The organism is Pseudomonas sp. B19(2017), from assembly GCF_002113165.1.
Lineage (GTDB): Bacteria > Pseudomonadota > Gammaproteobacteria > Pseudomonadales > Pseudomonadaceae > Aquipseudomonas.
Genome location: NZ_NEJR01000001.1, coordinates 112423 through 224155, shown reverse-complemented (window position 1 = coordinate 224155; position 111733 = coordinate 112423). Strand labels below are relative to the sequence as shown.

The 111733-nt window shown below is 62.6% G+C and carries 107 protein-coding genes and 1 pseudogene (2 of these 108 running past the window's edge); 49 read left to right on the top strand and 59 right to left on the bottom strand.

The window, feature by feature from the left end; translation table 11 throughout:
* The 5 genes from CAF70_RS01125 to dadA all read right to left on the bottom strand — a co-directional run.
* Window positions 1–371: the 5' portion of an acetyl-CoA hydrolase/transferase C-terminal domain-containing protein gene (locus CAF70_RS01125; protein ID WP_085621534.1), read on the bottom strand. Its footprint begins 1489 nt before the window's first position; only the first 371 of its 1860 coding nucleotides appear in the window; its start codon is at window positions 369–371; the stop codon falls past the left edge of the window.
* A gap of 214 nt (window positions 372–585) precedes the next feature.
* Window positions 586–990, bottom strand: coding sequence for a cytochrome c5 family protein (locus tag CAF70_RS01120; RefSeq protein WP_038408395.1), 405 nt, complete (start codon window positions 988–990; stop codon window positions 586–588).
* A gap of 154 nt (window positions 991–1144) precedes the next feature.
* Window positions 1145–1693 carry a cupin domain-containing protein gene (locus CAF70_RS01115; protein WP_013974777.1) on the bottom strand — a complete coding sequence of 183 codons (549 nt, stop codon included), beginning with the start codon at window positions 1691–1693 and terminating at the stop codon, window positions 1145–1147.
* Window positions 1694–1802: 109 nt separating this feature from the next.
* Entirely contained in the window at window positions 1803–2876 is a 1074-nt protein-coding gene (alr, locus tag CAF70_RS01110; RefSeq protein ID WP_085621533.1) for an alanine racemase, read from the bottom strand.
* Between the two features lie 146 nt (window positions 2877–3022).
* A complete protein-coding gene (gene dadA / locus CAF70_RS01105; protein WP_085621532.1) occupies window positions 3023–4327 on the bottom strand; it encodes a D-amino acid dehydrogenase in 1305 nt (434 codons plus the stop codon).
* Window positions 4328–4483: 156 nt separating this feature from the next.
* Here dadA and dadR point away from each other — a divergent pair, with 156 nt between their 5' ends.
* The gene (gene dadR / locus CAF70_RS01100; RefSeq protein WP_003258963.1) at window positions 4484–4972 is read left to right on the top strand and encodes a transcriptional regulator DadR; all 489 of its coding nucleotides are present in this window, start codon (window positions 4484–4486) and stop codon (window positions 4970–4972) included.
* A gap of 2 nt (window positions 4973–4974) precedes the next feature.
* Here dadR and CAF70_RS01095 read toward each other — a convergent pair whose 3' ends face one another.
* The gene (locus tag CAF70_RS01095; protein WP_013974780.1) at window positions 4975–5328 is read right to left on the bottom strand and encodes a YkgJ family cysteine cluster protein; all 354 of its coding nucleotides are present in this window, start codon (window positions 5326–5328) and stop codon (window positions 4975–4977) included.
* A gap of 196 nt (window positions 5329–5524) precedes the next feature.
* Here CAF70_RS01095 and CAF70_RS01090 point away from each other — a divergent pair, with 196 nt between their 5' ends.
* Window positions 5525–6817 (top strand): FAD-binding oxidoreductase, encoded by a 1293-nt coding sequence (locus tag CAF70_RS01090; RefSeq protein ID WP_085621531.1) that lies wholly within the window; start codon window positions 5525–5527, stop codon window positions 6815–6817.
* Window positions 6818–6971: 154 nt separating this feature from the next.
* On the opposite strand, the gene CAF70_RS01085 is transcribed toward CAF70_RS01090, so the two are convergent.
* A complete protein-coding gene (locus CAF70_RS01085) occupies window positions 6972–7202 on the bottom strand; it encodes a DUF1127 domain-containing protein (RefSeq protein WP_085621530.1) in 231 nt (76 codons plus the stop codon).
* 178 nt (window positions 7203–7380) lie between these two features.
* Between CAF70_RS01085 and CAF70_RS01080 the strand changes: the two genes are divergently transcribed.
* Both CAF70_RS01080 and CAF70_RS01075 read left to right on the top strand, forming a co-directional pair.
* Window positions 7381–8811 (top strand): PLP-dependent aminotransferase family protein, encoded by a 1431-nt coding sequence (locus CAF70_RS01080; RefSeq protein WP_178076333.1) that lies wholly within the window; start codon window positions 7381–7383, stop codon window positions 8809–8811.
* A 60-nt stretch (window positions 8812–8871) separates the two neighbouring features.
* Window positions 8872–10425 (top strand): phospholipase D family protein, encoded by a 1554-nt coding sequence (locus CAF70_RS01075; RefSeq protein ID WP_085621528.1) that lies wholly within the window; start codon window positions 8872–8874, stop codon window positions 10423–10425.
* 106 nt (window positions 10426–10531) lie between these two features.
* Here the strand turns inward: CAF70_RS01075 and CAF70_RS01070 are convergent, their stop codons facing one another.
* Both CAF70_RS01070 and CAF70_RS01065 read right to left on the bottom strand, forming a co-directional pair.
* The gene (locus CAF70_RS01070) at window positions 10532–11671 is read right to left on the bottom strand and encodes an MFS transporter (protein ID WP_085621527.1); all 1140 of its coding nucleotides are present in this window, start codon (window positions 11669–11671) and stop codon (window positions 10532–10534) included.
* A 142-nt stretch (window positions 11672–11813) separates the two neighbouring features.
* Window positions 11814–13307, bottom strand: a complete 1494-nt coding sequence (locus CAF70_RS01065; RefSeq protein ID WP_085621526.1) for an aldehyde dehydrogenase — start codon at window positions 13305–13307, stop codon at window positions 11814–11816.
* Between the two features lie 196 nt (window positions 13308–13503).
* Between CAF70_RS01065 and CAF70_RS01060 the strand changes: the two genes are divergently transcribed.
* A complete protein-coding gene (locus CAF70_RS01060; RefSeq protein ID WP_003258971.1) occupies window positions 13504–13863 on the top strand; it encodes a cupin domain-containing protein in 360 nt (119 codons plus the stop codon).
* Between the two features lie 168 nt (window positions 13864–14031).
* On the opposite strand, the gene rpmG is transcribed toward CAF70_RS01060, so the two are convergent.
* Complete coding sequence (rpmG, locus tag CAF70_RS01055; protein ID WP_003253507.1) at window positions 14032–14187, bottom strand: 50S ribosomal protein L33; 156 nt, start codon at window positions 14185–14187, stop codon at window positions 14032–14034.
* Window positions 14188–14197: 10 nt separating this feature from the next.
* Window positions 14198–14434, bottom strand: a complete 237-nt coding sequence (rpmB, locus tag CAF70_RS01050) for a 50S ribosomal protein L28 (protein WP_003258972.1) — start codon at window positions 14432–14434, stop codon at window positions 14198–14200.
* A gap of 361 nt (window positions 14435–14795) precedes the next feature.
* On the opposite strand from rpmB, the gene CAF70_RS01045 reads away from it, so the two are divergent.
* On the top strand, window positions 14796–16403 hold the full coding sequence (locus tag CAF70_RS01045) for an ABC transporter substrate-binding protein (RefSeq protein WP_085621525.1): 1608 nt from the start codon (window positions 14796–14798) through the stop codon (window positions 16401–16403).
* Between the two features lie 123 nt (window positions 16404–16526).
* On the opposite strand, the gene radC is transcribed toward CAF70_RS01045, so the two are convergent.
* The gene (radC, locus tag CAF70_RS01035; RefSeq protein ID WP_085621524.1) at window positions 16527–17207 is read right to left on the bottom strand and encodes a DNA repair protein RadC; all 681 of its coding nucleotides are present in this window, start codon (window positions 17205–17207) and stop codon (window positions 16527–16529) included.
* Window positions 17208–17335: 128 nt separating this feature from the next.
* On the opposite strand from radC, the gene coaBC reads away from it, so the two are divergent.
* The 4 genes and pseudogenes from coaBC to argB all read left to right on the top strand — a co-directional run bounded on the left by coaBC (window position 17336) and on the right by argB (window position 21456).
* Window positions 17336–18547, top strand: coding sequence for a bifunctional phosphopantothenoylcysteine decarboxylase/phosphopantothenate--cysteine ligase CoaBC (gene coaBC / locus CAF70_RS01030; protein ID WP_012274821.1), 1212 nt, complete (start codon window positions 17336–17338; stop codon window positions 18545–18547).
* A gap of 5 nt (window positions 18548–18552) precedes the next feature.
* Complete coding sequence (gene dut / locus CAF70_RS01025) at window positions 18553–19008, top strand: dUTP diphosphatase (protein WP_016712700.1); 456 nt, start codon at window positions 18553–18555, stop codon at window positions 19006–19008.
* 144 nt (window positions 19009–19152) lie between these two features.
* Window positions 19153–20520: pseudogene (locus CAF70_RS01020) on the top strand (phosphomannomutase/phosphoglucomutase); the annotation flags it as partial.
* A gap of 30 nt (window positions 20521–20550) precedes the next feature.
* On the top strand, window positions 20551–21456 hold the full coding sequence (argB, locus tag CAF70_RS01015) for an acetylglutamate kinase (RefSeq protein ID WP_085621522.1): 906 nt from the start codon (window positions 20551–20553) through the stop codon (window positions 21454–21456).
* Window positions 21457–21616: 160 nt separating this feature from the next.
* Here the strand turns inward: argB and pyrE are convergent, their stop codons facing one another.
* Window positions 21617–22258, bottom strand: a complete 642-nt coding sequence (pyrE, locus tag CAF70_RS01010) for an orotate phosphoribosyltransferase (protein WP_054886770.1) — start codon at window positions 22256–22258, stop codon at window positions 21617–21619.
* 80 nt (window positions 22259–22338) lie between these two features.
* Between pyrE and CAF70_RS01005 the strand changes: the two genes are divergently transcribed.
* Window positions 22339–23118, top strand: coding sequence for an exodeoxyribonuclease III (locus tag CAF70_RS01005; RefSeq protein ID WP_003253401.1), 780 nt, complete (start codon window positions 22339–22341; stop codon window positions 23116–23118).
* Window positions 23119–23240: 122 nt separating this feature from the next.
* Here the strand turns inward: CAF70_RS01005 and CAF70_RS01000 are convergent, their stop codons facing one another.
* Together CAF70_RS01000 and rph are read right to left on the bottom strand one after the other, a co-directional pair.
* A complete protein-coding gene (locus CAF70_RS01000) occupies window positions 23241–23609 on the bottom strand; it encodes a DUF4870 domain-containing protein (RefSeq protein ID WP_046613694.1) in 369 nt (122 codons plus the stop codon).
* A gap of 23 nt (window positions 23610–23632) precedes the next feature.
* A complete protein-coding gene (rph, locus tag CAF70_RS00995) occupies window positions 23633–24355 on the bottom strand; it encodes a ribonuclease PH (protein ID WP_085621521.1) in 723 nt (240 codons plus the stop codon).
* Window positions 24356–24583: 228 nt separating this feature from the next.
* Between rph and CAF70_RS00990 the strand changes: the two genes are divergently transcribed.
* Together CAF70_RS00990 and gmk are read left to right on the top strand one after the other, a co-directional pair.
* Complete coding sequence (locus CAF70_RS00990) at window positions 24584–25447, top strand: YicC/YloC family endoribonuclease (RefSeq protein ID WP_085621520.1); 864 nt, start codon at window positions 24584–24586, stop codon at window positions 25445–25447.
* A gap of 13 nt (window positions 25448–25460) precedes the next feature.
* A complete protein-coding gene (gene gmk, locus CAF70_RS00985) occupies window positions 25461–26081 on the top strand; it encodes a guanylate kinase (protein WP_085621519.1) in 621 nt (206 codons plus the stop codon).
* A gap of 135 nt (window positions 26082–26216) precedes the next feature.
* Here gmk and CAF70_RS00980 read toward each other — a convergent pair whose 3' ends face one another.
* From CAF70_RS00980 to CAF70_RS00970, 3 genes are all read right to left on the bottom strand, one after another.
* On the bottom strand, window positions 26217–27758 hold the full coding sequence (locus tag CAF70_RS00980; RefSeq protein ID WP_085621518.1) for an APC family permease: 1542 nt from the start codon (window positions 27756–27758) through the stop codon (window positions 26217–26219).
* A 113-nt stretch (window positions 27759–27871) separates the two neighbouring features.
* Window positions 27872–28645, bottom strand: a complete 774-nt coding sequence (locus tag CAF70_RS00975) for a gamma-glutamyl-gamma-aminobutyrate hydrolase family protein (protein ID WP_085621517.1) — start codon at window positions 28643–28645, stop codon at window positions 27872–27874.
* Window positions 28646–28649: 4 nt separating this feature from the next.
* Window positions 28650–30032 (bottom strand): glutamine synthetase family protein, encoded by a 1383-nt coding sequence (locus CAF70_RS00970; RefSeq protein ID WP_085621516.1) that lies wholly within the window; start codon window positions 30030–30032, stop codon window positions 28650–28652.
* 206 nt (window positions 30033–30238) lie between these two features.
* On the opposite strand from CAF70_RS00970, the gene CAF70_RS00965 reads away from it, so the two are divergent.
* The 5 genes from CAF70_RS00965 to CAF70_RS00945 all read left to right on the top strand — a co-directional run bounded on the left by CAF70_RS00965 (window position 30239) and on the right by CAF70_RS00945 (window position 34989).
* On the top strand, window positions 30239–31111 hold the full coding sequence (locus tag CAF70_RS00965) for a LysR family transcriptional regulator (protein WP_085621515.1): 873 nt from the start codon (window positions 30239–30241) through the stop codon (window positions 31109–31111).
* 250 nt (window positions 31112–31361) lie between these two features.
* On the top strand, window positions 31362–31625 hold the full coding sequence (rpoZ, locus tag CAF70_RS00960) for a DNA-directed RNA polymerase subunit omega (protein WP_003253383.1): 264 nt from the start codon (window positions 31362–31364) through the stop codon (window positions 31623–31625).
* 59 nt (window positions 31626–31684) lie between these two features.
* Window positions 31685–33793: a bifunctional GTP diphosphokinase/guanosine-3',5'-bis pyrophosphate 3'-pyrophosphohydrolase gene (spoT, locus tag CAF70_RS00955; RefSeq protein WP_013974799.1), complete on the top strand. Its 2109-nt coding sequence runs from the start codon at window positions 31685–31687 to the stop codon at window positions 33791–33793.
* A 23-nt stretch (window positions 33794–33816) separates the two neighbouring features.
* Window positions 33817–34197, top strand: coding sequence for a RidA family protein (locus tag CAF70_RS00950; protein WP_085621514.1), 381 nt, complete (start codon window positions 33817–33819; stop codon window positions 34195–34197).
* Between the two features lie 60 nt (window positions 34198–34257).
* Window positions 34258–34989 carry a hypothetical protein gene (locus tag CAF70_RS00945; RefSeq protein ID WP_085621513.1) on the top strand — a complete coding sequence of 244 codons (732 nt, stop codon included), beginning with the start codon at window positions 34258–34260 and terminating at the stop codon, window positions 34987–34989.
* A 137-nt stretch (window positions 34990–35126) separates the two neighbouring features.
* Here the strand turns inward: CAF70_RS00945 and CAF70_RS00940 are convergent, their stop codons facing one another.
* A complete protein-coding gene (locus CAF70_RS00940) occupies window positions 35127–35984 on the bottom strand; it encodes an SDR family oxidoreductase (RefSeq protein WP_085621512.1) in 858 nt (285 codons plus the stop codon).
* Window positions 35985–36174: 190 nt separating this feature from the next.
* Between CAF70_RS00940 and exbB the strand changes: the two genes are divergently transcribed.
* The 6 genes from exbB (at window position 36175) to CAF70_RS00910 (ending at window position 42893) form a co-directional block, all read left to right on the top strand.
* A complete protein-coding gene (gene exbB / locus CAF70_RS00935; protein WP_085621511.1) occupies window positions 36175–37149 on the top strand; it encodes a tonB-system energizer ExbB in 975 nt (324 codons plus the stop codon).
* Window positions 37150–37152: 3 nt separating this feature from the next.
* Window positions 37153–37581 carry a TonB system transport protein ExbD gene (gene exbD / locus CAF70_RS00930; RefSeq protein WP_013974803.1) on the top strand — a complete coding sequence of 143 codons (429 nt, stop codon included), beginning with the start codon at window positions 37153–37155 and terminating at the stop codon, window positions 37579–37581.
* Entirely contained in the window at window positions 37578–38309 is a 732-nt protein-coding gene (locus tag CAF70_RS00925; protein WP_085588821.1) for an energy transducer TonB, read from the top strand. The genes exbD and CAF70_RS00925 overlap by 4 nt, the downstream gene beginning before the upstream one ends.
* Window positions 38310–38403: 94 nt before the next feature.
* Window positions 38404–39330, top strand: coding sequence for a hydrogen peroxide-inducible genes activator (locus tag CAF70_RS00920; protein WP_085621510.1), 927 nt, complete (start codon window positions 38404–38406; stop codon window positions 39328–39330).
* A 3-nt stretch (window positions 39331–39333) separates the two neighbouring features.
* Window positions 39334–41412, top strand: coding sequence for an ATP-dependent DNA helicase RecG (recG, locus tag CAF70_RS00915; RefSeq protein ID WP_085621509.1), 2079 nt, complete (start codon window positions 39334–39336; stop codon window positions 41410–41412).
* A 77-nt stretch (window positions 41413–41489) separates the two neighbouring features.
* Entirely contained in the window at window positions 41490–42893 is a 1404-nt protein-coding gene (locus CAF70_RS00910; protein WP_085621508.1) for an aminoacyl-tRNA deacylase and HDOD domain-containing protein, read from the top strand.
* Window positions 42894–43023: 130 nt separating this feature from the next.
* Here the strand turns inward: CAF70_RS00910 and CAF70_RS00905 are convergent, their stop codons facing one another.
* From CAF70_RS00905 to CAF70_RS00890, 4 genes are all read right to left on the bottom strand, one after another.
* Entirely contained in the window at window positions 43024–43398 is a 375-nt protein-coding gene (locus CAF70_RS00905; RefSeq protein ID WP_085621507.1) for a helicase, read from the bottom strand.
* 147 nt (window positions 43399–43545) lie between these two features.
* Window positions 43546–43845, bottom strand: coding sequence for an HU family DNA-binding protein (locus CAF70_RS00900; RefSeq protein WP_085621506.1), 300 nt, complete (start codon window positions 43843–43845; stop codon window positions 43546–43548).
* Window positions 43846–44031: 186 nt separating this feature from the next.
* The gene (locus CAF70_RS00895; protein ID WP_085621505.1) at window positions 44032–45180 is read right to left on the bottom strand and encodes an NAD(P)/FAD-dependent oxidoreductase; all 1149 of its coding nucleotides are present in this window, start codon (window positions 45178–45180) and stop codon (window positions 44032–44034) included.
* Between the two features lie 16 nt (window positions 45181–45196).
* A complete protein-coding gene (locus tag CAF70_RS00890; protein ID WP_085621504.1) occupies window positions 45197–45364 on the bottom strand; it encodes a rubredoxin in 168 nt (55 codons plus the stop codon).
* 231 nt (window positions 45365–45595) lie between these two features.
* Here CAF70_RS00890 and CAF70_RS00885 point away from each other — a divergent pair, with 231 nt between their 5' ends.
* Together CAF70_RS00885 and ubiA are read left to right on the top strand one after the other, a co-directional pair.
* Window positions 45596–46153 (top strand): chorismate lyase, encoded by a 558-nt coding sequence (locus tag CAF70_RS00885; RefSeq protein ID WP_085621503.1) that lies wholly within the window; start codon window positions 45596–45598, stop codon window positions 46151–46153.
* Window positions 46153–47043 (top strand): 4-hydroxybenzoate octaprenyltransferase, encoded by an 891-nt coding sequence (ubiA, locus tag CAF70_RS00880; RefSeq protein ID WP_085621502.1) that lies wholly within the window; start codon window positions 46153–46155, stop codon window positions 47041–47043. Before CAF70_RS00885 ends, ubiA begins: the two co-directional genes overlap by 1 nt.
* A 116-nt stretch (window positions 47044–47159) precedes the next feature.
* Here ubiA and CAF70_RS00875 read toward each other — a convergent pair whose 3' ends face one another.
* Entirely contained in the window at window positions 47160–47531 is a 372-nt protein-coding gene (locus CAF70_RS00875) for a hypothetical protein (RefSeq protein WP_085621501.1), read from the bottom strand.
* A 172-nt stretch (window positions 47532–47703) separates the two neighbouring features.
* On the opposite strand from CAF70_RS00875, the gene phoB reads away from it, so the two are divergent.
* The 3 genes from phoB to CAF70_RS00860 all read left to right on the top strand — a co-directional run bounded on the left by phoB (window position 47704) and on the right by CAF70_RS00860 (window position 51260).
* Window positions 47704–48393, top strand: a complete 690-nt coding sequence (gene phoB, locus CAF70_RS00870; protein WP_003253341.1) for a phosphate regulon transcriptional regulator PhoB — start codon at window positions 47704–47706, stop codon at window positions 48391–48393.
* A gap of 45 nt (window positions 48394–48438) precedes the next feature.
* On the top strand, window positions 48439–49746 hold the full coding sequence (phoR, locus tag CAF70_RS00865) for a phosphate regulon sensor histidine kinase PhoR (RefSeq protein WP_085621500.1): 1308 nt from the start codon (window positions 48439–48441) through the stop codon (window positions 49744–49746).
* 173 nt (window positions 49747–49919) lie between these two features.
* Complete coding sequence (locus tag CAF70_RS00860) at window positions 49920–51260, top strand: hemolysin family protein (RefSeq protein ID WP_085621499.1); 1341 nt, start codon at window positions 49920–49922, stop codon at window positions 51258–51260.
* 102 nt (window positions 51261–51362) lie between these two features.
* Here the strand turns inward: CAF70_RS00860 and CAF70_RS00855 are convergent, their stop codons facing one another.
* From CAF70_RS00855 to CAF70_RS00820, 8 genes are all read right to left on the bottom strand, one after another.
* On the bottom strand, window positions 51363–52259 hold the full coding sequence (locus CAF70_RS00855) for a M23 family metallopeptidase (protein WP_085621498.1): 897 nt from the start codon (window positions 52257–52259) through the stop codon (window positions 51363–51365).
* A 152-nt stretch (window positions 52260–52411) separates the two neighbouring features.
* Window positions 52412–53302, bottom strand: a complete 891-nt coding sequence (locus tag CAF70_RS00850) for a response regulator (RefSeq protein WP_085621497.1) — start codon at window positions 53300–53302, stop codon at window positions 52412–52414.
* 164 nt (window positions 53303–53466) lie between these two features.
* Window positions 53467–54237, bottom strand: a complete 771-nt coding sequence (gene phoU, locus CAF70_RS00845) for a phosphate signaling complex protein PhoU (protein ID WP_085621496.1) — start codon at window positions 54235–54237, stop codon at window positions 53467–53469.
* Between the two features lie 168 nt (window positions 54238–54405).
* Entirely contained in the window at window positions 54406–55239 is an 834-nt protein-coding gene (gene pstB, locus CAF70_RS00840; protein WP_085621812.1) for a phosphate ABC transporter ATP-binding protein PstB, read from the bottom strand.
* Between the two features lie 71 nt (window positions 55240–55310).
* The gene (gene pstA, locus CAF70_RS00835; protein ID WP_178076337.1) at window positions 55311–56927 is read right to left on the bottom strand and encodes a phosphate ABC transporter permease PstA; all 1617 of its coding nucleotides are present in this window, start codon (window positions 56925–56927) and stop codon (window positions 55311–55313) included.
* 71 nt (window positions 56928–56998) lie between these two features.
* Window positions 56999–59287 carry an ABC transporter permease subunit gene (locus CAF70_RS00830; protein ID WP_085621494.1) on the bottom strand — a complete coding sequence of 763 codons (2289 nt, stop codon included), beginning with the start codon at window positions 59285–59287 and terminating at the stop codon, window positions 56999–57001.
* 139 nt (window positions 59288–59426) lie between these two features.
* Entirely contained in the window at window positions 59427–60425 is a 999-nt protein-coding gene (locus CAF70_RS00825) for a phosphate ABC transporter substrate-binding protein PstS (RefSeq protein ID WP_085621493.1), read from the bottom strand.
* Between the two features lie 225 nt (window positions 60426–60650).
* Complete coding sequence (locus tag CAF70_RS00820) at window positions 60651–61940, bottom strand: MFS transporter (RefSeq protein ID WP_085621492.1); 1290 nt, start codon at window positions 61938–61940, stop codon at window positions 60651–60653.
* A gap of 361 nt (window positions 61941–62301) precedes the next feature.
* On the opposite strand from CAF70_RS00820, the gene CAF70_RS00815 reads away from it, so the two are divergent.
* Window positions 62302–62700, top strand: a complete 399-nt coding sequence (locus CAF70_RS00815; protein WP_003253317.1) for an acyl-CoA thioesterase — start codon at window positions 62302–62304, stop codon at window positions 62698–62700.
* Between the two features lie 71 nt (window positions 62701–62771).
* Window positions 62772–63668, top strand: coding sequence for a D-hexose-6-phosphate mutarotase (locus tag CAF70_RS00810; protein ID WP_085621491.1), 897 nt, complete (start codon window positions 62772–62774; stop codon window positions 63666–63668).
* Window positions 63669–63793: 125 nt separating this feature from the next.
* On the opposite strand, the gene CAF70_RS00800 is transcribed toward CAF70_RS00810, so the two are convergent.
* The 5 genes from CAF70_RS00800 to CAF70_RS00780 form a co-directional block, all read right to left on the bottom strand.
* Window positions 63794–64363 carry a DUF3299 domain-containing protein gene (locus CAF70_RS00800; RefSeq protein ID WP_085621490.1) on the bottom strand — a complete coding sequence of 190 codons (570 nt, stop codon included), beginning with the start codon at window positions 64361–64363 and terminating at the stop codon, window positions 63794–63796.
* 12 nt (window positions 64364–64375) lie between these two features.
* A complete protein-coding gene (locus tag CAF70_RS00795; protein WP_010955824.1) occupies window positions 64376–64621 on the bottom strand; it encodes a GlsB/YeaQ/YmgE family stress response membrane protein in 246 nt (81 codons plus the stop codon).
* A gap of 96 nt (window positions 64622–64717) precedes the next feature.
* Complete coding sequence (locus tag CAF70_RS00790; protein ID WP_085621489.1) at window positions 64718–65800, bottom strand: 5-(carboxyamino)imidazole ribonucleotide synthase; 1083 nt, start codon at window positions 65798–65800, stop codon at window positions 64718–64720.
* A 10-nt stretch (window positions 65801–65810) separates the two neighbouring features.
* A complete protein-coding gene (gene purE / locus CAF70_RS00785; RefSeq protein ID WP_003253304.1) occupies window positions 65811–66302 on the bottom strand; it encodes a 5-(carboxyamino)imidazole ribonucleotide mutase in 492 nt (163 codons plus the stop codon).
* Window positions 66303–66473: 171 nt separating this feature from the next.
* Window positions 66474–67406 (bottom strand): LysR substrate-binding domain-containing protein, encoded by a 933-nt coding sequence (locus CAF70_RS00780; protein ID WP_161797629.1) that lies wholly within the window; start codon window positions 67404–67406, stop codon window positions 66474–66476.
* A 182-nt stretch (window positions 67407–67588) separates the two neighbouring features.
* On the opposite strand from CAF70_RS00780, the gene aspA reads away from it, so the two are divergent.
* The 4 genes from aspA to CAF70_RS00760 all read left to right on the top strand — a co-directional run bounded on the left by aspA (window position 67589) and on the right by CAF70_RS00760 (window position 72604).
* Window positions 67589–69013 carry an aspartate ammonia-lyase gene (aspA, locus tag CAF70_RS00775; protein WP_003260072.1) on the top strand — a complete coding sequence of 475 codons (1425 nt, stop codon included), beginning with the start codon at window positions 67589–67591 and terminating at the stop codon, window positions 69011–69013.
* A 226-nt stretch (window positions 69014–69239) separates the two neighbouring features.
* Window positions 69240–70232 (top strand): AraC family transcriptional regulator, encoded by a 993-nt coding sequence (locus CAF70_RS00770; protein WP_085621488.1) that lies wholly within the window; start codon window positions 69240–69242, stop codon window positions 70230–70232.
* Between the two features lie 225 nt (window positions 70233–70457).
* On the top strand, window positions 70458–71501 hold the full coding sequence (locus CAF70_RS00765; RefSeq protein ID WP_085621487.1) for a histone deacetylase family protein: 1044 nt from the start codon (window positions 70458–70460) through the stop codon (window positions 71499–71501).
* A complete protein-coding gene (locus tag CAF70_RS00760) occupies window positions 71501–72604 on the top strand; it encodes a polyamine ABC transporter substrate-binding protein (protein ID WP_085621486.1) in 1104 nt (367 codons plus the stop codon). The genes CAF70_RS00765 and CAF70_RS00760 overlap by 1 nt, the downstream gene beginning before the upstream one ends.
* Window positions 72605–72704: 100 nt before the next feature.
* Here CAF70_RS00760 and CAF70_RS00755 read toward each other — a convergent pair whose 3' ends face one another.
* Entirely contained in the window at window positions 72705–74249 is a 1545-nt protein-coding gene (locus CAF70_RS00755; protein WP_085621485.1) for a PLP-dependent aminotransferase family protein, read from the bottom strand.
* Between the two features lie 90 nt (window positions 74250–74339).
* On the opposite strand from CAF70_RS00755, the gene CAF70_RS00750 reads away from it, so the two are divergent.
* The 3 genes from CAF70_RS00750 to CAF70_RS00740 are packed head-to-tail and all read left to right on the top strand — an operon-like array spanning window position 74340 to window position 76107.
* Entirely contained in the window at window positions 74340–74969 is a 630-nt protein-coding gene (locus CAF70_RS00750; RefSeq protein WP_085621484.1) for an FMN-binding negative transcriptional regulator, read from the top strand.
* A gap of 12 nt (window positions 74970–74981) precedes the next feature.
* Window positions 74982–75428, top strand: a complete 447-nt coding sequence (locus CAF70_RS00745) for a GNAT family N-acetyltransferase (protein ID WP_085621483.1) — start codon at window positions 74982–74984, stop codon at window positions 75426–75428.
* A 7-nt stretch (window positions 75429–75435) separates the two neighbouring features.
* Window positions 75436–76107 (top strand): GNAT family N-acetyltransferase, encoded by a 672-nt coding sequence (locus tag CAF70_RS00740; RefSeq protein WP_085621482.1) that lies wholly within the window; start codon window positions 75436–75438, stop codon window positions 76105–76107.
* A 50-nt stretch (window positions 76108–76157) separates the two neighbouring features.
* On the opposite strand, the gene CAF70_RS00735 is transcribed toward CAF70_RS00740, so the two are convergent.
* The 4 genes from CAF70_RS00735 to CAF70_RS00720 all read right to left on the bottom strand — a co-directional run bounded on the left by CAF70_RS00735 (window position 76158) and on the right by CAF70_RS00720 (window position 81210).
* Window positions 76158–76436 carry a helix-turn-helix transcriptional regulator gene (locus tag CAF70_RS00735; RefSeq protein ID WP_085588857.1) on the bottom strand — a complete coding sequence of 93 codons (279 nt, stop codon included), beginning with the start codon at window positions 76434–76436 and terminating at the stop codon, window positions 76158–76160.
* Window positions 76433–77758, bottom strand: a complete 1326-nt coding sequence (locus CAF70_RS00730) for a type II toxin-antitoxin system HipA family toxin (RefSeq protein ID WP_085621481.1) — start codon at window positions 77756–77758, stop codon at window positions 76433–76435. Before CAF70_RS00730 ends, CAF70_RS00735 begins: the two co-directional genes overlap by 4 nt.
* 216 nt (window positions 77759–77974) lie before the next feature.
* Window positions 77975–79783 (bottom strand): sodium-extruding oxaloacetate decarboxylase subunit alpha, encoded by a 1809-nt coding sequence (oadA, locus tag CAF70_RS00725; RefSeq protein WP_085621480.1) that lies wholly within the window; start codon window positions 79781–79783, stop codon window positions 77975–77977.
* A gap of 11 nt (window positions 79784–79794) precedes the next feature.
* Window positions 79795–81210: an acetyl-CoA carboxylase biotin carboxylase subunit gene (locus tag CAF70_RS00720; protein WP_016712746.1), complete on the bottom strand. Its 1416-nt coding sequence runs from the start codon at window positions 81208–81210 to the stop codon at window positions 79795–79797.
* Window positions 81211–81399: 189 nt separating this feature from the next.
* On the opposite strand from CAF70_RS00720, the gene CAF70_RS00715 reads away from it, so the two are divergent.
* On the top strand, window positions 81400–82362 hold the full coding sequence (locus tag CAF70_RS00715) for a LysR family transcriptional regulator (protein ID WP_085621479.1): 963 nt from the start codon (window positions 81400–81402) through the stop codon (window positions 82360–82362).
* Here CAF70_RS00715 and CAF70_RS00710 read toward each other — a convergent pair.
* Together CAF70_RS00710 and hexR are read right to left on the bottom strand one after the other, a co-directional pair.
* Complete coding sequence (locus CAF70_RS00710; protein ID WP_085621478.1) at window positions 82304–82522, bottom strand: PA3496 family putative envelope integrity protein; 219 nt, start codon at window positions 82520–82522, stop codon at window positions 82304–82306. The genes CAF70_RS00715 and CAF70_RS00710 overlap by 59 nt on opposite strands.
* A 208-nt stretch (window positions 82523–82730) precedes the next feature.
* Window positions 82731–83597 carry a transcriptional regulator HexR gene (gene hexR / locus CAF70_RS00705; RefSeq protein ID WP_011536461.1) on the bottom strand — a complete coding sequence of 289 codons (867 nt, stop codon included), beginning with the start codon at window positions 83595–83597 and terminating at the stop codon, window positions 82731–82733.
* Window positions 83598–83700: 103 nt separating this feature from the next.
* Between hexR and zwf the strand changes: the two genes are divergently transcribed.
* The 5 genes from zwf (at window position 83701) to CAF70_RS00675 (ending at window position 89483) form a co-directional block, all read left to right on the top strand.
* The gene (gene zwf / locus CAF70_RS00700) at window positions 83701–85143 is read left to right on the top strand and encodes a glucose-6-phosphate dehydrogenase (RefSeq protein WP_085621477.1); all 1443 of its coding nucleotides are present in this window, start codon (window positions 83701–83703) and stop codon (window positions 85141–85143) included.
* Between the two features lie 87 nt (window positions 85144–85230).
* A complete protein-coding gene (locus CAF70_RS00695) occupies window positions 85231–85545 on the top strand; it encodes a hypothetical protein (RefSeq protein ID WP_085621476.1) in 315 nt (104 codons plus the stop codon).
* Window positions 85546–85675: 130 nt separating this feature from the next.
* Window positions 85676–87862 (top strand): DNA helicase II, encoded by a 2187-nt coding sequence (gene uvrD / locus CAF70_RS00690; RefSeq protein ID WP_085621475.1) that lies wholly within the window; start codon window positions 85676–85678, stop codon window positions 87860–87862.
* A 245-nt stretch (window positions 87863–88107) separates the two neighbouring features.
* Window positions 88108–88962: a Tim44 domain-containing protein gene (locus CAF70_RS00680; RefSeq protein WP_085621474.1), complete on the top strand. Its 855-nt coding sequence runs from the start codon at window positions 88108–88110 to the stop codon at window positions 88960–88962.
* A 113-nt stretch (window positions 88963–89075) separates the two neighbouring features.
* A complete protein-coding gene (locus tag CAF70_RS00675) occupies window positions 89076–89483 on the top strand; it encodes an SMI1/KNR4 family protein (protein ID WP_085621473.1) in 408 nt (135 codons plus the stop codon).
* 141 nt (window positions 89484–89624) lie between these two features.
* Here the strand turns inward: CAF70_RS00675 and CAF70_RS00665 are convergent, their stop codons facing one another.
* Window positions 89625–91385 (bottom strand): cation:proton antiporter, encoded by a 1761-nt coding sequence (locus CAF70_RS00665; RefSeq protein WP_085621472.1) that lies wholly within the window; start codon window positions 91383–91385, stop codon window positions 89625–89627.
* Window positions 91386–91728: 343 nt separating this feature from the next.
* On the opposite strand from CAF70_RS00665, the gene CAF70_RS00660 reads away from it, so the two are divergent.
* The gene (locus CAF70_RS00660) at window positions 91729–92214 is read left to right on the top strand and encodes an acyl-CoA thioesterase (protein ID WP_009683536.1); all 486 of its coding nucleotides are present in this window, start codon (window positions 91729–91731) and stop codon (window positions 92212–92214) included.
* Here the strand turns inward: CAF70_RS00660 and pdxY are convergent.
* A complete protein-coding gene (pdxY, locus tag CAF70_RS00655; protein WP_085621471.1) occupies window positions 92211–93083 on the bottom strand; it encodes a pyridoxal kinase PdxY in 873 nt (290 codons plus the stop codon). The two genes, CAF70_RS00660 and pdxY, sit on opposite strands and share 4 nt — an antisense overlap.
* Window positions 93084–93203: 120 nt before the next feature.
* On the opposite strand from pdxY, the gene CAF70_RS00650 reads away from it, so the two are divergent.
* Window positions 93204–93596: a DUF3301 domain-containing protein gene (locus CAF70_RS00650; RefSeq protein WP_085621470.1), complete on the top strand. Its 393-nt coding sequence runs from the start codon at window positions 93204–93206 to the stop codon at window positions 93594–93596.
* On the opposite strand, the gene CAF70_RS00645 is transcribed toward CAF70_RS00650, so the two are convergent.
* The 3 genes from CAF70_RS00645 to zigA are packed head-to-tail and all read right to left on the bottom strand — an operon-like array spanning window position 93597 to window position 96440.
* Window positions 93597–94568, bottom strand: coding sequence for a GTP-binding protein (locus CAF70_RS00645; RefSeq protein WP_085621469.1), 972 nt, complete (start codon window positions 94566–94568; stop codon window positions 93597–93599).
* Between the two features lie 40 nt (window positions 94569–94608).
* Complete coding sequence (locus CAF70_RS00640) at window positions 94609–95235, bottom strand: DUF1826 domain-containing protein (protein WP_085621468.1); 627 nt, start codon at window positions 95233–95235, stop codon at window positions 94609–94611.
* Entirely contained in the window at window positions 95232–96440 is a 1209-nt protein-coding gene (gene zigA / locus CAF70_RS00635; RefSeq protein WP_085621467.1) for a zinc metallochaperone GTPase ZigA, read from the bottom strand. Before zigA ends, CAF70_RS00640 begins: the two co-directional genes overlap by 4 nt.
* A gap of 122 nt (window positions 96441–96562) precedes the next feature.
* Here zigA and folE2 point away from each other — a divergent pair, with 122 nt between their 5' ends.
* Window positions 96563–97468 carry a GTP cyclohydrolase FolE2 gene (folE2, locus tag CAF70_RS00630; protein WP_085621466.1) on the top strand — a complete coding sequence of 302 codons (906 nt, stop codon included), beginning with the start codon at window positions 96563–96565 and terminating at the stop codon, window positions 97466–97468.
* On the opposite strand, the gene CAF70_RS00625 is transcribed toward folE2, so the two are convergent.
* Window positions 97452–97979, bottom strand: coding sequence for a DUF3617 domain-containing protein (locus tag CAF70_RS00625; protein ID WP_085621465.1), 528 nt, complete (start codon window positions 97977–97979; stop codon window positions 97452–97454). The two genes, folE2 and CAF70_RS00625, sit on opposite strands and share 17 nt — an antisense overlap.
* Before the next feature lie 132 nt (window positions 97980–98111).
* Here CAF70_RS00625 and cls point away from each other — a divergent pair, with 132 nt between their 5' ends.
* A complete protein-coding gene (gene cls, locus CAF70_RS00620; RefSeq protein ID WP_085621464.1) occupies window positions 98112–99551 on the top strand; it encodes a cardiolipin synthase in 1440 nt (479 codons plus the stop codon).
* A 140-nt stretch (window positions 99552–99691) separates the two neighbouring features.
* On the opposite strand, the gene cfaB is transcribed toward cls, so the two are convergent.
* Window positions 99692–100876 (bottom strand): C17 cyclopropane fatty acid synthase CfaB, encoded by a 1185-nt coding sequence (cfaB, locus tag CAF70_RS00615; protein WP_085621463.1) that lies wholly within the window; start codon window positions 100874–100876, stop codon window positions 99692–99694.
* Window positions 100877–101083: 207 nt separating this feature from the next.
* Here cfaB and lpdA point away from each other — a divergent pair, with 207 nt between their 5' ends.
* Complete coding sequence (lpdA, locus tag CAF70_RS00610; RefSeq protein ID WP_085621462.1) at window positions 101084–102484, top strand: dihydrolipoyl dehydrogenase; 1401 nt, start codon at window positions 101084–101086, stop codon at window positions 102482–102484.
* A 124-nt stretch (window positions 102485–102608) separates the two neighbouring features.
* Here lpdA and glmS read toward each other — a convergent pair whose 3' ends face one another.
* The 8 genes from glmS to CAF70_RS00565 all read right to left on the bottom strand — a co-directional run.
* Window positions 102609–104444: a glutamine--fructose-6-phosphate transaminase (isomerizing) gene (glmS, locus tag CAF70_RS00605; protein ID WP_085621461.1), complete on the bottom strand. Its 1836-nt coding sequence runs from the start codon at window positions 104442–104444 to the stop codon at window positions 102609–102611.
* A 3-nt stretch (window positions 104445–104447) separates the two neighbouring features.
* Window positions 104448–105224, bottom strand: a complete 777-nt coding sequence (locus CAF70_RS00600) for a DeoR/GlpR family DNA-binding transcription regulator (protein WP_063912287.1) — start codon at window positions 105222–105224, stop codon at window positions 104448–104450.
* Between the two features lie 297 nt (window positions 105225–105521).
* Complete coding sequence (gene glmU, locus CAF70_RS00590) at window positions 105522–106889, bottom strand: bifunctional UDP-N-acetylglucosamine diphosphorylase/glucosamine-1-phosphate N-acetyltransferase GlmU (RefSeq protein ID WP_085621460.1); 1368 nt, start codon at window positions 106887–106889, stop codon at window positions 105522–105524.
* A gap of 114 nt (window positions 106890–107003) precedes the next feature.
* Window positions 107004–107429 (bottom strand): F0F1 ATP synthase subunit epsilon, encoded by a 426-nt coding sequence (locus CAF70_RS00585; protein WP_023383131.1) that lies wholly within the window; start codon window positions 107427–107429, stop codon window positions 107004–107006.
* A gap of 44 nt (window positions 107430–107473) precedes the next feature.
* The gene (gene atpD / locus CAF70_RS00580) at window positions 107474–108850 is read right to left on the bottom strand and encodes a F0F1 ATP synthase subunit beta (RefSeq protein ID WP_003253197.1); all 1377 of its coding nucleotides are present in this window, start codon (window positions 108848–108850) and stop codon (window positions 107474–107476) included.
* A 27-nt stretch (window positions 108851–108877) separates the two neighbouring features.
* Complete coding sequence (gene atpG, locus CAF70_RS00575; RefSeq protein ID WP_085621459.1) at window positions 108878–109738, bottom strand: F0F1 ATP synthase subunit gamma; 861 nt, start codon at window positions 109736–109738, stop codon at window positions 108878–108880.
* A 48-nt stretch (window positions 109739–109786) separates the two neighbouring features.
* Window positions 109787–111331: a F0F1 ATP synthase subunit alpha gene (gene atpA, locus CAF70_RS00570; protein WP_085621458.1), complete on the bottom strand. Its 1545-nt coding sequence runs from the start codon at window positions 111329–111331 to the stop codon at window positions 109787–109789.
* A 21-nt stretch (window positions 111332–111352) separates the two neighbouring features.
* Window positions 111353–111733: the 3' portion of a F0F1 ATP synthase subunit delta gene (locus CAF70_RS00565; RefSeq protein WP_003253191.1), read on the bottom strand. Its footprint extends 156 nt past the window's final position; 381 of the gene's 537 nt are visible here — the last part of the coding sequence; its start codon lies beyond the right edge, outside the window; the stop codon is at window positions 111353–111355.

The window sequence follows — 111733 nt, the reverse complement described above, 5'->3', positions numbered from 1 at the left end:
TAGTCCTGCTGGGCCGATTCGCTGTGCAGCAGGCTGCCCGGCTGCATGAAGAACTGTTCGACACGGATGTTCGGCGGCAGGCTGTCGTTACGCAGGTCGGCGAGGTAGGCGAGTTCTTCGTAATCGGCGAACACGCGCTCGACGAAGGGTTCGACAAAGCGCCGTTGCAGGCCATCGCCCAGTGGCGGGCGGCCGAGGGACAAGGCCGTGTAGATGGTCAGCTGCCGCTCCGGTAGCTCGCGCACGCGGGCATAGAGCGCATTGACGAAGGCGTTGGGCTTGCCCAGGCCCAGCGGCAGGCCCATGTGAATGTGAGCTGGCAGGCGCGCCAGGACTTGCTCGACAGCCTGGTCGATGGAGCAGAGGTGCATCGGGGCCTCCTGAGACATCCATGGGTTCAGGGGTTGGACATGGGCCTTAAGTATTTGGTTGCCTGTGCCGGCCTCTTCGCGGGCTTGCCCGCTCCCACAGGAACAGGCCTGTGACACACCTGTGGGAGCGGGCAAGCCCGCGAAAGGGCCAGTACAGGCACCACAAAAACAAAGCCCGCCAATAATGGCGGGCCTCATGCAATTCAGCTGTCTCTCACAGCCCGGACATTTTCTTGATCGCCCCTTTCAGGTCGTCATCCGAGCAGTCGGCGCAGGTGCCTTTCGGTGGCATGGCGTTAATGCCGGTAATGGCCTTGGCCAGGATGCCATCGAGGCCGCCCTGGTGGTCGGCGCGTTCCTTCCACGCCGCGGTATCGCCAATCTTCGGCGCGCCGAGCAGGCCGGAGCCATGGCAGGCATTGCAGTGCTTGGCAATAATCTCGTCCGGTGTCTTGGCGCCCCCGCCACCTGCGGCGGCGGCCACTTCCATGCCTTTGCACTCCTGGCCCTGGACGCACACCTGGCCAACCGGCTCCAGGCGCTTGGCGATGTCATCATTGGTCGCAGCGGTTGCGCTCATTGCCCAGAGGGCGAATACGGCTGCTGGTACGGCCAGCATCTTCTTGATTTGGTTCACGCGAACACCCTCATGGTGGCTAATCACGCTCGCGGCCACGGATCGGCGAGCGTTGAAAAGTATAGCGGGAACCCAGAGGCCGTGAAACGACCCCACACAGGAAAGGGGTATTGCCGAATCAATGCACTGCGCTGGATCAAAAGTTTGATGGCGTCGCCGCACTGATCAGCCGCGCCGGCCGGTCGAACGGGTTGCGAAAGCGGTGCGGGCGGGTGCTTTCGAAGTAGTAGCTATCGCCCTCTTCAAGGATGAAGATCTCGTTGCCGACCACCAGCTCCAGGCGGCCTTCGAGCAGGATGCCGGTTTCTTCGCCGTCGTGGGTAAGCATTTCGGCCCCCGTGTCGGCACCCGGCGGGTACACCTCGGTGAGAAAGGCGATGGCACGGTTGGGGTGCGACTTGCCGACCAGCTTCATGGTCACGGCACCGTCGGAGATATCGATCAGCTCATGAGCCTTGTAGACGATCTGCGTGGGGCTTTCAGGTTCCAGTTCGACCGAGAAGAACTCGACCATGGACATGGGAATGCCGCTCAGCACCTTGCGCAGCGAGCTGATCGACGGGCTCACGCTGTTCTTCTCGATCATCGAGATGGTGCTGTTGGTCACGCCGGCACGCTTGGCGAGTTCACGCTGGGACAGGCCCTTGAGCTTGCGGATGGCTTGCAGTCGTTCGCCGACGTCCAAAGCTGGAGCCTCCTGAAACGGTGGAAAGGGGGGTGGATGTGAACGATATCATGGCAATGCCGTTCAGTATTTACAACACACCACCCTTCAACCTGTCCGCTTCAGCGTGTCATTCGCCGATGTAGTCCCGCGGTACCCGCTTAAGGTTGCAGAAAATCTGGTAGGGAATGGTACCCGCGTGCGCAGCCACGTCACTGGCCAGCACATGCTTGCCCCAGAGTTCGACCGGGCTGCCGACAGTGGCTTCCGGTACATCGGTCAGGTCGATGCTGAGCATGTCCATCGACACCCGGCCGATCAGTTGGGTGCGCTTGCCGGCGACAAGCACCGGGGTACCGTTGGGCGCCTGGCGCGGGTAGCCATCGGCATAGCCCATGGCAACGACGCCAACGCGGGTTGGCCGTGGGCTGACGAACTTGGCGCCATAGCCCACCGGCTCGCCGGCAGGCAGCTCGCGCACGCTGATCACCCGCGATTGCAGGGTCATCACCGGTTGCAGGCGCTCGGCCTCGGCCTGGGCCACTTCGAACGGTGTGGCGCCATACAGCATCAGGCCCGGGCGCACCCAGTCGCTGGGGGCCTGCGGCCAGCCGAGCACACCGGGGGAGTTGCGCAGGCTGCACTCGGCGGCCAGGCCTTGGCGGGCGGCCTCGAACATGGCGATCTGCTGGGCGGTGGCGTCGGCCTCCAGTTCGTCGGCGCGAGCGAAGTGGCTCATCAGCACGATGCGCGCGACCTTGCCGCTGGCCAGCAGGCGCTGGTAGGCCTCGTGGTAGTCCTTGGGGTGCAGGCCGACACGGTGCATGCCGCTGTCAAGCTTGAGCCAGACGGTGAGCGGCTTGTGCAGCTGAGTCTTTTCGATCGCTTCCAGTTGCCACAGCGAGTGAACCACGCACCACAGCTCGTGCTCGGCGATCAGGGCCAGCTCGCTGGCTTCGAAGAAGCCTTCGAGCAGCAGTACCGGGGCCTTGATACCGGCAGCGCGCAGCTCCAGCGCTTCTTCGATGCAGGCCACGGCAAAGCCGTCAGCTTCGGCCTCCAGGGCCAGGGCACAGCGCACGGCGCCGTGGCCGTAAGCATCGGCCTTGATCACGGCCAGGGCTTTGGCACCGGTCAGTTCACGGGCCAGACGGTAGTTGTGGCGCAGGGCCTGGAGGTCGATCAGAGCGCGGGCGGGACGCATGGCGGCTGCCTTATGGTGGTTCGGGTTGAAATCGGTGTTGGGTTCTTCGCGGGCTCGCCCGCTCCCACAGGTACTGCACAGTTTTCAACATCTGTGGTGTTCCTGTGGGAGCGGGCGAGCCCGCGAAGAGGCCGGTACAGGCGAACTTACTGCTGGTGAGCCGGCGCGGTCTGCCCGTGCTTGGCCACTTCCTGGCTGTTGCCATAACGAGAAATGTCCAGGCCTTCGGCACTGATCTGCGGCTTCTTGCGCGCAATCAGGTCGGCCAGCAGGCGACCGGAGCCGCACGCCATGGTCCAGCCCAAGGTACCGTGACCGGTGTTCAGGAACAGGTTGCGGAACGCCGTGGCACCGACGATCGGGGTACCATCCGGGGTCGCCGGGCGCAGGCCGGTCCAGAAACTGGCCTGGCTCAGGTCACCGCCGCGAGGATAAAGGTCGTTGACGATCATCTCCAGCGTTTCGCGCCGACGCGGGTTCAGCGACAGGTCAAAACCGGCGATTTCAGCCATGCCGCCGACGCGGATGCGGTTGTCGAAACGGGTGATGGCGACCTTGTAGGTCTCATCGAGAATGGTCGAGGTCGGGGCCATGTCACCGTTGGTGATCGGCACGGTCAGCGAGTAGCCCTTCAGTGGGTAAACCGGGGCCTTGATGCCCAACGGCTTGAGCATCTGCGGCGAGTAGCTGCCCAGCGCCAGCACGTAACGGTCGGCAGTTTCCAGCTTGCCGTCGATCCACACGCCATTGATGCGGTCACCCGCGAAGTCCAGGCGCTGGATGTCCTGGCCGAAGCGGAACTCCACGCCCAGCTTCACGGCCATTTCGGCAAGCTTGGTAGTGAACAGCTGGCAGTCGCCTGTCTGGTCATTGGGCAGGCGCAGAGCGCCGGCCAGGATGTCCTTGACGCCAGCCAGAGCCGGTTCGACGCGGGCAATACCGTCGCGGTCGAGCAGCTCGTAAGGCACGCCGGACTGTTCCAGCACGGCAATGTCCTTGGCCGCAGCATCTACCTGAGCCTGGGTACGGAACAGCTGGGTAGTACCCAGGCTGCGGTTCTCGTAGGCGATACCGGTTTCGGCGCGCAGCTCGTCGAGGCAGTCACGGCTGTACTCGGACAAGCGCACCATGCGCTCCTTGTTCACCGCGTAACGGCTGGCGGTGCAGTTGCGCAGCATCTGGGCCATCCACAGGTACTGGTCGACGTCGCCGGTGAGTTTGATGGCCAGGGGCGCGTGGCGCTCCAGCAGCCACTTGATGGCCTTCAGCGGCACGCCCGGGGCGGCCCAGGGCGAGGCATAGCCGGGCGAGATCTGGCCGGCGTTGGCAAAGCTGGTTTCCATGGCCACCGCCGGCTGGCGATCGACCACCGTTACTTCGAAACCTTGCCGGGCCAGATAGTAGGCACTGGCGGTTCCGATTACACCGCTACCAAGTACCAGAACTCGCATCGTTTTATCCCTCGCACGCGGCGCGCCGCAGACTTTTATTGAAATGGCATGAATGCGCGCAGTATAGGAATTTGAAGGCAGTGCAATTCACTATATAAAAGCCTATTATTGGCGAGAATTCTCGGCAAAATCGCCTTTCACGGAGGGGCATCCCCTATGAGAACCCAGCACCAGAGCAAGCGTGAACTGGACAAGATCGACCGTAACATTCTGCGTATCCTGCAGAATGACGGGCGCATTTCCTTCACCGAACTGGGCGAGAAAGTCGGGCTTTCCACCACCCCTTGCACCGAGCGGGTCCGCCGCCTGGAGCGCGAGGGCATCATCATGGGCTACAACGCCCGCCTGAACCCGCAGCACCTCAAGGGCAGCCTGCTGGTATTCGTGGAAATCAGCCTGGACTACAAATCGGGCGACACTTTCGAGGAGTTCCGCCGCGCGGTGCTGAAACTGCCCCACGTACTGGAATGCCACCTGGTTTCAGGTGACTTCGACTACCTGGTGAAGGCTCGGATTTCCGAGATGGCCTCTTACCGCAAGCTGCTCGGCGACATCCTTCTGAAACTGCCGCACGTGCGCGAATCCAAAAGCTATATCGTGATGGAAGAGGTGAAGGAGAGCCTTTGCCTGCCGATCCCGGACTGAAGTCAGACCAGCACCTGGCGGGTGGTGGCAATGAACTGGTGGACCAGCTGCTCGGCAGCAGGCTCGATCATCTGTTCAGGGCCACGACCACGCGGGCAGGCCAGGCGCGGCGTGGTGCCGAACAGGCGGCAGATCATCGGGCGCTCTTCATACACCGTGCAGCCGTTGGGGCCCAGGTGCACGCAGTCCAGGCGCTCCAGGGCGGCGTCCTGCTCGGCCTGGGACTTGCGCGGCAGGCGCGCCATTTCTTCCGCCGAAGTGGTGACCGGGCCGCAGCAGTCGTGGCAGCCGGGCTCGCACTCGAAGGAAGGGATGAGTTCGCGCAGGAAGTGGATTTTGTGGCGGTTGCAGGACATGGCTAAGTACAAAGTTGGCAATTGAGGTTGGATTATAGGGCCATTCGCCGGCAAGCCAGCTCCCACAGGTACACTACTGGTCTCAGCCATTGCGCAAATCCTGTGGGAGCTGGCTTGCCGGCGATGAGGCCGGTTGCCCACCCCAAAGCCCCGGCTTATCCTCCTCCCCTAGCCCATCAGCCCAGGACCAGCCCCAATGATCCACAGCGCGCAGCACGCCGCCTCCTATTACGCCGCCAGCAGCGCGCCACACCCCGACCACTCCTTCCTGCAAGGCGAACACAGCGCCGACGTGTGCATCGTCGGCGGCGGCTACTCGGGCCTTAACACCGCCATCGAGCTGGCCGAACGCGGCTTTACGGTCATCCTGCTGGAAGCGCGCAAGCTCGGTTGGGGCGCCAGCGGGCGCAATGGTGGCCAGCTGATCCGTGGCGTCGGCCACGGCCTGGAACAGTTTCTTCCGGTGATAGGCGAGGAAGGTGTGCGCAGCATGAAGCTGATGGGCCTGGAAGCCGTGCAGATTGTCCGCGAGCGGGTCGAAAAGCACGCCATCGCCTGCGACCTGACCTGGGGTTACTGTGACCTGGCCAACAAACCCGCCGAACTGCTGGGCTTTGCGCAGGATGCCGAGGAACTGCGCAGCCTCGGCTACGCACATGAACTGCGCCTGGTCGGCAAGGACGATATCCACAGCGTGGTCGGTGCCGACTGCTATGTCGGCGGGCTAATCGACATGGGCTCCGGCCACCTGCACCCGCTCAACCTGGCCCTGGGTGAAGCTGCCGTGGCCAGCAGCCTGGGCGTGAAGCTGTTCGAGCAGTCCGAGGTCACCCAGATCGACTACGGCCCTGAAGTGCAGGTGCATACCGCCCAGGGCCGGGTGCGCGCCAAGACCCTGGTGCTGTGCTGCAACGCCTACCACAACAACCTCAACCGCGAACTGGGCGGCAAGGTGCTGCCAGCCGGCAGCTACATCATCGCCACCGAGCCGCTGGGCGAGGAGCGCGCCCGCGCGCTGCTACCGCAGAACATGGCAGTGTGTGACCAGCGTGTCGCGCTGGATTACTACCGACTGTCTGCCGACAACCGCCTGCTGTTCGGCGGCGCCTGCCATTACTCGGGCCGCGATCCGAAGGATATTGCCGCCTACATGCGGCCGAAGATGCTCAAGGTGTTCCCGCAGCTGGCCGACGTACGTATCGACTACCAGTGGGGCGGCATGATCGGCATCGGCGCCAACCGCCTGCCGCAGGTCGGCCGCCTGGCCAGCCAGCCGAACGTGTATTACGCGCAGGCCTATTCGGGCCATGGGCTCAACGCGACCCACCTGGCGGCGCGCTTGCTGGGCGAGGCCATCAGCGGCCAGGAGAGCGGGCGTTTCGACCTGTTTGCCAAAGTGCCGCACATCACCTTCCCCGGCGGCCAGCATTTGCGCTCGCCGCTGCTGGCGCTGGGCATGCTCTGGCATCGCCTGAAAGAGCTGGTCTGAAAGCTGCGCGGTCCCTGTAGGAGCGGCCTTGTGTCGCGAAAGGGGTGCGTAGCACCCCCAGGTTTCAGCTTCGCCGCAAATACCGCTGGGGCCGCTCTGCGGCCCTATCGCGACACAAGGCCGCTCCTACATCGACCGCGCAATATCTGTATGGTCAGTCCTTCCAGAAGGGCTTAAGCCCCTCGGTCCGGGCCTGCTCCCAGCTCAGCCCCACATCACGCAGCTCAACATCGGTCAACTGCAGCAGCGCCCTGCGAGTGTGCCAGCGATGCAGCATCAGCCCCCAACGCCCCAGCCCCGCTGGCGCGTTGAACACCTTGGCCTGCTGCCCGGCTTCCAGTTCCCTGGCCAACAGTTGCAAGCGCACATCGCTCATGCCACCCATCACCGCATCCTCCCGTTCAGTTGATACCGTAGGGAAAGCATGCGCGTCGGCAGTATCTGCAATACAGATCCAATACCGCCTTATTATTCCCATACAGAATTGGCCGCTGGCCGACTGAATGCTGTATTTTCACCCCAACTGTACCGGTCGCTATGCCAATGCAGCGCAGGAGTATGCCGTGACCCTCTACCTGAACCTCGCCGAACTGCTCGGTGCCCGCATCGAGCAGGGCCTCTACCGCCCCGGCCAGCGCCTGCCGTCAGTGCGCGCCCTGAGTGTGGAGCACGGGGTCAGCCTGAGCACCGTGCAGCAGGCCTACCGCATGCTGGAAGACAGCGGCATGGTCTCGCCCCGGCCGAAGTCCGGTTACTTCGTCAGCGAGCACCGCCACCTGCCGGCCCTGCCCGCCGTCAGCCGCCCGGCCCAGCGCCCGGTGGACATCTCGCAATGGGAGCAGGTGCTGGACCTGGTGCGCAGCACCCCACGCCAGGGCGTGATCCAGCTCGGTCGCGGCATGCCCGACATCGACAGCCCCACCCTCAAGCCACTGCTGCGCAGCCTCGCCCAGCTGAGCCGGCGGCAGGACATGCCTGGCCTGTACTACGACAACATCCACGGCAACCTGGCACTGCGCGAACAGGTGGCCCGGCTGATGCTCGACTCCGGCTGCCGCCTGGGCCCGGCCGACCTTGTGATTACCACCGGCTGCCATGAGGCGCTGTCATGCAGTATCCGCGCGGTGTGCGAGCCGGGCGATATCGTCGCGGTCGACTCCCCGAGCTTCCACGGCGCCATGCAAACCCTCAAGGGCCTGGGCATGAAAGCCCTGGAAATTCCCACCGACCCGGTCACCGGCATCAGCCTGGAGGCGCTGGAACTGGCCTTGGAGCAATGGCCGATCAAGCTCATACAGATCACCCCAAGCTGCAACAACCCGCTCGGCTACATCATGCCCGAGGCCCGCAAGAAGGCCCTGCTTAACCTGGCCCAGCGCTACGACGTAGCCATCCTGGAAGATGATGTGTATGGCGACCTTGCCTATACCTATCCGCGCCCGCGCACCCTCAAGTCGTTCGACGACGATGGTCGTGTGCTGCTCTGCAGTTCGTTCTCCAAGACTCTCGCTCCCGGCTTGCGGATAGGCTGGGTAGCACCCGGACGCTACCTGGAGCGGGTACTGCACATGAAATACATCAGCACCGGCAGCACGGCCAGTCAGCCCCAGCTTGCCATCGCCGACTTTATCGCTGGCGGGCACTACCAGCCCCACGTACGGCGCATGCGCAGCCAGTACCAGCGTGGCCGCGACCTGATGAGCGACTGGGTGACCCGCTACTTTCCGGCGGGCACCCGTGTCAGCCGGCCCCAGGGCGGCTTCATGCTGTGGGTGGAATTGCCTGAACATTTCGATACGCTGCGGCTGAACCGCGCTTTACTGGAAGAAGGTGTGCAGGTGGCCGTTGGCAGCATCTTCTCGGCCTCGGGTAAATTCCGCCACTGCCTGCGCATGAACTTTGCCGCACGGCCAACGCCACAGATCGAGGCTGCCGTGCGCAAGGTAGGTGAAACCGCCCTTCGTCTACTGGATGAAGAAAGCGCCGACGCGTAACTTTGCGCCGCCCGCCACGGTCCAATCCTTAAAGCCTTCGTTGCACAGGACGATCTACCCTTGAGACTCCAGCGAGCCCTGCCTCTGCTGCTGGCGCTGCTGCTCGGCCTTGCCGGCTGTGCCAGCGTCGGCACGCCCCGCGAAACCAGCCAGGCGCTGCCCGCCAACGACTCGGCCTTCGGCCGCTCGGTGCTGCGCCAGGCCGCGCCCTACGGCGGCCGCTCGGGCTTTCGCCTGCTGCCCAACAGCAACGAGGCGTTCCGCGCCCGCGCCGAACTGATCCGCAACGCCCAGGCGAGCATCGACCTGCAGTACTACATTGTCCACGATGGCCTCAGCACCCGTGCCCTGGTGCATGAACTGCTGCGCGCCGCCGACCGTGGCGTGCGCGTGCGCATCCTGCTCGACGACACCACCAGCGACGGCCTGGACGTCATCATGGGCACCCTCGATGCCCATCCGAACATCCACATCCGCGTATTCAACCCATTGCACCTGGGCCGCAGTACCGGCGTAACGCGCGCCGTGGGCCGCCTGTTCAACCTGTCGCGCCAGCATCGGCGCATGCACAACAAGTTGTTCCTGGTGGACAACAGCATGGCCATCGTCGGCGGGCGCAACCTGGGTGACGAGTATTTCGATGCCGAACCCAACCTCAACTTCACCGACATCGACTTGCTGGGGGTAGGCCCGATAGCCGAGCAGTTGGGGCACAGTTTCGACCAGTACTGGAATAGCGCCCTCAGCCGACCGATCACCGATTTCCTCTGGAGTGACCCGGATGCCAGCGACCTGCGCGCCAGCCGCCACCGCCTGGAAATTTCCCTGGCTGAAGCCAGGACCCAGCGCAAAGCACTGTATGACCGCCTGATGGCCTACCAGTCGCAGCCGCGCCTGGATGTGTGGCGCAACGAGCTGATCTGGGCCCATGCCCAGGCGCTGTGGGATGCACCGAGCAAGGTGCTGGCCAACGACGAACCAGACCCGCAACTGCTGCTGAGCCAGCAACTGGCACCTGACTTGGCCAGCGTCCAGCGCGAGCTGATCCTGATGTCGGCCTATTTCGTGCCGCGCGAGCCGGGCTTGCTGTACCTGACCGGGCGTGCCGATGCCGGCACTTCGGTGAAGCTGCTGACCAACTCGCTCGAGGCCACCGATGTGCCGGCAGTGCATGGCGGCTATGCGCCCTATCGCCGGGCCTTGCTCGAACATGGCGTGCAGCTGTACGAGCTTCGCCGACAGCCAGGCGACCCCAGCGCCGGGCGTTTGACCTATCACGGCAGCTCGGATTCGAGCCTGCATACCAAGGCGATCGTATTCGACCGGCGCAAGACCTTCATCGGCTCGTTCAACTTTGACCCTAGGTCGGTGCTGTGGAATACCGAGGTCGGGGTACTGGTAGACAGCCCGGAGTTGGCCGAATACACCCGCGAACTGGCCGAGCAGGGTATGGCCCCGGCGTTGAGCTACCAGGTGAAGCTGGTGGGGAACAAGTTGGTGTGGGCGACCGAGGACAATGGCCAACGGCATATGCTGACTTCCGAGCCGGGCGGGATATGGCGACGGTTCAATGCCTGGATCAGCAAGGCGGTCGGCCTGGAGAAGATGCTGTAGCTACTGGTCTCATCGCCGGCAAGCCAGCTCTCACAAGGACCGCACGGCATTCGAGGTGTGGGAGCTGGCTTGCCGGCGATGGGCCGCAAAGCGGCCCCAATATCCATCAGGCAGACACAGGCTCAAAAGCCCCACGCCGCCGGGTCAACACCACCAACCCCGCAGCCCCCGCCGCCATCAGCAACGGCAACGCATGCCCACTGATCCACTGGCTCCCCGCCCCCGCCAGCAATGGCCCGAGCAAGCAACCAATACCCCACAGCTGCGCCACATGGGCATTGGCCCGCACCAGCTCATCATCGCGGTAGCGCTCGCCGATCAGCACCAACGAAAGGGTGAACAAGCCCCCTGCACTGGCCCCGAACAGTACCCACAACGGCCAGATCGCCGGCGTGTGCAACAACAGCGGAATCGCCAGGCTGGATACCAGCAGGGTCACCGCACAGCCGGTGAACAGGGTGCGCCGCGACATGTGGTCGGCCAGCGCACCGATGGGCAGCTGCAGCACCGCATCGCCCACCACCACGGTACTGACCATGAACAGGGCGATTTCGGTGCTGAAGCCTTGCTGCAGGCAGTACACCGGCAGCAAGGTCAGGATCATCGCCTCGAACGAGGCAAACAGGGCAATGGCCCAGGCGATCACCGGCAAGCGTCGGCAAAATGCGAACAGATCACCGAAGGTGACGCTACAGGCCTCTGTGCTCGGCGCACCGCCACGCCCAAGGAGGATCAGCGGAGCCACCAGCAGCAGGCCGGTCGCGGCCCAGAAGCCGAAGTCGTCATCCGAGCCGAGAAAGCCCAGTACCAGCGGCCCGGCCAGCTGGCTGAGGGCATAGCTGCTGCCGTACAGCGCCACCAGGCGACCACGCCATTGCTCGACCACCAGCTGGTTGATCCAGCTTTCGCCGAGGATGAACACCACCGTCAGCGACATGCCGATCAGCAGGCGCAACAACAGCCACAGGGGGTAGCTGGGCAACAGTGCGACCAGGCCGATCGACAGCGCTCCGCCCCACAGGCACAGGCGCATGGCCGAGGGCACGCCGACCCAGCCGGCCAGGCGGCTGGCCAGGCTGGCACCTACCAGTACGCCCAGCGCCGGCATCGCGGCCATCACGCCAATGGCGAAGCTGCCGTAGCCCCAGGCCTCCAGGCGCAGGGATACCAGCGGCATGCTTACGCCCAGCGCCAGGCCGACACTAAGCACCGATGCCAGTACGGCGAAGTAGGTACCCCAACGCATTGCAGCCTCCCAGGCCAAGAATTTTCCATGGCCCATTCGCGGGTAAACCCGCTCCCACAGGTACTGCACCGCTCTCAAGGGCAGTGGTGTACCTGTGGGAGCGGGTTTACCCGCGAATGGGCCGCAAAAGCGGCCCCTGGGATTACAGCTTGATCCAGGTCGCCTTCAGCTCGGTGTACTTCTCCAGCGCATGCAGCGACTTGTCACGGCCGTTGCCCGACTGTTTGAAGCCACCGAACGGCGCGGTCATGTCGCCGCCGTCGTACTGGTTGACCCAGACACTGCCAGCACGCACGGCACGGGCGGTCTTGTGGGCCTTGGAGATGTCCGAGGTCCAGATACCAGCGGCCAGGCCATACGGCGTGTCGTTGGCAATGGCGATAGCTTCTTCAGCGGTGTCGAAGGCGATCACCGACAGCACTGGGCCGAAGATTTCTTCCTGGGCGATCTTCATGGCATTGGTCACGCCGTCGAAGATGGTCGGCTCGACATAAGTGCCACCGGTTTCTTCCAGGGTGCGCTTGCCGCCGGCCAGCAGCTTGGCGCCGTCCTTGTGGCCAGCCTCGATGTACGACAGCACGGTGTTCATCTGCTGGGTGTCGACCAGGGCACCGACAGTGGTCTGTGGGTCCAGCGGGTTACCTGGCTTCCAGCCTTTCAGGGCTTCGACCACCATTGGCAGGAACTTGTCCTTGATCGAACGCTCGACCAGCAGGCGCGAGCCTGCGGTGCACACTTCGCCCTGGTTGAAGGCGATGGCGCTGGCGGCAGCTTCTGCGGCGGCTTGCAGGTCCGGAGCGTCGGCGAAGACGATGTTCGGGCTCTTGCCGCCAGCTTCCAGCCAGATGCGCTTCATGTTCGATTCGCCGGCATAAACCATCAGCTGCTTGGCGATCTTGGTCGAACCGGTGAACACCAGGGTATCGACGTCCATGTGCAGGGCCAGGGCCTTGCCCACGGTGTGGCCGTAGCCTGGCAGCACGTTCAGCACGCCAGCCGGAATACCGGCTTCGATGGCCAGCTGAGCGATGCGAATGGCTGTCAGCGGCGATTTTTCGGACGGCTTGAGCACTACCGAGTTACCGGTGGCCAGGGCCGGGCCGAGCTTCCAGCAGGCCATCAGCAGCGGGAAGTTCCACGGTACGATGGCACCGACCACACCCACCGCTTCGCGGGTAACCAGGCCGAGCTGGTCATGCGGGGTCGGGGCGACTTCGTCGTAGACCTTGTCGATGGCTTCGGCAGTCCAGTGAATGGCATTGGCAGCGCCAGGTACATCGATGCTGGAGGAGTCGCCGATCGGCTTGCCCATGTCCAGGGTTTCCAGCAGTGCCAGCTCTTCGACGTTCTTGCGCAGCAGGTCGGCGAAGCGGATCAGCTTGGCTTTGCGCTTGGCCGGGGCCAGCTGCGACCACACGCCGGAGTTGAAGGTGGCACGGGCGTTTTCCACAGCGCGGTTGGCATCGGCCAGGTCGCAGCAGGCAACCTTGGCCAGGAAGCGTCCGTCGACCGGGCTCAGGCACTCGAAGGTTTCACCGGAGACGGCATCGGTGTATTCGCCGTTGATGAAGGCACGGCCTTCGATCTTCAGTTGCTGGGCGCGTTGTTCCCAGTCCGCACGAGTCAGGGTGGTCATACGAAACTCCTCCTCTTGTTTAGGTGCAACGCCGCACTGAGGACTCACAGGCGTTGTCAGAATTCTGGCCGGGCGACGAGCGCACACTGGCAAGCGATACCCTAAACCAGCCCGGGTAAACTATCAATATATTTGACACAGAAGGCTCAAAAGCCTACTGATGTGCATTTTATTAAACAACAACAGGAGCCGTACCATGAGCATCGACAGCATCATCGACTTCGCGCAGGTCATCACCGAGGCCGAACGCTACCGCCCGGCGGCGGAAAAAATCCTCAAGGGCGAGCCCGACCAGGCGGTCTACAACCATTATTCCAGCCCCTGCGGGCAGTTTGCTGCGGGCGTGTGGGAAGGCGAGGTGGGACAGTGGACGGTGAACTACACCGAGCATGAATACTGCGAGATCGTCCAGGGTGTTTCGGTGCTGCGTGACCAGGATGGCGGGGCCAAGACCCTGCGTGCCGGTGATCGGTTTGTCATCCCGGCCGGCTTCAAGGGCACCTGGGAGGTGCTGGAGCCTTGCCGCAAGATCTATGTGATGTTCGAGCAGAAATGATCTGAGGCTGTACCGGCCTCTTCGCGGGCTCGCCCGCTCCCACAGGGATCTCACTGCTCTCGGGCTTGTGATGTACCTGTGGGAGCGGGCAAGCCCGCGAAAAGGCCCGAACAGGCATAAAAAAACCCGCAGCCTTTCGGATGCGGGTTTTTTCAGGTTGCCGATCAATTACTTGATCTTGGCTTCCTTGTACACCACGTGCTTGCGAACAACCGGATCGTATTTCTTGATCTCGATTTTGTCCGGAGTGGTGCGCTTGTTCTTGTCGGTGGTGTAGAAGTGGCCAGTGCCAGCACTCGAAACCAGACGGATCAATTCACGCATGACGTTCTCCTTAGAACTTTTCGCCGCGAGCGCGCAGCTCGGCCAGCACTACGTCGATACCACGCTTGTCAATGACGCGCATGCCTTTGGCGGATACGCGCAGACGCACGAAACGCTTCTCGGATTCAACCCAGAAACGGTGGTGCTGCAGGTTCGGCAGGAAACGACGACGGGTTTTGTTGTTTGCGTGGGAAATGTTGTTCCCGGTTACTGGACCCTTACCAGTAACTTGACAGACTCTCGACATGACTCAGCCCTCTAAAACCACATGCCCAACCCGGCATGGGTTGGCCGCTTAATCTCTCAGTCTTTGGCGCCTGGACGCCGTGATTCTGGAGGTCTTACCGACCGGATACGCTGACGCGACAGGCCGAGCCCCTAGAAAAGAGCGCTGCTTTATACCAGAAAGACTTGGCCACAACAACAGAAGATACGTTTCCGGTACCGGCCAAGCGCGCCGGGCCAGCATAGCGGCAGGCCCCGCCAGCCGTCGACCGCTCGTCGCCAGTTTTGTAAAAAAGGGTGTGGTCATTTCCCGACGGGCACACTAGGGTAGGCCTTTTCCAGACTGCACTGGCAGATGGGCCACTGACAGCCAAGGAGCCACCATGCGTGCCGCCGCCCTTTCCTTATTGTTCAACTCCCTGTTCGCCGCAGGCGCCCTGTTTGCCGCAGGCGCTGCCCAGGCAGCCCCGCTGAGCGTCTGCAGCGAGGCCAGCCCCGAAGGCTTCGATGTGGTGCAGTACAACTCGCTGACCACCACCAACGCCACGGCCGATGTGCTGATGAACCGCCTGGTGGAATTCGACGCGGCGCAAGGCAAGGTGGTACCGAGCCTGGCAACCAGCTGGACGGTATCGGCCGATGGCCTGATCTACGACTTCACCCTGCGTGACGAGGTGAAATTCCACAGCACCGCCTATTTCAAGCCAAGCCGCGCCCTGAACGCCGACGATGTGCTGTTCAGCTTCCAGCGCATGCTCTACCCCGCCCATGCCTGGCACAAGACCGCACCGGGCGGTTACCCGCATGCCCAGTCGCTGCAGCTGGGCAGCCTGATCAAGGCGATCGAGGCGCCGACGCCGAACACCGTGCGCTTCACCCTCAACCATCCGGACGCCACGTTCCTGGCCACCTTGAGCATGGGCTTCGCCTCGATCTACTCCGCCGAATATGCCGACAAGCTGCTCAAGGCCGGCACGCCGGAGAAGCTCAACAGCCAGCCGGTCGGCACCGGGCCGTTAGTGTTCCAGCGTTTCCAGAAGGACGCCGTGGTGCGCTACCGCGCCAACCCCGACTACTTCGCCGGCAAGCCGGCGGTCGACCCGCTGATCTTCGCCATCACCACCGACGCCAACGTGCGTCTGCAGAAGCTCAAGCGCGGCGAGTGCCAGGTCGCATTGTCACCCAAACCACTGGATATTGCCGAAGCTGCAAAGGACGGCAACCTCAAGGTGGCCACCACCCCGGCGTTCATGACCGCCTTTGTCGCCATCAACAGCCAGCACCCGCCGCTGGATAAACCGGAGGTGCGCCAGGCCATCAACCTGGCCTTCGACAAGCAGGCCTACCTCAAGGCGGTATTCGAAGACTCCGCGGTGGCCGCCAACGGCCCCTACCCGCCCAATACCTGGAGCTACGCCAAGGACCTGGCCGGCTACCCGCTGGACCTTAAAAAAGCCAAGTCCCTGCTGACCAAGGCCGGCCTGGCCGAGGGCTTCAGCACCACGATCTGGACCCGTCCGTCGGGCAGCCTGCTCAACCCCAACCCCAGCCTTGGTGCACAGATGCTGCAGGCGGACCTGGCCAAGGTCGGGATCAAGGCCGAGATTCGCGTGATCGAGTGGGGCGAGCTGATCCGCCGCGCCAAGGCGGGCGAGCATGACCTGCTGTTCATGGGCTGGGCGGGGGACAACGGGGACCCGGACAACTTCCTCAGCCCGCAGTTTTCCTGCGCGGCGGTGCAGTCGGGGACCAACTTCGCACGCTTCTGCGACAGCCGCCTGGACCAGCTGATCAGCGCCGGGCGTACCACCAACGACCAGAGCGTGCGCAGCCGGCTGTACCAGCAGGCGCAAACCTTGATTCAGCAGCAGGCGCTGTGGGTGCCATTGGCGCATCCTACGGCGGCGACGCTGCTGCGTCAGGGTGTAGAGGGGTATCAGGTGAGCCCGTTCGGGCGGCTGGATTTCAGCAAGGTCTCAGTGACCAAGTAAACCTGCACCGGCCTCTTCGCGGGCTCGCCCGCTCCCACAGGGACAGCACAACACTCAAGGTTGGTGCGATACCTGTGGGAGCGGGCGAGCCCGCGAAGAGGCCGGGACAGGCAGCACAAGGGCCTAAGCCACGATCCACCCATGCTCGACCATCGACAGCGGCTCCCCGTCGCCAATGATGATGTGGTCCAGCACCCGCACATCGATCAACGCCAGCCCCCGCTTCAACGATAGGGTCAAATGCACATCGTCCTGGCTCGGTTCACTGATACCCGAGGGGTGGTTATGACACAGGATCAAAGCCGCCGCGTTATGCAGCAATGCCCGCCGCACCACCTCCCGCGGGTAGACACTCGCCCGGTCTATCGTGCCCCTGAACAGGATTTCAAAAGCTAACGGCCTGTGCTTGGTATCGAGAAACAGGCAACCGAATACCTCACTGGCCTCATGACGCAGCATGGCCTTGAGATAACGCCGTACCGCCGCCGGGCCTTCGAGAGCCGCTGCGCGCTCGATGTTCTCATCCAGATAACGTCGGCCGATCTCCAAAAGCGCCTGTAACTGTGCATATTTCACGGCCCCTATGCCCGGCTCGCGCAGTACAGCCTCGCGATCAGCCTCAAGAAACTGCCTCAGCCCGCCAAAACGAACCAGCAGCCCCCGCGCAAGGTCCAGCACATTACGCCCGGCAACCCCGGAACCTAGCAGCACGGCAAGCAACTCTGCATCCGACAGCGCCGCTGCCCCACGCTGCAGCAACTTCTCCCTCGGCCGTTCTTCAGCCGGCCACTCCCTGATATTCATCCCGTCCCTTTGCCTTTGCTGCGGCCCATTTCGGCCCTGTGTTAATCTATTTCGCCTCGTACATGCGACGTTCTGCCGCAGGCATCTTCAAACGTCGCCGCCCGCTCTCACTGGAAAAAGGCAAGCCTATGCAGCGGCTGTATCGCAAGCGCATCGTTCTCGGCGTGGGTGGCGGCATTGCCGCCTACAAAAGCGCCGAACTGATTCGCCGTCTCCTGGAGCACGGCGCGCAGGTGCGCGTCGTCATGACCCGTGGGGGTGCAGAGTTCATCACCCCGCTGACCCTGCAGGCGTTGTCGGGCCACCCGGTGCACATGGACCTGCTCGACCCTGCCGCCGAAGCGGCCATGGGCCATATCGAACTGGCCAAGTGGGCCGACCTGGTGCTGATCGCCCCCGCCACCGCCGACCTCATGGCGCGCATGGCCCAAGGCATGGCCGATGACTTGCTGACCACCCTGGTGCTGGCCACCGACGCCACCGTTGCCGTAGCCCCGGCGATGAACCAGGCCATGTGGCGCGACCCGGCCACCCAGGCCAACCTCGAGCTGCTCAAGAGCCGTGGAATCCAGGTGTTCGGCCCGGCGTCCGGCAGCCAGGCCTGTGGCGACGTGGGCCTGGGCCGCATGCTCGAAGCCACCGACCTGGCCTGGTGTGCCGCGGAAAGCTTCAAGCGCCAGGCACTGACCGGCAAGCACGTACTGATTACCGCCGGCCCGACCCAGGAAAACATCGACCCGGTGCGTTACATCACCAATCATAGCTCCGGCAAGATGGGCTTCGCTCTGGCCGAAGCGGCCGCCGAAGCCGGGGCTCGGGTCACCCTCGTCACCGGCCCGGTACACCTGCCGACGCCCGACCGGGTCAGCCGAATCGACGTGGTCAGCGCGCGGGACATGCTCGCCGCCTGTGAAGCGGCCATGCCGTGCGACCTGTTCATCGCCTCGGCGGCGGTCGCGGACTACCGCCCGGAAGTCGTTGCCACTCAAAAACTGAAGAAAGATCCTACGACCGGCGACGGCATGCTGCTGCAGATGGTGCGCAATCCCGATATTCTTGCCACCCTCGCTGGCCGCGCCGACCGCCCGTTCAGCGTCGGTTTCGCCGCCGAGACCGAACACTTGCTCGATTACGCCACGCGCAAGCTCAAGGACAAGAACCTCGACCTGATCGTCGCCAATGATGTGGCCAACCCCAGCATTGGCTTCAACAGCGAAGAAAACGCCTTGACCGTGATCGACCGCCAGCAGCACCAGACCCTCTTCGCGCAGACCAGCAAAGGCAAGATTGCCCGGCAACTGGTCGCCTTCATCGCCGAACGGCTCAACCAGGTTCAATAAGTTACATGCACGCTCTTCAAGCCAAGATCCTCGACCCACGCCTGGGCAGCGAATTTCCGCTGCCGACCTACGCCACCCCTGGCTCCGCCGGCCTCGACCTGCGCGCCCTGCTAAAGGAAGACACCGTCCTCGAGCCAGGCCAGACCCTGCTCATCCCTACCGGCCTGTCGATCTACATCGGCGACCCGGGCCTGGCGGCGGTGATCCTGCCACGCTCGGGCCTGGGCCATAAACACGGCATCGTGCTGGGCAACCTGGTCGGGCTGATCGACTCGGACTACCAGGGCGAGTTGATGGTGTCGTGCTGGAACCGTGGCAACACCCCGTTCACCATCGCCGTTGGCGAGCGCATTGCCCAGCTGGTGCTGGTACCCGTAGTCCAGGCCCATTTCGACATCGTCGAAGCGTTCGATGAAAGCCAGCGCGGCGCTGGCGGCTTTGGTCATTCCGGCAGCCACTGAGCCGAGAAACGACCGTTCAGGCCAAGGATGGCGAACTCTCTGGCGAAACCACCGTCCAAGCGTTCAGTTTGCGCCTGCCCAGAAAGCCTTTGACTAATGGAGCTTCCAGAGATGAACGACATGGCCCACCTGGTACCCGCCGCACTGCCAGACAGCATTTTCCGCGCGTATGACATTCGCGGCGTGGTCGGCAAAACCCTTCACGCCGAAACCGCCTACTGGATCGGCCGTGCCATCGGCGCGCAGAGCCTGGCCCAGGGCGAACCGCAGGTTTCGGTCGGCCGCGATGGCCGCCTGTCCGGCCCGATGCTGGTCGAAGAGCTGATCAAGGGCCTGGTCGACGCCGGGTGCCACGTCAGCGACGTCGGCCTGGTGCCTACCCCGGCCCTGTACTATGCAGCCAATGTGCTGGCCGGCAAGTCCGGAGTGATGCTGACCGGCAGCCACAACCCGTCGGACTACAACGGCTTCAAGATCGTGATTGCCGGTGACACCCTGGCCAACGAACAGATCCAGGCCCTGCTGACCCGCCTGAAAACCAACAACCTGAGCCGCGCCGATGGCCGCGTGGAAAAGGTCGAGATCCTTGACCGCTACTTCCAGCAGATTGTCGAGGACGTGAAGCTGGCCAGGAAGCTCAAGGTGGTCGTGGACTGTGGCAACGGTGCCGCGGGCGTAATCGCGCCGCAATTGATCGAAGCCCTGGGCTGCGAAGTGATCCCGCTGTTCTGCGAGGTCGACGGCAACTTCCCCAACCACCACCCGGACCCAGGCAAGCCGGAAAACCTCGAAGACCTGATCGCCAAGGTCAAGGAAACCGGCGCCGATATCGGCCTGGCCTTCGACGGTGACGGCGACCGCGTCGGCGTGGTGACCAATACCGGCAGCATCGTCTACCCCGACCGCCTGCTGATGCTGTTTGCCCAGGACGTGCTGTCGCGCAACCCGGGCGCCGAGATCATCTTCGACGTCAAATGCACCCGTCGCCTGACCCCGCTGATCGAGCAGCACGGCGGCCGCGCACTGATGTGGAAGACTGGTCACTCGCTGATCAAGAAGAAGATGAAGCAGACCGGCTCGCTGCTGGCCGGCGAGATGAGCGGTCACATCTTCATCAAGGAACGCTGGTACGGTTTCGACGACGGCATCTACAGTGCCGCGCGCCTGCTAGAGATCCTCAGCAAGGCCGGGCAGAGCGCCGAAAACCTGTTTGCCGCCTTCCCGAACGATATTTCCACGCCGGAAATCAATATTGATGTGACCGACGAGGGTAAATTCAGCATCATTGATGCACTGCAACGCGACGCCGACTGGGGCGAAGCCAACCTGACCACCATCGACGGTGTGCGGGTGGATTACGCCCACGGCTGGGGCCTGGTTCGCGCCTCCAACACCACCCCGGTGCTGGTGCTGCGCTTCGAGGCCGACAGCGACGCCGAATTGCAACGTATCAAGGATGTATTCCGTACCCAGTTGCTGCGGGTAGAGCCTGAGTTGCAACTGCCGTTCTGACCGACTATCTGTTCCTTACAGGAGCCCTGCATGACCCTCGATCGCGATGCCGCTTCCCATGTAGCCGAGGTTTTGTCCGAAGCACTGCCTTACATCCGCCGCTTTGTCGGCAAGACCCTGGTGATCAAGTACGGCGGCAACGCGATGGAGAGCGAGGAGCTCAAGACCGGCTTCGCCCGTGACATCGTGCTGATGAAGGCTGTGGGCATCAACCCGGTGGTGGTCCACGGTGGTGGCCCGCAGATCGGCGACCTGCTCAAGCGCCTGTCGATCGAAAGCCACTTCATCGACGGCATGCGCGTCACCGACTCGGCGACCATGGACGTGGTAGAGATGGTGCTGGGTGGCCAGGTCAACAAGGACATCGTCAACCTGATCAACCGCCACGGCGGCAGCGCCATCGGCCTGACCGGCAAGGACGCGGAGCTGATCCGCGCCCGCAAGCTGACTGTCAGCCGCCAGACGCCCGAGATGACCACCCCGGAAATCATCGACATCGGCCACGTGGGCGAAGTGGTAAGCGTGAACACCGACCTGTTGAACATGCTGGTGAAGGGCGACTTCATCCCGGTGATCGCGCCGATCGGCGTGGGTGCCAACGGTGAGTCGTACAACATCAACGCCGACCTGGTGGCGGGCAAGGTAGCCGAGGCGCTGAAGGCCGAGAAGCTGATGCTGCTGACCAACATCGCCGGCCTGATGGACAAGCAGGGCGAAGTACTGACCGGCCTGACCACCGAGCAGGTCAACGAACTGATCGCTGACGGTACCATCTACGGCGGCATGCTGCCGAAGATCAAGTGCGCGCTGGATGCGGTCCAGGGCGGCGTGAACAGCTCGCACATCATCGACGGCCGCGTGCCGAATGCAGTGCTGCTGGAAATCTTCACCGACAGCGGCGTGGGTACCTTGATTACCAACCGCAAACCGCGCTGAGTGATCGGTTAGCCTGCACTGCCCCTTCGCGGGCACGCCCGCTCCCACAGGGATGGCGCAAAACCTGTGGGAGCGGGCATGCCCGCGAAGAGGCCGGTACAGGCGACACAAAAAAGGCGACCTTCACAAGAAGGTCGCCTTTTTCATTGCCAGGCCAGGATCAGATCCCGTACTGCGCCCGGTAAGCCTCGACAGCCGGCAGGTGCTGCTTCAGCTGAGGGTCATCGGCCAGGAACTCCAGCACCTGGGTCAGCGACACGATGCTGACCACCGGGATACCGAAGTCGCGCTCCACTTCCTGGATCGCCGAAAGCTCGCCATTGCCACGCTCTTCGCGGTTCAGTGCGATCAGCACACCAGCAGCCTTGGCCTGCTGGGCGTTGATGATCTGCATGACCTCACGAATGGCGGTACCGGCAGTGATCACGTCGTCGATGATCAGCACATCACCGGCCAGCGGTGCGCCGACCAGGCTGCCGCCTTCACCATGGTCCTTGGCTTCCTTGCGGTTGAAGCACCATGGCACGTCGAGCTGGTGCTGCTCGGCCAGGGCCACGGCGGTGGCCGCCGCCAGCGGGATACCCTTGTAGGCCGGGCCGAACAGCACGTCGAACGGGATCTTGCTGTCGACGATGGCCGCCGCATAGCAACGGCCCAGCTGGGCCAGGGCAGAACCGCTGTTGAACAGGCCGGCATTGAAGAAATACGGGCTGGTACGCCCCGATTTCAGGGTGAATTCACCGAAACGCAGTACCCCGCGATCGATGGCAAAACGGATGAAGTCGCGCTGATACGGCTGCATGGATAGTCCCGGACACCACGGATTTAGCTAAATGGGTTGAGCTCGGGTATCATACACGCACGAGATTTTTGGGGCCATTTATGCGGATCATCAGTGTGAACGTAAATGGCATTCAGGCTGCGGCCGAGCGTGGTTTGCTCAGCTGGCTGCAAGCCCAGAATGCCGACGTCATCTGCCTTCAGGATACCCGCGCCTCGGCCTTTGAACTCGATGACCCAGCTTTCCAGCTCGATGGCTATTTCCTTTATGCCTGCGACGCGGAGGTGCCTGCCCAAGGTGGTGTGGCCCTGTATTCGCGCATGCAGCCCAAGGCAGTCATCACCGGCCTGGGCTTCGAGACAGCCGACCGCTACGGGCGTTACCTGCAAGCAGATTTCGACAAAGTCAGTATTGCCAGCCTGCTGCTGCCTTCGGGCATGAACGGCGACGAAGACTTGAACCAGAAGTTCAAGTTGATGGACGACTTCGCCAAGTACCTGGACAAACAGCGTCGCAAGCGTCGCGAATACATCTACTGCGGCTCGTTCTACGTGGCGCAGCAGAAGCTCGACATCAAGAACTGGCGTGACAGCCAGCAGTCGCCGGGCTTCCTGGCGCCGGAGCGTGCCTGGATGGACGCGATCACTGGCGAGATGGGTTACGTCGATGCCCTGCGCGAAGTCAGCCGTGAGGGTGATCAGTACAGCTGGTGGCCGGACAACGAGCAGGCCGAAATGCTCAACCTGGGCTACCGGTTCGACTACCAGATCCTCACCCCGGGCCTGCGCCGCTTCGTGCGCAATGCCCGCCTGCCACGTCAGCCGCGCTTCTCCCAGCATGCGCCGTTGATCGTCGACTATGACTGGACGTTGACCATCTAAACGCCAATTGGGGCTGCTTCGCAGCCCATCGCCGGCAAGCCAGCTCCCACAAGGGTCACCACAGCTTTTGAAGCCTGTGGGAGCTGGCTTGCCGGCGATGGGGCGCGAAGCGGCCCCAATGGCTATTTGATCGGTCGCCAGATCATCGGGTAGCGATAAGGCTTGCCCTCGTTCGCCCGCACGGCGGCAATGATGATCAGCACCAGCACCGCCACCATCAGCATGGCGAACAGCATCAGCCCGATGAACACGAACATCAGCAGGAAGCAGATGAACCCGGCAATGGTCACGCTGATCTGAAAGTTCAGCGCCTCTTTGCCCTGGGCGTCGATGAAAGGGTCTTGCTCGCGCTTGAGGTGCCACAGCACCAGCGGGCCCAGCAAGTGCCCGAGCGGCACCACCAGGCCCAACAGCGCGGAGAGGTGGCAGAACATCGCCCACTGCCGGATTTCGGCATTGGGCGGGGTGATCGACAGGTTGGATTCGCTCATGCCCCGCACCTCCCTGGCTGGGTTCAGTCGGCCAGCGCCGCCTGCTGCAGTTCGAAGATCTCGTTCATGCCCTTCTGCGCCAGAGCGAGCATGGCGTTGAAGTCTTCAGGCTGGAACGGCGCACCTTCGGCGGTACCCTGCACTTCGATGAAACCACCGGCGCTGGTCATGACCACGTTCAGGTCGGTTTCGGCGGCGGAGTCTTCCAGGTAGTCCAGGTCGAGCACCGCTTCGCCCTGGTACATGCCCACCGATACTGCGGCGATCATGTGCTTGAGCGGGTTGCCGGCCTTGAGGCCACCGCGCTTCTTGATCACCGCCAGAGCATCGCACAGGGCGACCATGGCACCGGTGATGGACGCGGTACGGGTGCCACCATCGGCCTGGATCACGTCGCAGTCGATGTACAGAGTGATGTCACCGAGCTTGCTCATGTCCAGCGCGGCGCGCAATGAACGGCCGATGAGACGCTGGATTTCCAGGGTGCGGCCACCCTGCTTGCCACGGCTGGCTTCGCGCTGGTTACGCTCGCCGGTGGAGCGCGGCAGCATGCCGTATTCGGCGGTCAGCCAGCCTTGGCCCTGGCCCTTGAGGAAGCGCGGCACACCGTTTTCCACGCTGACCGTGCAAATGACCTTGGTGTCACCGAACTCGACCAGTACCGACCCTTCGGCGTGCTTGGTGTAGTTGCGGGTAATGCGGATCGAGCGGAGCTGATCGGCGGCGCGACCACTTGGACGTTTCATCTGGGATACCTGTACTGGGACTTTGAATCTGCCGAGCATTATAGAGCCCACGGCCCGGGGAAGACATGCCTATTGTCGCGCCCGCCACAGCCCGTCGCCTTTTCCTACCGGCCAGGCCACCCGTCGGTAACATGGGTGGATTGGGCGCCAAGGCCCCACTGCGCTACAATCCTGCGCCTTGCAGCCGAGAGGCTCCCACCGTTCATTCATCTACGCGAGGTACTCCCCATGGTGCACAGCATGACCGCTTTCGCGCGAGTCGAGCGCGCCGGCAGCCAAGGCACCCTGGTCTGGGAGCTGCGTTCGGTCAACCACCGTTACCTGGAACCGCACCTGCGCCTGCCCGAGGCCCTGCGCGACCTCGAAGGCGCCGTGCGTGAGGGCCTGCGCCAGGGCCTGTCGCGGGGCAAGGTGGAATGCACCTTGCGCCTGAACGAAGACAGCAACGGCAAACCGCTGAAGGTGGACCGCGAACGCGCCGCGCAGCTGGTTGCCGCCGCCGAGGAAGTGGCCAGCCTGATCAAGCAGCCGGCACCGCTGAACCCGCTGGAGGTGCTGTCGTGGCCAGGCGTGCTGGTGGCCGACGCCAGCGACCCGCAGGCACTGAACGCCGAAGCCATGGCGCTGTTCGACGAAGCGCTGGCCGAACTCAAGGCCGGGCGCCAGCGTGAAGGCCAGGAACTGGCCCGGCTGATCAACGAACGCCTGGACAACATGGCCAGCGAAGTCACCACCCTGCGCGCCCTGGTGCCGCAGATGCTGGCGGCGCAGCGGCAGAAAATCCTCGACCGTTTCGGCGACATGCAGGCCGAACTCGACCCGCAGCGCCTGGAACAGGAGATGGTACTGCTGGCCCAGAAGAGCGACGTGGCCGAAGAGCTTGACCGCCTCAGCACCCACGTCACCGAAGTGCGCCGGGTGCTCAAGGGTGGCGGCGCCGCCGGCCGGCGCCTGGACTTCCTGATGCAGGAGCTCAACCGCGAGGCCAACACCCTCGGCTCCAAGGCCTTCGACCCACGCAGCACGCAAGCGGCGGTCAACCTGAAGGTATTGATCGAACAAATGCGTGAACAAGTACAGAACATCGAGTAAGGCCACCCCGACCATGAACCACAGCAGCGGCACCCTCTACATCGTTTCGGCCCCTTCGGGCGCAGGCAAGACCAGCCTGGTCACCGCCCTGACCAAAGACGACAAGCAAATCCGCGTCTCGGTTTCGCACACCACCCGCGCCATGCGCCCGGGCGAGCAGCACGGGGTGAACTACCACTTCGTCGTCCACGAGGAATTCAGGGCGCTGATCGCCCAAGGCGACTTCCTGGAGCATGCCGAGGTGTTCGGCAATTTCTACGGCACCTCGCGCAGCGCGCTGCAGCAAACCCTGGACCAGGGTTACGACCTGATCCTGGAAATCGACTGGCAGGGCGCGCAGCAAGTGCGCAAGCTGATGCCGCAGGCGTTGTCGGTGTTCATCCTGCCGCCAAGCCAGCAGGCCCTGCGCCATCGCCTGGACGGCCGTGGGCAGGACAGCGAAGAGATCATCGCGGGGCGCATGAAGGAAGCGGTCAGCGAGATGGTGCACTACGACGAGTATGACTACGTAATCATCAATGATGATTTCGACGTGGCGCTGGAGGATTTGAAAGCGGTGTTCCGCTCGAATCGCCTGGTGTTGAAGAAGCAGCAGCAGCGCCATGCTGCTTTGCTGAAAGAACTGCTCTCCTGATAGACCGCACGGGGCTGCTTTGCAGCCCTTTCGCGATACAAGGCCGCTCCTACAGGAGATCGCGCAAGCCTGACTAACGCGATCTTTTGTAGGAGCGGCCTTGTGTCGCGATAGGGGCGCAAAGCGCCCCCAGCTTTATTCCTGCAGTGGCAAGGTAGCCTGCTGACGCAGGGTAGCCCCCAGGAAGTACGCCGGCGCGCGCATGCGCGACAGCATCATCAGCGCGATGCCGAGCACCGAGATGATCGCGGCAATCACGAACACCAGCCCCAGCCCGCCCACATGCGAGCCACTGCCGAAGTCTGGCGAAGCGCTGTCGATGGCAGTGCGAACAAAGATCACCGACAGGATCACCCCTCCCACCAGCGGGCACAGGCCACGCATGATGAAGTGGCGCAGGCTGTCGAACAGGCTGTGGCGGAAATACCAGACACAGGCGAACGCGGTCAGCGAGTAGTAGAAGCAGATCATCATGCCCAGCGCAGTGATGGTGTCTGCCAGCACGTTCTCGCTCAGGGTACGCATGGTCACGTAGAACACGCCCGCAGCCACGCCGGCGCAGATGGTGGCGTAGCGCGGGGTCTGCGAGCGTGGGCAGACGCTGGCGAACTTCTGCGGTACCGCACCGTAGTAACCCATGGCCAACAAGGTGCGTGCCGGCGCCACGAAGGTCGACTGCAGCGACGCCGCCGTACTGGCCAGCACAGCGATGGACATCAGGATCGCCAGCGGCCCCATGACCGGGCCAGCCAGGTGGGCAAACACGTTTTCCTGGATGCGCGGATTGTTCAGGCCCAGGCCAGACTCGCTGATCCCGGCAAACTGCAGGGTGGCGATCGCAGTGAACAGATACAGGCCGAGAATCAACATCACGGTCCAGGTGGCAGCCTTGCCCGGCACCTCTTCACTGCCTACCGACTCTTCGCTGACGGTCAGGCAGGTGTCCCATCCCCAAAAGATGAAGATCGACAGCGACAGCCCGGCGGCAAAGGCCGAGAACGATTCGACACCGAACGGGTTGAACCAGGCGAAGTCGAATTCAAGCGGCGGCGGCGCGGTGGCACCGTCGAAGGCGGCGAAGGCAAAGCCGATCAGCACCACCAACTGCAGTGCCACCAGGCCGTACTGCACGGTCATGGTGGTGGCGATGCCACGGCAGCAGATCCATACCGCCAGGGCAATGAACACGCAACAGGTCACTACGTTGATCAACAGGTTGTCGGCCAACGCCGCCAGTTCGTGCTTGCCGGTGATCTGGCCAAGGAACAGGTAGAAGAAGTCGACCGCGACCCCTGCCAGGTTCGACAACACGATGGTGGTGGCGACCACCAGGCCCCAGCCGCCGATCCAGCCGATCATCGGGCCGAAGGCTCGCGCCGACCAGGTAAACGAAGTACCGCTGTCCGGCTCCGCCGAGTTCAGTTCGCGGTAGCCCAGGGCCACCAGCAACATCGGCAGGAAGCCGACGATGAACACGGCAGGCAGGTGCGCCCCCACCTCACGCACGGTCGGGCCAAGGGCACCAGTCAGGGTGTAGACCGGGGCGATGGTTGAGATGCCCAGCACCACGCTGGCCAGCAAGCCCAGCCGGCCTTTGGCCAGGCCCTTGCTGCGCTGGGTGTTGCCCGCGTCGGTCGCCACATCGGGTGGGCGGCCGGCTTCTGTGTAATTGCTCATGAGTATTTGCCGTAAATTTTGGAATTGTTTTCACAGGCCTTGGGTACAAGGCCCGCTTTCACTCATTGAAAGCTTGCTGCCGGGAACACGTCATCCGAGACCTTCGGCTGACGTCAGAGTGCCTTCTGCCGTGCGCCCTCCCGTGCTGCGTAAGCAATGCAGGCTTCGCGAAACGCCTGAAACAGGCGAAGCGAAACCGGGTTTTCGGTAAATCGCCATTCCGGGTGCCACTGCACGCCGAGCACAAAACCCGGCGCCGCAGGCATGGACACCGCTTCGATCAGGCCATCCGGGGCCCGTGCCTCGACGCGCAGGCCCGGGGCCAGGCGGTCGATGCCCTGGCTGTGCAGCGAGTTGACCTCGAACTGCGCCGCCAGGCCCAGGCGCTCGAACAACCCGCCAGGCTCGATGCCGACAGGGTGACGAGGGCCGTATTGCACCTCCAGGGGTGCGTCCTCAGGTTCACGGTGGTCAAGGTAGCCGGGTAGTTCCTGCACGCGCTGGTGCAGGCTGCCGCCCAGGGCTACGTTCAATTCCTGGTAGCCACGGCAGATACAGAACACCGGTACACCAGCGGCAATGGCTGCCTGCAACAGCGGCAGGGTCAAGCGATCGCGTGCCAGGTCGTGCCGGGTACCCGCCGCGCTGGGGGCGCCATTGTAATGATGCGGTTCGATATTTGAAGGTGAGCCGGTAAAAACAATGCCGTGCAGGCGGGCCAGCAGCGCCTGCGTGTCGCTGCCCCCGTCACGAGCCGGCAAGATCAGCGGCAAGCCGGCAAAGCCGGCCGCCTCGACATACTTGTCGCCTACCGTGTGCGACGAGTTCTTCCCCACCTGCTGGCGGCAGGCGCTGACACCGATCAAGGGGACCGCATTTGCGCTCATGGGCTTACACCGTGTGCAGGTACCAGTTGTACTCGAGGTCGGAAATCGACACTTCGAACTCGGCCAGTTCGCTTTCCTTGCAGGCCACGAAGATATCGATGTAGTCCGGGCTGATGTATTGGTTGAGGACTTCGCTGTCGTCCAGCGCGCGCAGGGCATCGCGCAGGTTGTTCGGCAGGCTCTGCTCCAGCTGTTCGTAGGAGTTGCCCTCGATCGGGGCGCCCGGTTCGACCTTGCTGGTCAGGCCGTGGTGCACGCCGGCCAGAATTGCAGCCAGCATCAGGTACGGGTTGGCGTCGGCACCAGCCACGCGGTGTTCGAGGCGTACGTTGTCGCTGCTGTCGGTGGGCACGCGCACGGCCACGGTGCGGTTGTCCAGGCCCCAGCTTGGCGCATTGGGCACGTAGAACTGCGCGCCGAAGCGGCGATACGAGTTGATGTTCGGGCAGAGGAAGGCCATCGACGCTGGCATGGTCTCCAGCACACCGCCGATGGCGTGGCGCAGCGCGTCGCTTTGCAGCGGGTCGTCGCTGGCGAAGATGTTCTTGCCGGTTTTCTTGTCCAGCAACGAAATGTGCACGTGCAGGCCGTTGCCTGCCTGGCCCGGGTAGGGCTTGGCCATGAACGTGGTGTCCATTTCATGGTCGTAGGCGACGTTCTTGATCAGGCGCTTGAGCAGAATCGCGTAGTCGCACGCTTTCAGCGGGTCAGCCACGTGGTGCAGGTTGACCTCGAACTGTGCCGGAGCGCTTTCCTTGACGATGGCGTCGGCGGGAAGGCCCTGCTCCTTGGCCGCTTCGAGCATGTCCTGCAGGCAGTCGGCATATTCATCGAGGTCGTCGATCAGGTACACCTGGGTCGACTGCGGGCGCTTGCCGGAAATTGGCGAACGCGGCGGTTGCGGGCGACCGTTGAGGTTGTCCTGGTCGATCAGGTAGAACTCCAGCTCGAACGCGGCGCAGATATCCAGGCCCAGGTCGTCGAACTTGCTCACCACCTGACGCAGCACTTCGCGCGGGTCGGCGAAGAACGGCTGGCCATCCAGCTCGTGCATGGTCATCAACAACTGGGCGGTGGGGCGCTTCTGCCACGGTTCGTCCGACAGCGTGCCGGGGATCGGGAAGCAGATGCGGTCGGCATCACCGATGTCCAGGCCAAGGCCGGTGCTCTCGACGGTGGAACCGTTGATGTCCAGGGCGAACAGCGATGCCGGCAGGTTGATGCCTTTCTCGTAAACCTTGTGCAGGCTGGCCCGCTCGATGCGCTTGCCACGTACCACGCCGTTCATGTCGGAGATCAGCAGATCGACGTACTGCGTGTCCGGATGGGCCTGGAGGAAGTCATTCATCTCGCTGGAAGAACTGGCGCACGGGGTTACCGACGTCATGGCTGTACATCCTTTGATTTGCTGCGGCGATGTGGGGATACGGCTGGCGCCTCACGGGCGACGATGGTTGCAGCTGTTGTTCTTTTCACTTTCCCATCGTGGGGACTGGTTACCCGACCGGGCGCATTGATTCCCGGGGGCCGTTCCACTATAAAATGGCCAAAACGCAACAGACATTGGCAATTCGGCAAGCAGAGCGTGCACCAATGCAATATCAGATTACCCACGCCGACCTCTCCCTGGTCCTGGCTCTGGAACGTGGACGCTCGCTGGCCAAAGCCGCCGAGCTGCTCAAAGTCGACGTTTCGACCGTGTTTCGCTCGATTCGTCGGCTTGAATCGGCACTCGGTACCGCGCTGTTTGTAAAAAGCCGCAAAGGCTACCTGCCGACCGACACCGCCCAGGCCCTGGCCGAACAGGCCGAACGCGCCGAGCAGGCACTGGAGGCGGCGCGCATCGCCATGACCAGTGGCGAGCAGGTGGTCAGCGGCACCGTGCGCCTGACCTGTACCGAGGCGGTGATGCACAGCCTGCTGCTGCCGGCGCTGGCCGAGTTCATGCCTAACTACCCGGCCTTGTCGCTGGAGATGGGCACCTCCAACACCTTCGCCAACCTCAGCCGGCGCGATGCCGACATAGCCCTGCGCCTGACCAACACGCCGCCGGAGCACCTGGTGGGGCGCAATCTAGGGTCCACCTCCTACGTTGTCTGCGGCCAGCCGCAGTGGCGCGAACGCCTGGCAGAGTCACCGGCCAGCGTGCCGTGGATCGCCCCCGACGACTCGATGCAGGACCACCCCACGGTGGTCTGGCGCAACCAGCAGCACCCGGGGTTGAGCCCGCGCTACCAGTGCAGCAGCATGTCGACCATCGCCCAGCTGGTCACGGCCGGGCTCGGTGTGGCGGCGTTGCCGGACTACATGGTGCACGCACTGCCCGGGGTGGATGCGCTGAGCGGACCGCTGCCGGGTTGCGACACCCAGCTATGGTTGCTGACACGGCCGGATTGTCGGGCGTTGCGCTCGGTGCAGACCCTGTTCGAGGAGCTGACCCCGCGGTTGCGTGACGCGATGCTCTGAGGTTATCGTCAGGCTCATGTATCGAGGGTGTCTGTTCCGGCCCTTTCGCGGGCACGCCCGCTCTCACAGGTAAAGCGGCGACGGTGGGAACTGTGCAGGACTTGTGGGAGCGGGCATGCCCGCGAAGAAGCCCACATCGATCTACCCGACAAAACAGCGCTTCCCTATTGGCTGGTGATTTTTTAAACTATCGAGTCCGCCTGCCCATTATCGGGCTGCACGCCCACCGCAATTGCTACTGAGGAAGACCATGGCCCGCGTAACTGTTGAAGACTGCCTGGAACACGTGGATAACCGCTTTGAGCTGGTCATGCTCTCGACCAAGCGCGCTCGCCAGCTGGCGACCGGCGGCAAAGAGCCACGCGTTGCGTGGGAAAACGACAAGCCGACCGTTGTTGCCCTGCGTGAAATCGCCGAAGGCATCGTCACCAACGAGTTCATCGCCGCTGAAGAGATCGTCACCGAGGATCCGGTGTTCGCCGCGTTCGAGGACGAGAACAACGAGGCTGTCTGATTGATGCCTGGTCGACGTCGCACGGCGCAAGGCCCCCTTCCTCGGCAGGAGGTGAACCCATGCCGGGTATAGAAGCCTTGGCCGAACGGCTGTCGACCTATCTTGGCCCCGAACAGGTCAACCTGGTCCGGCGTGCCTATTTCTACGCCGAACAGGCCCACGATGGGCAGCGCCGCCGCAGTGGCGAGCCCTACGTGACCCACCCGCTGGCCGTGGCCAGCATCCTCGCCGACATGCACATGGACCATCAAAGCCTGATGGCGGCCATGCTGCACGACGTGATCGAAGACACCGGCATCGCCAAGGAAGCCCTCAGCCAGCAATTTGGCGAGACCGTGGCCGAACTGGTCGACGGGGTCAGCAAGCTGACCCAGATGAACTTCGAGACCAAGGCCGAGGCGCAGGCCGAAAACTTCCAGAAGATGGCCATGGCCATGGCCCGCGATATCCGCGTGATCCTGGTCAAGCTGGCCGACCGCCTGCACAACATGCGCACCCTGGAAGTGCTGTCCGGCGAAAAACGCCGGCGCATCGCCAAGGAAACCCTCGAAATCTACGCCCCCATCGCCAACCGCCTGGGCATGCACACCGTGCGCGTGGAGTTCGAGGACCTCGGCTTCAAGGCCATGCACCCGATGCGCTCGTCGCTGATTCACAGGGCGGTGAAAAGCGCACGCGGCAATCGTAAAGAGATCGTCGCCAAGATCGAGCACTCGCTGGCCAACTGCCTGGCCGCCGACGGCATCGAGGGCGAGGTCAGCGGCCGGCAGAAGCACCTCTATGGCATCTACAAGAAGATGCGTGGCAAGCGCCGCGCCTTCAACGAGATCATGGATGTGTACGCCTTCCGCATTGTCGTCGACAAGGTCGACACCTGCTACCGCGTGCTCGGCGCCGTGCACAACCTGTACAAGCCGCTGCCCGGTCGCTTCAAGGATTACATCGCGATCCCCAAAGCCAATGGCTACCAGTCGTTGCACACCACGCTGTTCGGCATGCACGGCGTGCCCATCGAAATCCAGATCCGCACCCGCGAGATGGAGGAGATGGCCAACAACGGCATCGCTGCGCACTGGCTGTACAAGTCCAACGACGACGAACAGCCCAAGGGCAGCCACGCCCGCGCCCGCCAGTGGGTCAAGGGCATCCTCGAGCTGCAGCAACGTGCCGGCAACTCGCTGGAGTTCATCGAGAGCGTGAAGATCGACCTGTTCCCGGACGAGGTCTACGTGTTCACGCCCAAAGGCCGCATCATGGAGCTGCCCAAAGGCTCCACGGCCGTCGATTTCGCCTACGCGGTGCACACCGACGTCGGCAACAGCTGCATCGCCTGCCGCATCAACCGCCGACTGGCGCCGCTGTCCGAACCGCTGCAAAGCGGCTCGACGGTGGAAATCGTCAGCGCCCCGGGCGCGCGGCCCAACCCGGCCTGGCTCAACTTCGTGGTTACCGGCAAGGCGCGCACGCACATCCGCCACGCGCTCAAGCAGCAGCGTCGCTCCGAGTCCATCAGCCTGGGCGAACGCCTGCTGAACAAGGTGCTCACCGGCTTCGACAGCAGCCTGGAGATGATCCCTCAGGAGCGTATCCAGGCGATTCTTGCCGAGTACCGCCTGGAGCTGATCGAAGACCTGCTCGAAGACATCGGCCTGGGCAACCGCATGGCCTACGTGGTCGCACGCCGCCTGCTGTCGGCCGAAGGCGAACAGCTGCCGGCACCGGAAGGCCCGCTGGCGATCCGCGGTACCGAAGGCCTGGTGCTGAGCTACGCCAAGTGCTGCACGCCGATTCCGGGCGACCCGATCGTCGGCCACCTGTCAGCCGGCAAGGGCATGGTCGTACACCTGGAAAACTGCCGCAACATCAGTGAAATTCGCCACAACCCGGAGAAATGCGTACAGCTCTCCTGGGCCAAGGACATCACCGGTGAGTTCAATGTCGAGCTGCGTGTCGAACTGGAGCACCAGCGCGGCCTGATCGCCCTGCTGGCCAGCAGTGTCAACGCCGCCGACGGCAACATCGAGAAGATCAGCATGGACGAACGCGACGGCCGTATCAGCGTGGTCCAACTGGTGGTCAGCGTGCACGACCGCGTGCACCTGGCGCGTGTGATCAAGAAGCTGCGTACCCTGACCGGTGTGGTCCGCATCACCCGCATGCGTACGTAGTCCGCCAACCGCAAGGAGTCATCATGAGCAAGACCGTCATCAACAGCGACAAGGCCCCTGCCGCCATCGGCACCTACTCGCAGGCGATCAAAGCCGGCAACACCGTGTACATGTCGGGCCAGATCCCGCTGGACCCAAAGACCATGGAACTGGTCGATGGCTTCGAAGCCCAGACCGTACAGGTGTTCGAGAACCTCAAGGCCGTGGCTGAAGCCGCTGGCGGTTCGTTCAAGGACATCGTCAAGCTGAACATCTTCCTCACCGACCTGAGCCACTTCGCCAAGGTCAACGAGGTGATGGGCCGCTACTTCGAGCAGCCGTACCCGGCCCGCGCCGCCATCGGCGTTGCCGCGCTGCCGAAAGGCGCCCAGGTCGAAATGGACGCCATTCTGGTCATCGAATGATGCCCCCGGTGACGGGCGCCCTGCCCGTCACCTTCCCTTCTCTGCAAGGTTATCCCCGTCATGCGTCAAGCACTGCCTTTCGCGCTGGCAGCCCTGCTTCTGGGCGGCTGCGCCAGCCACAAACCCGAAGATTTCAACGGCACCTGGATCAACCAGGACGCCATCAATGCGGCCGTCAAGGGCGGCAGCCTGCGTCAGGCGCTCAATGAGCACGGTCCGGTGTTCGAATGGAAGCTTGACGTCGCCAGCCAGCAGGCCAGCTACAGCAATGGTTTCGAAGCGGCCGACGGCCAGTTGAGCGCCACCGACAAGCAATGGCAGGCCAGCTTCCAGGGCGGCCAGACCGAGCAGTTGTCGCTCGATGGCGACGAACTGCAGGCTGTCGATCAGAACGGCGGCAAGCAGACCTTCGTGCGCGCCAAGGCACCGGCAGCGGCCAATGCACCACTGGGCAGCAACTTCGAGAAGGCGCTGTACCAGGCCTACCTGGGTGGCAACTGGAAGATTGTCGAAGGCCAGGGCAAAGGCGCCAGCGTGCGCTTCAGCGACACCGGCAATGTCACTGGCCTGCCCGGACCAGACCGTTTCGCCCTGTGCCTGGCGGGCGATTGCGCGACCATGGGTGGCAGCAATGACAGCCTGTGGCTGGAGCGCAACCAGCGTGGCGCGCCGTTCATCCTCAAGCGCGACGGCGACAAACTGGAGATCTTCCAGGCGGTGAACCGTGCACAGCCGGATGAAATGCCAGTGTTGGCAGCCGGCAAGCGCCAGTGGGTGCTGGAGCAGGACTGAAGCCAGATTTCGAGCCGAACGCCGCCCTTTTTGGGAGCGGGCATGCCCGCGAACACCGGCGAAGCCGGTGCCATACACCGCGTAGCCTGATTCGCGGGCACGCCCGCTCCCACAGGGTACCGCATCAAGCCTGAAGGTTAGTTTTTCCCCTCAAGGATTGCCGCGTAGCCTTCCCTGTAACTCGGATACACCGGCGCCCAGCCCAATGCCCGCGCCCGGGCATTGCTGCAGCGCTTGCTGCCGGTGCGCCGCACGCGCTGCTCATCGGACCACTCGGTAACGCCCATGTACCCACGCAGCCAGGCCACCACATCGGCCAGCGGCGCCGGGTCGTCGTCGACGCCGATGTAGCAGTCGTCGAGCACCTTGCCGTCGGCATCGGCCTGCAACAGGAACGCCAGCAGGCTGGCTGCGTCCTCGGCATGAATGCGATTGCCATACAGCGGTGGCTCCTCGGCCACTCGGTAGCCTTGGCGCACCTGGCTGAGTAGCCACTCGCGGCCAGGGCCATAGATGCCAGTCAGGCGTACCACGCTGGCCGGGATGCCGCTGGCCAGTGCCAGCCGTTCAGCCTCCAGCATCAACCGCCCGGAATAGCCTTCGGGCTCGGTGGCGGCGCCTTCTTCGATCCACTCGCCGTCCTTCTGTGCATACACGCTGCTGCTGGACACGAACAGCAGGCGTCGTGGGCGCTGGCCGCGCTCGGCCAGCCAGGCCAGCACATGGCGCAAACCGTCGACATACGCCGCCTGGTAACCCGCTTCGTCGTGCTGGCTGGCCGCCACGCAATACACCAGGTAGTCCGGCGCGCGCTGCGGCCAGGCGTCGGGAATCGATGGCTCGGACAAGTCCGCAGCCACCGGCACGACCCCGGCAGGCAACTGCCCGACCGAGCGGCGCAGGCCACTCACCTGCCAGCCGCGCGCAAGCATCTGCCGGGCAAGGCGCCCGCCTACATCACCACAACCCACCACCATCACGGAAAGGTCTGACATCTCTGAACTCCCTAGACCAATTGATCAGCCCGACCACGCTACACGATGGATGGGTAGACCATAGGCGAAAAAAGCAACAAGATTACTTTTGTTAACAAGAATTACTTGCAATAATGGCCGCCAAATTGTTCTCGGCCTACCTCGAGGCCTTGGAGAACGTTAACTTCATTCTTCATCAGGTCCGGCCAGCATGACACGTACTCAACCTTCCGCTTCGCCAACCCCGTCGCGCGCCTGGAGCGCCATCGCCGCGCTGACACTCAGCCTGGTGCTGGCCCCGGTGGCCATGGCCGATGAGCCAACCGCCAATGCTGCCACGCCTGCAGCCGCTACTGCACCAGCTGCTCCGGCAGCCGCTCCAGTCGCAGCACCGGCTGACGGCGCAGCTACCGCCACCCCGGCTGATGCCCCGGTCGCGGTAGACCCGAGCGTCGAAGCCCTGGTTGAAGACACCTCGCTGGGCATGGCCCACGACCTGTCCCCATGGGGCATGTACAAGAACGCCGACGTGGTGGTGAAGGCGGTCATGATCGGCCTGGCCATCGCCTCCATCATCACCTGGACCATCTGGATTGCCAAAGGCTTCGAGCTGATGGGCGCCAAGCGTCGCCTGCGTAGTGAAATCGCCCAGCTGAAGAAGTCCGCCAGCCTCAAGGAAGCCAGCGAGGTTTCCAACAAGGAAGGCACCCTGGCCCACACGCTGGTCCACGATGCACTCGAAGAGATGCGCCTGTCGGCCAACGCTCGCGAAAAAGAAGGCATCAAGGAGCGCGTCAGCTTCCGCCTGGAGCGCCTGGTACACGCCAGCGGTCGTACCATGAGCAGCGGCACCGGCGTACTTGCCACCATCGGCTCCACTGCGCCATTCGTCGGCCTGTTCGGTACCGTATGGGGTATCATGAACAGCTTCATCGGCATCGCCAAGACCCAGACCACCAACCTGGCCGTGGTTGCACCGGGTATCGCCGAGGCCCTGCTGGCCACCGCCCTGGGCCTGGTCGCAGCAATTCCGGCCGTGGTCATCTACAACGTCTTCGCCCGCTCCATTGCTGGCTACAAGGCACAGGTGTCCGACGCCTCCGCCCAGGTGCTGCTGCTGGTCAGCCGTGACCTGGACCACCAGGGCAGCGACCGTGTTGCCCCGCACATGGTGAAAGTGGGGTAAGCCATGGGCCTGCATCTCAACGAAGGTGGCGACGACCTCGCCGAAAACCACGAAATCAACGTTACGCCGTTCATCGACGTGATGCTGGTGCTGCTGATCATCTTCATGGTTGCAGCCCCTCTGGCCACAGTCGACATCAAGGTCGATCTGCCCGCCTCGACCGCCAAGCCGGCGCCGAGGCCCGAGAAACCGGTGTTCGTCAGCGTCAAGGCCGACCAGAAGCTGTACGTCGGCGACGATCAGGTCCCGGCCCCCGACCAGCTTGGCCCGATGCTCGATGCCAAAACCAAGGGGGACAAGGAAACCACCATCTTCTTCCAGGCTGACAAAGGCGTGGATTACGGTGACCTGATGGAGGTGATGAACAACATGCGCGCGGCCGGCTACCTGAAAGTCGGTCTGGTAGGTCTCGAGACGGCAGCCAAGAAATGACAAGAACGCGCTCGAACATGGCGCGCTACGGTGGCAGCCTGGCGATCGTGCTGGGCGTGCACGTGGTCGCCGTGCTGCTGACGCTCAACTGGTCGGTGCCCCAGGCTATCGAGCTGCCCCCGGCAGCCATGATGGTCGAGCTGGCACCGTTGCCGGAGCCTGCGCCACCACCACCGCCAAAAGCGGCCCCGCAGCCACCGGCACCGGTCGAGGAACCGCCGCTGCCGAAGCTGGCCGAGGCCCCCAAACCCAAGATCGCCATACCCAAGCCGCCCAAGCCAAAGGCCAAGCCGCAGCCGCCCAAGCCCGAGAAAAAGCCTGAGCCGCCGAAGGAAGCACCTCCGACCGAACAGACGGTAGACGCACCGCCCAGCAACACGCCACCGCAGAAGTCGGCGGCACCGGCGCCAAGCATTGCGTCCAACAGCAACGCCCTGCCGACCTGGCAGAGCGACCTGCTGCGTCACCTGGCCAAGTACAAGCGCTACCCGGAAGACGCACGCCGCCGCGGCCTGCAGGGCATCAACCGCCTGCGCTTCGTGGTCGACGCCGAAGGCAAGGTGGTGTCGTACTCCATGGCCGGTGGCTCGGGCAGTGCCGCCCTGGACCGGGCGACCCTGGAAATGATCCGTCGGGCCGGCACGGTACCCAAGCCGCCACCCGAGTTGCTGAACAATGGCACGATCGAGGTCGTGGCACCGTTCGTCTACTCGCTGGACCGCCGCTAAGACTTTTGCTTCTGTCACAAATCGGCAAGTCTGATAACGTGCGTCTATCGATTGCAGCCGCTATGCTGGGCTCGCAACTTCATGGACGCACGTTATGACCCTCACAGAATTACGCTACATCGTCACACTTGCCCAGGAACAGCACTTCGGCCATGCCGCCGAGCGCTGTCACGTGAGCCAGCCGACCTTGTCGGTCGGTGTGAAGAAGCTCGAGGATGAGCTTGGCGTTTTGATCTTCGAACGCAGCAAGAGCGCGGTCCGCCTGACCCCGGTCGGTGAAAGCATCGTCGCCCAGGCGCAAAAGGTACTGGAGCAGGCCCAGGGCATTCGCGAGCTGGCCCAGGCCGGCAAGAACCAGCTCACCGCCCCGCTCAAGGTCGGCGCCATCTACACCGTCGGCCCGTACCTGTTCCCGCACCTGATTCCGCAGCTGCACCGCGTGGCACCGCAGATGCCGCTGTACATCGAAGAGAACTTCACCCATGTACTGCGCGAAAAGCTGCGCAACGGCGAACTGGACGCGGTGATCATCGCCCTGCCGTTCAACGAAGCCGACGTGCTGACCCTGCCGCTGTACGACGAGCCGTTCTGCGCCCTGATGCCGGCCGACCACCCGTGGACGGCGAAAAAGACCATCGACACCGCCATGCTAAACGACAAGAGCCTGTTGCTGCTCGGTGAAGGCCACTGCTTCCGCGACCAGGTACTGGAAGCCTGCCCAACGCTGAACAAGGGCGGTGAAGGCTCCAGGCACACCACGGTGGAGTCCAGCTCGCTGGAAACCATCCGTCACATGGTGGCCTCGGGCCTTGGCGTGTCGATCCTGCCACTGTCGGCGGTGCACAGCCACCACTACGCCCCCGGCGTCATCGAGGTTCGCCCACTGACCGCACCGGCTCCATTCCGCACCGTGGCCATCGCCTGGCGCGCTAGCTTCCCGCGGCCGAAGGCCATCGAGATCCTCGCCGACTCGATCCGCCTGTGCTCGGTCGCCAAAACCCCTGCGGAACAGCCGGCCTGAGTCATGAGTGAGCTGTCGAAGGTCCCGGTCACGGTACTCAAGGGGGTTGGCGAGGCCATGGCGGAGAAACTCGCCAAGGTCGGCCTGGAGAACCTGCAGGACGTGCTGTTCCATCTGCCCCTGCGCTACCAGGACCGCACCCGCGTCGTACCGATCGGCCAGTTGCGCCCGGGCCAGGACGCAGTGATCGAAGGCGTGGTCAGCGGCGCCGACGTGACCATGGGCAAGCGCCGCAGCCTGGTTGTGCGCCTGGGTGACGGCACTGGCGTACTGAGCCTGCGCTTCTACCACTTCAGCAACGCCCAGAAAGAAGGCCTCAAGCGTGGCACCCACCTGCGCTGCTACGGCGAAGCCCGCCCCGGTGCTTCCGGCCTGGAAATCTACCACCCGGAATACCGCGCGCTGAATGGCGAAGAACCGCCGCCACCGGTCGAGCAGACCCTGACGCCGATCTACCCGTCAACCGAAGGGCTTACCCAGCAACGCCTGCGCCTGTTGTGCCAGCAGAGCCTGGGGCTGCTCGGCCCGCGCAGCCTGCCGGACTGGCTGCCCGACGAACTGGCCCGGGATTACCAGCTGGCACCGCTGGACGATGCCATCCGCTACCTGCACAACCCGCCGGCCGACGCCGACCTCGACGAACTTGCCGAAGGCCAGCACTGGGCCCAGCACCGCCTGGCCTTCGAAGAACTGCTGACCCACCAGCTTTCGCAGCAACGCCTGCGTGAAAGCCTGCGCAGCCTGCGCGCGCCAGTCCTGCCCAAAGCCCAGCGCCTGCCGGCGCAGTACCTGGCCAACCTGGGCTTCCAGCCGACTGGCGCGCAGCAACGGGTGGCTAACGAAATTGCCTACGACCTCAGCCAGCATGAGCCGATGATGCGTCTGGTGCAGGGCGATGTGGGCGCCGGCAAGACCGTGGTCGCAGCCCTGGCCGCGCTGCAGGCCCTTGAGGCCGGCTACCAGGTGGCCTTGATGGCGCCCACCGAAATCCTCGCCGAGCAGCACTACATCACCTTCAAGCGCTGGCTCGAACCGCTGGGCATCGAAGTCGCCTGGCTGGCCGGCAAGCTCAAGGGCAAGGCCCGGGCAGCCGCCCTGGAGCAGATCGCCAACGGTGCACCCATGGTGGTCGGCACCCATGCGCTGTTCCAGGAAGAGGTGAAGTTCAAGCACCTGGCCCTGGCGATCATCGATGAACAGCACCGTTTTGGTGTGCAGCAACGCCTGGCACTGCGCAAGAAGGGCGTAGCCGGCGAGCTGTGCCCGCATCAGCTGATCATGACCGCCACGCCCATTCCGCGCACCCTGGCCATGAGCGCCTACGCCGACCTGGACACCTCGGTGCTCGACGAACTGCCACCCGGGCGCACGCCGGTAAACACCGTGCTGGTGGCCGACAGCCGACGCTTCGAAGTGGTCGAGCGGGTGCGTGCGGCCTGCGCCGAAGGGCGCCAGGCCTACTGGGTGTGCACCCTGATCGAAGAATCCGAAGAACTGACCTGCCAGGCCGCCGAAAGCACCTACGAGGAGCTGGGCAGCGCCTTGGGCGAGTTGCGGGTGGGGCTGATCCACGGGCGCATGAAACCGGCGGAAAAGGCCGAGATCATGGCCGAGTTCAAGGCCGGCAACCTGCAGTTGCTGGTGGCCACCACGGTCATCGAGGTGGGTGTGGACGTGCCCAACGCCAGCCTGATGATCATCGAGAACCCCGAGCGCCTGGGCCTGGCCCAGTTGCACCAGCTGCGCGGCCGGGTTGGCCGCGGCAGTGCCGTCAGCCATTGCGTGCTGCTGTATCACCCGCCACTGTCGCAGATCGGCCGCGAGCGGTTAGGGATCATGCGGGAAACCAACGACGGCTTCATCATCGCCGAGAAAGACCTGGAGTTGCGTGGGCCGGGCGAGATGCTCGGCACCCGCCAGACCGGTCTTTTGCAGTTCAAGGTCGCCGACCTTATGCGCGACGCCGACCTGCTGCCGGCCGTACGTGACGCCGCCCAGGCCCTGATCGCACGCTGGCCGGAACACGTCAGCCCTCTGCTCGACCGCTGGCTGCGCCATGGTCAGCAATATGGCCAAGTGTGACGCTAGTCCCATAATGGATCCAGTTTTATCCCGAGGCTGGTTATACTTCGCGTTTATCGAATCAGTGGATACGGACCATGACTGAAGTTGCCCTGGACACCGCGCCCCCCCACGCTCCCTCGGTCATCCGGCTGCTGCTCGACAAACTCGGCGTGGCCTACCGCGAGGTGGTCGAGCATCCACACCTGCCGCCAGCGTCGCGGGTGCAGGCCGTGCTGCTCGATGACGAGGTCGGCGCCCTGATGGTGCTGTTCCCGCAAAGCCAGCTGCTGGACCTTGACCGCCTGGCCGAACTGACCGGTCGCAAGCTCACAGCGGTGTCGGTGCCGCGCCTGAAGCAGATGCTGGACAAGCATCAGCTCAAGGCCCTGCCGGCCATCCCGGCGCTGACAAGCTCGCCGTGCCAGTACGAAAAGAGCCTGCTCGACGCCGATAGCGTGTTCATCCAGTCCGGTGAAGCCGGCCTGCTACTGGAAATCGACCGCGCGCACTTCAAGCGCATGCTGGTCAAGGCCAGCGCCAGCAGCTTCGGCCAGGAGGTCGAGGCCATCAGCCCCAACCTCAACCGCCCCGATGACGACACTCGGGAAATCACCCAGGCAGTGCAGGCCTTCACCGCCAGGCGCATTCAGAAGCGCCTGGAAGAAACCATCGAAATCCCGCCACTGGCCGACACCGCGCAAAAGATCATCAAGCTGCGGGTAGACCCCAACGCCAGTGTCGACGACATCACTGGCGTGGTCGAGACCGACCCGGCGCTGGCGGCACAGGTGGTGAGCTGGGCGGCATCGCCCTACTACGGCTCGAGCCACAAGATTCGCTCTGTGGAAGATGCCATCGTGCGTGTGCTGGGTTTCGACCTGGTGATCAACCTGGCCTTGGGCCTCGCACTGGGCAAGACCCTGAGCCTGCCGAAAGACCACCCGCAGCAGGCCACCCCGTACTGGCAGCAGTCGATCTACACGGCTGCAGTCATCGATGGCCTGACCCGTGCCATGCCGCGCGCCGAACGCCCGGAAGCTGGCCTGACCTACCTGGCCGGGCTGCTGCACAATTTCGGCTACTTGCTGTTGGCACACGTGTTTCCGCCACACTTCTCGCTGATCTGCCGCCACCTGGAGGTCAACCCGCACCTGTGCCACACCTACGTGGAACAACACCTGCTGGGCATCAGCCGCGAACAGATCGGTGCCTGGCTGATGAAGCTGTGGGATATGCCGGAAGAACTGTCTACCGCGCTGCGCTTCCAGCACGACCCGGTCTATGACGGCGAGTTTTCGGCCTTCCCCAACCTGGTGTGCCTGGCCACCCGCCTGCTGCGCTCGCGGGGTATCGGCTCGGGGCCGCAACAGGAAATCCCTGACGAGCTGCTGGAGCGGCTGGGGATTACCCGGGAAAAGGCGGAGGAGGTGGTGAACAAGGTGCTCGAAGCCGAGAACCTGCTGCGCGAGCTGGCTGCGCAGTTCCATGCACCGCATTAAGCATCAACGCGTAACCTGTGGGAGCGGGCGTGCCCGCGAACACCGGCGAAGCCGGTGCCATACACCGCGTCGTTTGTTTCGCGGGCATGCCCGCTCCCACAGGTAAAGCGTCAACATCCCCGTCGGGTTTTCAGCCCTTCTTCTTCGGCTTCAGGTACTTCATCAACCCCTGAAACCACATTACCAACGCCGGATTGCCCTTGATCTGGATGTTCTTGTCCTGAATCCCCTGCATGAACGCCAACTGCTTGTTACCTGCCTGCATGGTAGCGAAGCCGTAGGCCGCATCCTTGAAGGCAATGGCGAACGCCGGCTGCGGGTGCGCACCGCCCTTGCTGCTGATGCGTTCGTTGTTGACGATGAAGTGCCGGGCGACCTTGCCGTCCAGGGTCTGCATCTGGAACACCAGGTCCTTGCCCTTGAGCTGCTGCTGGAAAGCCGGGTTGTTGCGGCTGGCCCTGGCCATCAACAGCCCCATGGCCCAGAGAAGAAAGCGGAACTTCATCAACGCGCCTCGAATTAAAAGTGACTAAGGCACGCAGTTTATCCTTTTCAGGAACTATTTATGCAGTTTCGAAACATTTTGCCTACAGAAAGCACAACGGGCGCCCCGAGGCGCCCGCTTGGCTGACACTGGGATGTCAGTGAGCGATCACTTGCCTTTCTTGGCCGCCTTGACGGGGATGTTGACGCTGTCGCGCAGATTCTTGCCTGGCTTGAAGGCCACGGTATTGCTGGCCTTGATCTTCACCGGCTCGCCGGTTTGCGGGTTCTTGCCGGTACGCGCACCGCGATGACGTTTTTCGAAGGTGCCGAAACCGACAAGGGTCACGGTGTCCTTGTCCAGGGCACCCGTGATGCTGTCGAGAATCGCGTTCAAAACCTGATTGGCCTTTTCCTTGGTCAGATCGGCCTTTTCGGCGATGACGGCGGCGAGTTCTGGTTTGCGCATAGTGAAGCCTCTTTGACGGAATTCTTGTTGTTATGCCGTGCTGCCCTGCGAGCAGCGCTCAAGGCACCGCAGGCTCTAATCTGCGGCAGACGGAAGTGAGAATGGCACGTGCACCGGGGCCGCGCCAGTATCTGGGCGGCCATTGTGCGAGCAACAACAGGATAAATCCGACAGAACGCCCGCTATTTACGCCATCACGGCCGGTAGCTGGCGATTCAGGGCCAGCTTTTCCATCACGGCCGCCCCGGTGAGGGCGTAGCCCAGCAGCTTGCCGTCTGCATCAAGGCAAAGCACCTTGAGGTCACTGCCCTGCCCCTCCACCTGCCAAGTGCCTTCGTGCCCCTGTGGCGGCGGCGATACCACCAGCGGGCAGGCCGGGGTTTTCACGGTTATCGGCATCGGCCCGTAGGCGACCGTTGTCGGCTTGCCGGCCAGGGTTTGCGCCAGGGCCCGGGCACAGCTCATCAGCGGCATCACATAGAGCAGGTTGATGCCATCGACCTCTGCACAATCGCCAAGGGCAAAGATGTTGGCGTGGGACGTACGCAACTGGCGATCCACGCAAACGCCCCGGTTGGTCTGCAGGCCGGCGGCGGCAGCCAGGTCGGTGCGCGGGCGCAGGCCAATAGCCGAAACCACCAGATCGCAAGCGATTACGCTGCCATCGGACAGGTGTGCCTCCAGGCCCTGGGCCACCTGCTGCAGGCGAGTCAGCACCGGGCCCAGGTGAAAGCGCACGCCGAGGTCTTGCAGCCCAGCCTGCACGGCAGAGGCAGCGGCCGGGTGCAGCAGGGTCGGCATCACTTGCTCGCAGGGCGCTACCACATCGACCTGGAAGCCACCCAGACTCAGGTCGTTGGCGAATTCGCAGCCGATCAGACCGGCACCGAGGACCAGCACACGCTGTTTACCGACGGCGGCGGCACGGAAACGCGCGTAGTCTTCCAGGTCATTGATCGGGAACACCCGATCGCCGCCATCGCCTTCGATCGGCACCTGCACGGTCTGCGCACCCCAGGCCAGCACCAGGTCGCGGTACTCCACCGCCTCCTCTCCAATCCACAGGCGCTTGTGGCCCGGGTCGATACCGCTAATGCGGGTATGGGTGCGAATCTCGGCGTTCAGTTGCTCGGCCATGGCGCCCGGCTCGGCCATGCACAGGCCATCGGCGTCTTTCTGCTTGGCAAAGCCGGTGGACAGCATGGGCTTGGAGTAGGAACGACCGTCATCGGCGGTGATCAGCAGCAGCGGCGTCTGCGCATCGAGCTTGCGAAATTCACGGGCCAGGTTGTAGCCCGCAAGGCCGGTACCGATGATTACCACAGGGGACGTCATGTCGTGCTTTCCTCGATTAGCCGATGGAGATCATTTCAAAGTCGCTCTTGCCGACACCGCAGTCGGGGCACAGCCAGTCTTCAGGCACGTCTTCCCAGCGGGTGCCGGGGGTGATGCCGTCGTCGGGCCAGCCTTCGGCTTCGTCGTAGATCAGGCCGCAGACAATACATTGCCACTTTTTCATGGGGGGTGGGTTTCCTCGGTTCAGGCTGGGGCTTCGTGTTGCTGCTGATGGCCTCTTCGCGGGCACGCCCGCTCCCACAGGCGTTGTGCATAACCTGTGGGAGCGGGCGCGCCCGCGAAAAGGCCAGCGCGCAATGCGTGGGGCTTTGTAGCGGCCCTGCCAGCAGTATGCAAGCAGTCGGGGCAATCATGCTAAGCTCGCCGCCTCTCTGGTTGTAACAAGCAGACCGACGTGTCGTACGAATCCCCGCAAGCAGCCGCTGTCGCGTGGCTGCCGTATTCACGGCTGGCGACCGATATCGACCAGCCTACCCTTGACTGGCTGTTCGACGAGGGCTCGCTGACCCGTCGCCTGACCCGCCTGTCCAATGATCACTTCTCCGTCACCCCGCTGTTCGAGGGCTGGCAGCCGCTGCGCGATGACGAATGCCAGGCACTGGGCATCGCCGCCGGCGCCGAGGGTTGGGTGCGTGAGGTGTACCTGCGCGGCTATGGCCAACCCTGGGTATTCGCCCGCAGCGTCGCCAGCCGCAGCGCCCTGGAGCGCGGCGGGCTGGACCTGGAAACCCTGGGCAGCCGCTCGCTGGGCGAGCTGCTTTTCTGCGACCAGGCGTTCATCCGCCACCCCATCGAGGTGTGCAGTTATCCACAGGCCTGGCTGCCGAGCGATGCCGCCCGTGCGGCGCTGTGGGGCCGCCGTTCGCGCTTCGAACGTGGCGGCCTGGACCTGCTGGTGGCAGAGGTGTTCCTGCCAGCATTGTGGCAAGCGGCCAAGGAGGAAAACCGCTGATGTACCTGCACCTGCTGAAGTCGCTCAACCGCCTGCACCCGCGGGCCTGGGACTTCGTCCAGCTCAGCCGCATGGACCGGCCGATTGGTATCTACCTGCTGCTGTGGCCGACCTTGTCGGCAGTGTGGATTGCCGGCAACGGCTCACCCACCCTGGCCAACGTGCTGATCTTCGGCCTCGGCGTGGTGCTGATGCGCGCCGCAGGCTGCTGCATCAACGATTTTGCCGACCGCAAGGTGGACGGCCACGTCAAACGCACCGCCGACCGCCCCCTGGCCAGTGGCCGGGTCCGCCCGCGCGAAGCACTGGCACTGTTCGCCATCCTGGTCGGCGTGAGCTTCCTGCTGGTGCTGTGCACCAACAGCCGCACGGTGTGGCTGTCATTCGGCGCAGTGGCACTGGCATTCTGCTACCCGTTCATGAAGCGCTACACCTATTACCCGCAGGTGGTGCTGGGGGCGGCGTATTCATGGGGCATTCCCATGGCCTTTACCGCAGCGGGCGGCGAGCTGCCGGCCAGTGCCTGGCTGCTATATATCGCCAACTTGCTGTGGACGGTGGGTTACGACACCTACTACGCCATGGTCGACCGTGATGACGACTTGAAGATTGGCGTGAAATCGACCGCGATCCTGTTCGGCGACGCCGACCGCACTATCATCCTGACCTTGCAGCTGCTGTCGCTGGGCTGCCTGTTGCTGGCCGGCAGCCGGTTCGAGCTGGGTGGCTGGTTCCACCTGGGGCTGCTGGGCGCGGCGGCGTGCTTTGCCTGGGAGTACTGGTCGACGCGCAGGCTGGACCGGGAATCGTGCTTCAAGGCGTTTCTGCACAACCACTGGGCGGGGATGCTGGTGTTCATCGGAGTGGTGCTGGATTACGCATTGCGCTGAGGATTCAGGGGGCTGCTTTGCAGCCCTTTCGCGACACAAGGCCGCTCCTACAGGGGATCGCGCACTCCTGAGGTGCGGCCTTGTGTCGCGATGGGCCGCAACGCGGCCCCGGGATCTCAAGGCTTGGCGATATGCCAGACGTCCTTCACGCCATCACCGGTCTTGTCCCCGGCCTTCTTGTCCTTGATGAAGGTGTACAGCGGCTTGCCGTCATAGGCCCACTGCTTGCTGCCGTCATCGCGCATCACCACCGTCCACTTGCCCTTGGCCGGTTCGTCATTGGCCTTGACCATCAGCGGCGGCCAGTTGCTGGCGCATTCGCCATTGCACATCGACTTGCCGCCCGCATCCTTGTCGAAGGTGTACAGGGTCATGCCGGCATGATCGACCAACATGCCGCCCTTCTCCATCGCATGGTCGGCCAAGGCCACCCCCGGGAGCGCCAGCGCAGTGAAAAGGGCCATCCAGCTCAGCGTTTGTCGTGTCATTGGATTCACCATTGTTTCGGGGGGGATTGAGTTCCGTTTGCCACAACTACGGCCTTTAAAGCCTAGTTCAGTCACGGAATGTCGCCATAACGGCCAACACCCTGTCACACAGCTGCAATAATTCCGTTATCTAATGCGGGCCAAGACACCGTATCCAGGAGAGGTTTTGAGCATGGTTGGCAGGAACATTCTGATCGTCGACGACGAAGCGCCGATTCGCGAGATGATCGCCGTTGCCCTGGAAATGGCCGGCTATGACTGCCTGGAAGCGGAAAATTCCCAGCAAGCCCACGCGATCATCGTCGACCGAAAACCGGACCTGATCCTGCTCGACTGGATGCTGCCGGGTACCTCCGGCATCGAGCTGGCCCGGCGCCTCAAGCGCGACGAGCTGACCGGCGACATCCCGATCATCATGCTCACCGCCAAGGGTGAAGAAGACAACAAGATCCAGGGCCTGGAAGTGGGCGCCGACGACTACATCACCAAGCCTTTCTCGCCGCGTGAACTGGTCGCCCGCCTGAAAGCCGTGCTACGCCGCACCGGCCCGAGCGACAGCGAAGCACCGATCGAAGTCGGCGGCCTGCTGCTGGACCCGATCAGCCACCGTGTGACCATCGACGGCAAGCCCGCCGAAATGGGCCCCACCGAGTACCGCCTGCTGCAGTTCTTCATGACCCACCAGGAACGCGCCTACACCCGTGGCCAGCTGCTGGACCAGGTGTGGGGAGGTAACGTGTATGTCGAGGAACGCACCGTCGACGTACACATCCGCCGCTTGCGCAAGGCGCTGGGTGAGGCCTACGAAAATCTGGTACAAACCGTCCGGGGCACCGGCTACCGCTTCTCGACCAAGAGCTGATCGAGCTGTAAAGCGCCAAGCTGCACGTCGTACAAGGACCGTCAATTGAACCAGAACTGGCACGCGACCCTGATTCGCCACCTGCTGCTGCTGATCACCGTCTGCCTGATCGGCGGGCTGATCAGCGGTTACTATGGCTGGAGCCTGGCTATCGGCCTGGCGCTCTACCTGGGCTGGACCCTCAAGCAGCTGCTGCGTCTGCATGACTGGCTGCGCAACCACCAACCCGACGAAGCTCCGCCCGATGGCTACGGCCTGTGGGGCGAGGTGTTCGACAGCATCTACCACCTGCAACGCCGCGACCAGCGCGTACGCGGGCGCCTGCAGGCGGTGATCGATCGGGTGCAGGAGTCCACAGCCGCGCTGCGTGACGCAGTGATCATGCTCGACAGCGACGGCAACCTGGAATGGTGGAACCGCGCCGCCGAGACCCTGCTGGGCTTCAAGACCCCGCAGGACGGCGGCCAGCAGGTGACCAACCTGGTGCGCCACCCGCGCTTCAAGGAATACTTCGAGGCAGGCAGCTATCTTGAACCGCTGGAAATCCCCTCGCCGATCAACGACCGCATGCGCGTGCAGCTGCACATCACTCGCTACGGCAACAACGAGCACCTGATGCTGGTGCGCGATGTAACCCGCATCCACCAGCTGGAGCAGATGCGCAAGGACTTCGTCGCCAACGTGTCCCACGAGCTGCGCACGCCGCTGACGGTGATCACCGGCTACCTGGAAACCCTGTTGGACAACGTCGAGGACGTGAACCCGCGCTGGAGCCGCGCCCTGCAGCAGATGAGCCAGCAAGGCTCGCGTATGCAGACGCTGCTCAACGACCTGTTGCTGTTGGCCAAGCTGGAGGCCACCGACTACCCGTCGGACAACCAGCCGGTAGCGGTCGATGCCTTGCTCGCCGCCATCAGGAACGACGCCCAGGCCCTGTCCGGGCCGCGCAACCAGCGCATCACCCTGGAAGCCGCACCCGGCGTGCAGTTGAAGGGCAGCGAGTCGGAGCTGCGCAGTGCCTTTTCCAACCTGGTGTTCAACGCGGTCAAGTACACCCAGGATGAAGGCAGCATCCGTATCCGCTGGTGGGCCGATGCCCAGGGCGCGCACCTGTCGGTGCAGGACTCGGGGGTGGGCATCGATGCCAAGCACCTGCCACGCCTGACCGAGCGCTTTTACCGGGTCGATTCCAGCCGTGCGTCGAATACCGGCGGCACCGGGCTGGGGCTGGCGATCGTCAAGCATGTGCTGATGCGCCACCGCGGCAAGCTGGAGATCAGCAGCGTGCCGGGGCATGGCAGTACCTTTACCTGTCACTTCGCGCCGGCACAATTGGCCAACGGCAAGGGTTGAGATCGGGGCTGCTGCGCAGCCCTTCGCGGGCACGCCCGCTCCCACAGGGACCGCAATAAGTCCGCCACACTTTGCTTTTGCGGCCCCAGCCGCTACATTGAACCCCCTGTGCCAGCTAAAGCTGGCACTTTTTTTCTCTCTATCTCGAAGACGGACCCCGTAAAAACCCCATCATGGACCCTTCCCCTGGTATCAGCCTCACCTCGTTATTCGCCGATTTCGGCATGATCATCTTTGCCCTGCTCCTGGTGCTGCTCAACGGCTTCTTCGTTGCCGCCGAGTTCGCCATGGTCAAGCTGCGCGCCACCCGCGTCGAGTCCATCGCCGAGCTGCACGGCTGGCGTGGCAGCATCCTGCGCAAGGTACACACCCAGCTCGACGCCTACCTGTCGGCCTGCCAGTTGGGCATCACCCTCGCCTCGCTGGGCCTGGGCTGGGTCGGTGAACCGGCGTTCGCCCACCTGCTCGAACCGCTGCTGGCATACCTGGGCGTGGACACGCCCGAGCTGATCAAGGCCATCTCGTTCTTCGTCGCCTTCTTTGTCATCTCGTACCTGCACATCGTGGTTGGCGAGCTGGCGCCCAAGTCCTGGGCCATCCGTAAGCCCGAACTGCTGTCGCTGTGGACAGCAGTGCCGCTGTACCTGTTCTACTGGGTGATGTACCCGGCCATCTACCTGCTCAATGCCAGTGCGAACACCATCCTGCGCATTGCCGGCCAGGGCGAGCCCGGCCCGCATCACGAACACCACTACAGCCGTGAAGAGCTCAAGCTGATCCTGCACTCCAGCCGTGGCCAGGACCCGAGCGACCAGGGCATGCGTGTACTGGCTTCGGCAGTGGAAATGGGCGAGCTGGAGGTGGTCGACTGGGCCAACTCACGCGAGGACATGGTCAGCATCGACGCCCATGCACCGCTGAAGCAGATCCTGGCCCTGGTACGCCGCCACAAGTTCAGCCGCTACCCGGTGTACGACGCCGAGCGCGAGGAGTTCACCGGCCTGCTGCACATCAAGGACCTGCTGCTGGAGCTGGCCGAACTCGAGCACCTGCCCGAAACCATCGACCTGGACGACCTGGCCCGGCCGCTGGAGCGCGTGTCGCGGCACATGCCCCTGGCGCAGTTACTGGAGCAGTTCCGTAAAGGCGGCGCGCACTTCGTGCTGGTGGAGGAAGCCGATGGCAAGGTGATTGGCTACCTGACCATGGAAGACGTACTGGAAGTACTGGTGGGCGACATCCAGGACGAACACCGCAAGACCGAGCGCGGCATCCTCGCCTATCAGCCAGGCAAGCTGCTGGTGCGTGGCGACACGCCGCTGTTCAAGGTCGAGCGCCTGCTGGGCGTCGACCTTGACCACATCGAGGCGGAAACGCTGGCCGGCCTGGTCTACGAGACGCTCAAGCGCGTGCCAGAAGAAGAGGAAGTGCTGGAGGTCGAAGGGCTGCGCATCATCATCAAGAAGATGAAAGGGCCGAAGATCGTGCTGGCCAAGGTGCTCAAGCTGGATTAAGGGCTATTCGCGGGCTCGCCCGCTCCCACAGGTGATGTGCAAGACCCAAGGCCGATGTAATCCTGTGGGAGCGGGCATGCCCCGCGAAGAGGCCGGCACTGATCATGGATTACCCGCAGTAAAGTCAGGCAACCCGCTGATCGGCCTGTCGAACCGATAAGGTATCGATTCCAGCGCCAACCCGACATTGCGCTGCACCACGAAATGCAGGTGCGGCCCGGTGCTGTTGCCGGTATTGCCCGACTTGGCCAGCATCTGCCCCTGCCGCACCCGTTGCCCCTCCGCCACCACGACCGAACCGCGCATCAGGTGAAGGTACACGCCCATGGTGCCGTCCGGGTGCAGGACCCTGACGAAATTGCCCGACGGATTGGGGCCGCGCCCACTCTGGCTGTTCTCCGTTTTCACCACCACCCCCTCCCGCGCCGCGATGATGGTGGTGCCTTCGGGCATGGCGATATCCATGGCATAGCGCCCCTTGGGCCCAAAATGGCTGATTCGGCCATTGGGCCCTTGGGTCACACGGAACGGCCCACCAATCCAGGGGAATGCATAGCGGAAGCCCTGGGGCCGCTTGCCGGGGTCGCCCATGGCCTGCAGCAGGGTCGAGCGGTAATTCAGCAACATCCCGGGCCGCCCCCTGAGCACGCTGAGCATTTGCGTGGTGCGCGGCGGCAGCACCCGGCGGACGATACGCGGTGCGTTGCCGCCTTGGGCGTTCACCAGGTTGTCCAGGCGCAACTCCACCTCCACCGGCACATGCAGCTGGTTGCGGGCCGAAAAGCTCACGCCGCCGTTGAAGGTAATCGCGTTCAGCAGCACCTGGCCTTCGGGCACTTCGACCATGGGTACGCGCTGCACAAAGGTTTTGGCACCGGGGCCGGGCCGGTCGGAATAGGAGGTTACCCGGCCATCATCGGTAATCTCGTAGATGGTCATGCCCAGGCTCGACGCCGAGGCCATGAGCAATGCACAGAACAGCAGCAGGCGCGCGGGCATGATAGTGGCTTTTTGACAGTTATGATTTGTCGAAGCCTAGCAGCGGGTTTGCTGGCGGGTATTGCAGTTGGTCGGATGGCCCCGGGACGCGCAGCTTTTTTGTAGGAGCAGCCTTGTGCTGCTCCTACAAATGGTTCGGGATGAGGCTGGAATCAGGCGCCGGGGGTGAAGTGCTTCTGCGCCGTCCCGCGGGCGATCAGCCGCGAGAGGTAGTCGAGTTTCTGGGCATCCTGGTCGACGAACTTGAAGGTCAGTTGCAACCAGTCACTGTCAGGCTTGGGTTCCAGTGCCGCGATGGCATGCAGGTAGCCGTTCAGGCGCGCGACCTCGGCATTCTCGCCCTGTTCCAGGTCCAGCACCGCGCCCTCCAGCACCTGCGGCAGCGCTTCGCCACGGCGCACCACCAGCAGGGCCTCTTTCAGACTCAGTGCCTTGATCACGCACGCCTGCATGCCGCTGGCCAGGCGCAACTGGCCCTGGCCACGACCGGTCGGCGCAGGAGTGGCGGGCCGAGGGGCGCTGGCCACTGGCCTGGCGGGTACAGGTGCCGGCGCCGCGACCTTCACTGCCTCAGGCTTGCCAGCTGTCAGCGCGTTCAGCGAGTCATTGGCGAACGCCGAATTGATCCGCGCCGGGCCGCTGGCCATCAGGCTGTCGAGCTTGCCGATCTTGGTCAGGGCCTTTTTCACCTTGGTCAGCAACTGCTCGTTGGTGAATGGCTTGCCGACAAAATCGGAAACCCCCGCCTGGATCGCCTGGATGACGTTTTCCTTATCACCACGGCTGGTCACCATGATGAACTGCAGGTTCTTCAACGCAGGCTGCTGACGGCACCAGGTGAGCAGTTCCAGGCCGGACATTTCCGGCATTTCCCAGTCGCACAGGACCAGGTCGAACGCTTCCTTGCCCAGCATGGCCATGGCCTTGCGACCGTTGACGGCGTCGTCGATGGTCATGCCCGGGAAGGCATTGCGCAGGCATTTGCGGACAAGGTCACGGATAAACGGGGCGTCATCCACGACCAGCACATTCACTTTACTCATCGATACTCCTTCTGAATCCCGACTAGCCTACCGCCGAATAATGGCCACTTGCTACAACCTGGTCACGCCGGGACTTCTTCATATCGTTCGCGGGTGCCTGCCGGCTCCCCGACCGCAAACGAAAACGCCCGGCCGAGGCCGGGCGTCGATGCTCGGGAGCAACCTTACTTATCGTCAGGTTCAGCCGGAACATTAGCGTTTTCGCCTTCGGCGACAGCAGTGCCCTGCACTTCTGCCGTCATGCGCTTGAGGCCCATATGCCGCACGTCGGTGCCGCGCACCAGGTAGATCACCAGCTCGGAAATGTTGCGTGCATGGTCGCCGATGCGCTCCAGCGAACGCAGGACCCAGATCACGCTCAGTACCCGCGAAATCGAACGCGGGTCTTCCATCATGTAGGTCACCAGCTCACGCAGGGCGGTCTTGTATTCGCGGTCGATGGTCTTGTCGTACTGGGCCACCGACAGTGCCAAGTCGGCGTCAAAGCGGGCAAAGGCGTCCAGCGCGTCACGGACCATGTTGCGTACCTGGTCACCGATGTGGCGCACCTCGACGTAGCCGCGTGGCGACTCGCCTTCCTCGCACAGCTGGATGGCACGGCGGGCGATTTTGGTCGACTCGTCACCGATGCGCTCCAGGTCGATCACCGACTTGGAGATGCTGATGATCAGGCGCAGGTCGGAGGCCGCCGGCTGACGGCGGGCGAGGATGCGCAGGCACTCCTCGTCGATGTTGCGCTCCATCTGGTTGATCTGCTCGTCGACTTCGCGCACTTGCTGGGCCAGGCCCGAGTCGGCTTCGATCAGCGCGGTGACTGCGTCATTGACCTGCTTTTCGACCAGGCCCCCCATGGCCAGCAGGTGGCTACGCACCTCTTCGAGCTCGGCGTTGAACTGCTGGGAAATGTGATGGGTAAGGCTTTCTTTGTTGATCATCGTTCGCTCCGCGAAGCAGCTGCAAGCTTCAAGTAATTCGTCTCGTTCCCTGGCCTGTGGGAGCGGGTTTAACTGCGAACACCGGCAAAGCCGGTGCCATACACCGCGGCGCCTGATTCGCGGGTGAACCCGCTCCCACAGAGGCCCAGGGGTAGATTGCAAAGCGGCTTAGCCGTAGCGACCGGTGATGTAGTCTTCGGTCTGCTTCTTCGCCGGGTTGGTGAACAGGGTGTCGGTATCCCCGAATTCGATCAGTTTGCCCATGTACATGAAGGCGGTGTAGTCGGAAACACGGGCCGCCTGCTGCATGTTGTGGGTAACGATGACGATGGTGTACTTGGATTTCAATTCGTAGATCAGTTCCTCGACTTTCAGGGTCGAGATCGGGTCCAGTGCCGAGCACGGTTCGTCTAGCAGCAGCACTTCCGGCTCAACGGCGATGGTGCGGGCAATGACCAGACGCTGCTGCTGGCCACCGGACAGGCCCAGTGCCGAGTCGTGCAGGCGGTCCTTGACCTCGTCCCACAGGGCTGCGCCCTTCAGCGCCCACTCGACCGCTTCGTCAAGCACACGCTTCTTGTTGATGCCCTGGATGCGCAGGCCGTAGACCACGTTTTCGTAGATGGTCTTGGGGAACGGGTTGGGCTTCTGGAACACCATGCCCACACGGCGGCGCAGCTCGGCCACGTCTTCGCCCTTGCGATAGATGTTGTTGCCGTACAGGTTGATGGCGCCTTCCACGCGGCAGCCGTCAACCAGGTCGTTCATGCGGTTGAAGGTGCGCAGCAGGGTCGACTTGCCACAGCCGGACGGGCCGATAAAGGCGGTCACGCGCTGTTTGGGGATGTTCATCTGCACGTCGAACAGCGCTTGCTTGTCACCGTAGAACAGGCTCAGGCCCGGAACTTCGATGGCTACGGTTTCTTCGGCCAGGCGCAGGCTCTGCTTGTCGCGGCCCAGGGCAGACATGTCGATGCCGTGGGCGTGGGATTCTTGCTGCATGGTCAACTCCATACGCTAACAATTCGTTTCAAAGGGCCGCCCGTTCACGAGCGGCGCGCTTGCAATCAGGATCAGCTGTCGAGGGCCTTGTACTTCTCGCGCAGGTGGTTACGGATCCACACGGCCGAGAGGTTGAGGGCCGCGATCACCAGCACCAGCAGCAACGCCGTGGCATATACCAGCGGTCGCGCGGCTTCGACGTTGGGGCTCTGGAAGCCGACGTCATAGATGTGGAAGCCCAGGTGCATGATCTTCTGGTCCAGGTGCAGGTACGGGTAGTTACCATCCACCGGCAGCGACGGCGCCAGCTTCACCACGCCTACCAGCATCAGCGGCGCCACTTCGCCGGCGGCGCGGGCCACGGCGAGAATCATGCCGGTCATCATCGCCGGGCTGGCCATCGGCAAAACGATCTTCCACAGGGTCTCGGCCTTGGTCGCCCCCAGCGCCAGCGAGCCTTCGCGCACGGTGCGCGGGATACGCGCCAGGCCTTCCTCGGTGGCCACGATCACCACCGGCACGGCCAGCAGCGCCAGGGTCAGCGATGCCCACAGCAGGCCAGGGGTACCCAGGGTTGGCGCCGGCAGTGCTTCGGGGAAGAACAGCCGGTCGATCGAGCCACCCAGCACGTAGACGAAGAAGCCCAGGCCGAACACGCCATAGACGATCGCCGGTACCCCGGCCAGGTTGTTCACCGCGATGCGGATCAGGCGGGTCACCGCGCCCTGCCTGGCGTATTCGCGCAGGTACACGGCAGCCAGCACACCGAACGGAGTGACGATTACGGCCATGATCAGGGTCATCATCACGGTACCGAAGATGGCCGGGAAGATACCGCCCTCGGTGTTGGCTTCACGTGGGTCGTCGCTAAGGAACTCCCAGACTTTGGTGAAGTAGGTGCCCAGCTTGGTAACGCCCGACATGGCGTTCGGCTGGATGGCGTGCACCACCTTGCTAAGGTTGATTTCCACTTCGCGGCCGTCACCATCGCGAGCCACCAGGCTGTCGCGGGCGAAGGCCTGGTGCAGGCCGGTCAGGCGGTCTTCGATGGCCTTGTAGCGGCTGTTCAACTCGGCGCGCTCGGCGTCCAAGTCGGCCTGGGCGGCGGCGTCCAGCTTGCCCTCCAGCTCCAGCTTGCGCGCCTGCAGACGCAGGCGCTCGAGGCCGTGGTTGATGGCACCGATGTCTTTCTTCTCGAGGCCTTGCAGTTCGCTGTTGAGCTGGTTGGCACGCTTGAGACGGGCCTGAAGCTCGTTCCAGGCGGCAGCGCCTTCGGCGACCACACGGCCCTCTTCCTTGACGCTGACCAGGTAACCGTAGAAGTTGCCCCACTCCCGGCGCTCCAGGGCGATCAGATCGGTCGGGTGCTTTTCGTCGACCAGCCAGTCGCCGACCACCCAGGTGAAGTCGCTACCATTGAGGTCACGGTTGCCCACCTTGATCAGCTCGCGGGTCATGAACTCCGGGCCCTGGTCAGGCACTGGCAGGCCGGCGCCCTTGAGGCGGGCGCGGGGTACCTCTTCCTTTTGCACCACTTCGCCAATGACAACGTGATCGGCCTGGCCCGGCACCTTGTAGGTGGCCTGGACAAGATCGGCCGGCCAGAAGTGGCCCAGGCCGCGCACGGCAATCACCGCCAGCAGGCCAACGGTCATGATCACTGCCATGGCCACCGCGCCGCCGCTCATCCAGACGCCTGGGGCGCCGCTCTTGAACCAGCCTTTGAGGGAATCCTTTTTCACGGATCGCTACCTTTCTATCAAAGCGACGAGTATTTCTTGCGCAGACGCTGGCGAATCAGCTCGGCCAAGGTGTTCATGATGAAGGTGAACATCAGCAGCACCAGCGCCGCCAGGAACAGCACGCGATAGTGGCTGCCGCCGACTTCCGATTCCGGCATTTCCACGGCCACGTTGGCGGCCAGGGTGCGCATGCCCTCGAACAGGTTCAGCTCCATCACCGGTGTGTTGCCGGTGGCCATCAGCACGATCATGGTCTCGCCCACCGCACGGCCCATGCCGATCATCAGCGCCGAGAAAATGCCCGGGCTGGCGGTGAGGATGACCACGCGGGTCAGGGTCTGCCAGGGCGTTGCACCCAGGGCCAGGGAGCCCAGGGTCAGGCTGCGCGGCACGCTGAACACGGCGTCTTCGGCGATGGAGTAGATGTTCGGGATGACCGCGAAGCCCATGGCGATACCCACCACCAGGGCGTTGCGCTGGTCGTAGGTTATCTTCAGATCGTTGGTGATCCACAGGCGCATGTCGCCGTCAAAGAGCCAGCTCTCGAGGTGCGGGCTCATGGTCAGGGCGAACCAGCCGGTGAACAGGATGACCGGGATCAGGATCGCCGCTTCCCAGCCATCCGGGATACGCAGGCGGATCGACTCGGGCAGGCGGGTCCAGGCGAAGCCGGCCAGCAGGATACCGAGCGGCATCAGCAGGAACAGGCTGAACACGCCCGGCAGGTGGCCTTCCAGGTACGGGGCGAGGAACAGGCCGGCAAAGAAGCCGAGGATCACCGTCGGCATCGCTTCCATCAGTTCGATCACCGGCTTGACCTTGCGGCGCATGCCCGGGGCCATGAAGTAGGCGGTGTAGATAGCCGCGGCAATCGCCAGAGGGGCCGCCAGGATCATGGCGTAGAACGCGGCCTTCAGAGTACCGAAGGTCAGTGGCGACAGGCTCAGCTTTGGCTCGAAGTCGGTGTTCGAAGCGGTCGATTGCCAGACGTATTTCGGCTCGTCGTAGTTCTCGTACCACACCTTGCCCCACAGCGCGCTGAAGGAAATTTCCGGGTGCGGGTTGCGCAGGCTCAGCGGCAGCAGCTTGCCGCCTTCTTCGATGATGATGCGGTTGGCACGTGGCGACAGGGCCAGGATACCGGGGCCTTCGGCGGCCGGCTCGACCAGCAGGGTACGGTGCGCGGTGCTATGGAACACGCCCAGCTCGCCTGCGGCGTCGAGGGCCACGAAGCCCTTGCGGCGCTCTTCGGCGTCGATCTGCACGACTGCGGCCTTGCCCATCTGGAAGGTGCGGATCAGCTTGAAGCGCGATTCGCCATCCGGGTCACGGGCCATGAACCACTGGGCCAGGCCGCCCTTGGAGTCGCCGATGATCAGCGAGATGCCGCCAACCAGCTGGGCGGTGGCGGTAATTTCGGTGTCGGCGCTTTCAGACAGCTTGTAGCGGCCGTTGAGACTCTTGTCACGCAGGTTGAACACGTCCGCGGTGGCACGGCCGTTGATCACGTACAGCCACTGCTGACGCGGGTCGATGAAGATGTTCTTCACCGTTTCGGTCATCTGCGGCAGTTCGATGCGGCGCTGCTCGGTGGTGACCTCTTCGGTCATCATGTTTTCGCTGCGGGTCAGCTCGACCACCTGCAGGTGCGCGCCGGTGGAACCGGCCATCAGCAGGGTGTCGCCATTGACGTTTACGCTGACATGCTCCAGCGCACGGCCCTGCTCGTCGAGCACGAACGGCTGCTCGCCGTACGGGTAGTCGATGCCGGGGGTGATGGTTTTCTTGTTGTCCGGGTAGGTGATCTTGTAGGTGTGGTGGAACACCAGCGCCTGGCCATTGGACAAGCCCAGCACCACCAGCGGGCTACCCGGCTGATCGGCACTGATCGAAGTGACCTGGGTGCCTGCCGGCACCGGCAGGTCGAAACGCTTGAGCTCGTTTCCCGTCTTGGTATCGAAGAACAGTGCCTGGCCCTTGTCCGAAACGCGCATGCCCACCAGGTTCTGCTCTTCAAGCGCGATCATCAGCGGCTTGCCGGCATCCTGTTGCAGCCAGGTCGGCTCCAGGGCTTTCTTGCTGGTCAGCTCGGCGCCCTGGAACAGCGGCAGCACTACATAGGCCAGATAGAAGAAGATCAGGGTGATCGCCGCCAATACGGCAAGCCCGCCCACCAGTACATACCAGCGGGTCAGGCGGTCCTTGAGCGCGCGCATGCGGCGCTTGCGTTGCAACTCCGGCGTATTGAAATCAATCCGCACAGGCTGGGAATTTTGGGTCATGTTGGAGTTGGCCAGATCATTCATGCGCACACCCTAGCGGTCCCGTGTGACAAAAACATTACAAAGTGGTGACGCACGAAAGCCCGCCGCACAGGAAACCTGGCTTCGGACTGAAATTTCGTGGAAGAGGCCGGGCAGCAGCACCGGCCTCCTCCTCAGTTACTTACTTTTTTGCAACGTTACCTGCGTGGGACAGGCCCAGGTCAGCCAGGGTCTTGTCGACGACTTTGGCCGGCAGCGGAATGTAGCCATCCTTCACCACGACCTGCTGGCCAGCTTGCGACAACACCAGCTTGACGAACTCGGCTTCCAGCGGGGCCAGAGGCTTGTTCGGGGCCTTGTTGACGTAGACGTACAGGAAGCGCGACAGCGGGTAGGTGCCGTTCAGGGCGTTGGTTTCATTGTCTTCGACGAACTCGCCGCCTTCCTTCTTGGCCAGGGCCACGGTCTTGACGCTGGCGGTCTTGTAGCCGATACCCGAATAGCCGATGCCGTTCAGCGAGGAGCTGATCGACTGCACGACCGAAGCCGAGCCAGGCTGTTCGTTGACGTTAGCCTTGAAGTCGCCTTTGCACAGGGCTTCTTCCTTGAAGTAGCCATAGGTACCCGATACCGAGTTACGGCCGAACAGCTGTACTGGCTTGTTGGCCAGGTCGCCGGTCACGCCCAGGTCACCCCAGGTCTTGACGTCGGATTTGCCACCGCACAGGCGGGTGGAAGAGAAGATGGCGTCAACCTGGGCCATGGTCAGGCCTTTGATCGGGTTGTCCTTGTGCACGAACACAGCCAGGGCGTCTACGGCGACCGGGATGGCAGTCGGCTTGTAGCCGTACTTCTGCTCGAAGGCCTGCAGCTCGACATCCTTCATCTTGCGGCTCATCGGGCCGAGGTTGGCGGTGCCTTCGGTCAGCGCGGGTGGCGCGGTGGAGGAGCCGGCAGCCTGGATCTGGATGTTTACGTTCGGATATTCCTTCTTGTAGGCCTCGGCCCACAGAGTCATCAGGTTGGCGAGGGTGTCCGAACCGACGCTGGAGAGGTTGCCCGAAACACCGGTGGTCTTGGTGTAGGTCGGGATCGCAGGATCGACAGCGGCTACCGCGTTGGCGGTTGCAACGCCAGCGGCGGCAAAGGTGAGGGCCGCCATCAAACGCTTCAGTTTCATGCCTTGCTCCTAGCAGGAATATTGGGGTGTTGGATGGAACGGGCCCAAGTATCTGTAGGCCGCATGAATACGATATGACTTGAATATGACAATTGGATGAAAGGCCATCATCGAAAAGCAGGCCCGGCCTCTTCGCGGCTAAAGCCGCTCCCACAGGAATGGCACCGGCTTCAAGGCAATGCCGCACCTGTGGGAGCGGCTTTAGCCGCGAAGAGGCCAGCAGCCTTAACGCTTGTTGGCGAGCAGGTACAGGCCCACGGCCAGACCAACGGCACACAACCCCGCCACATAGTAGGCAGGCGCCATCGGGCTCACTTTCAACAGCGCAGTCACCACCATCGGTGTCAGCCCGCCAAAGATCGCGTAGGCCACGTTGTACGAGAACGACAGCCCGCTGAAGCGCACCACCGCCGGAAAGGCCTTGACCATCACATAAGGCACCGCACCGATCACGCCCACGCACAGTCCGGTCACGGCATACAGCGGGAACAGCAGCTCGGGCCGCGTAGGCAGGCTGTGGTAGAAGGTCCAGGAGGTCACCAGCAGCAGCAGGCTACCGATCACGAACACCCGGCCCGCGCCAAAGCGGTCGGCCAGGCTGCCAGCACCTATGCAGCCAAAGCTGAGCAGCACGATGGCCAGGCTGTTGGCCTTGAGGGAATCGGTGGGGCTGATGTGGTAGATGCTTTGCAGCAGCGCCGGGGTCATCAGGATAAGCACCACGATGGCAGCCGACAGCATCCAGGTCAGCAGCATCGACAGGATGATCGCACCACGATGGTCACGTAGCACCGCGCGCAACGGCAGCTCTTCGGCCAGCGCCTTGCGCTGCTGCATTTCGGCGAACACCGGGGTTTCGTGCAGCCAACGGCGCAGGTACACCGAGAACAGGCCGAATACACCGCCGAGCAGGAACGGGATACGCCAGGCGTAATCTGCCACTTCCTGCGCGCTGTAGACGCTGTTGATCAGGGTGGCCACCAGCGAACCGAGCAGGATTCCGGCAGTCAGGCCGGCGGTGAGGGTGCCGCAGGCGTAGCCGGTATTGCGCTCTGGCACGTGCTCGGACACGAATACCCAGGCTCCCGGTACCTCGCCACCAATGGCCGCACCTTGTATCACGCGCATCAGCAGCAACAGGATCGGTGCCCACATGCCGATCTGTGCATAGGTGGGCAGCAGACCCATGATCAGCGTCGGCAAGGCCATCATGAAGATGCTCAGGGTGAACATCTTCTTGCGCCCGAGCAGGTCGCCGAAGTGGGCCATGATGATGCCGCCCAGCGGCCGCGCCAGATAGCCGGCGGCGAAAATGCCGAAGGTTTGCATCAGGCGCAGCCATTCGGGCATGTCAGCCGGGAAGAACAGTTTGCCGACCACAGTGGCGAAGAACACGAAGATGATGAAGTCGTAGAACTCCAGCGCGCCGCCCAGAGCGGACAGTGAGAGGGTCTTGTAGTCACTGCGGGTCAGCGGCCGCGAGGGCTGCTCGATACTGCTCGGCACGGAAGTCATCGCTGATTGTTCTCTTTGTGGGCATGCAGGCCGCTTGGCACGCGGCTTCTGGATTGGGAGACAGGCGAAGATAGCAAATTGCTGAGCTGCGCCGAAAGCGATACAAAATCCCTACACATATTCATGAATGCGCGGTCGTCGCTGGCCGTCATGCTCTATATACTGGCGCTTCGTAGGAAAAGGTTGCTCCTAACGTGGGATGTTGTGCGAAAACGCCGGTCATTATTGTCAGGCGGTTTCGCAGAGTTTCCCTACGGCCGCCCAGTGAAACGAAATCGGCGTAGTATGTTTCAAGCTGAATCGTTTACCCGGCCTTTGCGCCACACCAACGAAAAGCGTCACGGGTCAGAGGCCCCATCGCATGATTGAGCTCGAACAAGAAGATCCAATCCCGCAAGGCGACCTGGCCTTGCAGATCACCGCGCTGCCGCGTGAAACCAACGGCTTTGGCGACATCTTCGGCGGCTGGCTGGTCGCCCAGATGGACTTGGCCGGCACCGCCATGGCCAGCCGTGTCGCCGGCGGCCGCGTGGCTACCGTGGCGATCGACCGCATGGCCTTTCTGGTACCGGTCGCCGTTGGCGCGCAGCTGTCGTTCTATACCCAGACCCTGGAAATCGGCCGCAGCTCGATCCAGATGATGGTCGAAGTGTGGAGCGACGACCCACTGTCCAGCGAATGGCGCAAGGTCACCGAAGCCGTGTTCGTCTTCGTCGCCATCGACGGCAGTGGCCGCACCCGCTCCGTACCTCGTCGCTGAGCCACGCCGGCGGTAAACTCATTGCATGAGCCCGGGTCCAAGGCCCACTGGCAATCAATGAGATGAATGCAATGGCTACCTTCCAGGTCGTAACCGAGCAACATGGCGAACTCGACTGCTGGCGTATCAGCAGCGACCGCGCCGAACTCCTGATCGCCCAGCAGGGCGCGCAGATCCTCAGCTACCAGCGAGTGGGCGAGCCACCGCTGCTGTGGCTGAGCGACCAGGCCATCTTCCGCAAGGGCAAGTCGGTACGCGCCGGGGTGCCGGTGTGCTGGCCGTGGTTCGGCAACCTGCAGCGCAACCCCCAGGCCGTGCAGGCCATGTACCATGGCGAACAGGCACCCGCGCACGGCCTGGCGCGCGCGCGCGACTGGCAATTGCTGGGTATCGAGGAAGCAGGCGAAAGACTGCGCATCGAATTCGAACTACCGCAAGCGCAGGGTGACCTGCCTGGCTGGCCTCATGACGTCGAACTGAAGCTGGTGGTTGAGCTGGGCGAAGACCTGCAGCTGAACCTGACCAGCCGCAACATGGGCAATACCCCGGTTACCATCAGCCAGGCCCTGCACAGTTACTTCGCAGTCAGTGACGTGCGCCAGGCGCGGGTCGAAGGGGTTGAGGGGCTTGGCTATATCGAGACCCTGGCTGACTGGGAACAGCGTCAGCAGCAGGGGGCCCTTGAGTTTGCCGGGGAGACTGACCGGATCTACCTGGCGACCCCGCCCCAGCTGAGCATCGTCGACCCGCACTGGAACCGGCGGATAACCTTGACCAGCAGCGGGTCGCGTTCGGCGGTGATCTGGAACCCCTGGACCGATCGGGCCAGGGAATTGCCGGACATGGCGGATGATGGCTGGCAGCGGATGCTGTGCATCGAGACGGCGAATGTGTGGGATGACCTGGTGGAATTGAAGCCTGGGGCCAGTAGCTCGCTGGGGGTCAGGATTGGCTGTGAAATGATCTGAGTCTTGCAGTGCCTGTGCGGGCCTCTTCGCGGGCTCGCCCGCTCCCACAGGTACTCCACATGCCTTGAAAATTGTGGTGTACCTGTGGGAGCGGGCAAGCCCGCGAAGAGGCCGGCACAGAAAAGTCAGAGATCAGCATCCTCCACCACCCTCACCTTCCCTGCATCCAGCGCATAGGCCGCGTCGGCCAGGTCATTGCTGACCTTCTCCACCTTCAGCGTTCCGCTGACCCACAGCGGGGTGTAGATGTCATCGATCTTCAGGCCTTTCGGGTAGCGCACCAGCACCAGCTGGTTTGGCGGCGGTGGCGGCACGTGGATGCACGCGCCCGGGTACGGCACCAGGAAGAACAGCGTGCTGTTGCCCTTGGCGTCGCTCTCCAGTGGTACAGGGTAACCGCCCAGGCGGATGTCCTTGCCGTTCATGGCCGCCACGGTCTTGGTCGAGTACATCACCGCCGGCAAACCCTTGCCCTGCTTCAGGCCGCCCTTGTCGGTAAAGGTGCCCATGGCTTCCGGCGAGTTGTGGTCGATTTCAGGCATTTGCTCGAGCGCCTGCTGGTCCGACTTGGGCATCAGCTCCAGCCAGTCGGTTTCAGGCAGTTCGGCATGAGCCAGGGTGCAGGCCAACAGCAGTGGGGCGAGGAAAAAGGCACGCATGAAAATGCTCGGCAACTCGAATGAATTGCCGGGCATTCTAACCAGTATTCAGCGTTTCTTGATGAATCCGTAGATCACCAGGAGGACCACCGCCCCCACCAGCGCGCCAAAGAAGCCCGCAGCCTGTCCGGCCTGATAGATACCCAGCGCCTGGCCGCCGTAGGTGGCCAGCAGGGAACCGGCAATACCCAGCAGGATGGTCATGATCCAGCCCATGCTGTCGTCGCCCGGCTTGATGAAGCGGGCCAGCAGGCCGACGATAAGGCCGATGAAGATGGTTCCAATGATACCCATGGCAATCCCTCTGCAGTAATGATGGAACAAGCCAAAGCCTAGACAGCGCTTTGGCTCGTTGCCATTTCAGAGGGCAAGCCGCTGGTAGAAGTTCGATCAGTTGCCGATCAGGGCTTCTACTTCGGCAATCTTGCGCTCGAGGGTGGCCATGTCGTGGCAACGCAGGGTAGCGTGGCCAACCTTGCGACCGGCCTTGAAGGCCTTGCCGTAGTGGTGCAGGTGGCAGTCACCGATGGCGACCACTTTGTCCACCGCCGGCACTTCACCGATGAAGTTGAGCATTGCGCTCTCACCGACCTTGGCGGTCGAGCCCAGCGGCAAGCCGGCGACGGCGCGCAGGTGGTTCTCGAACTGGCTGCATTCGGCGCCTTCGATGGTCCAGTGCCCGGAGTTGTGCACGCGCGGCGCGATCTCGTTGGCCTTCAGGCCGCCGTCGACTTCGAAGAACTCGAAGGCCATCACGCCCACATAGTCCAGTTGCTTGAGCACCCGGCCCACGTAGTCTTCGGCCAGGGCCTGCAGAGGGTGCGCCTGGCTGGCGACCGACAGGCGCAGGATGCCGCTTTCGTGGGTGTTGTGCACCAGCGGGTAGAAGCGGGTTTCGCCATCACGGGCACGCACGGCCACCAGCGACACTTCGCCGGTGAACGGCACGAAGCCTTCCAGCAGGCACGGCACGCTGCCAAGCTCGGCAAAGGTACCGACCACGTCCTCTGGGGTGCGCAGCACCTTCTGGCCCTTGCCGTCGTAACCCAGGGTGCGGGTTTTCAGCACGGCCGGCAGGCCGATGCTGGCCACCGCGGCCTCCAGGTCGGCCTGCGAAAGAATGTCGGCGAAGGCCGGGGTAGGGATACCCAGGTCGCGGAACATGCTCTTCTCGAACAGGCGGTCACGGGCGATGCGCAGCGCTTCGGCGCTGGGGTACACCGGTACGAACTGCGAGAGGAAGGCCACGGTCTCGGCCGGGACGCTTTCAAACTCGAAGGTGACCAGGTCGACTTGATCAGCCAGCTGGCGCAGGTGGTCCTGGTCGCCGTAGTCGGCACGCAGGTGCTCGCCAAGCGGCGCGGCGCAGGCGTCCGGCGCCGGGTCGAGGAAAGCGAAGTTCATGCCCAGCGGGGTACCCGCCAGGGCCAGCATGCGGCCCAGCTGGCCGCCACCGATTACACCGATCTTCATGGGTTTAGCCTCAAGCCTGGCGCGGGTCTGGGTTGTCCAGCACGGTGTCGGTCTGCTCCGTGCGGAACTGCTTGAGCGCCGCGTGGTACTGCGGGTACTTGGCGCCGAGAATGCTGGCCGACAGCAGCGCGGCGTTGACCGCACCGGCACGACCGATGGCCAGGGTGGCAACCGGCACGCCGGCTGGCATCTGCACGATCGACAGCAGCGAATCGACACCCGACAGCATCGACGATTGCACGGGCACGCCCAGCACCGGGAGGTGGGTCTTGGCGGCGCACATGCCTGGCAGGTGGGCTGCGCCACCGGCACCGGCGATGATCACCTCGATGCCACGGCCCTCAGCCTCCTCGGCATACTGGAACAGCAGATCCGGGGTACGGTGGGCGGAAACCACCTTCACCTCGTAGGGAATGCCGAGTTTTTCCAGCATATCGGCGGTGTGGCTAAGGGTGGACCAATCGGACTTGGAGCCCATGATCACGCCAACCAGTGCACTCATCGTCGAGCCTCTTCGCTTGTGCGCCCTTGGGCGCGTCAAAAAACAACAAGCCACGCGGGACGACCGGCGTGGCTTGTTTGCTGATCAGGACCGGACGCATCCGGTCGAAAGGCCGCGCAGTATACCGTAAGGTGGTGCGTTTAAGGCACCCCGGCGACCAACTGTCGGCCCTTATTTTTCGGGGCTTTGGCTGACTTTTGGGTCAACCATTGCCGCCCCCTCGAGCTTGCGCCACAGCAGCCTTACATTGGCCTTGCGCACCAGTGCGCAGCGGTACAGGCGGATTTCCAGCGGCACGTGCCACTGGCTGCCGCCGCAGATCGCCAGCTCGCCTCGTTCCAGTTCGCCACGCATCGACAGGCGCGGTACCCAGGCGATGCCCATGCCTTCCAGCGCCATGCTTTTCAGGCTGTCGGCCATGGCGGTTTCATAGACGGTGGTATAGCGCAGGTTGCGCTGGCGCAGCAGCAGGTTGACCGAGCGGCCGAGGAAGGCGCCGGCGGTATAGGCCAGCAGCGGCACGCTACCCTCGCCTTCCAGGTCGAACAACGGCTTGCCGTCGGCATCCACGGCGCACACCGGCAACATTTCGGTGGTACCCATGTGCAGCGACGGGAAGATTTCGGCATCCATCTGCAGGGCGGCATCCGGGTCATAGAAGGCCAGCATCAGGTCGCAGCCACCTTCACGCAATGCATGCACAGCATCTCCGACGTTGGTCGCAACCAGGCGGGTGGCGATGTTCAACCCGTCGTTGCGCAGCTGAGCCACCCAACGCGGGAAAAAGCCCGACGCCAGGGAATGCGCCGCCGCCACCTGAACCACCTCACCCTGGCCGCCTTCCAGATGATGCAAATGGCGAAGAATTTCGCTCAACTGGTCGACAACTGTGCGTGCCGTGACAAGAAAAAGCTGGCCGGCCTCGGTCAGTTCGATCGGCGTGCGGGAACGGTTCACCAACTGTAGGCCCAACGCGGCCTCCAGGCTGCGAATGCGCCGGCTGAAGGCCGGCTGGGTGACGAAACGCCGCTCTGCCGCCTGGGAAAAACTGCGGGTGGCGGCCAGCGCACTGAAGTCTTCCAGCCATTTGCTTTCAAGGTTCACGAAGCACATCTCCTGGCGTGCACCAAAATGGAACACGCTCGAATGTCAATTGGCGTCACATGAAACACTATGCCGTTTGTGCATAGGTTAGCGTGCAACAGCATTGGCCGCAAAATCACCTTCAGGCCTAGGATTGGCGCCATTCCGGCATGTGCCGGGTCAAAATCGAGATGATATACATCATGTCCTCCGCTGCATCGTTCCGCGTCGAAAAAGATTTGTTGGGCACCCTTGAAGTTCCTGCAGATGCCTATTACGGCATCCAGACCCTGCGCGCTGCCAACAACTTCCACCTCTCCGGTGTTCCGCTGTCGCACTACCCGAAGCTGGTCGTGGCCCTGGCCATGGTCAAGCAGGCTGCCGCCGACGCCAACCGTGAGCTGGGTCACCTGAGCGATGCCAAGCATGCTGCTATCACTGCAGCCTGCGCCCGCCTGATCAAAGGCGATTACCACGACCAGTTCGTGGTGGACATGATCCAGGGCGGTGCTGGTACTTCTACCAACATGAACGCCAACGAAGTCATCGCCAACGTCGCACTGGAGGCCATGGGCCACCAGAAGGGTGAGTATCAGTACCTGCACCCGAACAACGACGTGAACATGGCGCAGTCGACCAACGACGCCTACCCGACCGCCATCCGTCTGGGCCTGCTGCTGGGCCACGACGCCCTGCTGGCCAGCCTCGACAGCCTGATCCAGGCCTTCGCTGCCAAAGGTAAAGAGTTCGATCACGTACTGAAGATGGGCCGTACCCAGCTGCAGGACGCCGTACCGATGACCCTGGGCCAGGAATTCCGCGCCTTCGCCACCACCATGACCGAAGACCTGCAGCGCCTGCGCTCGCTGGCCCCGGAACTGCTGACCGAAATCAACCTGGGCGGTACCGCCATCGGCACCGGCATCAACGCCGACCCTGGCTACCAGGCCCTGGCCGTACAGCGCCTGGCTGCCATCAGCGGCCAGCCGCTGGTACCGGCTGCCGACCTGATCGAAGCCACCTCCGACATGGGCGCTTTCGTGCTGTTCTCCGGCATGCTCAAGCGTACCGCAGTCAAGCTGTCGAAGATCTGCAACGACCTGCGCCTGCTGTCCAGCGGCCCGCGCACCGGCATCAACGAGATCAACCTGCCAGCGCGTCAGCCAGGCAGCTCGATCATGCCAGGCAAGGTCAACCCGGTTATCCCGGAAGCCGTCAACCAGGTGGCCTTCGCCATCATGGGCAACGATCTGGCCCTGACCGTCGCTGCCGAAGGTGGCCAGCTGCAGCTGAACGTGATGGAGCCGCTGATCGCCTACAAGATCTTCGACTCGATCCGCCTGCTGCAACGTGCCATGGACATGCTGCGCGAACACTGCATCGTCGGCATCACCGCCAACGAACAGCGCTGCCGTGAACTGGTCGAGCACTCGATCGGCCTGGTCACCGCCCTGAACCCGTACATCGGCTACGAAAACGCCACCCGTATCGCCCGCGTTGCCCTGGAAACCGGCCGCGGCGTACTGGAACTGGTGCGCGAAGAGAAGCTGCTGGACGACGCGATGCTCGACGACATCCTGCGTCCGGAAAACATGATCGCTCCGCGTCTGGTTCCGCTGAAGGCGTAACCAGGCCGCTGTAAACAGTCTCACCAGGTCGAGGGACTAGACACCTCTCAACCTTTCCAAGGCCCGAGCCTATGCTTCGGGCCTTTTTTTTGCCTGAAGGATTCCGGGGCTGCTTTGCAGCCCATCGCGACGCAGGGCCGCTCCCACAATAGCCCTGCGGACAGCAGTCGAACATCGGCACACAACTTGCTCCATAATGCGTCCCAGGCCAACGGGATTACCCAGCATGCTGCACAGCCACCTGACCACCCTCAACGCGGTTTCGCTGATCCTCAACGTGTTCCAGGCAGACGGTTGCGAAGCGTCGGCGCTGCTGGCCGGCAGCGGCATAGGCCCGGCGGACCTGGGCCATGCCGATGCGCGCATCACCACCCAGCAGGAACTGCAGGTGTGTGCCAATGCCGTTGCCCGGCGCGAGGATATCGGCCTGGAACTGGGCCGGCGCATGCATGTGTCGTGCTACGGTATGCTCGGTTACGCCCTGCTCTCCAGTGCCACTTTGGGTGACGCCTTGCGCCTGGCGCTGCAGTACCCGGCACTGCTGGGAACAGTCTTCAAGCTGCGCCTGCTCGACGACGGCCAGCGCGTCTGGCTCAGCGCCAGCGACTACCACGACAGCCCGACGCTGACCGCCTTCAATGCCGAGTTCTGCCTGGTATCGCTGAAAGTCATCTGCGACGACCTGCTCGGCCGCCCACTGCCGCTGCTGGGGGCCCGTTTCGAACACCAACGCCCCGGCTACCACGCGCTCTACGCCGGGGCATTCCCGTGCCCGGTCGGTTTCGGCGCCGAGGACAATGCCTTTGCCTTCGAACGGCGCTGGCTGGACACGCCACTGCCGCTGGCCGACCCGATTACCCACAAGGCAATGAGCGAACGTTGCCGACGGCTGAACCTGGAATTCACCGGCCGCCAGGCCTGGCTGGGGCGGATTCGCCAACTGCTGGTGCAGCAACTGGATGCGGCACCCGGGCTTGAAGGGCTGGCGCGGCAGATGAACTGCTCGTCGCGCACCTTGCGCCGGCATTTGCAGGCGTTGGGCAGCAGTTATCAACAGCTGCTGGATGAACTAAGGTTCGAGCGGGCCAAGCAGTTGCTGGCTGATGAGCAGATGCCGATCTACCGGATTGCCGAAACCTTGGGGTTCAGCGAAACGGCCAGTTTCCGGCATGCCTTTCAGCGTTGGAGTGGTGTGGCGCCCAGTCACTTCCGCGGTTGACCTGCACCGGCCTCTTCGCGGGCTCGCCCGCTCCCACCGGTCTTCCACAACTTTCGAGAGCTGTGAAGATCCTGCGGGAGCGGGCAAGCCCGCGAAGAGGCCGGCGCAGGAAAAACAGGCCAGAGACCTTGGCCACATCGATCCCCTTTTGGCCATTTGCGTCGTTCTCCCCCACTGGCCCGCCCATGAAAATGGGCCCACGCCAGTACCTACCGGAGAACAACAATGCTGACGATCTATTCCGATGACCACCGCCTGCACCACGGCCGCTGCGAGCTGATCGACGGCAAGCTGATGCCCTGTTTCGAAATGCCGTCACGCGCCGACCATGTGCTCGACCAGGTCAAAAAGCGCAACCTCGGCGACATCCAGGGGCCCACAGACTTCGGCCGCGCACCGTTGCTGCGCATCCACAGTGCCGACTACCTGAACTTCTTCGAAGGTGCCTGGGCGCGCTGGGCCGCACTGGGCCAGGAAGGCGACCTGCTGCCGTTCACCTGGCCCGCACGCACCCTGCGCCAGGTAAAACCCACCGGTCTGCACGGTGAACTGGGCTACTACAGCTTCGATGCCGGCGCACCGATCACCGCCGGTACCTGGCAGGCCGCCTACAGCGCCGCCCAGGTCGCCCTCACCGCTCAGGCGGCAATCCAGCAAGGCGCACATTCCGCCTTCGCCCTGTGCCGCCCGCCAGGGCACCACGCGGCTGGCGAAGTTATGGGCGGCTATTGCTACCTGAACAACGCTGCCATCGCAGCCCAGGCCTTCCTCGACCAGGGCCGGCACAAGGTCGCCATCCTCGACGTCGACTACCACCACGGCAACGGCACCCAGGACATCTTCTACCACCGCAACGATGTGTTCTTCGCCTCGATCCATGGCGACCCGCGCGACGAGTTTCCGTTCTTCCTCGGCTATGCCGACGAAACCGGCGAAGGTGCCGGCGAAGGCTGCAACATCAACTACCCACTGCCGGCCGGCAGCGACTGGGCAGCCTGGAGCGCCGCCCTGGAGGACGCGTGCCAGCGCATCGCCGCCTATGACGCCGACGTGCTGGTGGTCTCGCTGGGCGTGGACACCTTCAAGGACGACCCGATTTCGCAGTTCAAGCTGGACAGCCCGGACTACCTGGAAATGGGCAAGCGCATTGCCCAGCTCGGCAAGCCGACCCTGTTCGTGATGGAAGGCGGCTACGCTGTGGAAGAAATCGGCATCAACGCAGTCAATGTGCTGGAAGGCTTCCAGCGCGCCCAGCCAGGAGCCCGGTAATGGCCCGACTCAAACGTCTGCTCGCCCCGTTCATCGCCGCGACCCTGTTCGCCGGTGCCCTGCAAGCCCAGGCCGAACAGCGCACCCTGCGGGTGTACAACTGGTTCGACTACATCACCCCGCAAACCCTCACCGAGTTCCAGAAAGGCAGCGGGGTGAAGCTGGTCTACGACATCTTCGACACCAACGAGGCGCTGGAAGCCAAGCTGCTGACCGGCAACTCCGGATACGACGTGGTGGTGCCATCCAATGTGTTCCTCGCCAAGCAGATCGAAGCGGGAGTGTTCCAGCCGCTGGACCGCAGCAAGCTGCCGAACTGGCAGCACCTGGACCCGGCGCTGATGAAGCTGATCGAGGCCAACGACCCCGGCAACAAGTTTGCCGTGCCCTACATGTACGGCACGGTGCTGATCGGCTTTAACCCGGCCAAGGTAAAGGCGGCGCTCGGCGACAATGCCCCGGTGGACAGCTGGGATCTGATCTTCAAGGAAGAAAACATCGCCAAGCTCAAACAGTGCGGCGTCGCCCTGCTCGACTCGCCTTCGGAGATCATGCCGCTGGCGTTGCAGTACCTGGGCCTGCCGCCGAACAGCGACAAGCCGGCCGACTACAAGCAGGCCGAGGCTCTGATGCTGAAGATTCGCCCGCACATCACCTACTTCCATTCCTCGAAGTACATGGCAGACATCGCCAATGGCGATATCTGCGTGGCAGTGGGCTACAGCGGCAGCTTCTCCCAGGCCGCCAACCGCGCCCGCGAGGCGAAGAATGGCGTGGTAGTGGACATGCGCCTGCCCAAGGAAGGTGCACCGATCTGGTTCGATATGCTGGCGATTCCGAAGAACGCGGCCAACCCGGAAGATGCCCATGCATTCATCAACTACCTGCTGCAACCCGAGGTGATTGCGCCGATCAGCGACTTTGTCGGGTACCCGAACCCGAACAAGGATGCGACCGACAAGGTAAGCCCGGCGATTCGCAACAACCCCAACCTGTATCCGACGGCGGAGGCGATGGCCAAGCTTTACACGCTCAAGCCTTTGGCAAGGGATGCCGAGCGGGCGCGGACCAGGGCCTGGACGCGGATCAAGTCCGGTACCTGAGTCGCCTGCTTCGCGGGCATGCCCGCTCCCACATTGATCGCATAACAGGCGAACCAGGTGGGAGCGGTCCTGCCCGCGAAGGGCCGCACAGCGGCCCCATTCACTTTCTCCAGGCCTTGCGCAAGCGCATCAACGCCTCGGCAATCTCCCCCTCCGGCACCGCTGCAAATCCCAGCACCAGCCCGGCGCGCTCATCCACAGGTACCTCGCTATCCGCCAGCCAGAAGTTGCTCAGCGGTGTCACCTCCACCCCTACCGCTTCAGCCTTGGCCACCAGTTCCTGCTCCCGCGCAAAGTTATCCACATCGACCTTCACATGCAGCCCGGCCGCTACTTCCGGCATGCCGCCCAACCCCGGAATATCCACAGGCCAGCCGGCCTTGAGCACATTGCGCCGGCTCAGCGCCGCCTTGCGCATGCGCCGGATATGCCGCTGGAAGTGCCCGCGGGCCATGAACTCGGCCATTACGCACTGGCTACTGACTTCCGAATGCCGCACTGCCAGCGCCCTGCCCTGGCTGAATGCCTGCGCCAGTTGCGGCGGCAGTACCAGGTAGCCCAGGCGCAACGCCGGAAAGGCGATCTTGCCGAAGGTGCCGACGTACAGTACCCGCCCGTGCTGGTCGAGCGCCGCAAGCGGGGCCAAGGGCGCGCCGCTGTAGCGGTATTCGCCGTCGTAGTCGTCTTCAATGATCCAGCCATCGCTGCGCTCGGCCCAGGCCAGCAATTCCAGGCGTCGCGCCAGGCTCATGGTCACCCCGGTTGGGTACTGGTGGGCCGGCGTGACATAGGCCAGCCGGCAATCCGCAAGCTGCCCGAGCTGACGACAGTCCATGCCGTCCTCGTCCACCGGTACGCCATGCAACCGGCCACCGGCCAGCGCAAAGGCATGCCCGGCTGCGCGGTATCCCGGGTTTTCCACAGCTACGCCGTCGCCCGGCTGCAACAGTAACTGTGCACAAAGGCTGATGGCCTGCTGTGCACCACTGGTGATCACAATTTGTTCAGCCGTACAACTCAGACCACGCGAGCGACGCAGGTAGGCCGCGATCAGTTCGCGCAACAGCGGTTCGCCTGCCGGGTCGCCATAGCCCAGCTGTGCGGGACCCGGGTTGCGCCAGAAACCCGCCTGCAGCTTGGCCCAGACGTCGAACGGGAACAGGTCGAACGCCGGAATACCGACGCGAAAAGCACGCGGAGCACCGCTTCTTGGCGGCGGCAAATGGTTGCTTTTCAGACGCTGCAAAGGCTCGCTGAAACGTCGGCCGCTGGATGAATCCTCAGTATCTTCTGAAGAAAATGTGGATAAACCTGTTGATAACCACCCGGATAACCCTGTGGATACTTGTGTGGATAGTTTTGCAGTGGAGAGTTTCGGCAGCTGGCTGACATAGGTGCCGTCGCCTACCCGGCTTTCGATGTAGCCCTCGGCATACAGCTGGTCATAGGCCCGCACCACGCTGTTGCGCGAAAGCGCCAGCATGGCAGCCAGATCACGGGTAGCGGGCAGACGCGTGCCACTGCTCAGGCGCCCGTCCAGCACTCGCGCACGTAGCGCCTGGTACAGCTGCTGGCTGAGCCCGCGGCGGCGATCGAGAGCGATCCCGGCAGGGTCGAAAGGCAATACGAGGGGGCGCTCGCTCATGGTATTGGACCTATGAAAACAGCTGCTAATGGCTCTTACTATGAACCAATAGCCTGCCTAGGATAGGGCCATCGCACAAGGAAACCGAGCATGTACAACAGCAAACCCCATCAGGAACACGACCTCGGGCGTCTGCACCAGCACATGCTCGCTACCCGGCTGGCCATCCTGGTCAGCCAGGGCGAACAAGGCCTGCTGGCCACGCACCTGCCCGTGCTGGTCAATACCGCCGAAGGCGAATTCGGCACCGTCTATGCCCATCTGGCGCGGGCCAACCGCCAATGGTGCGACCTGGAGCAAGGAAGCGAAGCCCTGCTGGTGTTCCCCGGCGCCGATGCCTATGTCAGCCCCGGCTACTACCCGAGCAAGGCCGACAACCCCAAGGTAGTGCCAACCTGGAACTACCTGGCCGTGCACGCCTATGGCACGGCTGAGGTGATACACGACGCCGAGCCTCTGCTGGCCATTGTCAGCCGCCTGACCGAGCGCCACGAACAAGGCCGCAGCGAACCGTGGAACGTCAGCGATGCCCCGCGTGACTACCTCGACGGCATGCTGCGCGCCATCGTCGGCATCCGCCTGCCCATCGCCCGCCTGCAAGGCGCGCGCAAGCTCAGCCAGAACCGCTCTGAGCAAGACATTGCCGGCGTGCGCGAAGGCCTGAGCGCCAGCCCCGATTACCTGGATAACCAACTCGCGGCGCAGATGCGCCCACTCTGAAGGAACAGCCCCATGTCCAGCGTTACCCTGCGCCCCGTCACTGCCCAAGACCATGCTGCCTGGCTTACCCTGTGGCACGCCTATCTGCGCTTCTATGAATCCGAACTGAGCGATGAGGTGAGCCTCAGCACCTGGCAGCGCCTGCTCGACCCCAACGAGCCGACCCATTCAGTCCTGGCCTGGGTCGATGGCAAGGCGGTGGGCATGGTCAACTTCATCTACCATCGTACCAACTGGAGTATCGGCAACGCCTGCTACCTGCAGGACCTGTACGTGGACAGCGCGCAGCGCGGCCTGGGAATCGGCCGCCAGCTGATCGAGTACGTCTACGCAAGAGCCAAGGCCGACAACTGCAGCAGGGTGTACTGGGTGACCCACGAGACCAACGCCACCGCCATCAGCCTGTACCAGCAGGTTGCCGAGCGCTCGGGCTTCATACAATTCCGCAAAGAGTTCTAAGCCGAACATGACCGACGCATTGAACTGGAAACCCGCTGCAGCCCCCAAGGCCGAGCCCATCGACGGCCGCTTCATCCGCCTGGAAAAGCTCGACCCGGCGCGCCATGGCGACGACCTGTGGGAGGCGCTGCAAGGTCCGGCTGCCGACCCGGTGCTGTGGGACTACCTGCCCTATGGCCCGTTCACCGAACGTGCCGCCTTCAACCGTTGGCTGGAGGGCAACGCCGCCGGCCGCGACCCGCTGTTCTACACCGTGATCGACCGCCCGAGCGGCCAGGCCCAGGGCATCCTCAGCCTGATGTCGATCGTACCCGACCACGGCCGCATCGAAATCGGCCACGTCGCCTTCGGCGCCGCCATGCAGCGCACGCCCAAGGGCACCGAGGCGGTGTACCTGCTGGGCAAGCTGGCCTTCGAACTGGGCAACCGCCGGCTGGAGTGGAAATGCAACAACGCCAACGCCCGCTCCAGGCGGGCGGCGGAGCGGTTTGGCTTTGTGTTCGAGGGAGTGTTCCGCAAACACCTGGTGGTGAAAGACCACAACCGGGACACGGCGTGGTATTCGATTACCGATGATGAGTGGCCGGCGCTGGCGGCCGCGTTCGAGCGCTGGTTGAGTGAAGCGAACCAGCAGCCGCACGGCCAGGTGCGGACACTTGAGGACTGCCGTAGGAGGTGATCGGCATTACCGATCACGGGCCGGCAGGCCCGCGATCGGTGCAAGCCCGGTTATCTGATCGGGCTCGCACGCCTGACGACGCCCATCTGTAAACCGAACGGTTTGAATACCGCGTTCAACGATTTGAGTGTGGGGTTACCGTCCCCCTGCTCGATCTGAATGAGCGTTCGCACGGAAATCTTGCACATCAGCGCAAACTGGGTCTGCTGCATCTTTGCAACTTCCACGCGCAGGCGGCGAACGGCAGTACCCAGCTCGATTGTGCCGTCGGCAATACCTTCGCGCACACCATCGATCATCAGACCTCGGGCATCGATGGAAACCGTCATGACAACCCCCACTCCGCCATCCGGCGCTCGAGCTTGCCCAGCGCAATCGCCGGGTGATTCATCACTGCTTCCGGGAGCCCAAGGCCGGACAAGATATCGGGCAATGCCAATAGGTGCCGGGCCTCCTGACGCAGACGCTGGTAAGCCTCATCCGGATCGATGAATTCGGCCAGCGCAACGCAGGCTGCCTGCCAGTCGATTTCGCCTGCTCTTTCTATCAAAGCTGGCCACTTCGTCGTTCTGGTTACGCCTTCCGGATCCATCACCATCGGTGCCAAGTCGTAAATGGGTGCAAGGCGCACGTTGTCGCGGGTACGAATGATCGCCGTATTGCGTCCATGGTTATCGGCGTTACCCAGGATCTTGTTGATCAGGTCGCGCCGCAGGTAATCCGCGATCAGCTCAGGCACCTCTTCACCCTGCCCGGCCATCTTCCACAAGCCGACAAGCGTCTCGATCACCTCCAGATGCCCCATCCGGCTACCGGGTTCGGTTACACCACACAAGGAATACATCGATTCCACGGCAAACCGCTGTACTCCCCGATCGGTAACCTGACGGTCGAAGCGTTCCATCCACAGGCTGGGCTTGGCTCCCTCTTCCAGCGCCATGTGTTCACTGGCCACCGTCTCGATACCAAGCTGCTGCAACGCCCTGTAATAGAGGTACTCGGCCCGCAGGATCTCCTGATCATCGGCCAAGGCCTGGCGCCTGGCGAACTTGATGAACCAATGGCGACAGGCCCTCTCATCCGCAAGCACCGCGTCCGGGTACAGCTGGCCGTTTTCATCTTCAGTCATCAGCAGCTTTGGCGCCTCTCCACCGGCGCCTGTCGCGCCACCGATGGCCGCGCCCTGCTCGTAGGCGTACTCCAGAAAACGTTGATCGCGAACGATGACGTCCTGGCGGGTAAAACCGATGGGGTCCGCAAGGTCCAGTAAATCAGCCGATTCCCTGATGCGCATATTGCCAATTGGAGCTGGGGTGGAGCGCCCTAGCAGAAACAGGTCTTCCCCCATGCCTGCCGGTTTCTCACGGCCGATATGCCTCAGCAGAAAACGCTTCGCAGCCCCTGCAGGCGCGATGTCGTACAGGAATGCAGGAGCATGCGGTAGACGATGAGAGCCAAAGTCCACCGGGAGCTTGGCACTGGCCGCCTGGCTGAACAGGCTGTCGTACGCTTGTAGATTGGTCTTGACGTACTTGGATGTGTATCCGAACTCGCAAGGGCTGGAGAGGCTTCTTTCCGGTTCGGAGAAGGCGATGGCAATAGCATCATGCCATTTACCTTGGTCATGTAATTGGAGCGTGAGTCGGTACATTGGCCACCTGCAATTTACTGCATGTTTTCGATCAGCCTCAGCCGTCATCCTGCAGTATAGTGCAGATTTATCATGATCCCCACCCAATTTATGCATTTTAGTGCAGATTTGGGAGGCTTCGGTGTCTGTCATCTGCACTAAATTGCATATTAGTACATAAAAAAAGGGGAGCATTCCGCTCCCCAGAGGTTAACCACTTGTAGATGAGGGCTTATCTCAGCCTTCGATCTCGATCAGGATCTCGCCCGGTGTCACGCGGTCGCCCTTGGCCACGTGGATGGCCACGACCTTGCCGGCGATACCCGCCTGCACTTCGGTCTCCATCTTCATGGCTTCGGTGATCAGCACGGCCTGGCCGGTCTTGACCATGTCGCCTTCCTTGACCAGCACATCGACGATGTTGCCTGGCATGGTAGTGCTGACGTGGCCCGGGGCACTGGCCTGCTTGCGCTTGCTGCTGCCGCCGCCGACGAATTCGTTGAGCGGCTCGAACACCACTTCTTCCGGCATGCCGTCGATCGACAGGTAGAAATGGCGCTTGCCTTCGGCCTTCACGCCCACGCCGGTGATGTCGACGCGGTAGGTTTCGCCGTGCACGTCGATGACGAACTCGGTCGGTACGCCTTCACCGCCATGGGATGCCACTGCGCCGGCTTCAGGAATTGGCAGCAGGGCTTCAGGGGTCAGCGTGCCGGCTTCGCGTTCTTCGAGGAACTTGCGGCCGATGTCCGGGAACATGGCGAAAGTCAGCACGTCTTCTTCGCAACGGGCCAAAGCGCCGATGTCGGCACGCAGCTTGGCCATTTCCGGCTTCAGCAGGTCGGCCGGGCGTACGTCGATCACTTCTTCGCTGCCGATCGCCTGGCGGCGCAATTGCTCGTTGACCACGCCAGGGGCCTTGCCGTAACCGCCTTGCAGGTACAGCTTCACCTCGTTGGTGATGGTCTTGTAGCGCTCGCCGGCCAGCACGTTGAAGAACGCCTGGGTGCCGACGATCTGCGACGTCGGGGTCACCAGCGGCGGGAAGCCGAGGTCTTCACGCACGCGCGGGATCTCTGCCAGCACCTCGTTCATGCGATTGAGGGCGCCCTGCTCCTTGAGCTGGTTGGCCAGGTTGGAAATCATGCCGCCCGGTACCTGGTTGACCTGCACGCGGGTGTCCACAGCGGTGAACTCGCTTTCGAACTGGTGGTACTTCTTGCGCACGGCATAGAAGTACAAGCCGATTTCCTGCAACAGCTCCAGGTCCAGGCCGGTGTCGAACTCGCTGCCCTTGAGCGCGGCAACCATCGACTCGGTACCCGGGTGGCTGGTGCCCCAGGCGAAGCTGGAGATGGCGGTGTCGATGTGATCGGCGCCGTTTTCCACAGCCTTCAGCTGGCACATGGCGGCCAGGCCGGCCGTGTCGTGGGAGTGGATGAACACCGGCAACGATTGCTCGGCCTTCAGCGCCTTGACCAGTTCACCGGTGGCGAACGGGGTCAGCAGGCCGGCCATGTCCTTGATCGCGATCGAGTCGCAACCCATGGCTTCCATTTGCTTGGCCTGGTTCACGAAGGCTTCGATGGTGTGAACCGGGCTGGTGGTATAGGCGATGGTGCCCTGGGCGTGCTTGCCGGCGGCCTTGACTGCTTCAATGGCCACACGCAGGTTACGCACGTCGTTCATGGCATCGAAGATGCGGAACACGTCGATACCGTTGACCGCTGCCTTGGCGACGAAGGCCTTGACCACGTCGTCGCTGTAGTGGCGGTAGCCCAGCAGGTTCTGGCCGCGCAGCAGCATTTGCAGGCGGGTGTTGGGCAGCGCCGCGCGCAACTTGCGCAGGCGCTCCCATGGGTCTTCCTTGAGGAAGCGCACGCAGGCGTCGAAGGTGGCGCCACCCCAGACTTCCAGCGACCAGTAGCCGACCTTGTCGAGCTTGTCGCAGATCGGCAGCATGTCTTCGGTACGCATGCGTGTGGCCAGCAGGGACTGGTGGGCGTCGCGCAGGATCGTGTCGGTTACGTGAATTTTCTTGGACATTATGGGGTTCCTCACAGGCCTGCGTGGGCGGCGATGGCGGCGGCGATGGCCAGGGCCAGCTCTTCGGGTTTGCGCTTGATCGAGTAGTTGGTCAGTTCCGGGTGGCTTTCGACGAAGCTGGTATTGAACTGGCCGCTACGGAATTCCGGATTGCGCAGGATTTCCTGGTAGTACGCGGCGGTGGTCTTCACCCCTTGCACGCGCATGTCGTCCAGGGCGCGCAGGCCGCGGTCCATGGCTTCTTCCCAGGTCAACGCCCACACCACCAGTTTCAGGCACATGGAGTCGTAGAACGGCGGAATGGTGTAACCGGTGTAGATCGCTGTGTCGGTACGCACGCCCGGGCCGCCGGGGGCGTAGTAGCGGGTGATCTTGCCGAAGCTGGGCAGGAAGTTGTTCTTCGGGTCTTCGGCGTTGATGCGGAACTGCAGCGCATAACCGCGGTGCTGGATGTCTTCCTGCTTGACCGACAGCGGCAGGCCCGAGGCAATGCGGATCTGTTCCCGGACGATGTCGATACCGGTGATTTCCTCGGTGATGGTGTGCTCCACCTGCACCCGGGTGTTCATTTCCATGAAGTACACCTCGCCATCGGCGAGCAGGAACTCCACGGTACCGGCGTTCTCGTAGTTCACCGCCTTGGCCGCACGCACCGCCAGGTCGCCGATGTAGGCGCGCTGCTCAGGGGTGAGCTGGGGGCTCGGGGCGATTTCGATGAGCTTCTGGTTGCGGCGCTGGATCGAGCAGTCGCGCTCGAACAGGTGCACCACGTTGCCAAAGCTGTCACCAAGGATCTGCGCCTCGATATGCTTGGGGTTGACGATGCACTTTTCCAGGAACACTTCCGCAGAACCAAAGGCCTTGGTAGCCTCGGAGATGACGCGGGGGAAGTTCTGTTCCAGTTCTTCGCGGCTGTTGCAACGGCGGATACCACGGCCACCACCACCCGAGGTGGCCTTGAGCATGACCGGGTAACCGATGCGGTCACCTTCGCTCAGGGCTTCGTGGATGTCGGCAACGTTGCCTTCGGTGCCTGGGGTTACCGGCACACCAGCGGCGATCATGGTTCGGCGCGCTTCGGTCTTGTCGCCCATACGGCGGATGACATCGGCAGCCGGGCCGATGAACTTGATCCCGCGCTCGGCGCAGATCTCTGCCAGTTCAGCGTTTTCCGACAGGAAACCATAGCCCGGGTGCAGGGCATCACAGCCGGTTTCCACAGCCAGGTTCACCAGCTTGCGCGGGTTCAGGTAACCGGCCAACGGCTCGGCACCAATGCTGTGGGCTTCGTCGGCGCGCTTGACGTGCAAGGCGTGGCGGTCGGCGTCGGAATAGATCGCCACCGAGCGAATGCCCATCTCGGCGCAGGCGCGCACGATCCGAACTGCAATTTCACCTCGGTTGGCGATCAGGATTTTTTTTATCACTGGAGTCTTCCCAAAGCCGTAGGAACAGTCGAGCCGGTTCTCCCGGTCGGCGCGTGACCAGACGTTACTGGCCAGTCGCGCATTAACCCTAGCGCTGTAGGTTGATAAACAAAAATCAATATTTGTTAGAGGCTGTATTAGCAAAAGCTTATAGTGCGGTAACAAGGTGTTGCCGAAGGGCGGAGAAAAATGCGTAAGTCCTTGATGCGTATGACTTTGCGTCAGCTGCAGATCTTCAACGAGGTGTGCGATTTGCGTTCGTACAGCCGTGCGGCGGAAGAGATGGCGCTGACGCAACCCGCCGTTAGTCTACAGATCCGCCAGCTCGAAGAGCTGATCGGCCAGCCGCTGTTCGAGTACGTAGGCAAGAAGCTCTACCTGACCGAAGCTGCCGAGGCCCTGCAACGCGCCAGCCGCGATATCTTCGGGCGCCTGGAGAGCCTGGACATGCAGCTGTCGGACATGCAGGGCTCATTGCAGGGGCAGTTGAAACTGGCGATCGAGTCCAGTGCCAAGTACTTCGTGCCACACCTGTTCGCGGCCTTCAAGCAGCGTCACCCGGAGGTCAACCTGACCCTGACGGTGGTCAACCGGGCACAGGCTATCCGCCGCCTGTCGGACAACCGCGACGACCTGATCATCATGTCCATGGTGCCGCAGGACATGGGCCTGGAGTTCCTGCCATTCCTCAACAACCCGATCGTCGCGGTGGCGCCACCCGACCACCCGCTGTGCAAGCTGGAACAGCTGCGCCTGCAGGATCTGGAGCCTCATACCCTGCTGGTCCGCGAACAAGGTTCGGGCACGCGCAAGGCGTGCGAGGAATACTTCAAGGACAAGCGCGTACATTTCACCCAGACCCTGGAAGTGGCCTCGGCCGACGCACAACGCGAGTGCGTGATCGCCGGCCTGGGCATTGCCCTGCTGACCCGCCATGCGGTCAACCTGGAACTGGCCACCGGTGTGCTGAAGGAACTGCCGGTGGAGGAACTGCCGCTGTACCGCAGCTGGTGCGTAGTGCAGTCCAAGGCCAAACGGCAGTCGCCGGTGGCCTTGGCCTTCCTGGCGTTCATTCGTAGCGAACGTGCGTTGATCAGCGCGCTGGTTGAGCGCTTTTCGGGGAAGCCGCTGCCGACGCCTGCCAGACCGTGAGCGCTTGCAGCTCGGGATAGTCCACCAGTTCGCGGAGCAGTTGACGTTGGTCGCAATAGCTCTCGATCGCGCGGCGGTATTCCATGCGGCGCCGGTCCTTTTCCTGCTGCTTGCGAGCCTTGGCGCTGGGTTGGTAGGTACCGTCGAAGTCACGAGCCATTGCCTGTCTCCCAGATAGGATGCGGGAGTTTCAGACTGGCTTGAGTGGTTTACGGTTTGGCTGTGGAATGGTGACAAAACAGTGAAATTTATAGCACCTGTGCCGGCCTCTTCGCGGCTCGCCCGCTCCCACAGGTACTGCGCACTTTTTGAAATCGGCGCAATCCCTGTGGGAGCGGGCAAGCCCGCGAATGGGCCGGTGCAGGAGTTCAGTCGTCGGTAGCCTTGATCGACTTGGGCGACAAACGCAGGCTGCGCAAGCTGCGTTTCACGCTCTTCAGGTGGTTGACCAGGCTCGGCCCGCGCGCCATGGCCACGCCCATGGCCAGCACATCAATCACCACCAGGTGGGCGATACGCGAGGTCAGCGGGGTATAGATTTCGGTGTCTTCATGCACGTCGATCGCCAGGTTGACCGTCGACAGCTCGGCCAGCGGCGTCTGGCTGGGGCACAAGGTAATCAGGTTGGCACCGCTCTCACGGACCAGGTTGGCAGTAATCAACAGGTCTTTGGAACGGCCCGACTGGGAAATGCATACCGCCACATCACCCGGCTTCAGAGTCACCGCCGACATCGCCTGCATGTGCGGGTCGGAATAAGCTGCCGCGCTGAGCAGCAGGCGGAAGAACTTGTGCTGGGCATCGGCCGCCACCGCACCGGAGGCACCAAAGCCATAGAACTCTACGCGCTGCGCCTGGGCCATGGCGGTTACCGCCTGCTGCAGCGCCTGTGGGTCGAGGTGCTCGCGCACTTCCATCAGGGTGTGCAGGGTGGTGTCGAAGATCTTCAGGCTGTAGTCGGCGACCGAATCGTCTTCATGGATGGCGAACTGACCGAAACTGGCCCCCGCGGCCAGGCTCTGCGCCAGCTTCAGCTTCAAATCCTGAAAGCCCGAGCAACCGATCGCGCGACAGAACCGCACGATGGTCGGTTCGCTGATACCCACACTGTGCGCCAGGTCGGCCATTGAACTGTGCATGACGGCAGCCGGGTCGAGTAGCACGTGGTCGGCTACCTTGAGTTCCGATTTGCGCAGCAGGTGGCGCGATTGGGCGATATGTTGCAACAGATTCACGGGCTGGACTCGGTTATGATCGGCTGGCCGGGTTGTAGCTTTCTTGTAGTTATACTACATGGACGCCAACCCGCCCAGTTAAACGAACGTGGAGAGTGGTGGTTTGACTATTCCTTGCGACATTCTGGTCTTCGGTGGCACCGGCGATCTGGCCCTGCACAAATTGCTTCCGGCGCTCTACCACCTGTTTCGCGAGGCCCGTCTAGACCCTGCCGTGCGGATTATCGCGCTGGCGCGCCGCAACTTGCCACGTAACGACTATCTCAAGCTCGCTGAACGCCACTGCCGGGCCCAGATCGCCCGCAACGACTTCGACGAAGAGGTCTGGCAGCGGTTTTCCGCGCGGGTCGACTATTTTGCCATGGATGCTTCGCAAAGCGCCGACTTCGGCCGCCTGGCGCGCTACCTGGGCGAGCCCGGCGGCTTGACCCGCATCTTCTACCTGGCTACCGCCCCCAACCTGTTCGTGCCGATTGCCAGGCACCTGCATAACGCCGGGCTGGCCGACGCCGAAGCGCGCATCGTGCTGGAAAAGCCGATCGGTCACTCGCTGGAATCGGCTACCGCCATCAACGAAGCGATTGGTGCAGTGCTGGAGGAAAACCAGGTATTCCGCATCGACCACTACCTGGGCAAGGAAACCGTGCAGAACCTCATGGCCCTGCGCTTTGCCAACGCCCTGCTGGAGCCGGTGTGGCGCAACAACCAGGTCGACCACGTGCAGATCAGCGTTTGCGAGACCCTGGGGGTAGAGAACCGCGGCGGCTACTACGACCGCGCCGGGGCGACCCGCGACATGCTGCAGAACCACCTGTTACAACTGCTATGCCTGGTGACCATGGAGCCCCCCGCGCAGTTCGACGCCGAAGCGGTGCGCGACGAGAAAGTGAAGATCCTGCGGGCCCTCAAGCCCATCACTGGTCAGGACGTTCAGGACAAGACCGTACGCGGCCAATATGGCGCCGGGCACATCGGCGGCCAGGAAGTGCCGGCCTATTACTTCGAAAAGGACGTCGACAACGACAGCGACACCGAAACCTTCATCGCCATCGAGGCGCACATCGACAATTGGCGCTGGGCCGGCGTGCCCTTCTACCTGCGCACCGGCAAGCGCATGGCACGGCGCTCATCGCAGATCGTCATCCAGTTCAAGCCAGTGCCCCACGAGCTGTTCAAGGGTGGCCAGGTCAACCAGTTGCTGATCCAGCTGCAACCGGACGAACGCATCAGCCTGCGCATGATGACCAAGAGTCCGGGCAAAGGCATGCGCCTGGAACCGGTCGACCTGGACCTGAACCTGGCCCAGGTGTTCAGCCAGACCCGCCGCTGGGAGGCCTACGAGCGGCTGCTGCTGGATGTGCTGGAGGGCGACTCGACGCTGTTCATGCGCCGCGATGAAGTGGAAGCGGCCTGGGCCTGGATCGACCCGATCATCAAGGGCTGTGAAGAGCACTTCCAGGCGCCGCGACCGTACCCGGCAGGCAGCAACGGGCCGGAGCAAGCCAACAGCCTGCTCGCCAGGCATGGCAGGCACTGGCATAGCTGAAGCACTGCCCTGCTCCTGTGGCAGGTGAAAGGGCAGAAAGTAGCCCCTGCGCGCTGGCGCTACTTTCAACCGAGACAGGAGCGGACAATGGCTATTATCGCCAACCTTGTTGCAATCAATGACATCGCCAACGGCGAGCAGGTTTTCAGGGTTCACGGCACCGTTACGGTCGGCTGCCCGGCCATCGAACCGGTGCTGGTCGAACCAAAGGGGCGCCACAAGGGCGGCTGGGAAGTGCTGGAGCTTCAACTGCAGGATAGCGACGCAATTACCCCGCAAGTGGTGACGGAAAAAACCGTGGTGTTCGAACGTGCAGGCGGCACTGGCTGGAACACCGTGGAGATCATCCATGCCGGCGGTTCGCAGCGCTGCGAAATTCGCACTATCGAGGCAATTGACTGAACCGCTGCCCACCAGGTCGCCCGAGCGGCGACCTGGCACCTGCCATTGGCTCGATGAACGGGCATGTGACAGGTGAATATTCATACAGTAGAGGTTTGCCCCATTTCCTGCCGCGCCCTAGAATGGCCCGATGCACACAGACGACCTCTCCCTCCTGCTGAATTCCCTCAACGATGCCCAACGCCAGGCCGTAGCGGCCACGCTCGGGCGTCAACTGGTGCTTGCTGGCGCCGGTTCCGGTAAAACACGCGTGCTGGTGCACCGCATTGCCTGGCTGATCCAGGTAGAGCAGGCATCGCCGCACTCGATCCTGTCGGTGACCTTCACCAACAAGGCCGCGGCAGAAATGCGCCAGCGGATCGAGCAGCTGCTGGGCATCAACCCGGCGGGCATGTGGGTAGGCACCTTCCACGGCCTGGCCCATCGCCTGCTGCGGGCCCACTGGCAGGAAGCACGGCTGGTGCAGAACTTCCAGATTCTCGACAGCGACGACCAGCAGCGCCTGATCAAGCGGGTGATGCGCGAGCTGGGCCTGGACGAGCAGAAATGGCCTGCACGCCAGGCCCAGTGGTTCATCAACGGGCAGAAGGACGAAGGCCTGCGCCCGCAGCATATCCAGGCAGGCGGCGACCTGTTCCTGGCGACCATGCGCGAGGTCTATACCGCGTACGAACAGGCCTGCGAGCGTGCCGGGGTCATCGACTTTTCCGAGCTGCTGCTGCGCGCCCTGGACCTGTGGCGCGACCACCCGGGCCTGCTGGAACACTACCAGCGGCGCTTCCAGCATGTACTGGTAGACGAGTTCCAGGACACCAACGCCGTGCAGTACGCCTGGCTGCGCCTGTTGGCGCGCGGCGGCGCCAGCCTGATGGCGGTGGGCGATGACGACCAGTCGATCTACGGCTGGCGCGGCGCCAAGATCGAGAACATTCACCAGTACACCGCCGACTTCCCCGACGCCGAAATGATTCGCCTGGAGCAGAACTACCGCTCTACCGGCGGCATCCTCAAGGCGGCCAACGCGCTGATCGCCAACAACAGCGGGCGCCTGGGCAAGGAGCTGTGGACTGACCTGGGCGAAGGCGAACCGCTGACCCTGTACGCGGCCTACAACGAGCACGACGAAGCGCGCTACGTGGTGGAAACCATCGAGAGCCTGGTCAAGAAGGGCAATGCGCGTAGCGAAATCGCCATCCTGTACCGTTCCAACGCCCAGTCGCGGGTGCTGGAAGAAGCCTTGCTGCGTGAGCGCATCCCCTACCGTATCTACGGTGGCCAGCGCTTCTTCGAACGCGCCGAAATCAAGAACGCCATGGCTTACCTGCGGCTGATCGAAGGCCGTGGCAACGATGCCGCCCTGGAGCGCGTGATCAACGTGCCACCGCGGGGCATTGGCGAAAAAACCGTCGAAGCCATAAGAGAGCATGCCCGCCACAGCCAGCTGTCGATGTGGGAGGCCATGTGCCAGCTGCTTGCTGCCAAAGCCCTGAAAGGCCGCGCCGCCAGTGCCCTTGGTGCGTTCATCGAGCTGATCGAGGGGTTGGCAGCCAAGGTCGTGGACATGCCACTGCATACCATGACCCAGACCACCATCGAGCAGTCTGGGCTGATCATCTATCACCAGGAAGAAAAGGGTGAAAAAGGCCAGGCACGGGTAGAAAACCTTGAGGAACTGGTCAGCGCAGCGCGCAACTTCGAGTCCACCGACGAAGACGCCGACCTCTCGCCACTCTCGGCGTTCCTCGGCCACGCCTCGCTCGAGGCAGGCGATACCCAGGCCGACGAGCATGAAGACAGCATCCAGCTGATGACCTTGCACAGCGCCAAGGGCCTGGAGTTCCCGTATGTGTTCCTGGTGGGCATGGAAGAAGGCCTGTTCCCGCACAAGATGAGCCTGGAAGAGCCTGGCCGCCTGGAGGAGGAACGCCGCCTGGCCTATGTGGGCATCACCCGCGCCATGCGCCAGCTGGTCATGACCTACGCCGAAACGCGTCGTCTGTATGGCAGCGAGACCTACAACAAGGTGTCACGTTTCGTACGCGAAATTCCGGCGGGCCTGGTTCAGGAAGTGCGCCTGTCCAACAGCGTCAGCCGCCCGTTCGGCGGGACCAAGGCAGCCACCAACAGCAACCTGTTCGCCAATGCCAGCATTCCGCAGACCGCGTTCAACCTCGGCCAGCGGGTGCAGCATGCGGTGTTCGGCGAGGGTGTGATCCTCAATTTCGAAGGCTCCGGCGCCCAGGCGCGGGTGCAGGTGAATTTTGCCGAAGGCAGCAAGTGGCTGATGCTGGGGTATGCCAAGCTCGAGGCGATCTAAAAGCCTGCGCAATACCTGTGGGAGCGGGCATGCCCGCGAAACCGGCAACTCGGTGGATGGTACCGGCTTCGCCGGTGTTCGCGGGCACGCCCGCTCCCACAGGGACCGCGGCAGTATCCAGAGGGCCAGTCCTGCTCGCTTGGAAACATTCAGGCAAAAGCTAGAAACATTATGTCGCTGGTCATGTGCCCGGGAACCTGTGCACCATGACGCGCGTGCAATCCACAACAGGGGATATCCCATTTATGCAACGTTTTCTTAGCATCGCTCTGGCGCTCTGCGTCGGCCTGACGCTGAGCCTGGATGCCAACGCCAAGCGTTTTGGCGGCGGCAAGAGCTCGGGCTCCGCGCCTATTCACCAGACCCGCCAGGCCACGCCAACCGCGCCCGCCGCCGCGCCGACCGCACCTGGCCGTGCCGCTCCGGCCGCCAGCGGTGCTTCGCGCTGGCTGGGCCCTCTGGCTGGCCTCGCTGCCGGTGGCCTGCTGGCGTCCATGTTCATGGGCGACGGTTTCGAAGGCTTCCAGATCATGGACTTCCTGATCGTGGCGCTCATCGCCTTCCTGGTGTTCCGCTTCATCGCCGCGCGCCGTCGCCAGCAGCAGCCGCAAATGGCCATGCCAGGTCATGCGCCGATGCAGCGTGAAGCTCACGGCCAGCCTGCCCAGCCGTCGATCTTCGGTGGTTCGGCTGCACCTGCTGCCGCGGCCGCACCGGTGATCAACGCCCCGGCCTGGTTCAACGAGCAGAACTTCCTGGCTGCTGCCCGTAACCACTTCCAGGCGCTGCAGCAGCACTGGGACGCCAACGAGATGGACAAGATCGCCGAGTTCGTCACCCCGCAGATGCTCGAGTTCCTCAAGCGCGAGCGCGCCGAACTGGGTGATGGCTTCCAGTCCACCTACATCGACAACCTCGAAGTGCAACTGGACGGTGTCGACGACCGCGCCGACCGCACCGACGCCACCCTGACCTTCCGTGGCGTGTCGAAGAACTCGCGTTTCGACCAGGGCGAAGTGTTCAGCGAAAGCTGGCACATGGTTCGCGCCCAAGGCGAAAACCAGCCTTGGCTGGTAGCCGGTATCCGTCAAAACGGCTAACCGCTGCGTGCTGCACAAAAAACCCCGGGCCTGTCCCGGGGTTTTGCTTTTGCCAGAGTGGCCTACTAGGGTATAACGCGCAGCGTTGTCATCTAGGTCAGAGGAAGCGAACCGTGGAAGAAGTGATCGAACAACTCCGTGAAGCCAACGAGCCAGTGCCGGTGCCCCTTGAGCTTCCCGACGAGGACCTGCTGGTCGAGATCGAAGAAGAGCTGTTCATCAACATTCCGTTCGTGTTCAAAGAGTTCCTGCTAACCGTCAGTGACGTGGTGTATGGCTCACTGGAGCCGGTAACCGTTACCGACCCACAGTCGCATACCTACCTGCCCGAGGTCGCCGCCAACGCCTGGGATGCCGGCGTGCCGCGTGACCTGATTCCGCTGTGCCAGGACGGCGACAACTACTACTGCGTCGAAGAAGACGGCACCGTGGTGCTGTGGGATGCCGAAGAGGAAATCGTCGTCGAGGAAAGCTGGGAATCGGTGTGGCATTGGGCGCGGGATGTCTGGCTGGAGAGCTGATTCCAACCTCTGATTTGATGCTGTACTGCACAAAGGTCAGCATCCATGCAGTACCTGTGGGAGCGGGCACGCCCGCGAAGAACCCAGCGCGGTGACTGGCACCGGCTGCGCCGGTGTTCGCGGGCATGCCCGCTCCCACAGTCAGTGCGTATTCTCGCGGCTGTTCTCCAGCGTCTCCAGCAAGGCAATCTGCATACGCGTATGCACGCGGATAAACCAGCGCCACAGCAGGGCCACCACCACCGCAGCCACCACGGCAATCACCAGCAGCAACTCGCTGGTCGGCAGAATGCTCGCCGACAGTGCCGACAACAGCAGGAAAATCACCAGCAGCGACAATAACGGGATCACCTCAGCCACCACACGGCGCACACGCTGGGTATGCCGCCCGGCCATTTCGGGCTTGACGCCCATCTCCGCAAGCAGCATCGACAGCGCCTTGAGCTTGCGATAGGCAGCAATCAGGAATGGCAGCGACAGCAATAACGCTACGCCCCAAATCAGCGCTTTCTGCTGGCTGGCATCGCTGACCCACTCGCTGAGCCAGTTGCCAATGCGCCCGGCGAAGTAGCCACCACTGAAGAAGATGGCGATCACCAGCGCCAGGTTCACCCCCACCTGCAACAGGATGCGCCGGATCATCGCCGCCAGCATGGCGCTCTCGCCCTGCGGCTGGATGCTGCGCAACCATTCGCCATACAACGACAGCACCCGCGCCAGGCGGCTGGGCACCACCTTGCCCAGCTTGAGCGACAGCGGGTCGGCGGCACGGATCAGGTAGGGTGTTAGCAGCGTGGTGATTGCCGATACCGCCACAGCCACCGGATAGAGGAAGTCGCTGGTCACCTGCAGGGTCATGCCCAGCGCGGCGATGATGAAGGAAAACTCGCCAATCTGTGAAAGCCCCATGCCCACCCGCAACGATGTGCGCCCGTCATTGCCGGCAATGAACGCGCCCATGCCGCACGACAGCATCTTGCCAAGCACCACAGCCAGGGTGATGACCACGATGGGCCAGGCGTAGTCGATCAGCACCTGGGGATCGATCATCAGCCCGATGGCGACGAAGAAAATCGCACTGAACAGGTCGCGTACCGGTTCGATCAGGCTTTCGATTTTCAGCAACTGGCGCGATTCGGCCATGATCGCACCAATCAGGAAGGCACCAAGCACCATGCTGTATTCCAGCTTCACCACCAACAGGCAGAAGCCGAAGCACAGGCCCAGTACGGTAATCAGCAACATCTCGTTGCTTTCGAATTTAGCCACGTAGGCCAACAGCCGCGGCACCAGCAGAATGCCGATCACCAGCGCGACGATCATGAACAGCGACAGCTTGCCAACAGTGGAGAACACCTCGCCCGAGCTGACTGTGCCGCTGACGGCGATGCCCGACAGCAGGGCGATGATGCCTATGCCGAGGATGTCCTCGACGATCAGCACGCCGAAGATCAGCTGGGCGAAACGCTCGCTCTTCATCTTCAGGTCGTTGAGCGCCTTGACGATGATCGTGGTCGAGGAAATTGCCAGGATGGCACCGAGGAACAGCGAATCCATGGTGTTCCAGCCGAACCAGCGGCCGATCTCGAAACCGATCCAGATCATCAGCACGATTTCCAGGAACGCCGCGATGAATGCCGTGGCGCCTACCCTGAATAGCTTGCGCAGGCTGAATTCGAGCCCTAGGCAGAACATGAGGAAAATAACCCCCAGCTCGGCGAGGGTCTTGATGGTGTCTTCGTCGTGGATCAGGCCGAACGGTGGGGTGTGCGGGCCGATGATGAAACCGGCGACGATGTAGCCCAGCACCACGGGTTGCTTGAGCCGGTGAAAGAGAACGGTGACCACGCCAGCAACCAGCATGATGACTGCCAGGTCCTGGATGAAGCTGATGGCATGCATGGCGTGATACTCCTTTTCTCGTCCGGTGCTGGATGCCTGGGCAGACCGCTCCTCTGCCAAGGCAACCCTGAGCGAGCAGCAAGTACATACTGTTTTGAATGCTGGAAAAGCCCATGTTGCATGGGTGCAGTCAGGTTAACATCGCGCCCCGCCGTAAAAAGACGATGCAATATGCAGAAACAGATCGGCTGGAAAAGCGTCGCTGATGGCATGATCGGCGTGACGATGGAGCGTCAGCCAACGTCCCGTACCAGGAAGGCAAATTCAGAAGAGGGGAACACAAGTGTCTGCAGATAATGCCCCCCACTCGCCCGATTCAGCGCAACCTCACCGTGAGCACACTATGGAACCTGGAAACGCCCAGCTGAGCATGACCGTCCTGATGACCCCGGACATGGCCAACTTTTCTGGCAACGTACATGGCGGCACCCTGCTCAAGTATCTCGACGAAGTGGCCTATGCCTGTGCCAGCCGCTATGCCGGCAGCTATGTGGTCACCCTGTCGGTCGATCAGGTGATCTTCCGCGAGCCTGTGCACGTGGGTGAACTGGTGACCTTCCTGGCGTCGGTCAACTACACCGGCAACACCTCGATGGAGGTGGGCATCAAGGTGGTGACCGAGAACATCCGCGAGCGCTCGGTACGCCATTCCAACAGCTGCTTCTTCACCATGGTCGCGGTCGACGACAACCGTCGCCCGGTGCCGGTGCCGCCACGCCAGCCGCAAAGCAGCGAAGAAAAGCGCCGCTTCCTGCAGGGCCAGCAGCGCCGGCAGATCCGCCAGGAACTGGAAAAGCGCTACCAGGACCTGAAAACCGACGCCATTTAAAGCGCCAGCAACTGTGCCTCGAAGCGCACCCGTGGGTGCGCGATGCGGTCCTGGGCCCGCACCAGTTGCAACTCGTAGCTGGCGCAGGCCTGGGTTTCCAGCAGCACTTCGTGCACAGCCGCAGCGGTGAATTCGAACGCCTGCACCCAGCTGTCGCCCATCAGCACGCGGGCCAGGAACAGGCCCGAGGTCAGATCACCCACCCCCACCGGCTGCCGCGGGAACGCCAGCAACGGGCGGCGCAGGTGCCAGCTGTGCTCGGCGGTCACCAGCAGCATCTCGAACTGCTCCTCGGCACGCCCGGGGTAGGCCAGGTGCTTGACCAGCACCACCTGCGGCCCGCGTTGCAGCAGGCTGCGCGCCATGTTCACACAGTCCTCCAACGACTGCGCCCGGCGCCCACAGAAGCTGTCCAGCTCCAGCTGGTTGGGGCACAGGATGTCGGCCCTTGCGGCCGCCTCATCGAGCAGAAACTCACTGACTTCCGCTGGCACGATGCAGCCCTTTTCCGGGTGACCCATGACCGGGTCGCACAGGTACAAAGCCTTTGGGTTCACCGCCTTGATCCGCTCGACGCCCGCCAGAATCGCCCGCCCTTGTGCGGCACTGCCCAGGTAACCGGACAGCACCGCATCGCAGTGGCCCAGCTCGCCGATGTTGGAAATGCCTTCCACCAACGCAGGAATTTGCGCCGGGGCAAGCACTTCACCCGCCCACTGGCCATACTGTGTGTGATTGGAGAACTGCACGGTATTGAGCGGCCACACATTGACCCCGATACGCTGCATGGGAAACACCGCGGCGCTGTTGCCGGCGTGGCCGAACACCACATGGGACTGGATGGCGAGCAGGTGCGGGGTACGTTTCATGCGGGAGGTTTCCAAAGCTGTTTCAGGGATTGTGCGCAGCGCAGTATGAACTCGATTGCCACCTGTACGACAGGCCAGGGACGCAGTTAAGCTGGATCGACCTGTTTGGAGCATATGCAAATGTTGACCCTGGAAAACCTCTTCGTCCTGATGCTGGTCGCCACGGCAGGCGCCTGGTTGTGGCACAACCACGGGTTGCGCGAAAAAGCCCTGGAACGGGTCAAACAGCATTGCACCAAGCTCGACCTCGAACTGCTCGACGATGCGGTCGCACTCAAGCGCATTGCTTTTGTCCGTGACGCCAACGGCCGCAAGCGCCTGGCGCGCATCTATGCCTTCGAGTTCACCGTCACGGGCGAACAGCGCCACCCCGGTACCGTAACCCAGTTCGGCGCCCACAGCGTGCAGATCGAACTGGCGCCCTACCCGTTCGAGATCAAGACCCCACCGCGCGCCGACAATGTCATCGAGATGCAGCAGTGGCGCCAGGAGCACAACCGCTGGCGCAACTGATCAACTGACGCGGCATTCGCTCAACCCGGCCTGCAACGCGAGTTGCGATTGCGGCTGGTCAAAAATCAGCTCGATACGCGTATCCCTGCGCCAATCGCTGGGTTGCCAGGCGGGTATATCCCCATTCAGGCCATTGAATGATTGCCAGCCCTCCACACTGTGGATAACCCCCTTGGCGCGCCGCCACGGCCAAGCCCGTAAGAATGCCTGCAGCCGCTGTGGATAAAACTGCTGGCCAGGGTGCCAGCGCCAGCCAATGCTCCAACCTCCTTCTCCCTGCTGGGCAAGACAGATCGGTTGGCGAGGATCCGTCCATAGCGCTGCGGATGGATTTCCAGGATTGTCGACAATCATGTTATCCACAAGTGAGCTATCGACAATGCCCGTGGGTGCAACCGGAAGATCCGACAAGGGCAACTTTCCTTGGATGGTCCAGAACAATTTCTTCCTATAAAACTTTTTATTTATCAACAGCTTGGAATAATCATCAACAGCCTCTGATTTGTTGAAGACAACGCTTTCAGACGCATCGAACGCCTGCTGTTGAGCCTCCGGGAGCCGCTCGTTCCGCACCATCGACTGCGCATCCACAACCACCAATAATGGCTGTATTGTCAGCACTCCACCCCAAGGGGCCTGCTGTAACTGCGCAAGCAACTGCAAAGGATGGCCCAGCCCGGACGGCTCGATGAATAACCGGTCAGGCCGGGATTTGCGCAGCAGCCGGGCCAGGCCCACCTGGAACGGCATGCCATTGACGCAGCACAGGCAGCCACCTGCGACCTCGCCGATGGCGATGCCGTCTTCGTCACGGCTGAGCAAGGCAGCATCCAGGCCTACCAGGCCGAATTCATTGATCAACACAGCCCAGCGCTCACTGGCAGGGCGCTGGGCCAGCAGATTACGGATCAGGGTGGTCTTGCCGGCCCCCAGCGGGCCGGCAATCACATGGGTGGGAATGTTCTGCAGCATGGGGCAGCTTCGGGCAAGGGTGATGCCTCACTATGCGCCGTCAAGCCAGCCAGTCAAGGCTGAGCAGCAGGCGCCCCCGCTTCTCCGAGGGAGAGCGATGCACCAGGCCCGCGCCTTCGTTGCCCTGCCACCTCTCACCTTTGAGCACTGCCACATCGCCAGCTTGCAGGTGCTGGATGTTATCCACAGATGGTATCGCTGTGTGTAAGTGACCACGAGGGCTCGCGTCCTCCTTCAGCCACTCGCTACCTGGGCCAGCGTAGGTGGTGAGCAGCCGCAGCGGAACGTTATCCACATGGAAACGCGGGCACATGGGGCCTGTCAGTACCCGCAGGCGCAAACCGACCCGCTGCGCACCCACCAGGCAGGTATAAGCCGCTACCAGCCAGGCCACATCCGCCACGAATGCCTCATAGCCATGCAAGTCCGCCGCTTCGGGCAACAGTTCGGTCAATACCGGCATGTGCTGTTCGTCCACATCGATGACGCGCTGATCTGCCAAGGGCTGGCCAAGGCTGACAACCAGCGCGGCAAAATCCTCCAGTTGCGGCGGCAAACGTCGGTGCCATACCGCCAGGTTCACGCCCTCCTGCAGCACATCGGTCAGCACCTGCGGTGTTTCGCCAAACACCTGGAAAATATCCACAGGCTTGCGTGCCGGGTTCATGCTGCGGCCTCCTCACTCCATGGACCGAACGGGTCGGGCAGGCGCAACCAGCCCATGTGCCCCAAATCCATTTCCTGGTCGGTCAGCAGGCATGCGTCGAGTGCTGTGGATAATTTTCCGAAGTCGATATTCTGCCCTATGAACACCAGTTCCTGGCGGCAGTCACCACACTCAGCAACCCAGTTCTTCAAGATCGCGGCAGTGTTATCCACATCCTGTGGCCACTGCTCGCGTGGCACGAACCGCCACCAGCGGCCCGCAAAGCCGTGACGCATCATACCGCCTGCCTGCGACCAACTCCCGGCTTCCTGGTACTTGCTGGCCAACCAGAAAAAGCCTTTCGAACGCAGCAGTCGCCCATTGCTCCAAGGCGTGTGGATAAAGTCGAAAAAGCGCTGTGGATGAAATGGTCGCCGGGCCTGCCAGGTGGTGGCGGCAATGCCGTACTCCTCGGTTTCCGGCACGTGCTCGCCACGCAACTCCTGCAGCCAGCCAGGGGCCTGGGCAGCCTGGTCGAAGTCGAAAAGGCCGGTGTCGAGGATGCGTTCCAGTGGTACCTGGCCCATGACCATGGGCACGATCTGCGCCCGGGCATTGAGGCTGCGCAGAATGGCCATGAGCTCCTCGCTCTCGTGCTGACTGATCAGATCGATCTTGCTCAGCAACAGCACATCGGCGAACTCGACCTGTTCGATCAGCAAGTCACTGATCGAGCGCTCGTCCTCTTCACCCAAGGTTTCGCCACGGCTGGCCAGGCTGTCGGCCGCTTGATAATCACGCATGAAGTTCAGGCCATCGACCACGGTGACCATGGTGTCCAGCCGCGCCATGTCAGAGAGGCTACGGCCCTGTTCGTCGCGGAAGGTAAAGGTCTCGGCTACCGGTAGCGGTTCCGAGATCCCAGTGGATTCGATGAGCAAGTAGTCGAACCGACCTTCTTCGGCCAGCCGTGCCACTTCCTCGAGCAGGTCTTCACGCAGCGTGCAGCATATGCAGCCATTGCTCATCTCCACCAACTTCTCCTCGGCGCGGTTGAGGCTGACGTTGCGCTGCACTTCACTGGCGTCGATGTTGATTTCACTCATGTCGTTGACGATGACCGCGACCCGCAGATTGTCGCGGTTACGCAGCACATGGTTGAGCAAGGTGCTCTTGCCGGCGCCAAGGAAGCCGGACAGCACGGTGACAGGGAGACGGTTGGACATGGCGAAACCTCTTCAGGCGAGCGCATTCGAATCGATGCATTGCACAATGTTATAAAGTAACAATACAATTTCGCCAAGCCGTTATCGACGGACGCGTGCTCCCCTTCTGTTTGGAATGCCAAATGACCCAGCTCAAGCTCCCCGACATCGCCGCACAACGCCAGGAATACCCGTTGCCTTTGAACTGGGTAGGTATGTGCGGAATCGCCCAACCGGTGCAGTTTGAAGGGCGCACAGCGGCCGCCAATGTCGATGCCGGCGTTAACCTGGTAGATGGCAATTCACGCGGTATCCACATGTCGAGGCTTTATCTCGCCTTGGAGTCGTTGCAACACCAGCCCCTGACGCCGCTCGCCCTCCGCCAGTTGCTGGCTGATTTCCTCAACAGCCATGATGGCCTTTCTTCCGCAGCCTATGTGCGTCTGCGCTTCGATCATCTGCTGAAAAGGCCCGCCTTGATCAGCCCGCTGGAAGGTTGGAAAAGCTATGCCGTCACAGTCGATGCAAAGATCGAAAATGAAATGTTCCACGTGGAACTATCCGTTTCCATACCTTACTCCTCGACCTGCCCATGCTCGGCTGCACTTTCACGGCAGCTGATTCAACAGCAGTTCCAGTCGCATTTCAGCGCTGAGCAGGTCGATAAATCTGCAGTGCTGCGTTGGCTTGGCAGCGCCGAAGGCATCGTAGCGACGCCCCATAGCCAACGTAGTAGCGCGCAAATCCGGGTGAGGCTGCACAGCAATCAGCAGGTACTGCCAGTCACCGAGTTGATCGATCGCATGGAGGCCAGCCTGGGGACAGCGGTACAGACCGCGGTAAAGCGCGCAGATGAACAGGCCTTCGCCTTGGCCAACGGCCAGAATTTGATGTTTTGCGAAGACGCCGCTCGACGCCTGCATAGGGCACTGCGGCAAATAGAATGGAGCACGGCCTTCAAGCTGCGCGTGGAGCATGCAGAAAGCCTGCATGCCCACGACGCTGTCGCGACCAGCCAGTGGCAATGGGATGTCAGCTGCGCGGCTTGACCGACCCGCAGTCATTACCCAACCACACGGCACGGGTGTTCATGCTGCCCTGTTGCTGAATACCCGAGGCGTTGAACGTGCCATTGACCTGTGTGGTGAATTCCCGGTCACTGAGGAAAGTCGCTTGGCCACTACCCTGTGCTTTGGGGCAGCTGAATTGGAACTTCCACACATTTCCGGTGCGGTCGGTGATCTTCTGGGTACAACCTGACTTCGGGTCCTGTAGCGGGATATCGTTGGTTGCCACCTGCTCTGCCGTCAGGCACGAACGCACCCCCTTACCACCAACAGTAACCCCTTGTTTGGCCAGCACCCCTTCCATCATCGCGCGCTGCTCCGGCGGCAGGTTCTTCAACTGGCCGAGCATGAACTCCATGTCGGGTAACGGCTTGCCATCGACCTGCATGTTGCTGGTGGTCAGCTCCCACAAGCCAGGCTGCAACATCTGAGCATGCACCAGCGGGCTGCTCACACCTAGGGCCAACGCCAACAGTGGCAGACGAATCTTCATGGACGAACGCTCCTGGAAAAAAGCCGGCCAAGCGGGCCGGGCTGAGCCTTAGACGCCAAATCCACCTGCAGGTTGCAAGGCGGACCGGGAACGTGTTCTGTTACTCAAGTGTACTTGGCCAGCAGGATGCATATGGACTACCACAGCCCCTACTTCTTCGGTTATCTACTCGGCCTGGTTCATCTGCTGGGTATCGTCGCCGCACTGCACGCACTGTTCACCGTGCGCACTGCCCAAGGCGCAATCGCCTGGGCCATGCCGTTGTTCTTCATCCCTTACCTCACCCTGATCCCTTACCTGGTCTTCGGTGCGCGCTCGTTCTATGCCTACATCAAGGCCCGGCGCCAGGCCAACCAGGAAATGCACGTGGCCATGGCAAGCCTCAACTGGCGGCCTTGGGTAGAGGAAGCCCTTACTGCTCGCGAATCGGAAAGCTATGCGGCCTTGCGCGCCATGCCCAAGCTCGGGCGCATGCCCTGCCTGGCCAACAACCAGGTGAAGCTACTGATCGATGGAAAGGCGACATTCGATGCCATCTTCGCTGCCATCGAAAAAGCTCGCGACGTGGTGCTGGTGCAGTTCTTCATCATCCATGACGACTGCCTCGGCAAGGCGCTGCAGCAACTGCTGCTGCGCAAGGCCGCCGAGGGGGTGCAGGTATTCGTGCTGTACGACCGCGTCGGCAGCCATGCCTTGCCGGCCAACTACAGCCAGCGCCTGCGAGACGGTGGTGTACAGATCCATGCCTTCGCTACCCGTCGTGGCTGGTTCAATCGCTTCCAGGTGAACTTCCGCAACCATCGCAAGATCGTGGTAGTGGACGGCCTGCTCGGTTTCATCGGTGGGCACAATGTGGGCGATGAATACCTCGGTGACCACCCGCAGCTCTCACCTTGGCGCGACACCCATGTGCAAATCAGCGGGCCGGTGCTGGCCTGCCTGCAAGAGTCGTTCGCCGAGGACTGGTACTGGGCCACGCGCCAGCTACCGCCGCTGATCCTGCCAGACGCATACCCGGATAATGGCGTGCTGTGCCAAGCCTTGGCCAGCGGCCCGGCCGACCCACAGGAAACTTGCTCGTTGTTCTTCCTTGAGGCGATCCATTCAGCCACCCGGCGCATCTGGATCACCAGCCCGTATTTCATCCCCGACGAGGCGGTGTTCGTCGCGTTGCGTCTGGCGGTGCTACGCGGGGTCGATGTGCGCGTGCTGATCCCGTCACGCCCAGACCATCGCATCGTCTATGCCGCCTCCAGCCTGTTCGCCTTCGAAGCAGTCCGTGCAGGTGTACGCATGTTCCGCTACCAACCGGGCTTCCTGCATCAGAAGGTGGTGCTGGTGGATGACGAAATCAGCGCGATCGGCAGTGCCAACCTGGACAACCGCTCGTTCCGTCTGAACTTCGAAATCACCCTGCTGACGGTAGACCGCAGCTTCGCCGATCAGGTCGAGAGCATGCTGATCAATGACTTTGAACAGGCGCGAGAAATTACTGCTGAGGACAGCCGCGATACCCATCGGCTGCAGCAACTGGGGATGCGGATTGCGCGGCTGATTTCGCCGATCCTGTAAGCTGAATGCGGTCACTGTGGGAGCGGGCGTGCCCGCGAAACAGGCGGCGCAGTAGATGGCACCGGCTTTGCCGGTGTTCGCGGGCTCGCCCGCTCCCACAGAAACTGCGCCAGACAGAATCTCCCACAGCGGTTGCGTTATTAGCGATACAGGTCTTCACGCGTCCAGGGCAGGTCATGGTGCCCATCGGCGTAAGGCTTCACGGCCAGTATCTGGTGCAGGTTGATCCATCCCTTCTGGAAGGCATAGGCACATCCGGCGAGGTACAGGCGCCAGATGCGCAAGGTCTTCTCGGGCACCAGATCCGCCGCCTTGTGCAACTGGTTCTCCAGGTTCTCGCTCCAGTGGTGCAAGGTCTTCGCATAGTGCAAACGCAGGCTTTCCACATCTACCACTTCCAGCCCCGCTTCACAGATGCTGGCGCTGATCATCGACAGGTGCGGTAACTCGCCATGGGGGAACACGTAGCGGTCGATGAACTCGCCAGCGCCACGCCCGACCGGGCGGCCATCGACATGCTTGGCGGTGATGCCGTGGTTCATCACCAGGCCACCTTCCCTCACGGCACCGAACAGCTTCCGGCAGTACAGCGCCAGGTTGGCATGCCCGACATGTTCGAACATGCCAACGCTGACAACCTTGTCGAAACGGCCATCCTGAGGCAGGTCGCGGTAGTCGAGAATCTTCAGGTCGACCCTGTCGGCCAGCCCCTCAGCCTTCACCCGCTCGCGGCCAAGCTTTAGCTGCTCCTTGCTCAGAGTGATACCAAACACCTTGGCGCCATATTCGCGAGCAGCGAAACGCGCCAGCCCACCCCAGCCGCAGCCAACGTCGAGCAAGTAGTCACCGGCGTCCAGGCGGAGCTTGCGGCACAGATGATCGAACTTGTCCTGCTGGGCCTGATCCAGCGTGTTGTCCGGCTCGCGGAAGTAGGCGCACGAATAGGCCATGTCCTGATCCAGCCATAGCTGGTAGAACGCGTTGGATACATCGTAATGATAGGAAATGGCTTCGGCGTCGGTGCTCTTGTCATGGGCCAGCCGCTGCGGTGGGGTGTCATTCTCATCGGTCAGTAGCGCTTCGCTCAGCTCATCGCATACCCGGATGGCTTCACCGATATCGCCTTCCAGCTCCAGCTTGCCTTCGACGAACGCCGTGCCCAGCTGGTCCATGCTCGGGTGGCTCAACTGGCTGATCAGCTGTGGTTCCTTGACCAGGATGGTGACCTGCGGGCTAGGCCCCAGATCGAACTGGTTACCGTCCCACAGTTTCAGCCGCAGCGGCAGATGCAGGCTCTGCAGTGCCGGTGGAAGTTGCGCAAGCATGAACGACCCTCCTGTCCGTATTTGGCCACGACGCCTGATATTTCGAACGTCGCCGGATCAGAGTAGTTCATTCGTGGGATGTTTCCTTTAAACGAGACCATGGTCTAGAACCAACTGATCTTATCCACACAGCAGATTGTATACAATTTTTGCATCTCAGCTTAACCTTGTGCCCCTCTCGCGCTTCTTCATCCTGGAGTTGAACCCATGAAATCCTATGACGTGGTGATCATCGGCGGTGGCCCTGGCGGCTACAACGCAGCCATCCGTGCCGGCCAGCTGGGGCTGAGCGTAGCCTGCGTGGAAGGCCGCTCGACCCTGGGCGGCACTTGCCTGAACGTGGGCTGCATGCCTTCCAAGGCGCTACTGCATGCTTCCGAGCTGTACGAAGCGGCCAGTGGTGACGAGTTCGCCCACCTCGGTATCGAAGTCAAACCTAGCCTCAACCTCGCCCAGATGATGAAACAGAAGGACGAGAGCGTGACCGGCCTGACCAAGGGCATCGAGTATCTATTCCGCAAGAACAAGGTCGACTGGATCAAGGGTTGGGGCCGCCTGGAGGGCGTCGGCAAGGTCGTTGTCAAGGCTGAGGACGGCAGCGAAACCGCGCTGCAGGCCAAGGACATCGTCATTGCCACCGGTTCCGAGCCTACCCCTCTGCCGGGCGTGACCATAGACAACCAGCGCATCATCGACTCGACCGGCGCGCTGTCGCTGCCACAGGTACCCAAGCATCTGGTCGTGATCGGCGCTGGCGTGATCGGCCTCGAGCTGGGTTCGGTCTGGCGTCGCCTGGGCAGCCAGGTCACGGTCATCGAATACCTCGACCGCATCTGCCCGGGCACGGACGAAGAAACCGCCAAGACCCTGCAGAAGGCCTTGGCCAAGCAAGGCATGGTGTTCAAGCTGGGCAGCAAGGTGACCCAGGCCAGCGTCAGCGCCGATGGCGTGAGCCTGACCCTGGAGCCCGCCGCCGGCGGCAGCGCAGAAACGCTACAGGCCGACTACGTACTGGTCGCCATCGGTCGCCGCCCCTATACCAAAGGGCTGAACCTGGAAAGCGTGGGCCTGGAGACCGACAAGCGCGGCATGCTCGGCAACGACCACCACCGCACTAGCGTGCCGGGTATCTGGGTGATTGGCGACGTCACCTCCGGCCCGATGCTGGCGCACAAGGCCGAAGACGAAGCGGTGGCCTGCATCGAACGCATCGCCGGCAAGCCCCACGAGGTCAACTACAACCTTATCCCTAGCGTGATCTACACTCGCCCGGAGCTGGCCACCGTGGGCAAGACCGAAGAACAGCTCAAGGCCGAAGGGCGTGCCTATAAAGTGGGCAAGTTCCCCTTCACGGCCAACAGCCGCGCCAAGATCAACCATGAGACCGAAGGCTTCGCCAAGGTCATCGCCGATGCCGAAACCGATGAAGTGCTGGGTGTGCACCTGGTAGGCCCAAGTGTCAGCGAGATGATCGGTGAGTTCTGCGTGGCCATGGAGTTCTCGGCCTCGGCGGAAGACATCGCCCTCACCTGCCACCCCCACCCGACCCGCTCCGAGGCCTTGCGCCAGGCAGCGATGAATGTGGACGGGATGGCGATGCAGATCTGATGCTAGATCGCCGGGGCTGCTTTGCAGCCCATCGCGACACAAGGCCGCTCCTACAGGGAATTGCGTTCTCCTGTAAGAGCGGCCTTGTGTCGCGACGGGGCTCAAAGCGTCCCCGGCTTCCTGCTTACTCGACCGTAACCGACTTGGCCAGGTTACGCGGCTGGTCGACGTCGGTGCCCTTGAGCACGGCCACGTAGTACGACAGCAGCTGCAGCGGGATGGTGTACAGGATCGGTGCCAGGGCGTCAGCAATGTGTGGCACCTTGATCACATGGGTACCTTCGCCATTGGTCATGCCGGCCTGCTCGTCGGCGAACACCACCAGCTCGCCACCGCGGGCACGCACTTCCTGCAGGTTGGACTTAAGCTTCTCCAGCAGTTCGTTGTTTGGCGCAACGGTAACCACCGGCATGTCGTTGTCCACCAGCGCCAGCGGGCCGTGCTTCAGCTCGCCTGCCGGGTAGGCTTCGGCGTGGATGTAGGAGATTTCCTTGAGCTTGAGTGCACCTTCCATCGCCACCGGGTACTGCGCACCACGGCCGAGGAACAGGGTGTGGTGCTTGTCGGCGAACAGCTCGGCGATTTTCTCGACGGTGGCGTCCATGGCCAGGGCTTCGCCCAGACGGGCCGGCAGGCGGCGCAGCTCTTCAACCAGCTCGGCTTCGACGCCAGCTTCCAGGGTACCGCGTACCTGGCCCAGGGCCAGGGTCAGCAGCATCAGCGATACCAGCTGGGTGGTGAAGGCTTTGGTCGAGGCCACACCGATTTCCGGGCCGGCCAGGGTCAGCAGGGTCAGGTCCGACTCACGTACCAGCGAGCTGATACCAACGTTGCAAATCGCCAGGCTGCCGAGGAAACCCAGTTCCTTGGCGTTGCGCAGCGCGGCCAGGGTGTCGGCGGTTTCGCCAGACTGCGAGATGGAGACGAACAGGGTGTCAGGCTGCACCACCACCTTGCGATAACGGAACTCGCTGGCCACTTCCACCTGGCACGGGATACCGGCCAGGCTTTCCAGCCAGTATCGGGCGACCATGCCGGCGTGGTAGCTGGTACCGCAGGCGACGATCTGCACGTTGCGCACCTTGGCGAACAGTTCGGCAGCCTTCGGGCCGAAGGCCTGGACCATCACGTTGTCCTTGCCCAGGCGGCCTTCCAGGGTGCGCTGCACCACGCTTGGCTGCTCGTGGATTTCCTTGAGCATGAAGTGGCGGTAGGTACCCTTGTCGGCGGCTTCGGCGCCTTCGTGGTACTGCACGGTTTCACGCTGGACCTTATGGCCGTCCTGGTCCCAGATGGAGACCTGGTCACGGCGGATTTCGGCGATGTCGCCTTCTTCCAGGTACATGAAGCGGTCGGTGACCTGGCGCAGGGCCAGCTGGTCGGACGCCAGGAAGTTCTCGCCCAGGCCCAGGCCGATGACCAGTGGGCTGCCACTGCGTGCGGCTACCAGGCGATCAGGCTGCTGGGTGCTGATCAGCGCCAGGCCGTAAGCGCCATGCAGGCGCTTTACCGCAGCCTTCAGGGCGTCGGTCAGGTCCGGAACGCTTTTCAGGGTGTGGTGGATCAGGTGGACGATGACTTCGGTATCGGTTTGCGAAGTGAAGACAAAGCCAAGGCCCTTCAGCTCTTCGCGCAGTTCCTCGTGGTTCTCGATGATGCCGTTGTGCACCACGGCCACTTCATTGCCCGAGAAGTGCGGGTGGGCGTTGCCTTCGGTCGGCGCACCGTGGGTGGCCCAGCGGGTGTGGGCGATGCCCAGCTGGCCAGCCAGCGGCTCGGCGGCAACAGCGGCTTCCAGCTCGCTGACCTTGCCGATACGGCGGCGGCGCTGTAGTTCACCGTTCTGGGTGAGAACGGCCAGGCCGGCGCTGTCGTACCCGCGGTACTCAAGACGCTTGAGGCCTTCGATCAGGATGGCTGTAATGTTGCGCTCGGCGACGGCACCAACGATTCCACACATGGTTTATTGCTCCTGGCTGATCGCGGCGCAGATCAGGTTGATGCCGCGGGCTTGAATTTGTTCGCGTGCCGCTGCGGGCAGGCGTTCGTCAGTAATAAGGGTGTGCACGCTGCCCCAGGGCAGCTCGAGGTTGGGGATCTTGCGGCCTACTTTGTCCGACTCGACCATCACAATCACTTCACGTGCGACTTCGGCCATGACCCGGCTCAGCCCGAGGAGTTCGTTGAAGGTGGTGGTGCCGCGGCCGAGGTCGATGCCGTCGGCGCCGATGAACAACTGGTCGAAATCGTACGAGCGCAACACCTGCTCGGCCACCTGGCCCTGGAACGACTCGGAATGCGGGTCCCAGGTGCCACCGGTCATCAGCAGCACCGGCTCGTGTTCGAGGTCGCAGATGGCGCGGGCGACGTTCATCGAATTGGTCATCACCACCAGACCAGGCTGGCGCCCCAGTTCGGGGATCATGGCTGCCGTGGTGCTGCCGCTGTCGATGATGATGCGCGCATGTTCGCGGATACGCGCAACGGCGGCGCGGGCGATGGCCTTTTTATAGGAAGACACCGGCTGGGCAGGTTCACCGAGCAACTCTTGCGGCACCGGGACCGCGCCGCCGTAGCGCCGTAGCAACAGGCCATTGGTTTCCAGGGCAGCGAGGTCCTTGCGAATGGTGACTTCCGAGGTTGCGAAACGCTTGGCCAACGCATCCACACTCACCTCGCCCTGCTCGCTGAGCAACGCCAGGATGTTGTGCCGCCGCTGCGGGGTGTTTCGTTTCGACATGAGCGCTTAAGTTTCGTTTCGAAAGATAATGGTGGCAATCAAAACCTAAGATGAGCGATTCGTCAAGTTGTGGATAAATCTATGGAACAACCTGGCCCTTGTGGGAGCGGGCGCGCCCGCGAAAAATCCAACGCGGTGAATGGCACCGGCTGTGCCGGTGTTCGCGGGCGTGCCCGCTCCCACAGAGGGATCGCCGCAATAGAAATTAGAGATTAATACCGCGGGTATTTGTCCAGCCAATAAAAAAGCCGACTTATTCACATAAGTCGGCTTTCGATCGAAACAGCTGTGTATAACTCAGCCTTTCTTGATTTTCTCCGGCCGCTTCCAGCCCGAGATGTTGCGCTGGCGTGCACGGGCCACCGCCAGGTCGCCAGCTTCGACGGTCTGGGTGATGGTCGAACCCGCTGCAGTGGTGGCGCCAGCCTTGATTTCCACAGGCGCCACCAGCGAGTTGTTCGAGCCGATGAACACATCTTCGCCCATCACAGTTTTGAACTTGTTGGCACCATCGTAGTTGCAGGTGATGGTGCCAGCGCCGATATTGGTGCGCGCACCGATTTCGGCATCGCCCAGGTAGGTCAGGTGACCGGCCTTGGCGCCTTCCCCGAGGTGGGCGTTTTTCAGCTCGACGAAGTTACCCACATGGGCCTTGGCATCCAGCACGCTGCCCGGGCGCAGGCGGGCGAATGGGCCGGCATCGCTGCCCTCGCCCATCACCGCGCCTTCCAGATGGCTGTTGGCCTTGACCACTGCCCCTTTGCGCAGGGTGGTATTCTTGATCACGCAGTTAGGGCCGATCTGCACATCGTCCTCGATGACCACCTTGCCTTCGAGAATCACGTTGATGTCGATCAGCACGTCACGGCCAACGGTCACTTCACCGCGTACATCGAAACGCGCCGGGTCGCGCAGGGTCACGCCCTGGGCCATCAGGCGACGGCCTTCGCGCAGCTGGTAATGGCGCTCCAGCTCTGACAGCTGGCGACGGTCGTTGGCGCCTTGCACTTCCATCGGGTCGTGTGGCTGTTCGGTAGCCACAACCAGGCCATCGGCCACGGCCATGGCGATGACGTCGGTCAGGTAATACTCGCCCTGGGCGTTGTTGTTGGACAGGCGGCCCATCCAGTCGGCCAGGCGCGCGGCAGGCAGAGCCAGAATACCGGTGTTGCCTTCCTTGATCGCTTTCTGCGCATCGTTGGCGTCCTTGTGCTCAACGATAGCGGTAACCTTGCCCTGCTCGTCACGCACGATGCGGCCATAGCCGGTCGGGTCGTCGAGGGTCACCGTAAGCAGCCCGAGCTGCTGCTCGTTGGCCTTGGCCAGCAAGCGCTGCAGGGTCTCTACTTCGATCAACGGCACGTCGCCGTACAGCACCAGCACGGTGTCGGCGGTCAGCGCCGGCAACGCCTGGGCAACTGCATGGCCGGTACCCAGCTGCTTGTCCTGCATGACGAAGTTCAGGTCGTCAGCGGCAAGGCGCTCGCGAACCAGCTCGGCACCATGGCCAATGACCACGTGAATACCTTGCGGCTGAAACTGGCGCGCGCTGTGGATAACATGGCCGAGCATGGAGTTGCCGGCTACCGGGTGCAGCACCTTGGGCAACGCCGAGCGCATGCGGGTGCCTTGGCCGGCGGCGAGAATAACGATATCGAGTGACATTACTGGCTACCAATCCTGGGCGGTCAGTGAAATGACCGGTTTCATAGGTTACAAAAAAAGAAAAAGGGTAGCCGATGGCTACCCTTGTTCTCAATCTACATGAAGCCTGCGGAATTAACCGCCGAACTTCTTGCGGATCTGCTGGACGGTACGCAGCTGTGCTGCGGCCTCGGCCAGACGTGCGGATGCGGCACTGTAGTCGAAATCCGCGCCTTTCTCATGCAGGGCCTTCTCAGCTGCCTTGACGGCATCCTGAGCGGAGGCTTCGTCCAGGTCGGCTGCACGCTGCACGGTGTCGGCGAGTACCTTGACCATGTTCGGCTGCACTTCCAGGAAGCCACCGGAGATGTAGAACACCTCGCGCTCGCCACCCTGCTTGGTCAGCGTGATCGGACCAGGCTTGAGATTGGTGATCAGCGGCGCGTGGCCCGGAGCGATACCAAGATCACCCAGGTTACCGTGCGCAACTACCATCTCGACCAGGCCGGAGAAAATCTCTCCTTCCGCGCTGACGATATCGCAATGGACTGTCATAGCCATCTGCTTGCCTCAACCTGATTAGCGCCCCTTTCGGGGCGCCGGGATTACAGTTTCTTGGCTTTCTCGATCGCTTCGTCGATGCTGCCGACCATGTAGAACGCTTGTTCTGGCAGGTGGTCGTAGTCACCTTTGAGGATGCCGCTGAAGCCAGCGATGGTGTCTTTCAGGGAAACGTACTTGCCTGGCGAACCGGTGAAGACTTCGGCCACGAAGAACGGCTGCGACAGGAAGCGCTGGATCTTACGAGCGCGGGCTACCAGTTGCTTGTCGGCTTCGGACAGTTCGTCCATACCCAGGATCGCGATGATGTCCTTCAGCTCTTTGTAGCGCTGCAGAACATACTGAACGCCACGAGCGGTCTCGTAGTGTTCGTTGCCGATCACGTTCGGGTCCAGCTGGCGCGAAGTCGAGTCCAGTGGGTCGACCGCTGGGTAGATACCCAGGGAGGCGATGTCACGGGACAGAACGACGGTGGCGTCCAGGTGGGCGAAGGTGGTGGCTGGCGACGGGTCGGTCAGGTCGTCCGCAGGTACGTATACGGCCTGCACGGAGGTGATCGAACCTTCCTTGGTGGAGGTGATGCGCTCTTGCAGAACGCCCATCTCTTCAGCCAGGGTCGGCTGGTAACCTACCGCCGAAGGCATACGGCCCAGCAGTGCGGATACTTCGGTACCGGCCAGGGTGTAACGATAGATGTTGTCGACGAACAGCAGAACGTCGTTACCTTCGTCACGGAACTTCTCGGCCATGGTCAGGCCGGTCAGCGCTACGCGCAGACGGTTTCCTGGTGGCTCGTTCATCTGACCGTAGACCAGCGCTACCTTGTCGAGAACGTTGGAGTCCTTCATCTCGTGGTAGAAGTCGTTACCCTCACGAGTACGCTCACCCACACCAGCGAACACGGAATAACCGCTGTGTTCCATGGCGATGTTACGGATCAGTTCCATCATGTTTACGGTCTTGCCGACGCCGGCACCACCGAACAGACCAACCTTACCACCCTTGGCGAACGGGCAGACCAGGTCGATAACCTTGATGCCGGTTTCCAGCAGGTCGTTGCCGCCTGCCTGGTCAGCGAACGAAGGCGCTGGCTGGTGGATACCGCGACGCTCTTCTTCGCCGATCGGGCCGGCTTCGTCGATCGGGTTGCCCAGTACGTCCATGATACGGCCCAGGGTGGCCTTACCAACTGGAACGGAAATGGCAGCGCCGGTGTCGACGACATCCAGACCGCGCTTCAGGCCTTCGGTCGAGCCCATCGCAATGGTACGAACCACGCCGTCGCCCAGCTGCTGCTGAACTTCCAGGGTGGTTTCCGCGCCTTGTACTTTCAGCGCGTTGTAAACACTCGGCACGACGTCACGTGGGAATTCCACGTCGATGACGGCGCCGATGATTTGAACGATACGTCCGCTACTCATAGCTGGATCCTCTGAATTTTTGAACCGTTAAACCGCGGCAGCGCCGCCGACGATTTCCGAGATCTCCTGGGTGATCGCAGCCTGACGCGCCTTGTTGTAGATCAGCTGGAGCTCTTTGATCAAATCACCGGCGTTGTCTGTGGCGTTCTTCATGGCGATCATCCGGGCCGCTTGCTCAGCAGCGTTGTTCTCGACCACCGCCTGGTACACCTGCGACTCCACGTAACGCACCATCAAGCCGTCCAGCAGCTCTTTTGCGTCGGGTTCGTACAGGTAATCCCAGTGATGCTTGAGATCCTGATCCGGGGTTGCCACCAACGGTACCAATTGCTCGACCGTCGGTTTTTGGGTCATGGTGTTGATGAACTTGTTCGAAACCACCGAGAGGCGATCGATACGGCCGTCCAGGTAGGCGTCCAGCATCACTTTGACGGAGCCGATCAGATCGTTGATCGATGGCTCTTCGCCCAGGTGGCTGATCGCGGCTACGACGTTGCCGCCAAAGTTGCGGAAGAATGCCGCACCCTTGCTGCCGATCACGCACAGGTCGATTTCCACGCCCTGTTCGCGGTTTGCGTTCATGTCCTTGACCAGGGCCTTGAACAGGTTGGTGTTCAAGCCACCGCACAGACCACGGTCACTGCTCACCACGATGTAACCGGCGCGCTTTACAGGGCGCTCGATCATGAACGGGTGGCGGTATTCCGGGTTGGCGTTGGCCAGATGACCGATCACCTGGCGGATACGCTCCGCGTAAGGACGGCTAGCTGCCATGCGCATTTGTGCCTTGCGCATCTTGCTGACCGCCACTTTCTCCATGGCGCTGGTAATTTTTTGCGTGCTTTTGATGCTCGCAATCTTACTGCGAATCTCTTTTGCGCCTGCCATGTATCACCTATCAGGTTAGCAAGCGGGGGCCGCGGCCCCCGCTGCGGCTTACCAGGTCTGGGTGGCCTTGAACTTCTCGATACCGGCTTTCATGCCAGCGTCGATTTCGTCGTTGAAGTCACCCTTCACGTTGATCTTGGCCATCAGTTCGGCGTGATCACGGTTGAAGTAGGCGATCAGCGCTTGCTCGAAGCTGCCGACCTTGGAGACTTCCACGTCAGTCAGGAAACCACGCTCAGCGGCGTACAGCGACAGGGCCATGTCCGCGATGGACATTGGCGCGTACTGCTTCTGCTTCATCAGCTCGGTTACGCGCTGACCATGCTCCAGCTGCTTGCGGGTCGCTTCGTCCAGATCGGAAGCGAACTGGGCGAATGCAGCCAGTTCACGGTACTGAGCCAGTGCGGTACGGATACCACCGGACAGTTTCTTGATGATCTTGGTCTGAGCGGCACCACCTACGCGGGATACCGAAACACCGGCGTTCACTGCTGGGCGGATGCCCGAGTTGAACATGGCCGATTCCAGGAAGATCTGACCGTCGGTGATGGAAATCACGTTGGTCGGAACGAACGCGGAAACGTCGCCAGCCTGGGTTTCGATGATCGGCAGGGCGGTCAGGGAACCGGTCTTGCCAGTGACTGCGCCGTTGGTGAACTTCTCGACGTACTCTTCCGAAACGCGCGATGCACGCTCCAGCAGACGGGAGTGGAGATAGAACACGTCGCCTGGGTACGCTTCGCGTCCTGGTGGACGGCGCAGCAGCAGGGAGATCTGGCGGTAGGCAACGGCCTGCTTGGACAGGTCATCGTAAACGATCAGGGCGTCTTCACCGCGGTCACGGAAGTATTCGCCCATGGTGCAGCCGGCGTATGGCGCCAGGAACTGCAGTGCGGCGGATTCCGAAGCACTGGCAACGACCACGATGGTGTTGGCCAGGGCGCCGGTTTCTTCCAGCTTGCGAACGATGTTGGCAACGGTGGAACGCTTTTGGCCGACTGCAACATAAACACAGAAAATACCGGAGTCTTTCTGGTTGATGATGGCGTCGATGGCCATGGCGGTCTTGCCGATCTGACGGTCACCGATGATCAGCTCGCGCTGGCCACGGCCGACAGGGATCATGGCGTCGACGGATTTGTAGCCAGTCTGTACAGGCTGATCTACCGATTTACGCCAGATAACGCCCGGAGCGACCTTTTCGACCGCGTCGGTTTCGGTGGTGGTCAGAGGACCTTTGCCATCGATCGGGTTACCCAGAGCGTCGACGACGCGGCCCAGCAGGCCTTTGCCGACCGGAACTTCCAGGATGCGACCGGTGCACTTGGCGCTCATGCCTTCGGCGAGGGTGTCATAGGCACCCAGGATCACTGCACCTACGGAGTCTTGCTCCAGGTTCAGGGCCATGCCGAAGACGCTGCCAGGGAACTCGATCATTTCGCCGTACATGACGTCGGCCAGACCGTGGATCCGCACGATACCGTCGGATACCGAAACAACGGTACCTTCGTTACGGGCTTGGGAGCTCACATCGAGGTTGTCGATGCGGCCCTTGATGATTTCACTAATTTCGGAAGGATTGAGTTGCTGCATTGCTCTGCTGCCCCTTCAAACTCAAGATTTCAATGCTTCGGCCAGTTTCGCGATCTTGCCGCGAACAGAGCCATCGATTACCAGGTCACCGGCGCGGATGACGACGCCGCCAATCAGGCTGGCATCCTCCGACGCGTGCAGGCGCACTTCCTGGCCTAACCGTGCACTGAGAACCTTGGCGAGTTTGTCTTGCTGTTCTTGGTTCAACGCGAAGGCACTGGTGACTTCCACGTCCACGGATTTCTCTTGCTCGGCCTTGTACAGGTCGAACAGGGCGGCAATCTCCGGCAGAAGCAGGAGACGGTCGTTTTCCGCGGCAACATGAATGAAATTCTGTGCCTGTGCATTGAACTTGTCACCGCACACGTCAATGAACGTGGCGGCCTTTTCTGCGCTCGTCAG

What these genes read in the sequence shown, in the direction of transcription:
- alr (WP_085621533.1), bottom strand. Translation starts at nt 2,876, where the DNA reads ATGCGTCCCGCCCGCGCTCTGATCGACCTCCAGGCCCTGCGCCACAAC.
- pstB (WP_085621812.1), bottom strand. Translation starts at nt 55,239, where the DNA reads ATGCAGCAAGAATCCCACGCCCACGGCATCGACATGTCTGCCCTGGGC.
- dadA (WP_085621532.1), bottom strand. Translation starts at nt 4,327, where the DNA reads ATGCGAGTTCTGGTACTTGGTAGCGGTGTAATCGGAACCGCCAGTGCC.
- recG (WP_085621509.1), top strand. Translation starts at nt 39,334, where the DNA reads ATGAGTGAGCTGTCGAAGGTCCCGGTCACGGTACTCAAGGGGGTTGGC.
- CAF70_RS00875 (WP_085621501.1), bottom strand. Translation starts at nt 47,531, where the DNA reads ATGACACGACAAACGCTGAGCTGGATGGCCCTTTTCACTGCGCTGGCG.
- CAF70_RS00920 (WP_085621510.1), top strand. Translation starts at nt 38,404, where the DNA reads ATGACCCTCACAGAATTACGCTACATCGTCACACTTGCCCAGGAACAG.
- CAF70_RS00925 (WP_085588821.1), top strand. Translation starts at nt 37,578, where the DNA reads ATGACAAGAACGCGCTCGAACATGGCGCGCTACGGTGGCAGCCTGGCG.
- pdxY (WP_085621471.1), bottom strand. Translation starts at nt 93,083, where the DNA reads ATGAAACGTACCCCGCACCTGCTCGCCATCCAGTCCCATGTGGTGTTC.
- CAF70_RS00660 (WP_009683536.1), top strand. Translation starts at nt 91,729, where the DNA reads ATGGAACCTGGAAACGCCCAGCTGAGCATGACCGTCCTGATGACCCCG.
- folE2 (WP_085621466.1), top strand. Translation starts at nt 96,563, where the DNA reads ATGACCCAGCTCAAGCTCCCCGACATCGCCGCACAACGCCAGGAATAC.
- glmS (WP_085621461.1), bottom strand. Translation starts at nt 104,444, where the DNA reads ATGTGTGGAATCGTTGGTGCCGTCGCCGAGCGCAACATTACAGCCATC.
- CAF70_RS00735 (WP_085588857.1), bottom strand. Translation starts at nt 76,436, where the DNA reads ATGACGGTTTCCATCGATGCCCGAGGTCTGATGATCGATGGTGTGCGC.
- CAF70_RS00710 (WP_085621478.1), bottom strand. Translation starts at nt 82,522, where the DNA reads ATGGCTCGTGACTTCGACGGTACCTACCAACCCAGCGCCAAGGCTCGC.
- CAF70_RS00745 (WP_085621483.1), top strand. Translation starts at nt 74,982, where the DNA reads ATGTCCAGCGTTACCCTGCGCCCCGTCACTGCCCAAGACCATGCTGCC.
- spoT (WP_013974799.1), top strand. Translation starts at nt 31,685, where the DNA reads ATGCCGGGTATAGAAGCCTTGGCCGAACGGCTGTCGACCTATCTTGGC.
- CAF70_RS01085 (WP_085621530.1), bottom strand. Translation starts at nt 7,202, where the DNA reads ATGGGTGGCATGAGCGATGTGCGCTTGCAACTGTTGGCCAGGGAACTG.
- CAF70_RS00585 (WP_023383131.1), bottom strand. Translation starts at nt 107,429, where the DNA reads ATGGCTATGACAGTCCATTGCGATATCGTCAGCGCGGAAGGAGAGATT.
- argB (WP_085621522.1), top strand. Translation starts at nt 20,551, where the DNA reads ATGACCCTCGATCGCGATGCCGCTTCCCATGTAGCCGAGGTTTTGTCC.
- radC (WP_085621524.1), bottom strand. Translation starts at nt 17,207, where the DNA reads ATGAATATCAGGGAGTGGCCGGCTGAAGAACGGCCGAGGGAGAAGTTG.
- phoU (WP_085621496.1), bottom strand. Translation starts at nt 54,237, where the DNA reads ATGATCAACAAAGAAAGCCTTACCCATCACATTTCCCAGCAGTTCAAC.
- CAF70_RS00650 (WP_085621470.1), top strand. Translation starts at nt 93,204, where the DNA reads ATGTTGACCCTGGAAAACCTCTTCGTCCTGATGCTGGTCGCCACGGCA.
- CAF70_RS00760 (WP_085621486.1), top strand. Translation starts at nt 71,501, where the DNA reads ATGGCCCGACTCAAACGTCTGCTCGCCCCGTTCATCGCCGCGACCCTG.
- CAF70_RS00755 (WP_085621485.1), bottom strand. Translation starts at nt 74,249, where the DNA reads ATGAGCGAGCGCCCCCTCGTATTGCCTTTCGACCCTGCCGGGATCGCT.
- CAF70_RS00850 (WP_085621497.1), bottom strand. Translation starts at nt 53,302, where the DNA reads ATGAGTAAAGTGAATGTGCTGGTCGTGGATGACGCCCCGTTTATCCGT.
- CAF70_RS01060 (WP_003258971.1), top strand. Translation starts at nt 13,504, where the DNA reads ATGAGCATCGACAGCATCATCGACTTCGCGCAGGTCATCACCGAGGCC.
- CAF70_RS00795 (WP_010955824.1), bottom strand. Translation starts at nt 64,621, where the DNA reads ATGGGTATCATTGGAACCATCTTCATCGGCCTTATCGTCGGCCTGCTG.
- CAF70_RS00890 (WP_085621504.1), bottom strand. Translation starts at nt 45,364, where the DNA reads ATGAAAAAGTGGCAATGTATTGTCTGCGGCCTGATCTACGACGAAGCC.
- CAF70_RS00940 (WP_085621512.1), bottom strand. Translation starts at nt 35,984, where the DNA reads ATGTCAGACCTTTCCGTGATGGTGGTGGGTTGTGGTGATGTAGGCGGG.
- CAF70_RS00695 (WP_085621476.1), top strand. Translation starts at nt 85,231, where the DNA reads ATGGCTATTATCGCCAACCTTGTTGCAATCAATGACATCGCCAACGGC.
- CAF70_RS00910 (WP_085621508.1), top strand. Translation starts at nt 41,490, where the DNA reads ATGACTGAAGTTGCCCTGGACACCGCGCCCCCCCACGCTCCCTCGGTC.
- CAF70_RS00625 (WP_085621465.1), bottom strand. Translation starts at nt 97,979, where the DNA reads ATGAAGATTCGTCTGCCACTGTTGGCGTTGGCCCTAGGTGTGAGCAGC.
- CAF70_RS00740 (WP_085621482.1), top strand. Translation starts at nt 75,436, where the DNA reads ATGACCGACGCATTGAACTGGAAACCCGCTGCAGCCCCCAAGGCCGAG.
- cls (WP_085621464.1), top strand. Translation starts at nt 98,112, where the DNA reads ATGGACTACCACAGCCCCTACTTCTTCGGTTATCTACTCGGCCTGGTT.
- oadA (WP_085621480.1), bottom strand. Translation starts at nt 79,783, where the DNA reads ATGTCCAAGAAAATTCACGTAACCGACACGATCCTGCGCGACGCCCAC.
- CAF70_RS01090 (WP_085621531.1), top strand. Translation starts at nt 5,525, where the DNA reads ATGATCCACAGCGCGCAGCACGCCGCCTCCTATTACGCCGCCAGCAGC.
- CAF70_RS00800 (WP_085621490.1), bottom strand. Translation starts at nt 64,363, where the DNA reads ATGCCCGGCAATTCATTCGAGTTGCCGAGCATTTTCATGCGTGCCTTT.
- CAF70_RS00765 (WP_085621487.1), top strand. Translation starts at nt 70,458, where the DNA reads ATGCTGACGATCTATTCCGATGACCACCGCCTGCACCACGGCCGCTGC.
- CAF70_RS00645 (WP_085621469.1), bottom strand. Translation starts at nt 94,568, where the DNA reads ATGCTGCAGAACATTCCCACCCATGTGATTGCCGGCCCGCTGGGGGCC.
- CAF70_RS00980 (WP_085621518.1), bottom strand. Translation starts at nt 27,758, where the DNA reads ATGAGCAATTACACAGAAGCCGGCCGCCCACCCGATGTGGCGACCGAC.
- CAF70_RS00665 (WP_085621472.1), bottom strand. Translation starts at nt 91,385, where the DNA reads ATGCATGCCATCAGCTTCATCCAGGACCTGGCAGTCATCATGCTGGTT.
- lpdA (WP_085621462.1), top strand. Translation starts at nt 101,084, where the DNA reads ATGAAATCCTATGACGTGGTGATCATCGGCGGTGGCCCTGGCGGCTAC.
- CAF70_RS00770 (WP_085621488.1), top strand. Translation starts at nt 69,240, where the DNA reads ATGCTGCACAGCCACCTGACCACCCTCAACGCGGTTTCGCTGATCCTC.
- coaBC (WP_012274821.1), top strand. Translation starts at nt 17,336, where the DNA reads ATGCAGCGGCTGTATCGCAAGCGCATCGTTCTCGGCGTGGGTGGCGGC.
- gmk (WP_085621519.1), top strand. Translation starts at nt 25,461, where the DNA reads ATGAACCACAGCAGCGGCACCCTCTACATCGTTTCGGCCCCTTCGGGC.
- CAF70_RS00895 (WP_085621505.1), bottom strand. Translation starts at nt 45,180, where the DNA reads ATGACGTCCCCTGTGGTAATCATCGGTACCGGCCTTGCGGGCTACAAC.
- CAF70_RS01045 (WP_085621525.1), top strand. Translation starts at nt 14,796, where the DNA reads ATGCGTGCCGCCGCCCTTTCCTTATTGTTCAACTCCCTGTTCGCCGCA.
- pyrE (WP_054886770.1), bottom strand. Translation starts at nt 22,258, where the DNA reads ATGCAGCCGTATCAGCGCGACTTCATCCGTTTTGCCATCGATCGCGGG.
- CAF70_RS01065 (WP_085621526.1), bottom strand. Translation starts at nt 13,307, where the DNA reads ATGACCACCCTGACTCGTGCGGACTGGGAACAACGCGCCCAGCAACTG.
- CAF70_RS00970 (WP_085621516.1), bottom strand. Translation starts at nt 30,032, where the DNA reads ATGACGTCGGTAACCCCGTGCGCCAGTTCTTCCAGCGAGATGAATGAC.
- CAF70_RS00855 (WP_085621498.1), bottom strand. Translation starts at nt 52,259, where the DNA reads ATGCCCGCGCGCCTGCTGCTGTTCTGTGCATTGCTCATGGCCTCGGCG.
- CAF70_RS00860 (WP_085621499.1), top strand. Translation starts at nt 49,920, where the DNA reads ATGGACCCTTCCCCTGGTATCAGCCTCACCTCGTTATTCGCCGATTTC.
- pstA (WP_178076337.1), bottom strand. Translation starts at nt 56,927, where the DNA reads ATGAGCGGCGGCGCGGTGGCCATGGCAGTGATCATGACCGTTGGCCTG.
- cfaB (WP_085621463.1), bottom strand. Translation starts at nt 100,876, where the DNA reads ATGCTTGCGCAACTTCCACCGGCACTGCAGAGCCTGCATCTGCCGCTG.
- glmU (WP_085621460.1), bottom strand. Translation starts at nt 106,889, where the DNA reads ATGTCACTCGATATCGTTATTCTCGCCGCCGGCCAAGGCACCCGCATG.
- CAF70_RS00825 (WP_085621493.1), bottom strand. Translation starts at nt 60,425, where the DNA reads ATGAAACTGAAGCGTTTGATGGCGGCCCTCACCTTTGCCGCCGCTGGC.
- CAF70_RS00730 (WP_085621481.1), bottom strand. Translation starts at nt 77,758, where the DNA reads ATGTACCGACTCACGCTCCAATTACATGACCAAGGTAAATGGCATGAT.
- CAF70_RS00790 (WP_085621489.1), bottom strand. Translation starts at nt 65,800, where the DNA reads ATGAAGATCGGTGTAATCGGTGGCGGCCAGCTGGGCCGCATGCTGGCC.
- CAF70_RS01005 (WP_003253401.1), top strand. Translation starts at nt 22,339, where the DNA reads ATGCGGATCATCAGTGTGAACGTAAATGGCATTCAGGCTGCGGCCGAG.
- atpG (WP_085621459.1), bottom strand. Translation starts at nt 109,738, where the DNA reads ATGGCAGGCGCAAAAGAGATTCGCAGTAAGATTGCGAGCATCAAAAGC.
- CAF70_RS00905 (WP_085621507.1), bottom strand. Translation starts at nt 43,398, where the DNA reads ATGAAGTTCCGCTTTCTTCTCTGGGCCATGGGGCTGTTGATGGCCAGG.
- purE (WP_003253304.1), bottom strand. Translation starts at nt 66,302, where the DNA reads ATGAGTGCACTGGTTGGCGTGATCATGGGCTCCAAGTCCGATTGGTCC.
- CAF70_RS00600 (WP_063912287.1), bottom strand. Translation starts at nt 105,224, where the DNA reads ATGTCGAAACGAAACACCCCGCAGCGGCGGCACAACATCCTGGCGTTG.
- CAF70_RS00945 (WP_085621513.1), top strand. Translation starts at nt 34,258, where the DNA reads ATGCGTCAAGCACTGCCTTTCGCGCTGGCAGCCCTGCTTCTGGGCGGC.
- CAF70_RS00830 (WP_085621494.1), bottom strand. Translation starts at nt 59,287, where the DNA reads ATGAATGATCTGGCCAACTCCAACATGACCCAAAATTCCCAGCCTGTG.
- CAF70_RS00640 (WP_085621468.1), bottom strand. Translation starts at nt 95,235, where the DNA reads ATGAACCCGGCACGCAAGCCTGTGGATATTTTCCAGGTGTTTGGCGAA.
- aspA (WP_003260072.1), top strand. Translation starts at nt 67,589, where the DNA reads ATGTCCTCCGCTGCATCGTTCCGCGTCGAAAAAGATTTGTTGGGCACC.
- CAF70_RS00715 (WP_085621479.1), top strand. Translation starts at nt 81,400, where the DNA reads ATGCGTAAGTCCTTGATGCGTATGACTTTGCGTCAGCTGCAGATCTTC.
- CAF70_RS01120 (WP_038408395.1), bottom strand. Translation starts at nt 990, where the DNA reads ATGCTGGCCGTACCAGCAGCCGTATTCGCCCTCTGGGCAATGAGCGCA.
- uvrD (WP_085621475.1), top strand. Translation starts at nt 85,676, where the DNA reads ATGCACACAGACGACCTCTCCCTCCTGCTGAATTCCCTCAACGATGCC.
- zigA (WP_085621467.1), bottom strand. Translation starts at nt 96,440, where the DNA reads ATGTCCAACCGTCTCCCTGTCACCGTGCTGTCCGGCTTCCTTGGCGCC.
- CAF70_RS00990 (WP_085621520.1), top strand. Translation starts at nt 24,584, where the DNA reads ATGGTGCACAGCATGACCGCTTTCGCGCGAGTCGAGCGCGCCGGCAGC.
- dut (WP_016712700.1), top strand. Translation starts at nt 18,553, where the DNA reads ATGCACGCTCTTCAAGCCAAGATCCTCGACCCACGCCTGGGCAGCGAA.
- CAF70_RS01070 (WP_085621527.1), bottom strand. Translation starts at nt 11,671, where the DNA reads ATGCGTTGGGGTACCTACTTCGCCGTACTGGCATCGGTGCTTAGTGTC.
- rpmG (WP_003253507.1), bottom strand. Translation starts at nt 14,187, where the DNA reads ATGCGTGAATTGATCCGTCTGGTTTCGAGTGCTGGCACTGGCCACTTC.
- CAF70_RS00815 (WP_003253317.1), top strand. Translation starts at nt 62,302, where the DNA reads ATGATTGAGCTCGAACAAGAAGATCCAATCCCGCAAGGCGACCTGGCC.
- CAF70_RS01095 (WP_013974780.1), bottom strand. Translation starts at nt 5,328, where the DNA reads ATGTCCTGCAACCGCCACAAAATCCACTTCCTGCGCGAACTCATCCCT.
- dadR (WP_003258963.1), top strand. Translation starts at nt 4,484, where the DNA reads ATGAGAACCCAGCACCAGAGCAAGCGTGAACTGGACAAGATCGACCGT.
- CAF70_RS00810 (WP_085621491.1), top strand. Translation starts at nt 62,772, where the DNA reads ATGGCTACCTTCCAGGTCGTAACCGAGCAACATGGCGAACTCGACTGC.
- exbD (WP_013974803.1), top strand. Translation starts at nt 37,153, where the DNA reads ATGGGCCTGCATCTCAACGAAGGTGGCGACGACCTCGCCGAAAACCAC.
- atpA (WP_085621458.1), bottom strand. Translation starts at nt 111,331, where the DNA reads ATGCAGCAACTCAATCCTTCCGAAATTAGTGAAATCATCAAGGGCCGC.
- CAF70_RS00680 (WP_085621474.1), top strand. Translation starts at nt 88,108, where the DNA reads ATGCAACGTTTTCTTAGCATCGCTCTGGCGCTCTGCGTCGGCCTGACG.
- CAF70_RS00900 (WP_085621506.1), bottom strand. Translation starts at nt 43,845, where the DNA reads ATGCGCAAACCAGAACTCGCCGCCGTCATCGCCGAAAAGGCCGATCTG.
- exbB (WP_085621511.1), top strand. Translation starts at nt 36,175, where the DNA reads ATGACACGTACTCAACCTTCCGCTTCGCCAACCCCGTCGCGCGCCTGG.
- CAF70_RS01000 (WP_046613694.1), bottom strand. Translation starts at nt 23,609, where the DNA reads ATGAGCGAATCCAACCTGTCGATCACCCCGCCCAATGCCGAAATCCGG.
- phoB (WP_003253341.1), top strand. Translation starts at nt 47,704, where the DNA reads ATGGTTGGCAGGAACATTCTGATCGTCGACGACGAAGCGCCGATTCGC.
- CAF70_RS00750 (WP_085621484.1), top strand. Translation starts at nt 74,340, where the DNA reads ATGTACAACAGCAAACCCCATCAGGAACACGACCTCGGGCGTCTGCAC.
- CAF70_RS00975 (WP_085621517.1), bottom strand. Translation starts at nt 28,645, where the DNA reads ATGAGCGCAAATGCGGTCCCCTTGATCGGTGTCAGCGCCTGCCGCCAG.
- rpoZ (WP_003253383.1), top strand. Translation starts at nt 31,362, where the DNA reads ATGGCCCGCGTAACTGTTGAAGACTGCCTGGAACACGTGGATAACCGC.
- ubiA (WP_085621502.1), top strand. Translation starts at nt 46,153, where the DNA reads ATGTACCTGCACCTGCTGAAGTCGCTCAACCGCCTGCACCCGCGGGCC.
- rph (WP_085621521.1), bottom strand. Translation starts at nt 24,355, where the DNA reads ATGAAACGTCCAAGTGGTCGCGCCGCCGATCAGCTCCGCTCGATCCGC.
- CAF70_RS00950 (WP_085621514.1), top strand. Translation starts at nt 33,817, where the DNA reads ATGAGCAAGACCGTCATCAACAGCGACAAGGCCCCTGCCGCCATCGGC.
- CAF70_RS00965 (WP_085621515.1), top strand. Translation starts at nt 30,239, where the DNA reads ATGCAATATCAGATTACCCACGCCGACCTCTCCCTGGTCCTGGCTCTG.
- atpD (WP_003253197.1), bottom strand. Translation starts at nt 108,850, where the DNA reads ATGAGTAGCGGACGTATCGTTCAAATCATCGGCGCCGTCATCGACGTG.
- CAF70_RS00820 (WP_085621492.1), bottom strand. Translation starts at nt 61,940, where the DNA reads ATGACTTCCGTGCCGAGCAGTATCGAGCAGCCCTCGCGGCCGCTGACC.
- rpmB (WP_003258972.1), bottom strand. Translation starts at nt 14,434, where the DNA reads ATGTCGAGAGTCTGTCAAGTTACTGGTAAGGGTCCAGTAACCGGGAAC.